The sequence below is a fragment of the Kribbella sp. NPDC056951 genome (assembly GCF_042674205.1).
GTDB classification, from domain to species: domain Bacteria; phylum Actinomycetota; class Actinomycetes; order Propionibacteriales; family Kribbellaceae; genus Kribbella; species Kribbella yunnanensis.
Genome location: NZ_JBHUQZ010000002.1, coordinates 623,318 through 737,207, shown reverse-complemented (window position 1 = coordinate 737,207; position 113,890 = coordinate 623,318). Strand labels below are relative to the sequence as shown.

The following is a 113,890-nucleotide window of genomic DNA, read 5'->3' as shown; positions in this document are numbered from 1 at the left end:
GCTATGGCGCTGGTGATCGGGGTCCTATAACCGGCCGCGCCGTGTATGAGGCCGCTTGTCACTCTGCCCGGCGGAAGCCGCCCTGGGTGAGGCCGGCGGCTTTGCAGAGGGCGTTGAAGCCGTCGTCGGTGCCGGTCCAGTGGGCGCGGACCTGGTCGATGCCGACTCGCCGGACGACCGAGCGGAGGACGGCGACCACGATGATGGCGTCATCGGCGTAGCCGAGGACTGGCACGAAGTCGGGAATGAGGTCGATGGGAACGGTGAGGTAGACCATCAGCAGCCCGAGTTGGATCCGGACCGCTCGCGGCTGTGTGCGGTCAGTCGCGAGGTTCTTCAGCAGCCGGATCAGATCAGGCAGGATCCGCAGCGCCTCGCGCAGAACGTTGCCCCTCGGCCGGACCAGCAGCAGCGCACCGACCAGCGCGAGCCAGCCGGCCAGTACTGCGACGCCGAGCCCGATCAGTGCGTCTTTCCACATTTCTCAGGGCTCCGTCCGTGGTGCTGTCAGCGGCCAGTGCCGCGGCCTCGGACTCACCGCGGCCGGTTCGGCCAGAGTCGAACCGCTCTCCGGTACTCCAAGCCTCTATCTTTATCGTAAGTTGATTGGATTTGGCGCAGCGGGCTTCGAGGTCGCCCTGGCCTCGCACTTGGCCTGTCCGACCTCTCCTGCAGCGAAAGATGATTGCGAGACACGGCCGTCCGCTGTCGGATGAGCCGGTCACAGTGGTGATTCGCCGGGGTCGAGGTTGACTGGGCCGAGTTCGCTCAGCCGGTCGCGGAGGTCGTGTTCGCCGCAGGAGTCGAGGATCCGGTAGAGCATGGGCAGTGCGGCGAGCTTGCTGTCGCTCTTGCTGGTGAACCACTCGAGGAGATCCGCAGCGGTGCGGCTTTGGCCCGCGCCAGGGATGGTCTGCGCTGTCTCCTCAGCCGCCTGAATGACTTTCTGGACGACGTCGCTATTTATGGCTTGCACGAGTTCGGGAAACTGACTGAGCGCCCAGATGCGAGCCGTCGTACCGTCGCGAAGATAGTTGTCGCGGACCGATGCGACCTGCTCGACGTCGGACTCGAGGTGGAGTTGGCGCTCACGTGCAGCCGCGAGACGCTGTTCCTGCAGCAAGAGGCCTTGTGGATTGGCTGTCAGGCGCACCGACGAGGTGACAGCGAGGGTTCGTTCGGGCGACAAAGTGACAGCTGTGGTGGCGATCGACAGCTGTACTGCGTCCGCCGCGGCCTGTAGACGATCGACGGGGTGCTTGCGGGTGTCCGCGTTCGCGGTATCGCGGAGAGTGCTGCGGACCCGCGCCAGCACAGTTTCACGCTCGGCCTTGTCGATGGCTTCCTCCCATCGTGCAGTGATGTCCGCGACGAAGTACGCTCCAGGGAGATCCGACTCCAGCCTCGTCCTGAAACGGTGTGTGAAACTGCGGGAGAAGCGACGACTCACCATGTGCTCGGCTCGGTTGCTTCCGGATACCGGTTCGTGATCAGAGCCATGACAAGATCCGCATGAGTCGCGGAGCCTTCGGGCTCGGTGACGAAGGTCTTGAACGGTTCTCCGGACAGCCCGCTCTTGATGGCCGGCCCGAGCAACCCGATCACAAAGCGCGCCTCGAGCGTGCCGGAGTCAGCACAGGAAAGCCACCGGCGAACCACCTGCAGCGCTGACGATCGTGAATCGGGATCCGCGATAAGGGCGGCCCATGCATCGTGCAGTGTGGTCTGGAGTTCCCGGTCCGCCGCGATGGCGTCGATGACGGAGCTGTTTGTCAGCTCTTCGCCCGGGTCGACGAGGGCAAGAAGTCCGCGCTGACCGGCTACGGGATTCTGGCTGGCCGACCAGTCGATGACTGCGGCCACGACATGCGGGCGCGCTGCCTCGTCGACGGCGAGAGAACGTAGCGCGTCAGCGGCGGCGGTGCGAACTTCGAGGTGTTCGCTCGACAGGAGGAGACGGATTCGCGAGATCGCGATCGACGGGCTCTGACGTCCGAGGAGTCCGGCGCAGACTTCGGCCACACCGGTCAGCAGCCGGATCTCCGTCTTGCTTCGGGCCCATTCATACAGCCGGCGTCGTGCGGCGGCCCCGACCTCTTGACTCGTGGCCAGGCGCTCCAGGACCGCGATGGCGAGCCGGCGATGGCGAGGTGAACCGCTGAGCCATCGCTGGACGATGTCGATGATCTCGAGTGAACCCAGGTGGATGGCGAGGCGTGCTAGGACCTCGGCGACGCGATCGAGTTGACCCGCGGCCACCGCGTTCTCCTCGGTGATTGCTTCCATCCAGTCACGGATCGGGGCGCGGAGCCGCGGGCGCTCCTGCCAGACCCTTTCGAGCACGGCCTGGTCCAACCCGGGACGCTGGCGCGTCAGCGTGATCGTGTCGTCGATTCGATCGGCACCGATGTCTCTCAGAAGGTCGGTCAGCTCGGGGCCGATCAAGATGTCGCGCGCGTCCGGCGCCGCGTCAAGTTGCTGAAGCAATGCTTCAGTCGCGTTGAGAACGATTTCCGACGGTGCGCCGTCGAGTATCGACACGGTGATGAGCAGGGCGCGCTTCCGTGCGACGCTGATCGCTTCGGTCCGTAGCGTCAGCTCGCCAGCAGTTCGATTGGGCTGGTGCTCGGAGAACTTCTCCTGAAGATAGGACTCCCAGTGCTGGAACTCGTCCCGGATCGTCCCGGACTGTGACTCACTGTCGGGAGTACGTCGCTTGACGATATCGGCCAGTTCAGCGGCACGCCCAGGTGCGGCGTCGGACAGCAGGATTGCCTCGAGCATGTCTCGGAGGGCCACATCCGTCTCGAACCAGTCGTTGTGCGCCCTCGACGAGCTGAGATGTGCCTTCAGGACGGCCCGCGCATCTGGAGTTTCCAGTCTGATCGTGAACCCGACCGTTGGCGACAGGCATAACTGCCAGAGCGGAGCCGTGACGAGCACGATCATCTTGGCGCCGCAACGCGCCAGATCGATGGCGTAGCTTTCGAGCGTCCGCCCGAATTGTTCGGGGACAACCGACGGCTCGTCTGTGAGATCGAGCAGATACCGGCCGGCTGGCTCACGTGGGAGGAGGTCCACACGCGGAACTGTCCAGTCTGTCAGGCACTCCTTGATCTCGTCGTCGCGGGCGGACAGCAGGCGAAGAGCGGACGTCCGCCGTCCACTGCCGCGAGGTCCGCACAGGACGATGAGTGGCCGCTCAGGGTCGCTCAGCACTGCCGCTGCGCTGTCGAACTGTGCCGGCGGCGCGAATCCACCCGTGTCGGGGGCGACCCGTACTAGTGGGAGCCACCGCAACTGTTGCTCGTACCAGTTGATGTCGCGACGCGCTTGGTAGATGTTCCCGTTGCCGGAAACAGAGGCCGATTGGTAATCCATGACGCTCCTTCGCCGAACGGTGAGAAGTGGGCAGCGACTCAGCGCTTGGGACGTGGACCCTGAACGACATCACGGCCGGCCTGGATGACGGTGCCGCCGCGATCGGCCGTACCCTTCTGACGAACGGTGGGACGGTCGGTCTGCGGCAGCCGCCGGTTGATCTCGTCGACGAGTACCTGGAAGTCGGCGGCGAAGGCCGGATCTGTTCTGAGACGCTGCCGCAACTGCCCGCGCAGCTCGGCCTGTACATCGAGCTTGGCCTGCGGATCCGCGGCGGATCTGATGGTCGTGAGAGCGTGCTCCAGTTCCAGCGCGACGGCTTGCTCCTCATCCGAGTCATCACGGCCGAACAGCCGTACCACTCGGTCCTTCAGCTGCTCCCAGGCACCAGTCGCCATCGCGGTCACCAGAGCCGTCGCCCCAGTCTGAGCCAGTTCACCGAAGTCCATGAATCCCCCTTGTCGACGATGCGGAGTAGACCGTATTCGACCTGCAAGCCGCTCACACCCGCACTCGGCGCGTCGAGGTGGGCACCCCCGAAGAAATCGATTCTCTAGTGAGGAACTGGCTTCGTGTGCAGCGAAGTCTGTTGGACACCTCGACGGGCAGGTCCACTTTCCCGGTCAGCCGGACTTCGTATCGACTTGCGCCATGCTGCCGGCGCGATATGAGGTCCGAGATTCCTGCAAGGGCAACCGGAGGTTGGTGGGCTGCCCGGCTGGCTCTCACCCCGTCATTCGTGTCTCTACGCGTAGCGAAGCGACCATGGTCTCTCTGGCGACGCAGTCCCCGTCGAACCCAGAGCACAGGCGTACATCGTCGAAGCCTGACATCCCACGACCGTCATCACATGCTCATCCCTGCGAGATGCGAAACGTGGCTCTCCGCAGGAGGATGCTGACACTGAGTAGACTGCGCCGGTGGACACGCGCCGTGGGGATCAGGTATTCGTCAGTCTGGTACATGTGCTGAGCCGGATCTTGCTGCCCGGCTCTTTCACCATTCAGTACGAAGTCTGCGGGGTCGGCTTCAGGAGGCCACGGGTGGAGTTTCTCGTCAGGCGGTGGAGTGCCCCACGTGTCGTGAGATGGTGACGTGTACGGTGCGGGATTCCGGGCGCACCTTCTGGATCCGTTTCGGCTACGGGTTGGTCGCATTGTTGTGCTTGCTCGCCGTCGTTGGGTTGTTCGTGTTCGGCATCGACTGGGTGGGTGTGGGTCAGCACTACTCCGCTGCATGTCTGCTGGCGATCATCGCGGGGGCTGGAATCGCCTCCGGTCTCGGGCTCCGGTGCCTGGGGGCCGCCGTCAAGTATCGGGGTGTGGACATGGGCTGGCCATTCTCTGCGATCCCGACCCGCCACCGGATCGTCGAGCAGTGATCCACTTGAATCCAACTGGTCACGCACGACCTAGTGCCTCGTCAAGGAACGTTGGCGTTGTAATCGTGTCGGGTTGACCTGGCCGGGGCTGGTTTTGGAGGCTGGCTGTCGGAGGTGGTGATGGCTCGACAGCCTGAGGTGTTCGTGCGTGCGTTGGAGCCCGAGGAAGCGGCTCGGTTGGTGAAGATTACCCGCACGGCCAAGGATCGGGTCCGGTTGCGGCGGGCTGGGATCGTGCTCGCGTCGGTGCAGGGGCGTAGTGCTGGTGATGCGGCAGCGATGTTCGCGACGACGGCGCAGTACGCGCGGGAGGTGATCCACGCGTTCAACGAGTCCGGGTTCGCGGCACTGGACCCAAAATGGAGCGGGGGCCGACCGAAGAGGTTCGGCCCCCCGGTTCGTGAAACGGTCTGCCGGATCGCGAAGACTCCGCCGCAACGGCTGGGGCGTCGGTTCACGACCTGGAGCCTCACGAAGCTGGTCGAGTACCTGGCCGAGCACGGCAAGATCCGGATCAGTACCGAATCGGTGCGCAAGATCCTTCGGGATGCCGGCATCAGTTGGCAGGCCACCAAGACCTGGAAAGCCAGCAGGGACCCCGAGTTCGCGTCGAAGATGGCCCGCATCCTTGACCTGTATGACCATCCACCGGTTGACGGCCGGGTGCTCTGCGTCGACGAGTTCGGTCCGCTCAACCTCCAGCCCCGACACGGTGCTCTCGTCGAAGAGCTCTCCGCCCTCCGAACCTTCTGGGAATCCTGCTTCCAAGACGACTCAGGTCCCTCCGAACCACTGGCGTTCCACCGGGACCTCACAATTGCCGTCCGCAGGCTGCGAGAGTGGACGTCGCTCCTCGGCTGCACCAGGACAGTTCACCGCGACGGTCTCGCGCCCGGCTAATCTGTGAATGTCGCTCTAAGTAGTGAGTACTGCGGGGTTTGTCGATGGAGTAACGCACACCGGCGCGTTCGGGCGGACGAGGTGGACATGCGGCCTGAGTCACGCCCGAAGAAGTCATCCCCGCTACAAATTGCCGCGCGGTGGATCGTGGGCATGCCGCCGCGCCGAACACGTAAGTTCTCGAAAGCTTGCAGGAATGAGATCAGGCGATTCTGAGTGCCTTTTCGCTGGCACGGCTGGGCCAAGCTGACGGGAGCTCCGCGACAGGACATAGCACCCCGGCAGACGTTGCTGTATGCATCCGCTATGTTGCTCGCTGCAACGGTCGGGTTGTGCTGAAGCATGGTGCCAACGACCGGCGCCTAGAGTGACGAGCTCCTGTGCCGGTGTCAATTGTTTCTGCAGGAAGCTGCAATTTCTGTAACGGTCCTGTGTGTGAGTGCGATGGAGCGGGTGCTGGCCGGCCCCGGCGGTTGTCCCTCTGCCGGTGTGTCCCTCTTCGGCTGGCGATATGTGGGGGTCTGCTCATGTATGTCTTGGATCGTTCTCAGCGTGCCCGTGTTCAGCGGCTTCCGCGGCTTGTCGCGGCATTCATTGCTCTCTCTTTGCTGGTTACTGGCTTGGAAGGCGAGCAGCGGGCTCACGCTGCCTCTGTGGCCGATCCGGTGCAGTCGGCGGCGAAGGTGGCTTCGCGGCCGGATGTGGTGTCGGCGGCGGTGACTGCGCGGTCGCAGGGGTCGAAGGTCGAGGTCGAGTCGATGAGGACCGAGACGTCGACGACGTGGGCGAATCCGGACGGGACGATGGAGACCGAGGCGCATATGGCGCCGGTTCGGTTCAAAAATGCTTCGGGAGAGTGGCGGCCGGTCGATCTGGAGCTGGCCAAGGCCCCGGACGGGACGGTTGCGCCTAAGGGACACAAGCTTGGACTGCGGCTGGGGCAGCGTACGGCCGGGACCGGCGGGGTGTTCGCCTCGGCTGCCGCGGGTGATGGCGGGTCGGTGGAGTGGCTGGCGCCGTTCCGGTTGCCGGAACCGTCGGTCGAGGGGACGAAGGCGACGTACGGCGAGGTGCAGCCGGGTGTCGATCTGGCCTTGGATGCGCGGCGGAGCGGGTTCGAGGCCGACTTCATCGTGAAGTCGCGGCCACAGTCGGCGCCAGTGTGGCGGTTCCCGTTGAAGACGAAGGGCCTGACGGCACGTGCGGGGAAGTCGGGCACGGTCGAGTTCGTCGACTCCAAGAGCGTCGTACGCTCCCGTATCCCGGTGGCCTACATGTGGGATGCGGCCAGGGACTCGGCAACGGGCGACCCGGTCAACAAGACGGTCGTGAACGTCTCCGTGGAGCAGGTATCGCCCGGGAAGGCGACGCTGGTGGTCGCGCCGGACGCTGCCTGGTTCATGGATCCGGCACGTCAGTTCCCGGTGACGGTGGATCCCACGTATGTGGCGGGTACAGCGTCGCCGTCGTACGACACGTTCGTGCAGACGAGCGTGAACAGCGACTTGTCGTCGACGACGGATCTGCGGGTAGGCAAGAACGGGACGCATCAGGAGCGGACGTTCTTCAATTTCGGCACGGCACCGTTCCAGGGCAAAGACATCGTCTCGGCGACGTTGTCGCTGTACCAGGACGGTGCGACGACGTGTACGCCGACGGCCGTCAATCTGTACGGGGCGTCGGTCGCCTCGACGTCGACGAGTACGCCGACGACGTGGACGAATCAGCCATCGTTCTCGGAGCCGGCCTCTGGGACCGCGTCGTTCGCGAAGGGGTTCTCCAGTTCGTGTGCGGCCGGCCGGGTCGGGATTCCGATGACGAGTCTGGCTCAGTACTGGTCAACGACCCCGGCCGGCACGGTCGGTGTCGCGTTGAAGGCCGCCAGCGAGTCGGATCCGGCGTACTGGAAGCGGTTCAGGTCGATGGAGTCGTCGACGGATCCGTTCGTGTCGTTCACCTGGAACCGCAAGCCGAACGCGCCCGCGACGGTCGAGCCACGCGATGCTGTCGCCTACGCAGCGCCAGGTGAGACGACGTCATCGCTGTACTCGGCGAGCCTGCGGCCGTATGTGCAGACGAAGGCGACTGATCCGGATGCGAACACGGTGAAGTACGTGTTCGAGTTCTACACCGGCTCCGGATCGACCTTGAGTGTGAAGGGCACGTGTACCTCGCCCGTGGTCGCGTCCGGTTCGACGGCGGGGTGTGCACCGGCAACAGATCTGCCGGACAACACGCTTCTCTACATCCGCGCGAAGGCCAACGACGGGCGCCTTGACGGCCCGTGGGTCAGCTACAACCAGCGGCTCCGCACCGGAGCGCAGACCCCCGCGGTACCGCAGGTGTCCTGCCCGGCGCCGTATGCCAACAACTCCTGGCAAGACACCACGCCGACCGTCGACGTGAAGTGCACCGTGACCGCAACCGGCACCGGCTACAACGCACCGGGCTACCTGCGGCTAATCATCGACGGCGTCCGTCCGCCGGCCACCGAGGCAGGCGGCCCCGAGGGCCAGGTCAAGATCGTGCCGTCCAGCGACCCAGCGGTCGCGAAATGGGAAGTGACGTTCCCTCGCACCAAGGCGGGTCTGCACCTGATCAGGACCCAGGCTGAGACACCGGCCGGCACGCTGTCGCCAAGCGTGTCCTACCAGTTCGGCTGGGGCACGTCGGCTTTGACCTCGCCGACAGCGGATCCGCGGATCACGACGGCCGACAACGTCCGGATCACCGCTGCCGGCCCGCCGAAGGGCACCGCCTCTTCAGTCACGGCGAAGATCAAGTGGCGCGTCTCAGGGTACGGCGGCTCAGACGATCTGATCGGCTGGAACGACTCGACCGCGCTGCCGGTCACCGACAACGGCGCGGGCGGTGTGACCGTGAATGCGTTGTGGGATACCAACGAGGCAAAGACCGATATTTACCTCGACTCCAACCCGGGCACGCCCGAGCTGGAGCGGACCGACCTCAACCCGCGGGTCCCGGTCAAGCTCGACGTACAGGTCTGTTTCCAGTACGGCTCGACCGAACAGTGCACCTGGTCACAGAATCCAGGCACAACGGTCCAGCGGCTGCCGCATGCCTTCGGCAACGGCTTCCCGACCTCGGACGCAGGGCCGGGCCAGGTCGCGTTGTGGACGGGCGAGTTCAACATGTCCGTCAGCGACATCTCGGTTCCCGGCTACACCGGTGACCTGTCGATCTCGCGCTCGCACATGACCTACGAGTCGCCGGGCAACGCGATCACCGGGGTGTTCGGTGAGGGCTGGTCGGCGCAGTTCGATGGCGCGGACGCGGGCGCGGCCGGTATGCAGGTGGTCGACTCGACGCGCCTGGACGGCACCCTGGTGCTGGTCGACGGCGACGGTTCGATGTTGGTCTACGAGTCGCCGTCCGGCACGCGGCGCGTCAACGGGACGCTGGCCGTCGGCAAGTGGGCGCCTGTAGATGAGGACACAGCCACCGACGGCTCAAAGCTGACGGTCACCGGTAGCGGCGCAAGCACGGCCCTGTCCTTCATTGAAGACGATGGCACAGTTACGAGCTGGAAGGTCGCGACAGCACCAGCCGCAGACAAGGACATCCAGTTCCAGGCCGACGGCATCTCCGAGCCCGGCGTGGCGGGCAAGACGACCTTCTCCTACGACAACGCGGGACGCCCGACTCGGATCCTCGCGCCGCCGCCACCTGGCGTCACCTGCGGCGCCTAAGTCGCCGCGACTCCACTGTCGGGGATGGTCGCGGGGTGCCGTGCGCTGCACTTCGACTACACGCTGATCGGTGCGTCGAAGTGGCGGATGTCGGCTGCGTGGCTGGACATCTACAACCCGGACAAGACCGGCACGGACAAGATGGACTCGATCAAGGTCGCCGCATATAGCTATGACGGCAACGGCCGGCTGATCAAGGTCACCGACCCACGCTCCGAGCTGTCAACCGACTACACCTACAACGCCGCCGGCGACGTCGCGACCGTGAAGTCAGCCGGTCAGGTCCCGTTCCAGCTGAACTACGTCCAGGTCGGCGACCGGCCGAAGCTCGACTCGGTCACCCGTGACCGCCCAGCTGGCGACCCGACTGGTGGCACGGCGATCCTCGGCAAGTATGTGTACGACGTGCCGCTCTCCGGCGATGGTCTCCCCGACCTGACCGCAGCCTCCGTCGCACGGTGGAATCAAAAGGCCGCGCCGACGCGTGGATTCGCGGTCTTCGGTCCCGACCACCCGATCAACGGTGCGCCGTCGGCTTCGGACTGGCGCTACGCCGACCTCCAGTATGCCGATGCCGCAGGCTACACCGTCAACACAGCCACCTATGGTGCGGGAAACTGGCAATACACCTCGCTCGACTACAGCGACCAGGGCAACGTCGTGCGCGAACTCGACGAACGTGCCCTTCGAGCGGTGATTGACTCCGCGGCACCGGCAGACCAATTGGCCACAATCACGGTGTACAACGGAGACGTCACCCGAGACGGGGTCGTCGTAACGCCTGCAGGGACTTTGGTCACAGACACATATGGGCCCGCTCGCTGGGCGGCGCTCAAAAATGGGAGCATCGCTTGGGTTCGGCCACACACGAGAACCTTCTACGACGAAGGTGCACCGAACGGCGGTATCAATCCCACGACCACAACTCCTTACCGCCTCGAAACGAGTGAGCGAGGCTCTGTCTTCGACCCCGGGACCGCCCAGGATCTCGAGACGGTAGCTGGTTCAGTCACAAGCTACAACGCAGTGACAGCTGGTGACGGCGACGGCTGGAGCCTGGGCCTGCTGACTAGGTCGGCCGTCGATATGGATCTCGACGGAACTATCAGCGTCGGCGATCAGGTGCAAGTGAGACGCTATGACTCCGAAGGTCGCAGCATCGAGATTCGCCAGGCGAATTCTGCCAATGGCGACGGCAACGATGCAGGCACAACCAAGAGCGCCTACTACACCGCGACAGCCAACACCGGCTTCCCAGAATGCGGGGACAAGCCGCAATGGGCCGGACTGCCGTGCAAGTCATATCCCGGCGCCGCCCCGGTGTCTCCGGCGGGACAACCCGCAACGCCCACGATTCCGACAGTTACGACCGCTGGATACAACTACCTACTCGCTCCAACGAGTGTTGTTGAGACCTCCGGAGCCGTCACCCGCACGACCACAGTCACGTATCTAGCGGACGGCCGTGTACAGGGCAACGCGACAAACACGACCGGCCTGCCCAATTCGGTACCTGCGACCAACAAGGACACCACATACGATCCCGCGACCGGACTGGCCACGGTGTCGAAGGCGCTGAATCCCGACGGAACGGTCGCCGGCACGGTGACAACCGCCTACGACGGGTGGGGTCGGCAGATCAGCTATCAGCCAGCAGGTGAAGCCGCGACGACGACGAGCTACAACGCCGCCGGTGAAGTCGCTCAAATCATCGACACCAACGGCACGACCACCTACACCTATGGTGGAATCGACGCTGCCGGCGTCGCTGAGCCTCGGAGACTTGCGACCCGAGTCGACGTCGCGACAGCCGGAGGAACCTGGACTTCGACTGCCACCTACGATCTCGGCGGCGCCATCACGATCCAGAAGTTGCCTGGCGGCGTCATCCAGGGCACGAAGTATGACCAAACTGGCCAGGTCATTGGCCTCGAGTACGGCGGGCCCGTCACCACGACTGCAGAAGACGGGTCCGCCTACGTGGTCCCCGACGGCAAGTGGCTGGCGTGGTCACGCGATAACGACGTCAATGGCCGGCTGGCCCGCGAGTGGACACCTGACGGCGCGGCGTTCGCCGGACCGGCCGTTGGTGACGAGGCATCGCCATACGATCGTGCCTACTCCTATGACACCGCTGGCCGTCTAGCGCAGGTCAGGGACCGTACCGGCGCATCGGGCGATGACATTCTCGACCCAACGCAGGCGTCTTGCGTCACCCGAACCTACGGATTCGACGCAAATGACAACCGACTCACCAGAGCCACAGCGGTCTCCGACTCGACCGGTGCATGTGTGACAAACGGCGCCACCGTCACCACACGGGCGTTTGACACTGCAGACAGGCCGACCACCGGCGCCAATGGGCAGGGTGGCTACACCTATGACGCTCTCGGACGCACGCTAAAAATCCCCTCGGCGGATGCGTCACGTCCTCAGGATGGGGATATCGCCCTCACGTACTTCGACAACGATCTCGCCAGAACCATCACGCAGGCCGGTACGACCACGACCTATGCCCTGGACGCGCTAGATAGGCGGGCCACTGAAACAACATCGACCGGTGGCAACTCGATCGTGCTCACCCGGCACTACACCGACGGATCAGACAATCCAACCTGGATAACCCAGGGGACAGTGACCCGTAGATACACTGAGTTGGTCGGCGGCGACCTATCGCTCACCGTTGACCAGACTGGTGCTGGGCAACTCACCTTGAGCAACCAGCACGGCGACATCGTCACAACAGTCGATCTGGCAAACTCGGCCGCTCCCGCGGCTGCCATCAGCGGCTGGAACAACTACGATGAGTACGGCATCGCGTCCGCAAGCAACAGCGTCTCGACGGGGCCCGTTCGCTACAGCTGGCTAGGCGCAAACCAGCGTGCCACTTCTACTGGCGAACTCATACTGATGGGCGCTCGCCTCTATAACTCAGCGACCGGGCTGTTCACGTCTGCCGATCCGGTGCCGGGCGGAAACACCAACGACTACACGTACCCGACCGACCCGGTGAACAGCTTCGACCTCGATGGCCGAATGTGTCTGTGCGGGGCAGGCGACTTCTTCGGAGGACGATTCGGCATCGGGGGGCCACGAGGCAGCGGTGGCGGTGGCCGCGGTGGTGGGAGCGGCGGTGGCGGGTCGATCGGACGACGAAACTTCCCACGCGTCCAGTCCGCCTCGGGCGGTTACCGCTACGGACTCAAGCATCTCAATCGGGTCATGGATAGGCTCGAGAAGATCGAGCGCAGCGCGGCGATTCGTGCCAAGGGCAAGATCGGGATGCAGAGGGCTGGTGTGACGCGTCAGAACACGACGCGCATCCGTTGGAAGGGACGGCACTACGTTCCCGATCATTGGCGGGGAAACACCATCATCGAAGTCAAGTACTACCGCCCTGGCCGCACCCTGAATGCCACTCGACAGATTCGATCGATGTCCGAATGGGCACATGCGAATGGGCACCGCTTCGTTATCAGGGTCAACTATGGTGTGAAGCTCAGCCGAAACCTTCAGAGATTGGCGAATCAAGGCCGTGTCATCATCTCGCGATACTGATGCCTTCCTGGCGAGCCTCGACTACGGCTCGAACTGGGAAAACGCCGAAGCCTACATAGCGAAGAAGCTTCACCTTGAACTGAACGAGAGCGAGCACCTGGGCGACGACTGGGTGCTCACCCCCGACGAAGCCATCCTTGCTGGCTGCCAGCAACTGATCGACTCCACCTCTGAACCCGTCGTTCGAGAGGTGCTGGTCGCGGCGCTGCGCACTTCCTATCACCTGCGTCGAGTGCACAGCCTGCTGGCCCAGATCGCCGAAACCGCCGCTGCGAAGTGGCGGGCCGGCGACCGAGAGGTTCCACAGCGGAACCTGTTGCGCCGTGTCAGCCAGGCATACCACTACGGCGTCGTAGACGCGGATCTCGACTTCGTGTTGAGGATGTGTGCAGAGCCGACTTTCGCCCCACAGAGTCCCGAGGACGGAGAAGATCTCCGTGGCTACTGGTTCGAGTCGCTTGCCAAGCTTAAAGATGCGGAGGTGGGGCGGTTCTGTCGCAACGTCATTGACGACGACCTTGGCCGGTGGACTGACTTCCGGTTGATCGACGCGATGCGCGTGGCCGCCAAGTCGTGGACGCCTAGCGATGCCGAGGTGTTCAGCCGGATCGCCGCTGAGCACTCAGACAGCTGGATTCGGCAAAACGCAAAGCGCATCCTCAAGAGACATGTCTGATCAAGGCTCTGTGGGCGGTCTTAAGCAGGCCTATGGCGTCGGCTCAGACCCTGGGTCGCGCTTGTCTGCGCTCACCTCCGTATCCGAAGTCTGCAGCGTGTCGGTCGAGATGTCGGGAGTTCGAACTGCAGTCCGGGCTGCTGGAGGCAAGACGCCTGCGATTCGCCTGTAGCGACCGGCTTGCACCGATGCGCTTGGTGGGGGAGGCTCGCCGAGCAAGCTAAGACCAGCGATTCGGTAGAGATCTCGGTATGCGACGACGCTACGCAGGAGTGACGGCCTCGTGGTGGGCACATCCGCAGTGATCTGCATGAGAATGCCGTACCAGTCGGGCCTGTCGCGGTCCGCCGACTCAGCGAGCCAGTCGATGCGGTGTGCGATCTGGGCTTCGAGTTCTCGTAGTGGCCCGATGACGGTGGGGTCGGTGACGCCTTCGGCGGGTTGGAGGATGTCGGCAATCAGGTTGGGGTGCCTGCCGGTGCGGCGTTGGGTGCGGGTGACAAGTCGTTCGATTCGTGTGTGGAGTACGGCGGCGAGGTCGTTGGCGTTGGCCAGAGAGGACTGGGCGACGGCCTGTCGAACGAGTCCGGGTACGTCGAGGCCGATGGCCTCGGCGCGGCGTAGTTGGGTGATGAGCGGTCCGTAGGTGGGGGAGGCCTGGAGTGCGGCTTGGTCGGTGGGATCGAGATCTGATTGGGCTATGGCGGGTTGGTAGCGAGTGCGGGCGTCTAGTTGGCAGAGGTGCTCGTGGATGGGAATGAGGCGGTCCAGCCGAGTTGCGCTGTCAAGTTCATGGCGCATTACTTCGTGGGCGGATAGTTCGACGCCTGGCTCGCTGAGGACGGCCTCTAGGACGTCTTGCATGGTCTGTTCGAACTGGGGTTCGTGGAGGTCTGTGCTGGTTTCGCGGGTTGCTATGTAGGCGCGGTTGGAGTGACGGCCGCGGGTCATGCCGACGTACAGGAGGGCTCGGGTCAGCTTGTCCGTGACGACTATGTGCGCGGTGTCGACGGTTGCGCCCTGGGCTCGGTGGGCGGTGGTGGCGTAGGCGAGTTCGACAGATTCTTGGACATAGGAGCTGGGGAGGGTGACTGTTTCGGCGTTGGTGTTTTCGACCGTGAGGGAGCCGTCGGGCCAGCGGTGGATGACGGTCCAGTGGTCGCCGTTCTTGACGAAGCTGGCTTTGCCGTAGCGGAGGCGGCGGTTGTTGAGGCGGGCGACGATGTGGTCGCCGAGGCCTACATGGGTGCCGTCATGGAGTTCGATGCCGTCGGGTTCGACTTCGCCGGTCGTGATGCGGTCGAGGCGGGCGCGGGAGTTGAGGCGGGCGACGGTGGTGTTGTCCGCGGCGATGAGCAGACTGGTTTTGCCAGCGGTGGTGTCCGCTAGCCAGGCTTTGTAGGCGGCGTCTTCCATCTCGTCGGAGGAGCCTGCGGTGAGTCGGTTGTGGTCTTCGTAGGTGTCGATGACTGACAGGTGGCCGGCCCGGAGGGAGAGGCTGGCGTCCCGTTCCCAGGGGGACGTGAAGCGCCAGACGTCGCTGAGTTGGGCGGCGTTGCTGTCTTTGGCGATGAGGCGGAAGGCTCCGCCTGTGTCGGCGGCGCTGAGTTGGGCGTCGTCGCCGACGAGGAGGAGTTTGGCGCCGGCTGTGTTGGTGGCGCGGGCGAGGGTGGCGAGTTCCATGGTGCTGGCCATGGAGGCTTCGTCGACGATAACCAGCTGGTTCTTGTGGAAGCGCCAGCGGTCGTCTTCGGCGCGGAGGCCGGCTAGCTGGCTGGCGAGACGTTGGTGGCGGAGCCGCCGTCGAGTTCGGTTGGCGAGGTGGGCGGCGTACTCGGTCTGTTGGATGTGTTGGCGGCGGGTCTCGGCGCCGAGGCCGACGGATTCGTAGATCCATTTGGCGATGTTCTCGGTGGGGGTGCCGATCGCGTCGGCGAGAACGCCGGAGGCTGCCGACGAGGGAGCGAGCGCGATGATCGATCCTGGGCCGTGGGCGGCTTGCCACGTGGCGGCCAGGGCGGACAGGAGGCTGGTCTTGCCGGTGCCGGCGGGGCCGATCAGGGCTTCTACTTTCTGTCCGCTGGTCGTTATGCGGTGGATGGCGCGAAGCTTGTCGGCGCTGAGGTCGTCTGCGTGGATTCTTGGGCGGCTGAGCTTCGGTCCCGATGGGTCGCGCGCCAGGTCGAGGAGTATTGATTCTGCGCCGAGGATGACGGGCGAGGTGTACATCTGTCCGTTGTGGATGGTGAAGATGCTTTCGCCTGCGCTGCGGGTCACTGGGATGGTGATGAGGTCTGGTGCGGTCAGGCTGATCGAGTGTTGCTCGGCGGCTTCGACGATCGACTGGAGTACGGCGAAGCGTTCGTCGGAGGACACGATTCGCAGCAGGCGTGTTTGCCGCGCTGCCTCGGCCAGAAGGTTCCACCGGGTCCAGGTCGCGCGCTTGTTCTGCAGGGTCAGGACGGTTGCGGCGCCGTAGGCGTCGATGGTCTCCGGACTCAGGTCGGATGCGGAGAGGGGCCGTTGGCTCTCGTGGTCGAGTGACTGCTGGATCGTCGCGAGGACTTCGCTTCCGACCGCCTGAGCGGTTCGCTTCTTCCACGCGATCATGAGGTCTGCGAGCGGTCGCGCGTGGTGCTTCGCCGGTCTGTTGAGGAGGGTCGCCTGCTGCCGGAGGTCGTACATCTCGCGGCGGCTGGGTGGGTGGATCTGGTCACCGCGCTGTTCGAGAAGAGCGCCCAGGTTGGCTTCGATCTGTTTCGTTCTGCCGGAGAACTCAGCGATCAACTCGTCGGGAATCACGTCGATCTCGAACGCCGGATTCCGGCGAGGGCCGCGTTCGCGGAGTTCCCAGTTCACGCCGAGACGGCGGGTGAGGTTGTCGGCGAGGAAGACGTTGTGGATCTCGGACATTGCGACTGCTGATCGGAACAGTACGCGGCCGTCGAGGGTTCGCCAGGTGCCGTCTGGGCCCTGGACGCGGTTGGCGATGACGACGTGGGTATGGAGTTGGGGGTCGCCGGCGCGGGTGTCCCAGTGGTCGAAGGTCGCCGCGATGACGCCGCGGGTGTCGAGTTGGGCGATCCCGTCGTGGCCGCTTCGGGTGAACGCGGCGTGCTGCTCGACGAGGTCGAGGACGTCCTGGATTGCCTCGTGGTGGGCAGCGACGATCTGCTCCTGGATGCCGATGTCCGAGGTTGCCCAGAGCGCGGAGACTGACTTTGCGGGGGAGAAGGTGAGGTCGAAGCCGGCGACTGCTTGCGGTGACTTTCTCCGCATCTCGGTCTTGCGGATTTGCTCGATCGCGGTACGTCGTTCGTCCTCGTTCAGACCTGTGTCGAGGGCGCGGATCTGCTCGTCGATGCGGGTCGTCGGGTTCTTGTAGACCCGGTACGGCTGTCCCAGCGCGCGGCCGGTCAAGGGATCCTCGGCGCGCCCGAAAAGTGCCTCCATCTGTGGTTCGTTGACATCGCTTCCCGGTGATAGTTGCCCGTTACCGAGACCGGCTAGCCCGGACCCCATCCAACGGCCTGGCGGGTAGCCGGACGCTGTGTAATAGGCCGTTAAGGGGGTGGCCATGCGCCGGTCGACATCGGCGGAAGCGATGTGGCGCAGCAGATACATAAAGCCGTCGCCGGCCGTGAGCCGATGGACACTCAGCATGCCGAGCCACGTCCGGAAATGATCTTGAGTGCCCGCTCTCTTCGTCGCATGCCGACTCAACGCGCGGCGGACTACGAAATCGCATCTGATCGTATTGGCTACTCAATGTCCTCGGATGCAAGAAGTGTGACGGCATTCGTTCTGACGTCTGAACGGGATGTGGGGACACGCGGCGGAGTGCCGGAGTCGGGCGGAGTGGCCGTGCGGAGATAGGCGACGGTGTGAACGTCGGCGCCGACTCGTTTTGCAGGCTTGTTCAACGGTGCGTTCGGCCAGGTGGTGTTACCAGGCTTCGGGGTCGCGGCGGTAGAGGTCCCTCGGTCATCATGATGCGGGCTGCTGGACGGTTGTGGGGAATCTGGTCTCGTGGCTAGGCCGGAGCGAGATCACCGCAGATGGCATGCAAAAGTCGACGAGATTGGGTAACGAAGAGGCCTGCGATCGAGCGCGTGGAACGAAACCTCAGGTTTCGAGGTCGTGGCTTCACCGGTCTGGATGAGTGCCGCTTGCCTCTGATCCGATCGGCACCTCGGCGATCGTGTGCCATTCGTACATCCGGTTGTCGCGGTGGAGTTCGATCAGCGAGGCGGTCGGAATCGAGATTTCGACCGGCTCGGACGAGATGGACTCGATCGCTGACTTGATCGCGTCGGCGGGCTGAGAGCTGGACGAGTAGGCGAGGGTGACGTGGGGTTGGAAGCCGTCGGCGTCCTCGGGGACTGAGTCTGGCCCGAGCGCGTCGGCGATTGACTCGCGTACGGCGGTTCGGATTCGGTCGATCTCGGCTGGTGGGAGGGCAGGGAGGACGATCGCCTCGGGGCGGATGAGCGGTCGGTGGAACTCGACGGTGACCGGGGTGAGGGCGGCCAGCCTTGCCTGGGCTGCTGCTGTGAGGACCTTGATTTGGTCGGTGGTGATGTCGGCGGTGTGGCCGACGCCTTGCATGGTGAGGTGGAGCCACCGATGTGGGATGAGGTCGAGTCCGGGATGGCGGGACAGTTCGGCTTGGTAGGTGTCGACGAGGCGGTGGAGTTCGGTTTGGCCGTCGAAGGTGATGTGCCAGGTGTAGAAGCGCGTTCCGACCTGCCAGCCTGGTCGCCACCACCAGTGGTCGCGGAGGTCGGTGGCGTGTTTGTAGGTCCACTCAGGGCTGGGCATCCTGTCCGCCTTAGATCTCGGAGCGACTGGTCGGCGTCTCGCCGTGCTGCGGGATGTCGTACTCGTCGATGAAGACGACTTGGTCGGCGGGCCAGATTGACTCGGAGATTTCCAGTACCTCGTCGTCTGCGGATCGGGCTGTGTGCACGAGGTGGAGGATGGCTTCGCCGCCTGCGAGGTGGAACAGGCCGGGCTCGTCGCCTTCAGCGGCGCGGATCACTGTCGTGTCCTGCGCATGGTGGTAGGTCTTGCCGGACAATTCTTCGATGCAGAGGAAGAGTGCCTTCGGCACGACCGCTGCCTCCTCGAGGTAGGTGCCGGCCCCGTGGGACAGCGGCACGTAGCTCGCGCCGATCTCCCGCAGTTGGCTCGTGGTCTTGTCGTGGAGGTGTCGGCGTCGGATGACGACTTCGGATCCTGGCTCGACGCCCATTGCTTCGGCGATGTGAGGCGGGACGGGCCCGCGGCCGGCGAAGACGATGCGGTGCTCGAGGGCATCGTTGAGGAGGCGCTGATCGGTGCGGGCTCGGCCGTAGCGATTGCGGGAGCGGCGTTGGCGCTTCCGGTTTTCGCGCACGAAGGTACCGACGCCGTGGCGGGATTCGATAAGCCATTCGGAGCGCAGTACGGCAAGGGCCTGCCGCACGGTCGGCGGGCTGACATGGAAGCGGTCGGCCAGTTCGGTTTCGGCGGGTAGACGGCTGCCGGGGGAGAGCTCGCCGCTTTGGATCTCTGCGCGGAGCTGGTCGGCGATCTGGAGGTACTTCGGTCCTCGTCCGCTGAGCGTGGCCGGGAAAGTCACATCAACTCCTCATGAGGTCTGGAAGAACTGTACGCCGAGGGGCATCGTGTCCTAAAGTCCTATAGAGGACTATATGAGAGCCGGTCAAGCCGCCCGCGGAGGAAGATGCACGATGACGTCGCTCGAGGTTGATCCCACCTGGTGGGAGGGCGCGGTGCACGAAGGCCGGCCGTTGCGCGACTCCCTGGGGGAGCGCGATATCTCTGCGCTTTTTCAGTTTCTGCGTCTGCACGGCTGGAGCAAGCGGGCGATCTCGATGGCCACGGGCGTGTCCGAGACTCGGGTGCGCAGCATCTCCAAGGGCGATCAGGTGGTGACCTCGTACGACGTTCTGGTCCGGATCGCCGACGGGCTGGGTATAGACCGAGGATTTCTTGGCCTGGGTCACGCGCATCAGCCGGCCTCGCACCGCACCAGGCCAGCGGATCCGAGTACTGATCCGTCGTTCGTCGGCTCCCTTGCTGCCTTGGCGGTGGGCCCGGTGCCTAGCGAGCTCGCTGGGCTGCTCCCGAGTCCGAGGCCAGCTGTCGCCGTACCGGCGCTTGTCACTCAGGCTCATGTCGAGTTGGTCCGTGATGTCAGGGACCAGCATCGACGGGTTGATGCCCAGCGAGGAGGAGGTTCGTGTCGTGATTCGGCGGTCAGCTATCTCGGCTGGGCAAGCGGCATGTTGCGCAGCCGGTTCGACTCCGAAAGGACCGAGCGCGACTTGAAGGCTGCGCTGTCGGACATGTACCAGGTCGCGGGCTGGGCATGCCACGACCTGGGCGACCACGCCGCCGCGCGTCACTATCTGACCGCAGGTCTCGTGCTTGCCAGGGACATCGACGACCTCGGGCTTATCGCCGGTGGGTTCTATCGCCTGGGGCGCGTGTCGATCCATCTTGGTCAGGCTCAGCAAGCGTTGAAGCTGTGGCAGCTGGGACAGATCGTCGCGCAGGACAGTGGCAATCTGGCGTCTGTTGCGGTCCTGCACGCGAATGAGGCCTGGGCGTACGCGATGCTCGGCGCAGCCGATCTGGTGTGCGACGCCCTCGCTCGGGCGGAGGGCGAGCTGGATCGAGTCGATGTTGCGACGGTTCCGTCCTGGGCGAGATTCTCGCTGGCTCCGGGGGAGCTGGATGGCATTTCCGGGGTCATCTACGGGCGCCTGGCTGCACATGCTGAACACCGGAAGTACGCGACACAGGCGATCGAATGTGGTGAGAGTGCATTCGGTAGACGGGTGGCGGGGGAGGAGAGGAGCCAGACTTTCGATGCCATCTCGGTTGCTATTGGCTACATGCTCGACGGCCAGTTGAACGAGGCTGAGCAGTACGGGCATCGGGCTGTTGAGATGGCCACTGTGACGGCGTCTGTTCGTGCGGCTGACAGGCTTCGTGGTCTGGCTGCTTTGGCGAGGCCGTACAAGGCACACGGCGGAGTTGCCGAGGTGGTCGCTCGCATCGGCGTGCTGGCGACGGGCTAACCTACGGCGGCGTGACGAGTCTCAGCGCCGGTGAGCGGGCGCGACTGTTCGATGGGCTGTCCTCTATCTGCCTCGCGGCGGGGATTGAACCGAGCGATGCCGTGCTGCTTCGGTACACGATGAACGCGGTCTTCCGCCTGGAGCGTGCGGGCGTCGTCGTCCGGATGGCACCGATCACGAATTCTGATGTGGTCGACAGGGTCTCCAAGGTTGCCACGGCCTTCGGGCAGCTCGGATTGCCGACCGCTCGGCTGGCGCCAGGGCTGAGTCAGCCGGTCGCCGAGGGCGGTTGGATCGCCACGGTCTGGACCTTGCTGCCACAGGTTCCGGGGCGTCGGCACCACCCTGCTGATCTTGCTGGGCCGTTGCGGGCGATACACGCGCTACCTGAGATCGACGTCGAGTTGCCGGGCTGGGATCCGCTCGGGCAAATCAGCGGCCTGCTTTTCAAGGCTGCTTCCCTGACGGGGGCGGATCATGACTTCCTGTCGGACTGGGCGACACGAGAGTTCGGATTGAGCATCGGCCAGGTTCTGGAACATCTGTGGGACAAGTGCGGCGAGCTAGCTGTTGATCTCGATGCAGCGGAATGGACGCTGCCGCGCTCCGTGATCCATGGCGATGCACATGCCGGCAACCTGCTCGACGATTCGAATGGGCGAGTCGTCATCGGCGATCTGGACTCGGTATCGATCGGCCCGCCGGAGTGGGATCTGATTCCGGCTGCACACGGTGCTCTGAGATTTGGCGATGATCCCGCGCAGCATCGAGCGTTCGCGCAAGCTTATGGACTTGACGTTTCGACGTGTCCCGCCTGGGACGTGCTGAGGCGCGTCCGTGAACTGCAGTTGGTGACAAGCGTGATTCCGGACCTTCGGGGACGTCCAGGTGTGGCCGCCGAGTTGGCGCGCCGCCTTGCCAGCACCTTGACTGGAGCGGTCGGAGAGAGCTGGAACCGCTACACATAGGCGGTCCATCGCAGGGGTCCACCATGGACCCCTTGAAAGGGGTTCGGCCTAGCCCTCCCTGGTGGGCTCCCGGTAGCCGGCCCGCCGATCGCAAACTCAGACACGTAGCGCAGACAAGGCGTTGCAGTCACGCGATCTGGGGGGAGTGGGTTCGTTGTCTGACGGGTTCTGGATTCTGAGTGTGGTCGCGGTTGTGCTCTACGTGCGAATGCTCGTTGAAATCCGCGACGAGGGCCGGGGGCGGTGATGGACGACCGTCGAGCGGATGTCATCCAGTCTGCGTACCCGTTGGCCCTGGGCTACATGCGGAGGTATCCGCTGATGCGCGTCGACGAGGTTGCGCGGACCCAGGAAGGCCTCGCAAACCACGCCCGACGCAACGGCTTCACCTTGGGAACGGTGCATGTCGAGGACCTTCTGACTGATCCGCAGGCCTTCCTCGAAATGGTTGCTGCGATCAACCTCTTCGACATCCCAGCGGTGGTGATTCCGACGGCTGCGCATCTCGGCAATCCCGTAGTGCCTGAGTCGAAGCGAGCCTATTTCGATCGCGAGACCAAAGCCCGGGTCCTCGTCGCGGACCTGCCGAGGTCCCCTGCCACTTGACCCGGAATATCCGAGGTTCCACAGGCCGGTGGGGCGGGCGTGCTGAGGGGTCTCTCTCCTCAATGTCCCCTGCACTCCGCGTCCGTCCTGCCGCTCCACTGGAAGCCGATGACCAGCCACCTCACTCATTCCTGGTCACCCGCTTCCGCCCCGAAAGCTGCGCCCATCCGGTTTCTGACCGGGTGGGCGCAGCGCGTTGGTTTGCAACGTTTCGCGTGAGTCCTCATTTGCTGGATTTTCTGGGTGGTCGTGCGTTGAGTGGCTATGGCGAAGAGGCGAGAGGTACGGCGGGACTTGTGGGTGAGGGTGGATGCGCCGGAGCGGCCGCCGGTGCTGCATCCGCGGGCGGCTCGTGTTCTGCGGCGGATCGTTGTGCGGCTGGCGAGGTCGCGGCGTGGAGATGAGGAGGAAGCATCGTGAGTGAGGCGGATGAGTGGGCGACGCTGGATGAGTTGTTGGGGATGGAAGCGCTGGCCGCAGCTGCCGGGGCCGGCGCAGGGGTGGGGCGGTTGGCGTTCTATGGGCGGTGTTCGACGGAGGACAACCAGGATCCGGCGACGTCGAAGGCTTGGCAGTTGGGGGAGGCGGCTCGGTTCGTGGAGCCGTTGGGTGGGGAGATCGTGGCGGAGTATTTCGATATTGGGCAGTCGCGGTCGTTGCCTTGGGAGCGGCGGGATGAGGCGAGTCGGATTCTGCGGGCGTTGAAGGATCCGGAGCGTGGGTGGGATGGGTTGGTGGTGGGGGAGGCGACTCGGTGTTGGTTCAGTAATCAGTTCAGCTTGACGTGGCCGAAGTTTGATCGGTTCGGGGTGTCGTTGTGGATTCCGAGTTTGGGTGGGCGGTTCGATCCGGAGAACACGGTGCATGACATGGCGATGACGATTACGGGTGGGTTGTCGAAGTCGGAGCGGCAGCATGTGCAGAAGCGGGTTCGGGCGGCGATGGCTGCGCAGGTGTTGATTGATGGGCGGTTTCAGGGTGGGCGGGCGCCGTACGGGTATCGGGTGGTGGATGGTGGGCCGCATCCGCATCCGAAGAAGGCGGCGGAGGGGCAGCGGTTGCGGGTGATGGTTGTTGATGAGTTCGCGGCGGCCGTCGTACGGCGGATCTTTGAGATGTACCTCGATGGGTGGGGGCGGAAGGCGATCGTCGAGCAGTTGAATCGGGAGGGAGTGCCGTGCCCTTCGGCGCATACCCCTCAACAGAACCGGCATCGGACGATGGATGGCTGGCAGCACTCGACGGTCATCGCGATCTTGGACAATCCGCGGTACACGGGGTATGCCGTTTATGGGCGCTGGCAGAAGGTCGAGGAGTTGCTCGATCCGGACGATGTTGCGGCCGGCTATGTCGTGAGGTTCCGGCGGTCGCCGCACGCGAAGATCGTGCGGTCGAGGGAGCCGGCGCATCCGGCGATCGTCTCTGTGGAGATGTTCACGGAGGCTCAGCTGCGGGCGCGGCAGCGGAAGGCTGAGGGCGTTCGGAAGTGGTCGGCGGTCGAGCGGCGTCGTACCTCGAGCAAGCGGGTGTATGCGTTGCGTGGTCTGGTGCGGTGTGGCATTTGCGCGCGGAAGATGGAAGGGGCAGCGCGGCGGCAGGACGTCCTGTACTACCGGTGCAATGCGCGGACGATGGTGCCGGGCTCGGCGAGCGCGTTGGCCCATCCTCGGCAGATATATCTCCGCGAGGACATCGTGACGCCGGTGTTGAATCGCTGGGTCGGTTCTCTGTTCGATCCGATGCATCGGGCAGACACGATTGAGGCGCTGTTCGTCGCGGACGACGGCGAGCAGCGTCGGAGTGAGTATGTCGAGGACCTTCGCGGGCGTGTCCGTGCGGCGAAGGTCACTATGGATCGGGCCCGGAAAGCGCTTGAGGCCGGGTGGGATCCGGCCGAGTTGCGGGATCAGTACAACGCGGCGGCCGCCGAGAAGCAGGCGGCGGAGCGGGCGCTGTCATCGCTGCCCAACGAAGAGGTCGTTACCCGAAAGCAACTTGAGGATTGGGTAGATGAGCTCGGTGATATCGGGACGGCGCTGAATGCAGCGAATCCGGAGGATCTCGGTCAGTTGTACCGCTCGTTGCGGCTTTCGTTGACGTATCACCACGTCGATCAGAAGGTCGACGTTGAGGTCGACCCGATGGCCGACCGTGTGGTTAAGGTGTGTGTCCGAGGGGGGACTTGAACCCCCACGCCCCGTAAAGGGCACTAGCACCTCAAGCTAGCGCGTCTGCCTATTCCGCCACCCGGACGAGTGGTCTGCGCCTCAGTGGCGCCGACCGGAGAACAGTAGCAAAGAACCTGGGTGGAATTCACATCGGGTGGGTGGGGGTGTGTGATGGGGGTGGTTCAAAGTTCATCGAGAGGGGTTGGGTGCTGTGGGGACTGTTGATGTGGCAGGGATTGAGGCGGAGCGGGAGCGGCTCAGAGCGGAGTACCTGGGGCAGGAGCGGGCGGGGAGTACGGCGCGGGGGCTGCATCATGTGGCGGTGTTGTGTGCGGATGTGGAGACGACCATCCGGTTCTATCAGGGGGTGCTGGGGTTTCCGTTGACGGAGATTGTGGGGAACCGGGACTACGAGGGGTCGAGCCACTTCTTCTTCGATATCGGGAACGGGAACTTGCTGGCGTTCTTCGACTTTCCGGGGTTGGACTTGGGCCAGTACGGCGAGGTGCTGGGTGGGCTGCATCATCTGGCGATCTCGATGGAGGCGGGAGAGTGGGGAGCGGCCAAGCAACGGTTGGACGACGCCAACATCGAGTACTTGGAGGAGAGTGGTACGTCGATCTACTTCCGGGATCCGGATGGGACTCGGGTGGAGCTGATCTCGGATCCGTTGGGGGAGATGTACGGGCTGAGTGTGCTCTGAGGGAGGATGGGTGGCATGACTACGCCGTCGTACCGTGCTGATGCTGAAGTGGTGGAGCTCTGTAGTGAGCTGATCCGGATCGACACCACGAATTACGGCAATGGGAAGAGCAACGGGGAGCGCGTGGCGGCGGAGTATGTCGCGGCGAAGCTGGACGAGGTCGGGATCGAGTCGACGATCTACGAGTCGGAGCCGGGGCGGGCGACGTTGGTGGCGCACTGGGAGGGGGAGGACCAGAGCGCTGATCCGTTGCTGGTGCATGGGCACCTGGATGTGGTGCCGGCGGATCCCAAGGACTGGAAGGTTGATCCGTTCGCCGGGGAGATCTTCGACGGGTGCGTGTGGGGGCGCGGCGCGGTCGATATGAAGGACTTCGACGCGATGGTGCTGTCGGTGGTGCGGGCGCGCCAGCGGGCGGGGGTCAAGCCGCGGCGGCCGGTGCGGCTGGTGTTCACGGCTGATGAGGAGGCCGGCGGCCTGTACGGCGCTCAGTGGCTGATCAACAATCATCCGGAGACGGTCGCTGACTGCACCGAGGGGATTGGTGAGGTCGGCGGGTTTTCGATCACGGTCAAGGACGATCTGCGGCTGTATCTGATCGAGACGGCCGAGAAGGGCATGAACTGGATGCGCCTGAAGGCTCGCGGTACGGCGGGTCACGGGTCGATGGTGAACACGGACAACGCGGTCACCAACCTGGTCGAGGCGGTGACGCGGATCGGTGGGCACGAGTGGCCGTTGCGGATCACGCCGACGGTGCGGGAGTTCCTCAAGACCCTCGAGGACGTTCTGCAAACAGAGCTCGATCCCGAGGACATGACCGAGACGCTGGCCAAGCTGGGCAGTTTCAGCCGGATGTTCGGGGCGACGATCCGGAACACGGCCAACCCGACGATGCTCAACGCCGGTTACAAGGTGAACGTGATCCCGGGTGACGCCGAGGCGCATATCGACGGACGGTTCCTGCCGGGGTACGAGGAGGAGTTCCTGGCGACGATCGACGAGCTGCTCGGTGACAAGGTACGGCGCGAGACGGTGATCGGGGACATCGCGCTGGAGACCGAGTTCAGCGGCGGGCTGGTCGAGGCGATGAAGGAGTGCCTCAAGGCCGAAGACCCGCAGAGCCGTACGGCGCCGCTGCTGATGTCGGGTGGGACCGACGCCAAGTCGTGGAGCCGGCTGGGTGTTCGCTGCTTCGGGTTCGTGCCGCTGCAGTTGCCGCCGGAGCTCGACTTCATGGGGATGTTCCACGGGATCGACGAGCGCGTTCCGACCGCCTCCCTGGAGTTCGGCTCCCGGGTGCTCGACCAGTTCTTCGACAAAGCCTGACTAAGCGAAAGGTACGCCGATGCCCGAGGTACCCCGGTTCCACCTGGCCATGCCCGTCGACGATCTGGATGCGGCGCGGGAGTTCTACGGGAAGGTGCTCGGGCTCGAGCAGGGGCGGAGTTCGGAGAGCTGGATCGACTGGAATCTGCACGGCCACCAGTTCGTGACGCACCTCGCGCCGGAGCGGCCGAAGCGGATCCACAATCCGGTCGACGGGCACGACGTACCGGTGCCGCACTTCGGATTGGTGCTGACCGTCGAGCGGTTCCAGGAGTTGGCCGAGCGGCTTAGAGCAGCTGGTACGGCGTTCGTCATCGAGCCGTATGTGCGGTTCCAGGGGCAGACCGGGGAGCAGTGGACGATGTTCCTGTTCGATCCGGCCGGGAACGCGCTCGAGTTCAAGGCGTTCGCGGACGACTCTCAGGTCTTTGCGACGTAGTTCCGGCGGTGAGGAAGTACTGACCTGCCGCGTACGTCGACATCGTGAGCGCACCCCGGCCGGGGAAGTCGCGGCCGGACATGCGGAGCGCGATGAGCGCGTCCGAGATGAGGAAGAGCAGACCGCCGAGGCCTGAGCGCGGGTTGTGCCAGCGGGACACGATGGCAGTTGCCGTTAGCAACAAGGCGTAGGCCGCGACCGGGATCTTCTGGTTGCCGAGACCGGGGGAGAGGGCCGCGATCAGCGCTGCCCACAAGGCGCCGTACACGGCGAGCACCCGCCAGCTCCGGGTGCCGGGTTTGCTGACGAAGAACGCGAGATAGCAGGCGTGGGCGGCGGCGAAGGCGGCCATGCCGGCTAGTTCGAAGCGGGTTTCCAGGAGCAGATCGCCGGCTGCTGACGCGAGGATTGCGGCTTGCAGCAGTGGATGTGCCTGCTGGCTGCGGGTCCAGGAGAGCAGCAAGGGCATCAGTGCCACCTTGCTGCTCTGCCGGAGAACCTTGACGTCGGCAGCGACGGCGACGGCTTGAATCACCGCTGCACTCCAGTACGCCGTCAACCGCCGCCGGTCAGTCGCCAACCGCCCGAGGTTCATGCCGCCGAGTCTGCCGCAGAAACAGTCGCCCCGGGCGGTTGTTCACGACAAGTTCACGGGCACGGGCGGATGACGCTGTAGTTGAGGCCGTTCCAGGTGTACTGGCCGTGCCATGCAGCAGGCGTGCGATCCGGGCCGCCCGGCTGGTCGAGGTGCAGGACAGCCACCGTCCCGCCGGTCTGGTTGTTCACGTAGGACCAGAAGTCGTCGTAGAAGACGTAGTCGCGGCAGTGGTAGAAGTCGGTGCGGTTGCCGGTGTACCCGGAGCCGGTGTAGACGCAGAAATTGCCGTAGGCGCAGGTCGACGGGTCGCCGGCCTGGACGCCCATCGACGAGCTGAGAGCACGCGCCCGGCGCTGGTTCGGGTACTGGATGGTGGTGACGGCGTCGCCGCCGGCCCAGCGGACCTGGTTCGCGGCGACCTGCTTGCCGCCGCGCTTGGCGAGCTCGGCGTTGACCGCACGCTGCAGTTCCTGCTGCTCGTCGGCCGAGAGCCCGGCGGTCCGGACCTCTGCCGCGAACCGGGCCGGCGTCGTATCGGGGCCTTGGGCAACGGCCGAGGCGGAACTCAGAGGCAGTACGGCGACAAGGGCTGCGGCTGTTGCCACAACACGCGTTGTGATCGACATCATGACCTTTCAGATGGGGGGCTGATCTTCAGGCCCCCGCACCTTAACCGCGGAGAGGTTCATGCCTAAGGCAACAAGTTCAGCGTGTTGCGGATGCGCGGTAGTTGGCTCATCAGGGGCTTCGGTGGCGTCGGCGTGGTGACGACCGAGAGGGTGAGTCGGTAGCGGAAAGGGGCCGGGATCAACCGTTCGCCGGGGAGTAGTTCGGTGGCGAGGGCGCTGCGCGGGACCACGGCCAGGTGGGAGCGGCGGCGGGCCATGGCGACCGTCGTACCGAGGGTGACGCCGCGGCGGGCGGTGGCGCCTAGCGCGACGAGGCGGGCCTGGATCTCTTCACTGCCTCGGTCGTACGTCGAGAACGGGACGAGCCGGTCCTTGAGTGGTTGCTTGCCTCGGCCAGGGAGCGGTACGCCGTTCGGGACGAACAGGACCAGGTCGTCGCGGCCGATCCGGCGGGCGATGGTGCCTCGGGGGAGCGTCATCTGCGTGGCGATCGCGATGTAGGCGGCGTCCATGGTGCCTTCGGCGACTCGTTCGACCAGGAACTGGCCGTGGTCGACCTGCTGCACGATCTCGGTGTCGGGGAGGTCGGCGTCGAGGACTGGGAAGAGGATCGGTGCCAGGCTGGCGAAGGTGCCGATCACGAGCCGACGGCCGGACGCTGCGGCGCGGGTGGCGTCGTACACCTCCTCGAGGTGGCCGAGGATGTGGTCGGCCCGGCGGGCGAGCTCGGCGCCGGCCGCGGTGGGGCGGGCGCCGCGGGTGTCGCGCTCGAACAACTTTGCGCCGCAGAGCCGTTCCAGCCGGGCCAGGCGTTGCGAGGCGGACGGCTGCGAGATGCGGAGCTCGCGGGCCGCCGTACCGACTGCGCCTGTCCGGGCGATGGCCTGGACCAGGCGCAGATCCTCGACCGCGGGTAATGAGGTCATAGGCCCAGGCTATGATACGGAGGCAAGCCGTGCTGCCTACCTGGAAAGGCTGAAACCCCAAAGAATCAAGGCTATGAGAGCACGGGGCGAGGCGTTGGTGCTGCTGGCCGGTGGCGGCTTGGCCGACTTCGCCTATCGGTTCACGCAGGTTGCGTTGCCGTTGGTGATCCTGCACGAGACGGGGTCGGTGGCGGCGACCGGATTGGTGGGTGGCGCGGCCGGCGTACCGGTGTTGTTGTCGCCGTGGTGGGCACGCCGCGCGAGGCAGTGGGTCGATTCGGGACCGCGGCTGGCGGTGATCGCCACGGTGTCGGCGATCGCGTTGGCGATGGTGCCAGGAGCGGCGGCGCTGGGCCTGTTGTCGCCGTGGTTGCTGGTGGTGAGCGGGTTGCTGCTGGGGTGCGGCGATGCGCTGGGATCGCCAGGCCGTACGGCGTTGCTCGCCGACATCGGTGATCGCTGGGGTGCGGGGAAGGCGGTCTCGCTCCTGACCTGGCAGGACGGCGTACGGCGGGTGGGCATGGTCGTGGGACCAGTACTGGGTGCGCTAGCGGTCGCTGCCGGAGTCACCAACGGACTGCTGTGGATCGAGGCAGGCGCGGTCCTCGCGGCCGGTTTGGCCGGCCTAGGCATTCGTGGCGAGTGCCGAACCGAAAGCACAGAGGCACCGTCGATCCGTGCCGGCCTGATCGGGCGGCGAGAGGTCGGGCTGGGCTGGGTGATTCGGGGGACCGGATGCGTGACGTGGTTCGCGTTCACGCTCGGCCTGTCCGTGATCGGCGCCGAACGTGGACAGCCAGGGGTCTACCTGGCCGCCGGGATGAGTGGGTACGGCGTCGGTGCCGTCGCAGGCACCCTGGTCGCACTACGCGTCGTACGGCGGATCGCGCCGATGCCATTGGCGAGTGCTGCCTGGGCCACCGTGGGACTGTGCTGGGTCGGGATGGGCGTCTGGACCAGCCCACCGATGATCGCCGGGCTGGCCGCGATCGGCGGCGTGGCGGTCGTGTGGGGGATTTCGGCGATCTCGGCCGTGATCACGCGGTCATCGGCCGGTGCTGACCGTCGGGCGCTGTTGTCGGGGCAGGCGGTGGTCGTGAACGCGAGCAGTTCGGCCGGCCTGCTCATGGGCGGGCCGATCATCGCGGCAGTCGGCGCGGAGAACACGCTGGTCGGTGCCGGCCTGCTGACGACGTTGATCGCGGGGTTGGTGGGTTACAGCGTAAGAATGCCGAAGCCGGGGCGGTCGGGGAGGGTGAGCAGGCCGTCGGCGAGGGTGTAGCCGTTGTCGACGGTGCCCAGGGTGTCGCCGGGGACGCCTTCGATGAGGTCGATGTTGCCCAGACCGGCGGCCAGGTGGGCGGCGTACAGGGTCTTCAAGGGCAGACCCCAGGCGTGCGGGGAGGCCTTCATCGGCAGGCCGGGCATGGTTCGGCGCCAGGCGGTGAGGCCGTGGCCGATGACGTCCATCAGGGCGACGTCGATCAGGCCGGCCGCGCCGAAGCGGACGATCCGGTCGACGTCCGGCTCGAACTCGCCGTCCGCGATCCGGGCCGGTACGGCGGGATGGTCGCGGAGGAACTCGAGGTCTTCCCAGCGTTCCGCGAACGGCTCTTCGAGCCAGTAGAGGTTGCAGTCGGCAACGGCTTCGAGGTAGCTGACCAGGGTGTTGATCGAGTAGCCGTCGTTCGCGTCGACCAGGATCTCGGCGTCGGGGTACAGCGAGCGGGCGAGCCGGGTGACCTCGATGTCGCGCTGCAAGCCTTCCGAAGGTGGCATCCAGCGGTAGCCGCGGCCGATCTTCAGCTTGAAGTCACGGAAGCCGGAAGCGTGATCCTGCGCCAGATTCTGAGCGATCACCGGCAGCCCGTCGTCCAGATCGTCGAAGTAGATCCCGCCGCTGTAGCAGCGCACCTGCGGCGATCCTGCGGCGCCGAGCATCACGTGCACCGGTACGTCGAGGATCCGCGCCGCGAGGTCGTGCAGCGGATAGTCGAGGAACAACGCAGCCGAGTCAGTGACCCCGATAGCGGGGTCGATCAGCTCAAAAAGGTTGCGCCCGATCAGCGTGCCCGGGTCGCCGGGGCCGAGCGGCAGTCCCCAACCGGTCGCGCCGCGCGACGTCGTGACCATGTACGCCGTCTCGGTCGGACCGGTCCCGTGGTGACCGCGGAACGCGTTCCGGCCGACCGGCCGCGGGTACCGCGCGCCGATCTCGACCGGGCTGATCGAGCTGATCACGTGCTGGGAGAGCGTCATCGGAAGACCTCCGGATGCCAGGTTATTGGGATGTCGGGCGCCCTGTGGCGATGTCACACTGCGGAGCATGTCCGAGATCGTCATCACCACACTTGCCGAGCGCCCCGATGTCGCCGAATACCTGGGCAACAACTGGAAGGTATGGCCGAGGTTCATGCTGGAAGACCTGGTCGCCGCCGCGTTGATCGGCCAGGTGACGCAGAATTTCGCGGACCAGTGCCTGGTCGCGACGCAGGACGGTGAACTGGTCGCGCACGCCCGCAGCATCCCGTTCGCCTTCGGCAGCGACGACCGGACCGAACTGCCGTCGCGTGGGTGGGACCAGGTCTTGCAGTGGGGGATCGAGGACCACCGCCGAGGCCGCGAGGCCAACGTGTCGAGTGCGCTCGAGATCATGATCAAGCCGACCCACCTCGGTGGCGGACTGTCGTACAAGATGCTCGGGGCGATGCGCGACGCGGTGAAGGCCAAGGGGCACACGGCGCTCTATGCGCCGGTTCGCCCGAACGGCAAGACCGACGCCCACCTCCCGATGAGCCAGTACGCCGCGATGACGCGCGACGACGGTTTGCCCGTCGATCCGTGGTTGCGCGTCCACGTTCGTGCCGGCGGGACGATCATCAAGGTGGCGCCGACCTCGATGGTTGTCGCTGCGTCGCTCGCCGAGTGGCGGGAGTGGACCGGCCTGCCGTTCGACAGCACCGGCGACGTCGTCGTACCGGGCGCGCTGGTGCCGGTCGTGGCTGACGTGGACCACGACCGGGCGATCTACGTCGAGCCGAACGTCTGGGTCCGTCACGACGTCTGAATACCCCAACTAGTCGGGGTAGTTCCCGGACACGCGCCCGGAGACGATCGGGCCATGAGTACAGCAGAGAGCAACAAAGGCGTCGTGAAGGACTTCATCGACGGCCTGTTCAGCCAAGGAGATCTCGGCGCCGTGGACACGTACCTGGCCGAGGACTTCGTCAACAACGACCCGCCGTTCGGGGTCACCCCGGACCGTGAAGGGATGCGAGCCGCCGGCGGAATGATGCGGGCGGCGTTCCCGGACTGGCACAGCGACCTGCACGCGTTGATTGCCGAGGGCGACCTCGTGGTCGAGCGATTCACAGCGTCCGGTACGCACCGCGGCGAGGTGATGGGCGTCGCCCCGACCGGAGCGGTGGTCAGTCTGCCCGGGATCAACATCTGGCGGCTCCGCGACGGCCGAATCGTCGAGCGCTGGGGCCGGCTCGACGAACTCGGTTTCACCCGCCAGCTGGGCGCCGTACCGGCGTAGCATCACAGCCATGGGGGCGGCGGATCGCCTGGAGGTACTGATCCAGCGCTGTTACGCAGGGCTGGACGCCGATGAGCTGCGCGCCGAGGCCCTGACGAGGCTCCGCGGTCTGCTGACGATCGACGCGGCGTTCTTCGCGACCCTCGACCCGGCGACCGTGCTGTTCACGTCGGTGACCGTCGACGAGCCGCTCGGGACGGTGACCGAGCAGTTCCTCGCGAACGAATTCGGCCAGGCCGACGTCAACAAGTTCGCCATGCTCGCCGCTGCGCCGGACGCGGTGAGCTCGCTCGGAGTCGCGACGAAGGGCGACTGGGCGAGCAGCGCCCGGTACGTCGACGTGATGCGCCCGCTCGGTCTCGGCGACGAACTCCGTGCGGTCCTCCGGTCGGGTGGGCGCGCGTGGGGCGCGCTCTGCCTGCATCGGGAGAATGCCGAGGCGGGCTTCTCGCCGCACGAGATCCAGCTGGTACGGCGGCTTGCGCCTCATCTGGCGGAGGGGCTGCGGCGTGGTCTGCGCGTCGGCGCGGTTGACCAGGCCGACGTCGGGCCGGGAGTCGTCGTCCTGGATGCGGAGCTCCAGGTGGAGTCGATCAGTGCCGAGGCCGAGCACTGGATGCGAGAGCTCGATCCGGAGCGTCACGCCGAGCTACCGGTTCCGGTCCGGGCGGTTGCCGCGCAGCTGATGCGGACCTCGGCAGCGCCGGTGCTGAAGGTGCGAACGAAGTCGGGCCGCTGGCTCGCCATTCACGCGTCGGTGCTCCGAGGTCCTGAGGGTGATGGCGGGTGGCGGACGGCCGTGGTGCTCGAGGCGGTGCTGCCGACGCAGCTGGGTTCCTTGATGCTCGACCTGTACGGGTTGACGCCGGCTCAGCAGCGGGTGACGGAGTTGGTGCTGCAGGGGCTGTCGACGCGGCAGATCGTGGAGCGGTTGTGCCTGTCGCCGCACACCGTGCAGGAGCATGTCCGGGCGGCGTACGACAAAGTCGGCGTGGGTAGTCGCCGAGAGTTGGTGACGGCGTTGCTCCGCGGGTCCCCTTAGAACGTGCGCAGCACCTTGATGACGCGGCGGCGGAGCCACACTCTGCGAGTGCCGTCCGGGTAACGGCGGAGGCGGGCCAGTTCCCAGCCGCCGTACTCGGCGTGCTCGGTGAGCAACCGGCGGACCGCCCCCCGCGTCTCGGTCCTGGACACCTCGAACTGCTGCAATTCATATTCAGCCATTCAGCCTCCTACTTCACGACACGTCCTCCAGCGCCGCCACGATGGCCGGCGGCAGCGTCAGCTCCTCCACACCCAGCACCGACTTCAGCTGCATCGCCGTCCGGGCGCCGACGATGGCTGCCGACACGCCGGGCCGGTCCCGCACCCAGGTGAGCGCGACCTCGAGCGGACTCCAGCCGAGTCCGTCCGCGGCGCGTGCCACCGCTTCAACGATGCCCGAACCGCGGCCGTCCAGGTAGGGGTCGACGAATCTGGACAAATGCTGAGACGCCGCCCGGGAGTCCGCGGGGATGCCCGTGCGGTACTTCCCAGTCAACACACCCCGGCCAAGCGGCGACCACGCCAGCAGGCCGATACCGAGCCCGCCGGCCGCCCGGATCGCGTCTGCCTCGGCGTCGCGGGCGAGGAGTGAGTACTCCACCTGGTTCGACACCGGTACGGCGCGCCCGGGCCAGGCCTGCTGCCAGGTGACTGCTCGCGCGGACTTCCACCCGGCGTAGTTCGAGACGCCGACATACCGCACCTTGCCGGAGTTGACCGCGTAGTCGAGCGCGGACAGGGTCTCCTCGAGCGGTACGTCGTCGGACCAGGTGTGCAGCTGCCACAGGTCGATGTAGTCGACGTTCAGCCGACGCAACGAGGCGTCCAGGTCACGCAGCAGCGAACCGCGTGAGGTATCGGTGATCCGCTCGCCGCGGCGGACACTGAAACCGGCTTTTGTGGCGATCACCACATCGTCGCGCTCGACCACGTCGCCGAGCAGTGTGCCGATCAGTCGCTCGCTGTCACCGTCGCCGTACGCCGCGGCGGTGTCGATCAGGGTGCCACCGGCGGCCACGAAGGCGGCGAGCTGCTCGCGCGCCTCGTGCTCGTCGGTGTCACGGCCCCAGGACATGGTGCCCAGGCCGAGCCGACTCACCGCCAGTCCACTGTGACCGAGATAGCGCTGCTGCATAACCTGAGCCTATTGCGGCCTACCGACAACGGCTGGATAGGCTCGCCAGTCATGCGACTCGGACTGAACATCGGCTTCGTCTTCGGCGAAGAGCATCTCGACCATCTGAAGCTCGTCAAAGAGGCGGAATCACTCGGTTTCTCGGTCACCTGGGCCGCGGAGGCGTACGGCTCGGACGCGGCCACGCTGCTGACCTGGATCGCCGCCCAGACGACGACGATCGACGTCGGCGCGGCGGTCTTCCAGATCCCGGCCCGTACGCCGGCGATGACCGCGATGACCGCGGCCACCCTGGACCGGCTGTCCGGCGGCCGGTTCCGGCTCGGTCTCGGCGTGTCCGGGCCGCAGGTGTCCGAGGGGTGGCACGGAGTCCGGTTCGACAAGCCGCTGGCCCGCACCCGCGAGTACGTTGCCATCGTCAACGCCGCGATGCGGCGCGAGACGGTGGAGTTCCACGGTGAGCACTTCACGCTGCCGCTGCCCGACGGACCGGGTAAGGCGCTGAAGCTGTCCAGCCGCCCGCTCCGCGACCACGTGCCGGTCTACCTGGCCGCGGTCGGCCCGAAGAACCTCGAGCTGGCCGGCGAGATCGCCGACGGCTGGCTCGGGATCCTCAACGACCCCGCCTATCTGGGAGAGCAGTTGAAACACATCGCGACGGGTCGGCAAACCCGTCAGCTGGGGCTAGACGGTTTCGATGTCGTGGCTTCGGTTCCGCTGATGACCGGTGACGATCTGGACGCTGCCGCGGACCCGATTCGTGGGTACGCCGCCTTGTACATCGGTGGCATGGGCAGTCGCGAGAAGAACTTCTACAACGCCCTCGCGGTTCGGATGGGCTATGCCGACGAGGCCAAGCAGATCCAGGACCTGTACCTGGCCAAGCAGCACCGGGACGCGATGGCCGCCGTACCGCAGGGTTTCATCGACGGGATCTCGCTGCTCGGCGGCAAGGAGCGGATGGCCGAGAAACTGACCGCCTACGCCGAGGCCGGTACGACGACGGTCGCGGTGACGCCGTTCGCGCCGACCGTGGATCAGCGGATCGCCGATCTCCGCCTGCTCGCCGAGGCGCTCGAACTCTCCGGGGTCGGTGCCTGAGTTGACGATCTGGGACTCGATCATCCTCGGCATCGTCGAGGGGCTCACCGAATTCCTGCCGGTCTCCAGTACCGGCCACCTGACCATCGCGTCGAAGGCCCTCGGGCTGCCGATCGACGACGCGAGCGTGACCGCGTTCACCGCGGTGATCCAGTTCGGCGCGATCGCGGCCGTCGTGGTCTACATGTGGAAAGACATCTCCCGGTACGCCGTGGCGTGGTTCCGCGGGCTCACGAAGCCGGAGTACCGGGGTGAGTTCGACCACCGGATGGGCTGGTACGTGATCATCGGCTCGCTGCCGATCTGCATCGTCGGTTTTCTGGCCAGGGACATCATCTCGGGGCCGCTGCGCAGCATGTGGTGGGTCGCGGGCTCGCTGATCGGCTGGTCGTTCGTGATGGTCGCTGCGGAACGGCTCGGCTCGAAGAAGCGCCCGCTGGAGAAGATCACGCTGATCGACGCGATCGTGATGGGCCTGCTGCAGTGTCTGGCGCTGATCCCGGGGGTTTCGCGCTCCGGCGCGACCATCTCGGCCGGTCTGTTCCGCGGCCTCGACCGGGTCGCGTCGACCCGGGTCGCCTTCCTGCTCGGCATCCCGGCCCTGGTCGGTGCCGCGGTCTTCGAGTTGCCGCACGCGATGGGTGGCCACGTCGGCGCCGTACCGCTGTTGGTCGGCACTGTGGTCAGCTTCATCGTCGCCTACGCGTCAGTGGCCTGGCTGATCCGGTTCGTGGCCAAGCACACGACCGAGGTCTTCGCGTTCTACCGGGTGCTGGTCGGCATCGTCATCCTGATCCTGCTCGCCACCAGCACGATCACTGCGACCTAGAGCCAGCCGACCTTGCGGAACAGGCCGTACATCGTGCTGCAGACTCCGCCCATCACCAGCAGTACGGCGTAGTACCCGAAGTGCCAGCGCAGTTCGGGCATGTTGTCGAAGTTCATGCCGTAGATGCCGGCCAGCATGGTCGGCACTGCGGCGATCATGACCCAGGCCGAGATCTTGCGCATGTCGTCGTTCTGCTGGACCGAGACGCGGGCGAGGTGGGCGTTCAGCGCCGAGCTGAGCAGGGTGTCGAGGGCGTCGGTCTGCTCCGACACTCGGCTGACGTGGTCGGCCACGTCACGGAAGAAGGCCGCCGCGTTCTGGCTGATGCCGGGAGCGCCATGCGCGAAGGCTTCCATCGGTTCGCGCAGCGGGACAATCGCCCTGCGCATCTCCAGGACCTCGCGCTTGAGCTTGTAGATCCGCTCGGCGTCGCTGGTCCGCTCCGGCGAGAAGACCGAGGACTCGACCTCGTCGATGTCGATCTCGACCTGCTCGGCGACCTCCTCGTAGCCGTCCACGACCGAGTCGCAGACCGCCCACAACACCGCTCCGGGACCGTGACCGAGCATCGAGGCCCGGTCCTCGAGCGCCTGCCGGGTCGTGGCCAGCTCGGCGCCGTCTCCGTGCCGCACGGTCACGACGTACCGGGGTCCCACGAAGACGCTGACCTGGCCGGTCTCCACCTGATCGCCCTCGTCGACGTACCAGAGGGTGCGCAGTACGACGACCAGCGCGTCGCCGTACCGCTCGACCTTGGGGCGCTCATGGGCCTTCAGGGCGTCCTCGACGGCGAGCTCGTGCAGGTCGAAGAGGGCCTGGACGCGGCGCATCTCGGCATCGGACGGATCGTGCAGGCCGACCCAGCCGAAGGTGCCGGTGTCCTGGTCGATGGTCCGGGCAACGGTCTCGGGTTCCTTCGGCAGATCGAGCCGCTCGCCCCCGGCGTACACCCCGCAATCGACGATCACCGGTCCATCATGGCACTGCAACTTGCCAGGACCGGATACCGTGCAGGCTATGCCCACGGTGATTCTGGTCCGGCACGGCCGCAGCAGCTCGAACACATCCGGCACGCTGGCCGGGCGGACGCCGGGTGTGAAGCTCGACGAGACCGGGGTTCAGCAGGCCGAGGCCGTCGCCCAGCGGCTCGCCGGGCTGCCACTGGCCGCGATCATCACCTCACCGTTGGAGCGCTGCCGGCAGACCGCGAGCGCGATCGCCAAACACCACCCCGGGCTGCGGCCGGCGACCGACCGCCGGCTGACCGAGTGCGGGTACGGCGATTGGACCGGCGAGAAGATCTCGACCCTGGCCAAGGACCCGCTGTGGGCGGTCGTGCAGGCGCATCCGTCGGCCGTGACCTTCCCGAACGGCGAATCGATGCGGGCCATGCAGCAGCGCGGGGTGGACGCGATCCGCGCGCACAACGCGGCACTGCCTGATGACGCGATCTGGGTGGCGGTCTCGCACGGTGACGTGATCAAGGCGATCGTTGCCGATGCGCTCGGTCAGCACCTGGACACGTTCCAGCGGATCGTCGTCGATACCGCCTCCACCACGATCATCACCTACACCGCGACCCGCCCGTTCCTGGTCCGCCTGAACGACACCGGCAGCGAGCTGGCGTCGCTGATTCCGAAGCCGCCGGCGAAGGGGAAAGCGACCAAAAAGCAGTCCTCGGACGCCGTCGTAGGTGGACGGTAATAGGGTCTTAGTCATGGCGCGCGTTGTTCACTCCTACGACGATCCTGAGCGGTTCGTCGCCGGCACCGTGGGGGAACCCGGTGCGAGAACCTTCTTCCTGCAGGCCAGGGCCGGTGTCCGGCTGACCTCGGTGGCTTGTGAGAAGGAACAGGTGATGGCGCTCGCGGAGCGGCTGGACGTGATGCTGGACGAGGTCGCGCGGCGGTTCGAGCGGGAGCCGCTGGCACCGACCGGGCCGGACGACACCGATCCGCTGGAGCAGCCGATCGAGGAGGAGTTCCGGGCCGGCACCATGACGCTGGCCTGGGAGGCCGACGCCGAGCGGGTGGTGATCGAGGTGTTCGCGGTGGTCACCAGCGAGCAGGCCGAGCTCGAGGAGGAGGACCCGGTCGCGGCCGCGCTCGAGTCCGAGGACGGCGAGGTGTTCGTGGTCCGGCTCAGCGAGCAGCAGGCCCGGGCGTTCGCCCGGCGCGCGGTGGCGCTGGTCGCCTCCGGCCGCCCGAGCTGCCCGTTCTGCGGCCGCCCGATCGACCCCGAGGGCCACATCTGCCCGCGGGCCAACGGCTACCGCAGGCACCTACCCGAATGACCGATCTCGACCTCCTCGCTCGCGGGGAGCTTTCTCTGCATGGTCGGCTGATGGCGGCCTCGAACGGGACTTATCAGGGTTCGGTGAGTCTCGGTTCCGCGAGTGCGACGGTTGTCTACAAGCCGGTGCAGGGCGAACGGCCGTTGTGGGATTTCCCCGACGGCACGCTGGCTGAGCGCGAGTACGCGGCGTACGTCGTCTCTGAGGAGCTCGGCTGGTCGATCGTGCCGCCGACGTTGTTACGTGATGGGCCACTCGGTGAGGGCATGGTCCAGTTGTGGATTGACGAGGTCGAGGTGGGCGCGGGCGAGACCGAACTGGTCGACATCGTGCCGCAAGGACGAGTGCCGTCCGGATGGGTCGGCGTACTGGATGCGCTGGATGGGCGGCACAACCCGGTGACGCTGGTGCACGCGGACACTGAGGCGTTGCGGCGGATGGCCGTGTTCGATGCCCTGGTCAACAATGCCGACCGCAAGGGCGGGCACGTGCTGAACCCGGGCGACGGCCGCGTGTTCGGCGTCGACCACGGGGTGACCTTCAACGCCGACGACAAGCTCCGGACCGTGTTGTGGGGTTGGGCCGGTGACCCGATCGCGCCGGACCTCCTCGACGACGTACGGCGATTGGCCGACGGACTGGCCGGTGCTTTCGGGCAGGAGCTCGGCCAGTTGATCACCGGCGTCGAGCTGACCGCGACGCGGGAGCGCTGCGCGACCCTGCTGAAATCTGGTTCCTACCCCTACCCGAGCGAGGACTGGCCGGCCATTCCCTGGCCGGCCTTCTGAGCCTCGCTTGGGCTCATGCCACGCTCGCGTTTGAAGGCGGCGCTGAAGCTGAACGCGTCGCCGTACCCGACCCGCCGGGCGACGGCGGCGACGGTGGCACCGGGTTCGGTGAGCAGGTCGGTCGCGAGCGTCATCCGGAGTTCGGTCAGGTAGGTGAGCGGGGCCTGGCCGGTCAGGTGGGTGAAACGCCGTACGAGCGTGGTCCGGGAGACCGCGGCCACCTCGGCGAGCCCGGCCAGCGTCCAGCCGGCGGCGGGGGAGCCGTGCATGGCCTGCAGGACCGGACCGGCCACCTCGTCGCCGAGCGCGCGGTACCAGGGCGGTGGGTTGGCCTCGAACCAGTCGCGCAGGCAACAGACCATCAGCCAGTCGAGCAGCCGGTCCAGGCCGACATGACGGCCGAGGGCGCCGGCCGCGATCCGCTCCTGCAGGTACTCACGCAGCGGCGTGCAGTCGTGATCCTCCGGTACGACGACCAGCGGCGGAAGCTCGGTGACCAGTCGGCGGGGGAGTTCCTGGCGAACGTGGTACGCCCCGGCCATCAGCACGGTGCCATGGTCGATCGGCCCGGGGGAGTCGACCCGGCCGTCGCAGCGGACGTCGATGATCGGTCCGGATCGGGTCGGGTCGTCGGTGAAGAGGAACGGCTCCGGGCCGCGGATGATCGCGGTGTCACCGGGCACGATCCGCACGGGTTCGGTGCCTTCGGCAACAATCCAGCCGGTGCCGAGGAGCGGTGCGCAGAACGTCAGCGCCGCGCCGTCGACGAAACGCAGCGCGTACGGCGGCGCGAGCACCGGCGTACCGAGAACGGCGCCTTCGGCTCGCAGGCCGCGTAACAGGTCGTCGAGGGGATCCACGGGGACCAGCCTAGGTGGGCCGTCCGCATATGAGCCTGGTCCGATCGCCCATTCGGTCGGGGGAGGTCCGCGGATTGACTGTGGGTATGACGATTTTGGTGTTGGGTGCGACAGGTAAGAGTGGTCGGCGAGTGGTCGCGCGGCTGCGTGCGGATGGTGTTGAGGTGCGGGCGGCGTCGAGGTCGGGCGAGACCCGGTTCGACTGGACGGATCGCGGTACGTGGGCGGCCGCCGTACAGGGTGTGGAGGCGGTGTACCTCGTGGCGCCGGAGGATCCGGAGCCGATCGAGGGGTTTGTGGAGCAGGCGGTGGCGGCCGGCGTACGGCGGTTTGTCGCACTGTCGGGGCGGTCGATGGACAAGGTCGTCGGGCGGTTCGCGCCGGGGATGGCCGAGGGGGAGCGGGTCGTTCAGGCCTCCGGGGTCGGGTGGACGATTCTGCGGGCCAACAACTTCGCGCAGAACTTCTCTGAGGACGTGTGGTCCGAGCCGGTGGAGGCGGGGGTGTTGGCGTTGCCGGCTGGTGAGGTGCGGGAGCCGTTCGTCGACCTGGAGGACGTGGCGGAGGTTGCGGCCAAGGTGCTGACGTCGGCCGGTCACGAGGGCCGGGCTTATGACCTGTCGGGGCCGGAGGCGATCACGTTCGGCGAGGCGGTGGCGGCGATCGCGAAGGTGTCGGGGCGTCCGGTCTCGTATGTCGCGGTGACGCCGGCCGAGTATCGCGCATCGTTGGTTGGGATCGGGTGGCCGAATGAGGTCGCTGACGAGCTGAACGAATTGTTCGCGATCATGCGCGAGGGGTATCTGACCGCGCCGAGCGACGACATCGCCGAGCTGCTCGGTCGGCCGGCGGGGAGCTTCACGGCGTACGTCGAGCGGACCTGGGCAGGGTAACCGACCGCGCGGCGGCACGCGGCCGCGCCCGGGGAATGGAACCGTGTCGCGTCAATGAATTCGTGCCTGACATAAGCTCCAGACCATGCAGGCGTGGACTCATCCAGACATCCCGGTCGTCCCGGGCCCGGCCCGGCGGCTGCGCCTCCACGACACCGCCTCCGGCGGACCGGTCGAGGTGGCGCCGGTCGACGGCTCGACCGCCCGGATGTACGTGTGCGGCATCACGCCGTACGACGCGACCCACATGGGGCACGCGGCGACGTACGTCACGTTCGACCTGGTGAACCGCTTGTGGCGGGACGCGGGGTACGAGGTGCTGTACACGCAGAACATCACCGATGTGGACGACCCGCTGCTGGAGCGCGCCGCCGCGACCGGTGTCGACTGGACCGAGCTGGCGCACAAGGAGATCCAGCTCTTCCGCGACGACATGACCGCGCTGCGGGTGATCCCGCCGCAGCATTACATCGGTGTCGTCGAGTCGATCGACCTGGTGGCGTCTGCTGTCGAGGAGCTACAGGAGTCCGGGGCGGTCTATTCGGTCGACGGGGACCTGTACTTCGCGGTGAAGGCCGACCCGGCGTTCGGGGGCGTCTCCAACTACGACCGGTCGACGATGCTCGCCCTGTTCGCCGAGCGCGGGGGAGACCCGGACCGCCCTGGTAAGCAGGACCCGCTCGACAGCCTCCTGTGGCGCCACGAGCGGCCGGACGAGCCGGCGTGGGACTCGCCGGTTGGGCGCGGTCGGCCGGGCTGGCACGTGGAGTGTTCGGCGATCGCGTTGAAGCACCTCGGGATGTCGTTCGACGTCCAGGGCGGGGGATCGGACCTGATCTTCCCGCACCACGAGATGTCCGCCAGCGGCGCCCAGGTGGCGACCGGCCGGCACCCCTTCGCTCGTGCCTACGTGCACCAGGCGATGGTCGGGCTGGACGGCGAGAAGATGTCCAAGTCCAAGGGCAACCTCGTGCTCGTGTCCAAGGAACGGCTGAGCGGTACCGACCCGATGGCGATCCGCCTCGCACTGCTGGCTCACCACTACCGGACCGACTGGTTCTGGACGGCCGAGGGTTTGACGGAAGCGCAGTCCCGCCTGGACGTGTGGCGAGGCGCGCTCAGCCGCGGTTCCGGCCCCGACGGCCCTGCCACGGTTGACGCCGTACGGGCTACTCTCACCAACGACCTGGACACGGTCGCGGCCCTGTCCGCCGTCGACACCTGGTCCGAAACCAACGGCGACGACCCGACCGCTCCCGCTTTGGTAGCCCAGGCGATCGACTCGTTGCTGGGCATCAAGCTCTAGGTGCGGGGGTGCGCACCCTGTGGGGGGGCTTGAACAAGTTATGCCTTGTTCAAGGCCCCCATTTCCTGTTCACGCCCGCAACAACTGCCCGCAGGTCAGCCGGTGACTGGGATGTGGGTTTTGATGGGGGTGGGGGTTGGGGCGTTGGGCGGGCCCTCGACCGGGGGGTGCGGGGTCGGCTTGGGGGTTGGCTTGGGCTTCACGGTGGCCGGTTTGGCGCAGGTGGCTGAGGCCAGGCGGATGATTTGGGCGCCGTTGCCTAGGTTGATCTTGAGGCCGGTGATGGTGAAGGAGCCGTCGGCGTTCTTGGTCTGCTCGTTCACCGTGATGGCGATCAACGGGTTGGCCGGGGTGCTGAAGGTCTCGGTGGTGCTGGGGATCTTGATGGTTTGGCCCAGCAGGGTGAGGGCGCCGACGTCGATACCGCCCTTGGCGCCGGAGCACCAGACGTTGACGGCGTCGATGCCGACCAGGGAGCTCGGTGGGGTGAGCAGGAGCTTGCAGAGGTCGGGGAGGTTCTTGACCGGCAGGTCCTTGGTGCTCAACGAAGGCAGCGGGATCGGCAGGCCCAGGTCCGGCAGCTTGATGTCGGGGAGCGGGAGGTCGTCGGCGCCGGTCGGAGGGAGGGCGTCGCACTGCTTCTTCAGGTCCGGCGGGATCGGGATCTGGCCGAGGATGTCGGCGCCGACCGAGATGTCGATGAGTTCGACGGAGGCCGAGTTGTTGCCGGCGTTGACGGTGCCGGCGCGGACCGCGAGCAGTGGGTTGTCGGGGAGTTCGAGGGCCGAGGACTTCTTCGGCTTGCCGTCGAGGGATTCGACGTACGGCGTCTTGTCGACGGGCACCTGGCCTTCGGCGCTGACGGCGTAGGCCGACGAGGGCCGGGTGGCCGCGCTCCCCACCGGCGTACTGGCGACCAGGCTGAACGCCACGACTCCGGCCACGGCGGCTGCCGTGACGACGGTCGGTACGAGCTGTCGGCGCATCTCCGGTCTCCTCACGTACGTCACTTGTTGTCGATCTGAACGAGAGTCCCGAGCGGGACCCGCTGAAGTTTCGCCAAGGCGGTCTTAGGCACCCGGACGCATCCGGCGCTGATCGCGGCTCCGAACACGTCGGCGCGCGGCCAGCCGTGGATCGCGACCGTACCAGGTCCGCCACCGAACGTGTCGAGAGTGGGACTGTGTGCACCCAACGGCAGCACGATCGGCGACGCGGAGCGCTTGTGGTCGACGATCGAGCCGAGCAGAAAGGTGCGTCCGGCCGGGGTCGGGGTCTTGCGCGCGCCGACACCGGCCTTCCATGCACCCAATCGCTTGCCCTTCTCGAACAACTCGATCGTCCGCGACGCCGTGTGCACCCGGATCAGGTACGACGAGGAGGCGCGGTCCAGATCGTCGTCGCGCATCCAGCCGGTCGAGCGGTTCGGCTTCGAGGGCAGCAGCACGCGGACCCAGCCGTCGGTCTGCTCGACCACTGGTAGCCAGGTCGGCCCGAACTGCTTCGGCCCGATCTTGGCGAACGGTTCGCTGTCCGGGGCGGAATACAGGGCGGACTCGGATCGCGGGTGGACGACGACCCCGTCGGTCGCTGCATAGGGCTCGGGATCGAGGGGTGCGGTCGCGAGAGTGGTCGCCGTACTGGATGCGGCGAGGGCGGTGAGGTCGACCGGCGGGGGCTCGTCATCGTCGTTGCCGAGGATGCCGATGACGGCGACGACTCCGAGCAGCAGGAGTACCGCGAGGGCAGGCATGGAGCTGCTACCGAGCTCATCCCGCGACCTGCGCATCCCCAGCTCCCCGTGACCGGCCTACTGTCCGACGACGACAATAGGCCGATCCGGAGCGTTACGCCACGGTAGGTGACCCGTGAGTAGTAAACGTTATGGCGTATCCGGGTGGTTCTTGTTCCGCCGGCGCAGGTACCGCTCGAACTCCGCGGCGATTGCGTCACCCGAGGCCTCGGGCAGGTCGGCGGTGTCGCGCTGCTCCTCCAGGGAGTGCACGTACTCCGCGACCTCGGGGTCCTCTTCGCTCAGCTCGTCCGCGCCGCGCTGCCAGGCGCGGGCCATCTCGGGCAGCTCGCCCTCGGGGATCTGCAGGTCGAGCAGGGCCTCGATCTTGCTCAGCAGCGCCAGGGACGCCTTCGGGCAGGGGGAACCCGCGATGTAGTGCGGGATCGCGCCCCAGATCGACACAGCCGGTACGCCGAGTGCGGCGCAGAGGTCCGCGAAGACGCCGGTGATGCCGGTCGGGCCCTCGTACGTCGACGGTTCCAGGCTCCACGAGGCGCTCAGCTCGGCGTCCGAGGAGGTTGCCGAGACGGGGATCGGCCGGGTGTGCGGGGAGTCGGCGAGCAGGGCGCCCAGTACGACGACGATCTGGGCGTTGGACTCGTCGACGACCTCGAGCAGTTCCTGGGCGAAGCCGCGCCAGCGCATGTTCGGCTCGATGCCACGGATCAGCAGTACGTCGCGGTCGGTGTCGGCCGGCTGGGCCACGTAGACCCGGGTCGTCGGCCAGGTCAGCTGCCGGTCGCCGTTCTCGTCGAAGCCGACCTCGGGCCGGTTCACCTGGAAGTCGTAGTACTCCTCCGGGTCGATCTCGGTGACGAGCTCGGCGTTCCACTCCTCGATCAGGTGGTCGACCGCTCCGGTGGCCGCTTCGGCGGCGTCGTTCCAGCCCGCGAACGCCGCGATCACGACCGGGTCCCTCAGGTTCGCGAGATCAACCACTCGCAGGCCCCCTGTCGTCTGTTAGCCATCCGGCAGGGTTGCCGGAATCCGGACTGCCAGCCTACGTCGTCCGATCACGCCACGCGCGACGTTTCAGCAGTGGCGGACCGTGTCGGAGGGACCCGCCCCCCGCGTCGCCCGGTGCGCACGGGAAAATGGTTTCAACACAGGACAAAGTGGAGGGGGAGCCGTGCTGCAGGCCGTGCTCTGGGACATGGACGGAACGCTGGTCGACTCGGAGAAGGTCTGGGCGGAGGTGCAGCTCCGGGTGCTGCCCGAGCTGGGCGGGACCTGGACCGACGAGGACAGTCTTGGGTTGATCGGCAGCGATTTGCGCGACGCCGTCCAGGTCTGGCTGAAGGCGCTGCCCGCCGGTGTGATCACCGGTGAGGAGCTGGCCGAGCGGATCTTCGGCGAGGTGATCGTGTCGCTGCGCCGGGAGGTCGAGTTCCAGCCCGGGGCGCTCGAACTGCTCCAGGCTCTGCGCAAGGCCGACGTACCGTGCGCGCTGGTCTCCGCGTCGTACCGGGTGATGATCGACGCGGTCCTCAGCCACCTGCCGGATGATCCGTTCGACGTGATCATCGCCGGTGACGAGGTGACGAACGGCAAGCCGCATCCGGAGCCCTACCTGACCGCGGCGGCCAAACTCGGGGTCGATCCGACGCAGTGTGTGGTGATCGAGGACTCGATGACTGGCACCGAGTCCGGTACGGCGGCCGGCGCGTATGTCGTCTCCGTACCGCACTGGGTGCCGATCCCGGAGGCGCCGCGCCGTCTGGTCGTGAACTCATTGGAAGTCGTGACTCCGGAGTCACTGCGGCAGTTGCTCTCCTGAGGCGCTACCGTCACTTGGTGCCCTCGGGGGCGTTACTGGGGTAGTTGGGCTGGGGAAGGTGACATGTTGAGCGAGTTGTGGCGGCGGTTGGTGGTGACCGCTGCGGTCGGTGGGCTGGGCGTCGGCCTGGTTGCGTGCGGTGAGCCGGACGACAACGCGCCGCACACCGGCACGACCAGTCCGAAGGCGATGGTCCTGCGGCTGGCGACCACCGACACGATCAGCTCGCTCGATCCGGCCGGTCCGTACGACATCGGTTCGCGGACCGTGCAGGCGAATCTCTACCAGACCCTGCTGACGATCCTGCCGGGGAAGCCGACGCCGGTACCGGATGCGGCGGATTGCCAGTTCGATTCGCCGACGACGTACACGTGCAGTTTGAAGGAAGGCCTGACCTTCCCGAACGGGCATCCGCTGACCTCGTCGGACGTGCGGTTCAGTTTCGACCGGATGCTGACGCTGAAGACTCCGGGTGGGCCGGCGCCGCTGTTCGCGTCGGTGAACTCCGTGAGTACGCCGGATGAGCTGACCGCGGTCTTCAATCTGAAGGCTCCGGATGCGCGGCTGCCTTATCTGCTGACCACGACGGGCGCGTCGATCGTGGATGAGGAGTCGTACCCGACCAAGAAGCTCCTCGACGCGACCGCGGTCGGCAGCGGCCCGTATCAGTTGACGGCGTACCGGCCGGGGGAGTCGGTCACGCTGGCGCGATTCGCGGCGTACAAGGGGTCTCGCGCTGCGCAGAACGACGGGGTGCAGCTCAGCCTGGTCAAGGACGCGGTTGCGTTGAACCAGGCGATCACGAACGGCAAGACGGATGTGGCGTACCGCGGGTTCACGATCGGGCAGCTCGACAAGCTCCGTACGTCGAGTGCCGTGCAAGTGGTCGAGTCCGACGACGCCGTGATCCAGTTCGTCGCGTTCCAGCTCAAGTCGGTGACGTCGCGCAAGCTCGCCGTACGACGGGCTGTCGCGCAGCTGATCGACCGGCCGGCGCTGGTGAAGAAGGCGTACGCCGAACACGTGAGTCCGCTGTATTCAATGGTCCCGCCGAGCTTCGGTGGAGCGACTGATGCGTACCGGTCGGAGTACAAGCAGCCGAACAAGGCGGCCGCGGCGGCGATCCTGAAGGCGGCCGGGGTCAAGGGCGCGGTGCCGTTGACGCTCGGATGGACGCCGACCCGCTTTGGTCCGGGGTCGAAGGCCGAGGCGCTGGAGCTCAAACGGCAGCTGGACGCGTCGGGGTTGTTCCGGGTGACTCTGCGGAGCGCGGAGTGGCCGGCGTATCAGCAGTTGGTTCGCTCCGGGGTGTTCGATCTGTACCTCGCGGGGTGGATCCCGGAGTACCCGGATGCCGACAACTACCTGGCGCCGTTCGTCGGGGTCAGCGATCCGTTCCCGAACGGGTACCGCTCGGCGGCCGCGACAAAACTGCTGCAGCAGGAAAGAGCCGAGCAGAACGGCATCAAGCGCGCTGAGCTGCTCGAGCAGTTGCAGGGCGTGTTCGCCCGGGAGGTGCCGGTAGTCCCGACCTGGCAGGGGCGACTCAGCGTAGTCGCGGGCAAAGATGTGCAGAACGTTTCCGGAGCGCTCGATCCGCTCGCATTTTTGCACCTGTCCGGGCTTCGTAAATGACACAAAGATGCCATGACAGTAACGTTTCGCGAGGTAACCGCGACCCTCGGTAGGAGGGCGTGCTTTACTGCGGAAACGTCCACGATACGGGACGATTTCCTGGCGATCACGATCGGGCAACGCACCGCATTCGGCGTTTGACTCCAGACCGTAATGGCGGCAGGTTAAGGCGGCAGCCATACCGGATTTTGCTCCGGTTCAACCGAATGAGGCAGGGGAGTCGCATCGCGTGAGCGCACCACTCGAGGTCGAACCGGGGTCGACGGCGGCCCAGCCGGAGGCCGTCCTCGACGGAGTCAAGAAGATCGAGGGCCGTTCGCTCTGGCAGATCTCCTGGACGCGGCTGAAGCGCGACAAGATCGCGATCGCCGGTGGAGTCTTCGTCCTGCTGCTGATCTTCGTGGCGATCTTCGCGCCGCTGATCTGCAAGCTGATCGGCATCACCCCGAACGACTTCCATCAGGACCTGGTCGATCCGTCGCTGCAGACACCGATCGGCCGGCTCGGCGGCATCAGCTGGGACCACCCGCTCGGGATCGAGCCAGTCAACGGCCGCGACATCCTGGCCCGGATCCTGTACGGCGCCCGGATCTCGCTGCTGATCGCCTTCCTGGCGACTCTGCTGTCCGTGGTCATCGGTGTCGTGATGGGGGTCGTGGCCGGCTACTTCGGTGGCTGGGTCGACACCCTGATCAGCCGCTTGATGGACATCTTCCTGGCGTTCCCGCTGGTGCTGTTCGCGCTGGCGCTGGTCGGCGCCATTCCGGACTCGGTGCTCGGACTGACCGGCGACCCGCTGCGGGTGGCGCTGATCGTCTTCATCATCGGCTTCTTCAGCTGGCCCTACATCGGCCGCATCATCCGCGGCCAGACGCTGTCGCTGCGCGAGCGCGAGTTCGTGGACGCTGCCCGCAGTCTCGGCGCGCGGCGGCCCTACATCCTGTTCACCGAGCTGCTGCCCAACCTGATCGCGCCGATCCTGGTCTACTCGACGCTGCTGATCCCGACCAACGTCCTGTTCGAGGCTGGTCTGTCCTACCTGGGTGTCGGCGTTCGGCCGCCGACGGCGAGCTGGGGCGACATGCTGTCGATCGCCTCGAAGTGGTACCAGGTCGACCCGATGTACATGATCCCGCCGGGCCTGTCGATCTTCGTCACGGTGCTGGCCTTCAACCTGTTCGGCGACGGGTTGCGCGACGCGTTGGACCCGCGGTCGCGGTAGTACTTCTCTCCAAACCGGGAGCCGTGTGAAGGCACAGCTCTCACCACAAAAAGGGGTGCAACAAGAGATGAGTCGGAAGCGCATCACGACGGTGACCGCCGTCGCTGCGGCCGTCGCCTTGAGTCTGGCGGCTTGCGGGGGACCGAAGGCCAAGCCCGGAGGTGGCACCAGCGAAGGCGGCGCCACGCCGGAGGCCAACGCGGCCGTGGACAAGGTCTACAGCCCGAGTGACAAGAAGGGTGGCACGCTTCGGATGGGCATCACCGAGGCGTGGGACTCCACGGACCCCGGTGACACCTACTACGGTCTGTCCTGGAACCTGGTGCGGAACTACGTCCGCCCGCTGATGACCTTCAAGGCCACTCCGGGCGAGGACGGCGGGAAGCCGGTGCCGGACCTGGCCGAGGCTCCTGGTGTGCCGAGTGACGGCGCCAAGACCTGGACCTACAAGATCCGCAAGGGCATCAAGTTCGAGGACGGCACGCCGGTCACGTCGAAGGACGTCAAGTACGCCGTCGCGCGCTCGCTGGACAAGGCGACCCTGCCGAGCGGCCCGACGTACTTCAACGACTTCCTGCTGGACGTGCCCGAGGGCTTCAGCGTCTACAAGGACAAGGAACTGGCCGGGGTCGCGAAGGCGATCGAGACGCCGGACGACCAGACCATCGTCTTCCACCTGAAGAAGGCGTTCTCGAGCTTCGACTACTTCGCGCAGCTGCCGTCGACCGCTCCGGTCCCGCAGGCGAAGGACACCGGTGCGAAGTACAAGGAGCACCCGGTCGCGACCGGTCCGTACAAGTTCGGTTCGTACGACCCGAACAAGGGCTTCGACCTGGTCCGCAACGAGAACTACGACGCGTCCACCGACCCGGACTCGGGCCGCAAGGCGCTGCCGGACAAGTTCACCATCGCGTACAACGTCGAAGGTACCGACATCGACCAGCGGCTGATCGCCGGTGACCTCGACGTCGACCTCGCCGGTACCGGTGTGCAGCCGGAGACCCAGGCGAAGGTGCTGGCCGACCCGAAGCTGAAGGCACACACGGACAACGTGCCGGCCCCGCGCCTGAACTTCACGGTGCTGAACACCGAGGTCCCGCCGCTGGACAACGTCCACTGCCGCAAGGCGATCCTGTACGCCGCCGACCACGAGGGTTACCAGCGCGCCTACGGTGGCCCGATCGGTGGCGACATCGCGACGAACCTGATGCCGCCGTCGGTGCTCGGCTCGCAGAAGTTCGACGACTACGGTTTCGAGGCCGACAAGAACGGCAACGTCGAGAAGGCCAAGGACGAGCTGAAGCAGTGCAACCAGCCGAACGGCTTCGCGGTGAACATCGCGTTCCGTGGTGACCGCAACAAGGAGAAGGCAGTTGCCGAGACCCTGCAGCAGTCGCTGAAGAAGGCCGGCATCACGCTGACCACCAAGCCGTACCCGACCAGCGACTACACCAAGCTGTACGCCGGCAAGCCGGACTTCGCGAAGGCCAACAAGCTCGGCCTGATCGTCTACAGCTGGGGTGCGGACTGGAACGACGGCTTCGGCTTCCTGCAGCAGATCGTCGACAGCCGGACCATCCGGGCCACCGGTGGTAACACCAACCTGGGTATCCGGCTCCCAGAGGTCGACGCCCTGGTCGACAAGGCGATGTCCGAGACCGACGAGACCAAGCGCAACGGCTACTGGGTCGACGTCGACAAGAAGGTCATGGAGAACGCCGGCGCGCTGCCGGGTATCTGGGCCAAGGGCCTGCTGTACCGCCCGGACACCGTGGCCAACGTGTTCACGAACGCCGGTCAGAACATGTACGACTACGCGGCCATCGGCCTCAAGTAGTAGTCGTTGCCCTGACCAACCAACCGAAATCGCTCAGCAGAGGTAGGTGAAGGCTGACGGTGGCCGGTGATCAGCGATGATCGCCGGCCACCCCGCCGAGCACGGTGTTCGCATATCTGGTCCGCCGGGTGATCGGAGCAGTAATCCTGCTCTTCATCGTCACGGCCGTGACATTCGCGATCTTCTTCCTGGTTCCCAAGCTCGGCGGCGCGACCGCCGACGACCTGGCGTCCCGCTATGTCGGCAAGAGCGCGGGGGCGGCGCAGATCCACGAGACCGCGGTTCGGCTCGGCTTCACCGACCCGCTCTACGAGCAGTACGGCCGCTTCGTGAAGGGCCTGTTCGTCGGGCAGGACTACAACTACGGCCCGGCGACCGAGCACTGCCCGGCGCCGTGCTTCGGCTATTCGTTCCTGACCCAGCAGCCGGTGTGGCCGGACCTGGTCGCGCGAATACCGGTCACTGCCTCGCTGGCGGGTGGTGCGGCCTTCATCTGGCTGATCACCGGCGTCGGCACCGGCATCATCTCGGCCCTCAGACGTGGTTCGGTCCTGGACCGGTCGCTGATGTCGGTCGCGCTGGCCGGTGTCTCGCTGCCGATCTTCTTCACCGGTCTGCTGTCGCTGTCGATCTTCAGTTACGGACTCGGCTGGACAGTCCAGGGCGGTACCAACCCACTTGATGAAACGAACCCTGTCTGGTGGGCGTACGACCTGATTCTTCCTTGGGTGACACTGGCCTTCCTGTACGCCGCGTCGTACGCGCGGCTGACCCGGGCCGGCATGCTCGAGACGATGAACGAGGACTTCGTCCGGACTGCTCGGGCCAAGGGCCTGACCGAGCGGACGGTCGTGATGAAACACGGTCTGCGCTCGGCACTGACCCCGATCCTGACGATCTTCGGTCTGGACCTCGGGTTGCTGATGGGTGGCGCGATCCTCACCGAGACGACGTTCTCGCTGCCCGGTATCGGTCAGTACGCCGTCATCGCACTGCGGGTGAACGACCTGCCGAAGGTGCTCGGCGTGACGCTCGTCGCGGCGTTCTTCATCGTGCTGGCGAACCTGATCGTTGACCTCCTGTACGCCGTCGTCGACCCGAGGGTGCGCATCTCGTGACCGAAACCGCAGACAACACCGTTCAAGGCAACACCGTCCAGCGGCTCCCGCGTGGCGAGGCGTTCCTCGACGTACGGGATCTGAAGGTGCACTTCCCGACCGACGACGGCGTCGTCAAGTCGGTCGACGGGATTTCGTTCCAGCTCGAGCGCGGCAAGACCCTCGGCATCGTGGGGGAGTCCGGCTCCGGCAAGAGCGTGACGAGCCTGTCGATCATGGGGCTGCACGCCCCGGGCGGTGCCCGGATCACGGGCGAGATCTTCCTCGACGGTCAGGACCTGGTGTCCTCGACGCCGGAGGAGGTCCGCCAGCTCCGTGGTAAGCGGATGGCGATGATCTTCCAGGACCCGCTGTCGGCGATGCACCCCTTCTACACGGTCGGCCACCAGATCGTCGAGGCCTACCGGGTGCACAACAAGGTGAGCAAGCAGGTCGCGCGTAAGCACGCGATCGACATGCTCGACCGGGTCGGCATCCCGCAGCCCGACAAGCGGGTGGACGCCTACCCGCACCAGTTCTCCGGCGGTATGCGGCAGCGCGCGATGATCGCGATGGCGCTGTCGTGTGACCCCGACCTGCTGATCGCCGACGAGCCGACGACCGCGCTCGATGTGACCGTGCAGGCGCAGATCCTGGACCTGATCCGGGACCTGCAGCGTGAGTTCAACTCCGCGGTCATCATCATCACCCACGACCTCGGGGTGGTGGCCGAGCTCGCCGACGACATCCAGGTGATGTACGGCGGCCGCGCGATCGAGTACGGGACCGCGGAGGACATCTTCGACAACCCGCAGCACCCGTACACGTGGGGTCTGCTGGGCTCGATGCCGCGGATCGACCGTGAGCGCACCGAGCGGCTGATCCCGATCAAGGGCACGCCGCCGAGCCTGATCAATGTGCCGAAGGGCTGCGCCTTCAACCCGCGCTGCAACTACGCACACCTGAACGGCGGCGCCAGCGAGACCGAACGCCCCGAACTGCTCGACATCGGCGCCGGCCACAAGGTCGCCTGCCACCTCTCCCCGAAGGAACGCCAGCACGCGTGGGAGACCGACATCAAGCCGAAGCTGTGAACGGGACGACACTGTGACTACTCCACCCGATACCTTCCCCGCCCCACCACCCCGGTCGGAAATCGATCCCCTTGCCGTCCCGGGCGTGGAAGCACCTGCCATTGGCGAAGAGCTGCTGTCGGTCGACGGCCTGGTCAAGCACTTCCCGATCCGCAAGGGCCTGCTGCAGCGGCAGACTGGCGCCGTACAGGCTGTTGATGGTCTGACGTTCAATGTCACCCGCGGCGAGACTTTGTCGCTGGTGGGTGAGTCCGGTTGTGGCAAGACGACGACCGGCCGGCTGCTGACCCGGCTGCTGGAGCCGACCGCGGGCAAGATCGTGTTCGAGGGCCGCGACATCAGCCACCTCGGCGAGGCGAAGATGCGGCCGCTGCGTCGCGACGTACAGATGATCTTCCAGGACCCGTACGGTTCGCTGAACCCGCGGCACACCGTCGGCAAGATCGTCGGAGCGCCGTACCGGCTGCAGAACGTGAAGACCGAGCACGGAGTGAAGCGTGCGGTGCAGGAGCTGCTCGAGCTGGTGGGCCTGAGCCCCGAGCACTACAACCGCTACCCGCACGAGTTCTCCGGCGGTCAGCGGCAGCGCATCGGCATCGCGCGCACACTCGCCCTCCGCCCGAAGCTGATCGTCGCCGACGAGCCGGTGTCGGCTTTGGACGTGTCGATCCAGGCGCAGGTCGTCAACCTCCTCGAGGACCTGCAGAAGGAGTTCGACCTTACCTACGTGATGATCGCCCACGACCTGTCGGTCGTCCGGCACGTGTCCGATCGCGTCGCAGTGATGTACCTGGGCAAGATCGTCGAGATCGCCGACCGCGTCAGCCTCTACGAGACCCCGATGCACCCGTACACGGTTGCGTTGCTGTCGGCGGTCCCCGTCCCCGACACGAAGCGCAAGGGCAACGTCAAGCGCATCCGCCTCGAAGGCGACGTACCAAGCCCCATCAACCCGCCGCCCGCCTGCCGCTTCCACACCCGCTGCTGGAAAGCCCAGGAAATCTGCAAAACGGTCGAGCCCCCGCTCCTCCAGCTGGCCCCCGGCCACCAGGCCGCCTGCCACTTCCCGGAAAACCAGGCCGGCGCAACCTCCACCACCCCGGCCGCCACCAACCAAGCCGGAAACTAGCCGAACCAGAACCAACCCCCAGCGCCTGACGAATCTGTCAGGCGCTGGTTTCGTTTGAGTTGGAAAGGATTGTGGGGTGGGTTGGGGTGGCTGAGGATCGGGGGAGCCGCCCTGAGGAGGAGTTGTGATGCGTGGACTGTTGCGCGCTGTGCCGGTTGCGTTGGTTGGTTCGGTGTTGGGGTTTGGGGTGAGTTCGGGGGAGGCGCCGGTGGTGGCGCAGCCGGCGGTTCCGTTGGTGCGGGCTGTGCCGACGAAGGTGATGCCGATCGGGGATTCGATCACGGCGGGGGCCGATGCTGCGCAGGGTGGGTATCGGACGGATCTGTGGCAGTTGTTGCGGGCTGATGGGCGGCCGGTGGACTTTGTCGGGTCGGCTAGTTCGGGGTCGGCGGCGTTGGCCGACAAGGACAACGAGGGGCACGGCGGCTGGACGATCGAGATGATCCAGGGGAGTGTCGTCGGCTGGCTGAACACGTATCAGCCGGATGTCGTGACGTTGATGATCGGGACGAACGACATGCACACGGATGCGTCGTCGGGGGCCGCGCCGGGGCGGTTGTCGACGTTGCTGGATACGATCGCGCAGACGTTGCCGAACACGCAGACGTTCGTGAGCAGCATTCCGCCGATCAACGATGAACTGAAGGACGCGCATGTCGACGCGTTCAACGCGACGATCCCGGCGATGGCGTCGGCGAAGGCGGCCGCGGGCAAGAAGGTCAGCTTCGTGGACACGAACCAGGCCTTCTCGAACCCCTTCGACATGGCCGACGCGCTGCACCCCAACTACGGTTCGCTGTCGAAGGCCGCCGGCCTCTGGTACGGCGCTCTCACCGGCCAGCCCCTGGTCAGGCTGGAAGCCGAGCAGACGGCGAATGCGACTCTCACCCACGTCCAGACCGGCCGAATCACCTCGGCCTCCGGCGGCGGCAAAGCCCGGTACATCGACTTCGACGACAGCGTCGTCGCCTTCACCTTCCAGGTCTCAACAGCCGGCAACTACCGAATCCGCGCCCGCGCCGCCAACGGCATGGGCACGAACTGCAGCCACAACGTCGCCGCCAACGGCGGACCACAGTCAGCCGCCGTCTACCCGTCGTACGGCTGGGACCTGCTCGCGGTGTCGGCCGTCGACGTCCCCCTCAATGCCGGCCAGAACGTAGTCCGGTTCACCAAGGGGGACTGCTACAGCGAACTCGACGCAATCGATATCAGCCCGGTACCAACGGCCTGATGCTCTGCAATGTGTATTGTGCAAGAGGTCTTGTCTAACTGCTGGAGGATTCGGCGTCAATGAGGGGAAGGCGCAACGGCTCCCAGGACCAGGTGGGTCCGAGGAGCCGTTGGGCTACTTCACTGGCTGAAGCAGAAGCCCTGGGCTCCTACGCTCCAGCATTGGATTTGCTTGGTGGCGGTGCTGGAGTTGCCGGCTCGGTCGGTGACTTTTAGTTCGGTGGTGTAGGTCTTTTGGGTGTTGGGGTAGGTGTTGGTGGTGGTTGCGCCGGTGCCGGTTTTGCCGTCGCCGAAGGTCCAGGTGTACGACGCGATGTCGCTGTCGGGGTCGGTCGAACCCGAGCCGTTGAAGGTGCATGCTGCCCATTGGCATTGGACTGTGAAGGCGGCTTTCGGGGGTTGGCCGGCGGGTGGGGTGCCGGCTTGGACCTGCTTGGTTGTCGAGGCCGTCTTGCCGGCGGTGTTGGTGACGGTGAGTTTGACGGTGTAGGTGCCGGCGGTGGCGTAGGTGTGGGAGGGGGTGGCGCCGGTGCCGGTTTGGGTGTCGCCGAAGTCCCAGGCGTAGGAGGCGATGGACGGTGCTGAGGCTGAGCCGTCGAAGGCGCAGGTGAGGGAGTTGGCGCAGTTTGCGGTGAAGGAGGCGGTGGGGGCGTCGGGGTCGTTGTATTTCTTGATGGTTTCGTTGGCCCAGTCGCCCATGACGCCGGTGAGTTTGCCCCAGGCGCCGTAGCTGCCGCAGCCGGTCTTGACCCAGGAGGCGACGCCGATGACGACGCCGTCGACGAGCATGGGCCCGCCGCTGTCGCCTTGGCAGATGCCGTCGTGGCCGTCGGCGTAGCCGGCGCAGATCATGTAGGCGTCGTTGAACGAACCGAACGAGCCGCAGGTGTTGCGGCCGTCGACGAGCGGGTAGTTCTCGACCTTCTTCAGGTGGCCGTACTCGTTCTCGCCGTCGCGGACCCGGCCGTAGCCGAGTAGGAGCGCCTTCTTGCCGGGGTCGTCGAGGGTGCCGTCGGCCGAGTTCGCGACGCGCGGGTACTGGTAGCCCGCCGGGACCGGGATGTCAGTCTCGGTGACCACGATGCCGACGTCCCAGCCCTGCTGCCAGCCGTTCGGCGGCTGGTAGTTCGGGTGCTGCAAGTACTCCTTGACCGCGAGCTTGGTTCCGCCGGACTTGGTCAGGTCGTCCGAGCCGTACAGCATCGACTTCGCGCCGGCGCCGTCCTTGCAGTGCGCGGCCGTGACGATCACGCGGCGCGCCACGACGGCCGCCGTACAGGTCTGGCCCTGTGGGCGGGAACCGCCTTCGCGGAGCATCGCGATGATGAACGGGTGGTCGCGGACGTAGGCCTGTTGCCCGCCGACGATCTGGGTGGTCGGCGGGTTCTCGTTCGGCAGAACCGCGTCGTACGACGGTGGAGCGGCGTACGCGAGTCCGGGGCTGAATGCGATCAACGTGGTGAGGGCTGCCAGTAGTCGTCTCATGACCGCAGGATCGCCAGCGGCGGGGGACCGAACAATCCGCGCAGGGATAGGTAGGGCTACGCATCTATTACTACCTACCCGACTACGGATTGTTCCGCGGATCGCGCGCCTCGACAGTGGCTGCAGATCCGAAGGAGGAACCATGCGTAGAAAGTCCATTGGGCTGTTCGCCGCCACTCTGGCGCTCGTCGTGGCCGGCGCCGGTCAGGTTCAGGCAGTGCCCACCGGCACCGTGCTGAACGCCGGTGCACCCGACACTGTCCCCGGTCTGTACATCGTCGGCCTGTACGGCGGTACGTCGGCCGCCGCATCGACGGTCGGGGCCGAGGCCGACGTACTGACCGATCGGTACGGCGGCACGATCCGCAACGTGTATTCGGCGGCCCTGCGTGGATTCGCCGTGAAGATGTCGGAGGGGCAGGCGCGGCGGCTCGCGGCTGATCCGAAGGTCGAGTTCGTGCAGCAGTCGTTGTGGGTCCATCGGGCCGATGCCAAGGGCAACATGTTCGGCGCCCAGGTGGTTGCCGGGAAAGCGGCCGCGGGGGAGCAGCCGAACCCGCCGTCCTGGGGCCTCGACCGGATCGACGGCGTCAAGGACAGCGTCTACAAGTACCCGAACACCGGCTCCGGCGTCACCGTCTACAACACCGACTCCGAGCTGAACACCGACCACGTCGCGTTCGAAGGCCGGGCCAAGTCCGGGTACGACTTCGTCGACGAGGACGCGAACGTCAACGAGTGCAAGAACGCGACCGACCAGGGCCACGGCACGCACACCGCCGGTACGTCGAGCAGCGAGACGTACGGCGTCGCCAAGGACGTGACCGTGGTCGGGGTGAAGGTGCTCGGCTGTGATGGGAACGCCCCTGACGCGGACTCGATCCAGGGCGTCGACTGGGTCACGCAGAACGCGGTGAAACCGGCCGTGGCGAACGCGAGCTGGACTTCCGGCGGCGCGAACGCGGACCCCGAAGGCATCAATCGGGCCGTCAAGAACTCGATTGCCGCAGGCATCGTCTGGTCGGTTGCTGCTGGCAACGACAATGGCGGAAGCGCCTGTACGCCGAGCCCGGCAAAGGTGCCGGAGGCAATCACCGTCGCGTCGACGGACTCCAACGACAGCCGGTCGAGTTTCTCCAACATCGGGTCCTGCGTGGACATCTTCGCGCCCGGCGGCAACATCACGTCGGCCAGCAACTCGAACAACAACGGCAGTAAGGGCATGTCCGGTACGTCGATGGCCGCGCCGCACGTGACCGGGGCGGTGGCGATGTACCTGTCGGCGAACCCGAGCGCGACCCCGGCGCAGGTCCGCGACGCGCTGGTGAACATGGCGCAGGAAGGCAAGGTGCAGAACCCGGGCGCGGGTTCGCCGAACAAGCTGCTCGATGTCAGCAAGATCGGTGGCGGTCAGCCGGGCGGCCCGACTGCCTCGTTCACGGCGAACTGTGCGAACTCGCTGACCTGTGCCTTCGATGGCACCGCCTCGGCGCCCTCGATTGCGTCGTACGCGTGGGACTTCGGTGACAGCCAGACGGGAACCGGCGCCAAGCCGTCGCACACCTACAGCACGGCCGGCACCTACACGGTGAAGCTGACGGTGACCGACGACGCGGGGAAGATGGGTTCCACGACGAAGCAGGTGCAGGCCGGTGCGCCGCCCGCGGGTCAGCCGCCGAAAGCGTCGTTCACGGTGCAGTGCCAGTGGGCGGTGTGCAGTTTCAACGGTTCGGGTTCGACGGATCCGGACAACGACATCGCGTCGTACGCGTGGAACTTCGGTGACGGCAAGACCGGATCCGGTGCGACGACAAGCAACACCTACGGCAATGCGCAGAAGACCTACACCGCTGAGCTGAAGGTGACCGACCGCAGCGGCAACACGGGCAGTGCAACCAAGCAGATCCAGTGCTGGAGCGTTGGAGCTCAGGGCTTCTGTTTCAGCCAGTAATGCGGCCGAGCTCGGAGCGGGAAACCGCTCCGAGTTTGCGCAGGACCTTCGCGACATGCTGCTCGACAGTCCGCGGCGACAGGAACAGCACCTCGGCGATCTCGCGGTTGGTGAGACCCTGCGACACGAGCCGGGCGACATCCTGCTCCCGCGGCGACAACTCCAGCCCGTAACCCCGGCGACCGCGCCGCGACGGAGCCGGCGTACCGCGGGAGCGTAGGTCGTGCCGGCAGCGGGCCGCATCACGAGTCGCACCCAGTACGTCGTACCAGTCGGCCAGCGCGGGCAGGTCGCGGGACTCGGCCCGCTCCGCAGCCTGGGCGGCGAAGTAGACCGCATCCAGTGCCCGGTACGACGCCTCTGCCGATCGGTAATGCTCTGGGTCCCCAGTCACCTCGCCCCGGCAGGATGACAGCGCAGCCTGCGCGAGCGGCGCATCGCGGCCAGCGATCCCGGCCGCGAACTCGTCGGTCAACGCACCGGCTTCAGCGACGCGACCAGTGACGAGCAGTGTGCTCACGGCGACCGGAGCGAGGTCGGCCGCCCAGACCCAGACGCCTTTGCGCCGGACCAGTTGCAGACCGCGCTCGACGATGGCCGAGGCGGCTGCCAGGTCGTCCTGTGCCAGCCACATCCGGGCCAGCCCGGCGAAACCGCCGATCGCGATCGGGGTGATCGCGTCCGCTGGACTGTGCACGCCGGTGCGGCCGAGGTGCTCGGCTGCGGCCGGCCACTCGCCGCGCGCGATCGCGAGGAGGCCGAGGACCAGCGAGAGTTCGCTTGCTACCGGCAACAAGTCCCGGTACTCGCCGAGCAGCCGGGTGGCGCGGTCGGTGAGGCCGGACCAGTTGCCGGTGTACCAGTCGAGCCGGACTTCGGTGGAGCGGGCGGTGCTGACAACGAAGGGGCTGCCGGCTTCTGCGGCCAGCCGGATCCCGCTGGTGAGGAATTCGCGGGCCTGGTCGAAGCGGCCGATCGTCGTACAGGAGTCGGCGAGGTTGCAGCGGGTGCGGGCGAGTTGGCGGCGTTCGGCCTGGGACTCGACGGTGGTCGGGAGGGCGGTCAGGTCGGACAGGACATCGGGGTCGCCGATGGATAGCCGGGAGCCGAGCAGGTTGGCGAGCAGCGAGAACCGGATCTCGGGCTGGTCGCAACTGCGCAGGTACTCCTCGACCCGTTCGAGCCAGGGGAGGTGCTCGGCCAACGGGGTGTCGCCGATGAACGTCGTACCGAGCAGGGCGGCGCCGCGGGCGGCGAGGTCGGGGCGCTCAGCGAGTTCGTCGACGGCCTGGCCGATCGTCTGGCGGGCCTCGGTGATCCGCCCGCTCTGGCGGACGAGCAGCCGGCCGAGCAACAGCCGGACCTCGCCACGGGCGGCGGTGGACAACCGATGGTCGCTCAGTACGCCGTCCAGGGTCGCGACCGGGTCGTGCTGGTCGAGACCGGCGTACGCGACCGATCCGAGCTTGGTGGCCAGGCGGTCGACCTCGCGGGTCGGCAGGTCGGGTTCGGCGAGGAGTTGCTGGAGGAGACCGGTGGCGACGGCCGGGTCGCCGACTTCGGTGGCGCGGTCGGCCGCCTCCTCGCCGTACCGGAGCCAGTCGGTACGGCGGCCTGCGCGGCGGCTGTGTTCGGCCAGCTGTACGAGTGGTGGCGGCTCGGTGCCGCGCAACGCGTCGATCGCGGCAAGGTGGAGTTGGCGGCGGGCGGGTCCTTCGAGCGAGTCGTAGACCGCCTGTTGAGCGAGGACGTGGCGGAACCCGTACCGGTTCGGACGGGTCTCGTGCAGTACGCCGGCCCGCGCGAGCTGGATGAGCGCGAGCTCGGCATGTTCGGGATCGATGCCCGCGACGACCGACAGTTGTTCGTCTCCGGCCGGTACGCCGAGGACCGCGGCTGCGTGGACGATTCGGTGCGCGAGATCGGGGAGCCCGGCGAGACGGTCGGCGAACGCGTCGCGGAGCAGGACCGGGACCTCGACCTCGTCGGGTAGCCGGGCGGCCGTGCCGTGGAGGGAACGCAACAGCTCTTCGACGACGAAGGGGATCCCGGCGGTTCGCTCGTGCAGGCGGTCGGCGAACTCCTCGCTCACCGGCTCGTGTTCGAGGATGGCGGCCGCCAGGACCCGTACGGCGTCGACGTCGAGTGGTCGGAGTTGGAGGAGGATGCCGGCCACGTGGTCGGGCGGACGGTACGCCGTACCGAGGGGAAGGTGACCGGCGAGGTCCTCGCGGCGGTAGGTGATGACGACCGAGAGGTTCGGTGGCGGGTCGGCCATCAGGAAGCGGAGCAGTTGGCGGGTGCCGTCGTCGGCCCACTGCAGGTCCTCGACGACCAGGACCGCGGGGCCGATCGCGGCGAGCACCTCGCGGGTCGCGCGCAGGGTCCGGTGCCGCTCGGCGTGCGGGTCGCCGATCGGCTCGGGTTGTGGCGGGAGGAGGTCGGCCAGCTCAGGCAGGAGCGGACGCAAGGCCCCGGCGACTGGGCTGACCCGGTGCAAACGGGTGGCGGCCAGGGACCGCAGGGCTTCGATGACAGCGCCGTACGGGAAGGGTTCGCGCAGCGGCTGGCAGTGCCCGACGAGGACCTTGAGGCGGGCGACCTCGGGGTGGGCGAGCAGTTCGTCGACCAGCCTGGTCTTCCCGATCCCGGCCTCGCCTTCGATCATCACCACGGTCGAGCGTCGTGGCACGGTCGAGACCAGCACCTCGAGCTCTTCGCTCCGGCCCACCAGAACAGGTGAGCTCGTGCGCAGCAGGAACGAGCGAGGCATGGTCACTTCCTCGGGGGCGGCGAGGGGTTACATCGTTGAGGGGACCTTAGTTCGTCACCGATCGTCGCGGAAGGACCTCAGCCCGTGAGCTTTCGGGTTGGTGGGGTGGCCTTGAGCAGCAGGTCGGCGATCAGGGCGTGGCCGGCCGCGTTCGGGTGGTCGCCGTCGGGGGCGAGCAGGTTGGTGATGTCAGGCGCGGTCTCGAACGGGGTGGCCAGGTCGACGTACGTCGCGTGGGCGGCCTGTGCGGCGGTTGCGATCACCTGGTTGGTCGCCTGGGTCAGGGCTTCGGTCGCGTTCTGGCCCTGCTGCGGGTAGAGGTTGCGCGCGACTTGGCCGTCCTTGAAGACGTTCCAGTAGCCCGTCACCAGGATCTCGGGGGTGCGGTGGGTGTCGAGTTCGGTGATGCGGTCGAGGATGTCGCGCAGGTTGGCCGTCAGCCTGGCCAATTCCTCGGTGACGCACTCCGTCGTACAGCGACCGGCGGTGACGTCGTCCTCGTGGCCGGCGAAGTCGTTGGCGCCGATCGTGAGCAGGACGTAGTCGGCGTCGGTGGCGGCCTGGGCCGCCGGTGAGCTGGAGCGGTCGAGCTCCTCGAGGAGGTCCTCGGAGTCGATACCGCCGACACCGAAATTGTGGACGGTGACGCCGGTTCCGTTGCGCTGCGCCAACAGGTCGCCGTACTCGGCGGGGAAGGCGTCGCAGTTGCAGTGGTAGCCCGACGTCACCGAATCACCGAGCGCGAGCACGCTCAGGTTGCCGGCGGGGATTTCGAGAGTTGCGGGTCGCGCGTCCGCCGCGACGGTCAGGGTGACCAGCGCGAACGTGACGGCGAGGAAGAGAAGTCTGCGCGTCACGCCGACCTGTGGTGGGTTGGGGTGAGCTGGCTGACCAGCCAGGGGAAGGACTTGGCGAACGCCGGGCCGGCGAACTGCCAGACATGCGAACCGGGGGAGACCTGGACCGTCGACGGGATCCCGACCTTGGCCGCTTGACGCGACAGTTGGTGGGCCTCGCGCTGGTGGGTCTTCTCGGCGGTGCTGGTCAGGAACATGCCGCTGACGCCGGTGTACTTCCCGTGCGCCTGCATGACCTTCAGCGGCTCATTGGCCTGTTCCGACGCCACCGAGCCACCGTACAACTGGATCAAAGTGTCGTGGTCGTCGCCGCTGTTCGGCTCGAGATCACCGGAGATGTCGACGAAGTGCGTGAAGGTGCCGGGGTGCTCGACGACCAGGTCGATCGCGCACGTCCCACCCATCGAGAACCCGGCGACCGCCCATTGAGCCGGATTCCGGGAAGCGCCGAACGTCTTCTCGACGTACTGCGGGACGTCGCGGTCCAGGTGTGTCGCGGCATTTCCACGCGGGCCGTCGACGCACTCGGTGTCGTTGTCGAACGAGGCCGTCGCATCCACGAACACCAGTATCGGCGCAAAGCCGTGGTGCCGCTGGGCGTACGCGTCGGCGACGTGGACGGCGTTGCCTAGCCGGACCCAGTCGTGGGGCGCGCCGCGCTCGCCGCCGATCACCTCGACCACCGGCAACGCGGGGTGATGCTTGCTGCGGAACCACACCGGCGGCAGGTACACCAGCTCCGCGCGGTGGTCGAACCCGCTGTACGTCGCTGGGATGTTGACCGATACGAGTTTGCCCGCCTTGGGCAGGGTGTGCCCGCCGGAATCCTGGGCGAGGCCGGTCATCGACACCTGGCCGGGCAGCGGCGCGTCGGTCCAGTCGCTCACCGCGGCATCAATCGTGGGGTAGTAACCGACGAACTGATTGACCTGGTTGGCGCACACGACAGTCGCAACACCGATCGCGAGGACCGCTATTCCCCGCCGCCACCACTGCGCACTCCGCCAGCCCGCAATCAGTACGACCAGCGCGGTCAGCCCGACTCCGAACCAGAACCACACCCCAAACGGCAGCGGATCCGTGATCCCGGCCAACTCCGCTCCCGGGTACGACGCCAGCAGCGCGCCGACCGCGGACAGCCCGATCACCAGCGGCAGCACGCGCGTTCGCCAGCGCCGGTCCCGCCACCCGATCGCCGTCACCAGCAATCCTGCCGCCAACACCTCCAGCGCCACCGGAAACCAGCCCCCGAGCAGCGACACCTCAGCCAGCCCCATCTCAGCCTCCCGAATCGAACAGTCCATCCGGGTGACGCCGAGGTTCCGCGATCGGTTGGCACACCCGATGTCTCCCAGATCACATCGGTGGCTGCGGGTCACGAGCTGGGGCGGACGACCGCGGTTTCGTAGGCGTGGACGATGAGCTGGGCGCGGTCCCGGAGGGTGAGTTTGCCGAGGATGCGGCTGATGTGGACCTTCGTCGTGGACTCGGTGAGGTGCAGGTGGGCCGAGATCTCGGCGTTCGAGTGGCCGCGGGCGACCTCGAGGTAGACCTCGCGCTCGCGGGTCGTGAGCGCGGCGAGCGGGTCGGGGCGCGCCGCCGTTCCGGGTTCGGGCAGGTGTGGGGTGAACTGCTCGATCAGGCGGCGGGTGACGGTCGGCGCGACGACACCGTTGCCGGCGGCAACCGTGCGGATGCCGCCGATCAGATCCGCGGGGAGCGCATCCTTGAGCAGGAACCCGGCCGCGCCGGCCCGGAGCGCGGCGTACACGTACTCGTCGAGATCGAAGGTCGTCAGCACCAGCACCCGGGTGCCGTGATCGGCCGCGACGATCTGCCGGGTCGCCGCGATCCCGTCCAGGACCGGCATCCGGACATCCATCAGTACGACGTCGGGCCGCAGCGCCTGAGCCATCGAGACCGCCTCGCGGCCGGTGCCTGCCTCACCGACGATTTCGAGATCCGGCTCCTGCCCGAGAAACGCCCGGAAGCCCAGGCGGAGCAATGACTGGTCGTCGGCCAGCAGAACCTTGATCATCGGTCGCGATCCTGGTCGGAGAGCGGTATCTCGGCCCGTACCCGCCAGCCGGAGCCGAGCGGACCGGCCTCGAGCTTCCCGCCGAGCTGTGCGAGCCGCTCGGTCAACCCAGCCAGCCCGTGCCCAGCCAGCCCGTGCCCCGCCGGCCCGTGCCCAGCCAGCCCGTGCGCAGCGAGGCCGTGCCCTGCCAGCCCGTGTCCTGCCGGTGCGTGCCCGACCGGCCCATGTCCGGTTGGCCGGGGTTGCGGCGGCGCGGGTGCCGATGAGCTCCGGCTGGTGATCTCCAGCGTGAGATCGCTCGGAGAGCGCTCTATGACGATCTCGGCCGTTGCTGGGCGGGCGGCGTGTTTGAGGGTGTTGGTGAGCGCTTCCTGGACAACCCGGTAAGCGACGCTGTCGACGTGCCGGGGGAGTTGCGCAGGTGCACCTGGGCCGGCCAGTACGACGTCCACGCCGGCCGACCGGACCTGGTCGACCAGCGCGGGTACGTCGGCCAGGCCGGGCTGGTCCGCGGCTGATCCGCCGTCGCGCAGCACAGTGACCAGCCGGCGCATCTCGGCCAGCGCCGACCGGCCGGTCGCCGCGGACTGAGCACTCAGCGAGGAAGCGCTCTCCGGGTCGCTCACCGCCGTTGCCGCCGCGCCGTCGGACAGCGCGACCATGACCGCGAGGTTGTGCGCCACGATGTCGTGGACCTCGCGCGCCAGCTGGCCGCGTTTGTCGGCGACGGCGATCCGGGCCCGGTCGTCTAGCTCTTGGCGGTGATGCCGGGAACGCTCCGCAAGAGCGCTCTCCCGCAAGCGCAGCGTCGTACCGAGCAGGCAGACGGCGACGAGGATCGCCGCGATGCCGATCAAGGTGGGCGTGTTGGCCCGAGCCCCGACCGCGGCTGCGGCGAACACGAGCAGGCTGACCGCGATCGCCGGCCACACCGCGCGCCAGGGCGCGTGCCGGGTGACCGTGTAGAGCGCGACCAGTGGGACCGAGATCAGGAAGACCCCGGTCACGTCCGCGGCGACACAGATCCCGACGAGGACGAGAACGGCCGAGAGAGCGCTCACCGGCGTTCTCCGGCGCCAGACGAGCGGTAGGTGCACCACTGCGAACAGCACCCAGCCCCATCCGGCCACACCATCGCCGGAACCGAGGACACCGGCTGCGTCCGGCCCACCGATCGTCGAGGGCAGCGCAGCAACCGCGAGCAGGACGGCCAGGCCCGCGTCCACAAGCCCTGGGCTCCGCCGCATGTCGTTCACCTGACCTTCAGATATCGCGGCGCTGCAGGACAACGGCAGCACCGGCCAGCATCAGGATGACCCACGCGAGGACCACGAGCGCGGACCCGCCCGGCGAGAACATCCCCGGAGAGCGCTCCCCGACCTGGAACATGCCCTGTAACGCGATCGTCGGAACGAACGGCAGCACCCGGTCCTGCGCAGCCGCCGGAACCGCGGCCAGCAGGGACGGCGGTAGGACGAGGAGAGTGACGACGTACGTCGCGATCGATCCCGGCGTACTGCGCAGGAGCGTGCCGAGTGCGAGTCCCAGCAATCCAGCCCCGATCGTCGCCCCGGCCGCACCGAGCAACGCAGCTACGATGCCCGGATCCCCGAGCGAGATCCGGGCGGCGGAGTCGGTGAAAGCCTGGTTCGCCAGGAACGCGCCGAAGTACGCAGCCACCATCACCGGCCCGACCGCGCCGAGCAGCACGCCTGCCTTCGCCAGCAGCACCGGCACCCGCCGAGGGACTGCGGTCAGCGTGGACCGCATCAGCCCCGACTGGTACTCGCCCGTCACCATCACCATGCCGAGAATCCCGACCGCCAGCGCGTACAGGAGGAATCCGCCACCGACCGCCAGGGTCGGGTCGGCCGGGCCATGGCTGTTTGCACCGATGACTGCGGACAGAGCCGCGAACAGCACTGGCACACCGGTCAGCAGGAGGACGTTCGACGGCAGTGAGACCAGCTTGGTCCACTCCGATCGCACGACACCGGCGAACGTGACCTTCATGCGACACCTCCGGCGTACTCGACGGCGTCGCCGGTCAGCCGCAGATAGGCGTCCTCTGCCGAGTCCGCGGACCCGGCGAGTTCGGTCATCTGTACGTCGGCCAGCAGTCGCCCGCGGCCGATCACGATGACGTGGTCGGCGGTGAGCACCATCTCGCTGATCAGGTGGGACGAGACCAGCACGGTCCGGCCTTCGGCGGCGAACGACCGCAGGAGGTCGCGCAGCCAGCGCACGCCCGCCGGGTCGAGCCCGTTGGTCGGCTCGTCGAGGATCAGGGTCTCCGGATCGCCGAGCAGCGCGGCCGCGATGCCGAGCCGCTGGCGCATCCCGAGCGAGAAGTCCGCGGCCCGTCGTCCCGCGGCCTGCCCGAGTCCGACGATGCCGAGTACTTCGTCGACCCGGGCACCTGAGATGCCGTGGGTCTGCGCGAGTGCCAGCAGATGCCGGTACGCCGTTCGTCCGCGCTGGACCGGTGTCGCCTCGAGCAGCGCGCCGACTCGGCGGAGGGGATCCGGCAGCTCGGCGTACCGGCGGCCGTCGATCGTCGCGGTACCGCTGGTCGGCCGGGCCAGGCCGACCACGATCCGCATCGTCGTGGACTTGCCGGCCCCGTTGGGCCCGAGGAACCCGGTCACCACTCCCGGCCGGATCGACAGGCTGAGTTCGTCGACGACCGTGCGGCCGCCGTACCTCTTGGTCAGTGCGTGGGTTTCGATCATGGAGCGACCCTAGGAAGCGTGCGAGGGGGCAGACGTCTGTCGCAGGCACACCATCGGGCGGCTGTTGGTACTCCCAAAGTCGTACGGTTTGAGGCATGCCCGCTGAGCTGCTCGACCACCTTGTCCTGGCGACCGCCGATCTGGCCGACACAGTTGAGCGCTTCGCCGCCGCGACCGGAGTCGAACCGGTCGAGGGCGGCCGGCATGAGCGGTGGGGGACGCGGAACTTCCTGGTCGGGCTCGGCGGGACGACGTACCTGGAACTGCTCGGACCCGACCTGGATGCGAACCGGGAGCCGGTGTTCGACTTCGGCAGTGTCGGTGCCGGGCGGCTGATCACCTGGGCGATTCATCCTGCCGACATCGAGGGCGTGCTGGCGACCGCGCGGGCGGCCGGGACCGATCTCGGGCGGATCGAGCCGCTCTCGCGGGAGACGCCGAGTGGTGAGCTGCTCAGCTGGCGGGTGAGCGTGGCTCCCGACTATCTGTACGACGGTCTGGTCCCGTTCCTGATCGATTGGGGGACGACGCCGCACCCGACCGCGACTTTGCCGACTGTGGAGCTGGTCAGTCTGCAGGCCTCGCACCCGGACGCCGATGGGCTGCGTGCGGCGTTGCGGGTGTTGTCGACGAGTCTGGAGCTGCGCACCGGACCGGCCGCGCTGACCGCGAGTTTCCGCGGCCCGCGCGGCGAGTACGCCGTCAGTTAGTTCGGCCAGCTCGTCGGGGCGCGGCCGAGGCGGATTCGTTGCGGGTGGTCGCCGACGGGGATCGAGAGTTGCTTCTGGCCGGTGGCGAAGCTGATCGCGGTGATCTGGTCGGCGCCGCTCTCGGAGATCACGCAGCTCTGACCGTCGCCGCTGATCGTGGACCAGTACGGCTTCGCGGCCGGTACCAGCGGACCGTGGGTCAGGGCGGCGCGGTCGACGATCGTCGCGTAGTCGTCCATGGTTCCGGCGACACAGAGTTTCGTGCCGGCTGGGTTCATCGCCAGACCGTGGTGACGGGAGTCGTTCACCCAGGTGGTCCGGTCCTCGTTGGTGTTCGGGTTCTTCGGGAGTTCGAGCTGACGCGTGATGGTGTCCGAGGCGACGTCGTACTCGAGGAAGCCGTTGAAGAACGACACCTGGAAGTACAGCTTGGATTCGTTCGGCGTGAACGCGACCGGCCGGACGGCGTCGGACAGATCGCTGCGGCCGAACGCGTTCAGCCGGTCGCGCATGTCGATCACCTTGACCACCTGGTACGTCGTCGCGTCGGCGACCGTGATCTTGCGGTCGCCCTTGGTCCAGTCCCAGCCGGGGCCGTCGAGGGCGGTGTAGACGTCACCGATCGCGGAGTTCCAGATCTTGCCGTCGGAGGTGAACACGTTCTCGTGTGGTTTGTCGCCGGTCGGGAACGAGCCCAGCTCAGCCCCGGTCGCGGCGTCGAGGACATGCACGGTGTTTGAGGTCGACGCGGACACCGCGACCCGCCGCCCGTCCGGCGACAACGCCATGTGGTCGGCCCGGAACCCCGACACCGGGAACCGCCACTTCACCGCGCCGGTCGCGATGTCGATCGACACCACATCGGCGAAACTCGGCCGGGACGCGACAATCGCCGTACCGTCCGGGCTGCTGTAGAGGTCGTCGACAAGCTGGTCGTGGCCTTCACCAGGTCCGTTGCGGATCCCGAGGAAGAAGCCGAGCTTGATCGGGTTGAGGTAGATCTCGGTCAGCCGCTCGGCCTTGTCGGGCACCATGTTGACCCGCCCGATCTTGGCGAAACTCCCAGCTGGCTGCAGGACGTCGGCCGTCCCTTCCCAGTTGTTCCCAACAAACATCACCGGTCGCAACGCCGCAGTATCCGCAACGGCGGAAGTGGTCAAACTCCCGGCCGCCAAACCGGCCAGGGCCAGCGCGATCACTGGCGGCCGGCGCCAGAACGGAGCCCGCGGACGGGCATGACGGGCGGAACCACGGAGGAGGATCCGAAGCATGGTCGACTCCCAGGGGCGGTGGGGACGGTGGGTGAGCAAGAGATTACCGTGAGGTATCTTCACTTTCCAGCGTGAACCGCCCCGAAAGTCGGTACTCAGTTGGACGGGAAGACCAGCTCCTTCGCGTCCGGGGCCGCCGCGCGTCGGCTGAGCTGGCAGGTGACGTCTTCGGCGGTTTGGACCGTGCAGGTGACCAGGTCGGCGGGTGGGCCGGCTGTCGCGGCGAGGAAGGTGTCGGCGGACAGCCAATGGCCGAAGCGCTGCGGTGGAGTGCCGGCCAGGTTCCGGCGGCCGCCGTTGCTGTTGTAGATCCGCAGTGGCGTGGCGCCGGCCTTGAGTGCTACGTAATGACCCTTCGGCGAGACTGCGGCCACGATCTCCTCGACGGCTCCGGAGAAGTTCTGCACCGACCCGCCGGTGCCGGTGCGGTCGGAGAATCCGATGTACGCGGACTCGTGGCCGGGGCCGGCGGCCACGAAGACGAGATGGCCGGAGCCGAACGTGACGATCGACTGCTGATCGCTCGGCGTCGAGACGATGTCCCCGTTCCCCGTGCGGAGGTCGACCTCGTACATGTCTTGCTGGTACTCCAGGTAGATGTAGTCGCCGTCGACTGCGACGAGGTGTCCCAGCGCCGGGCGATCGGCGGTCGGCACGCTGAGCGTGCCGACGTGGTCGAGCTCGAAGACGGTGGCGCCGGTCTGGAGATTCTTGACGATCGTGCGGTAGCCGTCCGGCGTGCGCTGCTCCCAGCCGGCCAGCTCACCTGAGGCGACCAAGCGTGATTCGGGTGCCAGTTCGGCCAGTTCGCGGACCTTCTTTCCGTCGGTCACCCGAAGAGTCTGGGAGCCGACGGCGGTGAACAGGATGCCGGCATCGGACAGGACGAGCCTGCTGATCTTCTGGGCGCCGGTATCGATCGTGGCGTCGCCACTGTGGATGGTGCCGCCGACGGCATACGTGGCCTGCCGTTCGCTGAAGTACGCCGGGGAGTCGGCCGGCGCGGGACTGTTCGTGCGGACGACGGTGAGCCCAGTCGCGACGACACCGACCACGGCGAGCGCCGTACCGAGGATGGAGCCGGCCCGGCGCCGGCGCAGGCGGCGGGTACCGGTGGCCATGATGGTGTCGAGGTCGAGTGGCGGCGGTTCGGTCTCGGTGGCGCGGCTGGTCAGGGTTTCCTTGAGGAGATCTGTCATCGGCCGGCTCCTGCCGTGTCCAGGGGGAGTACGTCGTCGCCCAGGCGGGCACGGAGTTTGGACAGCGCGATCGACACCTGACTCTTCACGGTGCCGACAGCGCAGTCGAGAACCTCGGCGGTCTGCGCCTCAGTGAGGTCCTCGTAGTACCGCAGGACAAGGGCCGCGCGCTGACGCGGTGGGAGCTGGAGAAGTTCGTGCCAGAGCCACAGCCGGGTGCCGCTGTCCTCCGCGGGAGCGACGGTGTCCGGCAGGTCGCCGTGCGGCCGCTCGTGGTACGACTTGCGCCGCCACCAGTCGATCGCGGTGTTCGTGATGACCTTGCGCGTATAGGCCTCGGCGGCGTTCCGGTCCCGCATCCGGCGCCAGGCGACGTACGTCTTGATCAGGGCTTCCTGGACCAGGTCGTCGGCCAGGCCGCGGTCACCGGCGAGCAGGTATGCGTACCGGTAGAGGGCTCCGTGCCGCCCGCGCGCGAACTCGGCGAACTCCTCGCTCATCGGGTTCCTTCCGTGGGCTGTGTTGTCGATCGCCCTGACGGGATCACGATGCCAAAGGGTTGGATCACCCGGAAAACATCGCTGTACGTCGTCGCGGAGTCACCGTGTGTCGCAGACCAGTTGTTGACTGGTCCCGTTCGACAATGTCGAACGGCGGGCGTTGTGGTGGCCGCCGCATGCTCCTAGATTCCAGCCAGCCGTGGTCGTCACGGTGGTCTTGAAAAGGAAGGGAGGCCAGCCGGTATGGCTACGACCGAAGCGGTCAAAGCGAAAACCCTTCTGGGGGAGTGTTCTGCCGAGCTCGCGGGCACGTTCATCCTGATCCTGTTCGGCTGCGGTGTGGTGGCGCAGGTGGTGGCCGGCGGGATCGGTGACCACGACTCGATCGCATGGGCGTGGGGACTCGGTGTGACACTGGGCATCTACGTGGCGGGCCGGATGACCGGCGCGCATCTGAACCCGGCGGTGACGATCGCCCTGGCGGCGTTCCGCGGGTTCAGCTGGAAGAAGGTGCTGCCGTACTCGGTGGCGCAGTTCCTCGGAGCGTTCCTGGCGGCGCTGGTAGTTCGGTGGAACTACACCGAGGCACTCAACAAGGTCGACCCCGGGCTGACGATCAAGACCCAGGGCGTGTTCTCGACGCTGCCGGGCAACGGCAGCCTGGACCTGAACGTGCACCTGTGGGACGGGTTCCGGGACCAGATCATCGGTACGGCGATCCTGATGTTCGTGATCCTGGCGATCACCGACCTGCGCAACACCGCGCCGGCGGCCAACCTGGCGCCGTTCATCGTCGGCCTGCTGGTGGTCGGCATCGGGATGGCGTGGGGCACCAACGCCGGGTACGCGATCAACCCGGCGCGTGACTTCGGTCCGCGGCTGGCGTCGTTCTTCACCGGGTACGGGGGAGCGTTCAAGGATCAGTTCGGGGACGTCTATTTCTGGGTGCCGATCGTGGCACCGATCATCGGCGCCCTGGTCGGCGCGTTCCTCTACGACCTGCTGGTCGGGCGCAACCTGCCGATCGCGGACGAGGACGAAGAGCCCGGTCGCATCCCTGAGGAAAACGCAGCATGACGAATCGTGAGGAGTTCTAATGGCCGACTTCGTCGGTGCCGTCGATCAGGGCACCACGAGCACCCGCTTCATGATCTTCGACCACTCCGGGAACGAGGTGGGCAAGCACCAGCTGGAGCACGAGCAGATCCTGCCGCAGGCCGGCTGGGTCGAGCACAACCCGACCGAGATCTGGGAGCGGACCAGCTCGGTCATCCAGACCGCGCTGAACGCCAACGGCCTGCACGCCAGTGACCTGGCGGCGCTCGGGATCACCAACCAGCGTGAGACGGCCGTGGTCTGGAACCGCAAGACCGGCCGCCCGTACTACAACGCGATCGTCTGGCAGGACACCCGCACCGACCGGATCGCCTCGGCCCTCGAGCGCGAGGGCAAGGGCGACGTGATCCGGCAGAAGGCGGGGCTGCCGCCGGCGACGTACTTCTCGGCCGGCAAGGTGCAGTGGATCCTGGAGAACGTCGACGGTGTGCGCGCCGCGGCCGAGGCCGGGGACGCGATCTTCGGCAACACCGACACCTGGTTGCTGTGGAACCTGACCGGTGGCGTCAACGGCGGCGTGCACATCACCGATGTGACGAATGCCAGCCGGACCATGCTGATGAACCTCGAGACTCTCGACTGGGACGACGAGCTGATCAGCTTCTTCAACATCCCGCGGCAGATGCTGCCGGAGATCCGGCCGTCGTCGGACCCGAACAAGTACGGCGAGACGCTTGCGAACGGCCCGCTCGGTGGCGTGGTTGCGTTGACGGGTGATCTCGGCGACCAGCAGGCCGCGACCGTCGGCCAGGTCTGCTTCAACCCGGGCGAGGCCAAGAACACCTACGGCACCGGCAACTTCATGCTGCTGAACACCGGTACCGAGCTGGTCCGGTCGAAGTCCGGTCTGCTCAGCACGATGTGCTACAAGTTCGGCGACGAGGCGCCGGTCTACGCGCTGGAAGGTTCCATCGCGGTGACCGGGTCGGCAGTGCAGTGGCTGCGCGACCAGCTCGGCATCATCTCCGGTGCGAGTGAGACCGAGACGCTGGCCCGGCAGGTCGAGGACAACGGCGGCGTGTACTTCGTCCCCGCGTTCTCCGGTCTGTTCGCGCCGTACTGGCGCTCGGACGCCCGCGGCGCGATCGTCGGGTTGTCGCGGTTCAACACCAACGCTCACCTGGCGCGCGCAACACTGGAAGCGATCTGCTACCAGAGCAAGGACGTGACGGACGCGATGGCCAAGGACTCCGGCGTGCAGCTGGACGTGCTGAAGGTCGACGGCGGTGTCACGGCCAACGAGCTGTGCATGCAGATGCAGGCCGACATCCTCGGCGTACCGGTGAGCAAGCCGGTCGTCGCGGAGACCACGGCCCTGGGTGCGGCGTACGCGGCCGGCCTGGCGGTCGGGTTCTGGAAGAACAAGGAAGAGCTCGTCCAGAACTGGAACGAGGACAAGCGGTGGGAACCGCAGTGGAACGACGAGCAGCGCAGCAAGGGCTACGCGGGCTGGCAGAAGGCCGTCTCGCGCACCCTCGACTGGGTCGACGTCGACTAAGTAACTAGTACAAGGAAGAGGGAGCAGCACAGTGGCGGTAGTGGCTCTGTCACCGCAAGCAAGGGCCGACGCGATCGACGCGCTGGCCGACGGACGAGAGCTGGACGTCCTGGTGATCGGTGGCGGGGTGGTCGGCACCGGCGCGGCGCTCGATGCCGCGACCCGGGGCCTGACCACCGGATTGCTGGAGGCGCGCGACTTCGCGAGTGGTACCTCCAGCCGTTCCAGCAAGCTGATCCACGGCGGTCTGCGCTACCTGGAGATGCTCGACTTCCGACTGGTGCACGAGGCGTTGCAGGAGCGCGGCCTGCTCCTGCAACGCCTGGCGCCGCACCTGGTCAAGCCGGTGCCGTTCCTCTACCCGCTCCAGCACCGCTGGTGGGAGCGGTTCTACGCCGGCGCCGGCGTCGCCCTGTACGACGGGATGGCGGTCAGCTCCGGTCTCGGCGCCGGCCTGCCGATCCACAAGCACCTGACTCGTCGCGGTGCGATGCGACTGGTCCCCTCGCTGAAGAAGTCGGCGCTGGTCGGTGCACTCATGTACTACGACGCGCAGGTCGACGACGCGCGCCACACGATGGAGCTCGCGCGGACAGCGGCGTCGTACGGCGCTCATGTCGCGAACCGGGTCAAGGTGACCGGGTTCCTGCGTCAGGGCGAGCGAGTCACCGGTGTGCAGGCGAAGGACCTGGAGAGCGGTCGTGAGTTCGAGGTCCGCGCCAAGCAGGTCGTGAACGCGACCGGTGTCTGGACCGACGACACCCAAGCCATGGTGGGGGAGCGCGGTCAGTACCACGTGCGCGCCTCGAAGGGCATCCACCTCGTCGTGCCGAAGGACCGCATCCAGTCCAGTACCGGCATGATCCTGCGCACCGAGAAGTCGGTGCTGTTCATCATCCCGTGGGGCCGGCACTGGCTGATCGGCACCACGGACACCGACTGGAACCTGGACAAGGCGCACCCGGCCGCGACCAGCAAGGACATCGAGTACCTGCTCGACCACGTCAACTCCGTCCTGACCACGCCACTGACCCGCGAGGACGTCGAGGGCGTGTACGCCGGACTGCGGCCGCTGCTGGCCGGTGAGTCGGAGAGTACGTCGAAGCTGTCGCGCGAACACGTGGTCGCGCACGCCGCCCCGGGGCTCGTGGTCGTTGCCGGTGGCAAGTACACGACGTACCGGGTGATGGCCAAGGACGCGATCGACGCAGCCGCCGCCGCTCTCGATGGGCGGGTGCCGAAGTCAGTCACCAAGACGACGCCGTTGGTCGGTGCCGACGGGTACCAGGCGCTGTGGAACCAGCGGCACCTGATCGCGCAGCGGTCCGGTCTGCACGTCGCCCGCATCGAGCACCTGCTCAACCGGTACGGCGCTCTGGTCGACGAGGTGCTCGCGCTCGTCGAAGAGGACCCGTCGCTGGGCGAGCAGTTGCCTGGCACGCAGGACTACCTGCAGGCCGAGATCGTGTACGGCGCAAAGGCCGAAGGCGCGCGGCACCTGGACGACGTACTGGCCCGGCGGACCCGGATCTCGATCGAGGCCTGGGACCGCGGAGTCGGCGCCGCCGAAGCCGCAGCCCGGCTGATGGCTCCGATTCTCGGCTGGGACGAGAAGGCGATCGAGCGCGAGGTGTCGTTCTACGTGCGACGCGTCGAGTCCGAGCGCGCCTCGCAGGACCAGCCCGACGACGAGTCCGCCGACAAGGTCCGCCTGGAGGCGCCGGACATCGTGTCACCGGCGTAACACTGCTACCGGGGGCACTGTTGTTGCTCCCGGCTACAGTATCCCGTATGGGTCTGACTGAGCGGTTGGAGCTGGGCGAAGCGGAGATGTACTGGGTGCTGTCGCAGTGCCCGCCGGACGTCGTCGAGCTGCTGGGCCTCAAGGTCCAGCGCTTCGGCCGGGGTGTGGTGCTGGCGCTGAGCAACGACCCGACGCAGTACTGGTCACAGGCGCACGGGCTCGGGTTCGACCGGCCGATCGGCAGCGCGCTGATCGGCGAGGTCATCGACTTCGCCCGAGGCGCCGGCGGCGACGTGATGAACTTTCACCTCGCGCCCGAGGTACTGCCGGATGACTGGGCGCAGATCTGCGCCGAGCATGGGCTGACGTCGGGTGGGACGTTGATGAAGACCGTTCGGGATGCGAGTCCGGTCAAGCCGGTAGAGACCGACCTGCGGATCGGCCCGATCGGTCCGGACGACGCAGCCACCTGGACCGCGATCCAGATCGAGGGCTTCGAGATGCCCGACGAAGACGGCTCGCAGTCTGCGCTGTTCCACTCGTTCACCCAGGTGCCCGAGGTGACCGCGTACGGCGCCTGGGACGGCGACACGATGGTCGCCGGTGCGGCACTGTGCGTCGTCGGCGACCTCGCGGAACTGGTCAGCGACGCGACACTGCCGTCGTACCGGGGTCGTGGTGCGCAGTCCGCGCTCCAAGCGCGACGGCTGGAGGACGCGTACGCCGCCGGCTGCCGCTGGGCGTCGTCCGAAACGGAGAAGCCCGGCCCGGACGAGCACAACTCCTCCCTGGCGAACATGGAACGCCAGAGCCTGCAGTTGGCCTACGAGCGCCCGATCTACACCTGGCACGCGTGAGCGCGGGCGGGGAGTCGCCTCCCCGCCCGCCTCAGGTCAGCCGACCGTCACGGTGTAGTGCGCGCCGTCGTCGGTGAATTCGTACGTGCCGGCGCCGTTGATGCGCTTGGCGCCGAGGTTGTCGTCGTCGTCCGGGAAATCGCCTTCCATCACCATGAGCACCTTGCCCGGCTCGATCGGGATATCGGCAATATCCTTGTCGTCTCCGTTGGTGAACTGAACCGAATTCATGATAACGGTGCCGTCGACGGTCAGATAAATGTCGTCCGCACCGGTGTTGTCCTCCTGCTGATGACACTTGATCCGGGTGATCTTCAACGCCTGCGTCCCGTCCGCCGAAGCCTGCGCCAGCACCGGCGCCACACCCATCGACGACACCGCGAGCGCAGCGACCGCCAGAACTCTGGTTACCGAAGACATTTCATTTCCTCCCGAGTTGATGTGCATTCCCCGGGACCTTAGGCGCAGCTCTGTATCAAGCGTTTGAATGTCACATCACGATTACCGCTCTTCGATCACCCTGGAAAGGCTTGCGAAATCATTGGTCGGGGCGAATCCAATTGAACGTGCGCTGCACCGCCGCCTGCCAGTTCGCGTACTCGGTGGCGCGCCGGGTGGGGTCCATGTTCGGCAGCCATTGGCCGGCGCGATGCCAGTTGGAACGCAGGCCTTCGAGGTCGGGCCAGTAGCCGACGGCCAGACCGGCGGCATACGCGGCGCCCAGCGACACGGTCTCGGTCACCATCGGGCGGACGACCCGTACGTCGAGCAGGTCGGCCAGGAACTGCATGAGCAGATTGTTCGCGGTCATGCCGCCGTCGACCTTGAGCGCGGTGAGCGCGATCCCGGAGTCGGCGTTCATCGCGTCGACGACCTCGAGGGTCTGGAAGCCGGTGGCTTCGAGGACCGCGCGGGCCAGGTGTCCCTTGGTGATGTAGCCGGTCAGGCCGGCGATGACGCCGCGGGCCTCGCTGCGCCAGTGCGGGGCGAACAGACCGGAGAAGGCCGGGACGATGTAGGCGCCGCCGTTGTCGTCGACGGTCCGGGCCAGCGTCTCGATCTCGGCCGCGGTGTGGATCAGGCCGAGGCCGTCCCGGAACCACTGCACGAGCGAACCCGTGACCGCCATCGAACCTTCGAGCGCGTACGACGCGGGCTCGTCGCCGATCTGGTAGGCGACCGTCGTGAGCATGCCGTGCTTGGACCGGACGATCTCCTGGCCGGTGTGCAGCAACAGGAACGAGCCGGTGCCGTAGGTGCACTTCGCCTCACCTGCACTGAAACACGTCTGCCCGAACAACGCGGCCTGCTGATCGCCGAGCGCGGCGCCGATCCGGACACCGGGCAGCACCTCGGTCGCGGTCGCGAACACTCCGGACGACGGCCTGATCTCCGGCAGCACAGCCCGCGGTACGTCGAAGGCCGCGAGCAGCTCGTCGTCCCATTCGAGGCTGGCGATGTTCATCAGCATGGTCCGGCTCGCGTTCGTCACGTCGGTGACGTGCAGCCCGCCGTTCGCGCCGCCGGTGAAGTTCCAGATCAGCCAGGTCTCCATGGTGCCGAACAGCACCTCGCCGCGCTCGGCGCGCGCCCGCAGCCCAGGAGTGTGATCGAGCATCCACTTCAAACGCGGCGCGGAGAAGTAGGTGTTCAACGGCAGACCGCACAGATCCGCGAACCGGTCCGGGCCCTCGTCACCCGCGAGCTCGGTCACCAGTCGGTCGGTCCGCGTGTCCTGCCAGACCACGGCATTACCGATCGGGCGACCGGTCGCGCGATCCCAGAGCAGGCTGGTCTCGCGCTGGTTGGTGATGCCGATGGCAACGATCTGGCTCGGCATCGCGCCGATCTGCCGAAGAGCAGCCGGTACGACGCGAGTCACGTTCCGCCAGATTTCGGCGGCATCGTGCTCGACCCAGCCCGGTTTGGGGAAGACCTGGCGGTGTTCGCGCTGGGCAACTGACACGAGTCGCCCGCGCCGGTCGAACAGGATGCAGCGGGTCGAGTTCGTGCCCTGGTCGACAGCGGCGACGTACTGCTCAGCCATCCGTCCACCGCCTCGAGTCGCGGCGCATCAGGCGTCGCCCCGTAGATCGCGGGCGATGGCCTCGGCGGTGGCGCGGACCATCGTCACCAGGTCGGTGCGGTGCCGCAGGCGGCTGTCGCAGATGCGCTCGATCCGGCCGGTCAGGCCGACCGCGCCCACGACCAGCCCGCCGAGTCCACGAATCGGCGCGGCGATCCCCGCGGACTCGATCGTGTGCTCCTCGAACTCGCCCGCCCAGCCGCGGCCGCGGACCGTCGCCAGCTCCTCGGCCAGCCGCGCCGGGTCGGTGACAGTTCGGGTGGTGAAGGCCTCGAGGCGCTTCGGCCGGCCGGCGCCACTCGCGTCGTACGCGAGCACGGCCTTGCCCAACGCGGTCGCGTGCGGTGGCAACGTCGTACCAACGTCGAGGTCCTGGTCGCTGTCGTCAGGGCGGAAGACATGGTGGACGACGACGACCTTGCTCTCGACAAGCCGGCCGACGCGAACCACCTCACCGCTGCGGGCAGCCAGTGAATCGGCCCAGTTGATCGCGCGGCTGCGCAACTCGTTCGGATCCAGGTAGCTCTCGCCGAGCCGGCCGAACGCGTCGCTCAGGTGATAGTGCGCGCCGCTGCGGTCCTGCTCGACGAAGCCGACCTGATGCAGCGTCCGGAGGATGCCGTGCACGGTCGTCTTGGCCAGACCGAGCGCATTGCCGACATCGCCGACCCCGAGCCCGTCGGGTGCGGCCGCCAGCAGCCGGAGCACGGCCGCGGCCCGCTCGATCGACTGCACGCTGCCCGGCACCCCCGCAGGCTACCGGTCAAAGCACCGTCTGGCTGCTACTCGGTCGCGATGGCTTGCAGGACGTTGAGCCGTGCTGCACGGCGTGACGGCCAGACCGCAGCGAGTACGCCGATCACCCCGGACACGAGAACTGCGCCGACCAGCTGAAGCACCGGGATGTCGAGCTCGCTGAGCCCGTCGTCGACGAGCACGCCCTGAATCGCGGCCGCGGTCAGCACGCCGACCGCGAGACCGAGCAGCGCGCCGAGCAGCGTGACCGCGATCGACTCGACCCGCAGCATCCGGCGCAACTGTGGCCGGTCCATCCCGATCGCCCGCAGCAGCCCGATCTCCCGGGTGCGTTCGACGACGCCGAGGGCGAGCGTGTTCACGATGCCGAGGATCGCGATCAGGATCGCCAGCGCCAGCAGCATCCCGATCACTGTGGTCACGGCATCGACCGGACCGCGTGCCTGAGCGGCGTACGCCTGCTGATCGCGGACCTGGATCGACGGATAATCCTTCAGGCCTTCCAGGATCGCCGTACTGGCCTGGGCGGTACTGGTGCCGTCGGCAACATCGACGTACAGCAGCGAGTCGGCCGGGGCACCGCCAACCTTCTCGTACGTCGCCAGTGAGATCACGACCGCGTTGAGCTGACGGTTCGGGGCGAGGATTCCGGCCACGGTCAGGCTGTGTTTGCCGGACGTGGTGACCAGGCTGATGCTCTGGCCGACGGAGACGTGAAGGGACCTGGCCATCGTCCGCGGTACGACGGCTTGGCCGCTCGCGAGGCCGTCGAACGAACCGGAATCGAGAGCGACCGTGATCGGGCCGTCCAGGGTCCCGTCGCCGACCCCGGTCACCTTGACCGGCAGATCGCCCACCTTGCCGTCCTGCTGCCGGACCTGATGGACACCCGCGATCCCGCCGACCGCGCGGATCCGGTCGGCGACCTGCGGGCTGAAGGTGTCCGGATCGGACGAACTCACGACCAGGTCGGAGGTACCGATCGCGGCCGCGACATTCGCGTCGATGGACGCCTTGGCCGACGAGCCGATCACCACCAGCCCGCTGATCAGCGCGACCGAGATCATCAGCGCCGAGGCCGTGGCCGACGTACGGCGTGGGTTGCGTTCGGCGTTGCGGCGGCCGAGTGTCACCGGGGCCTTGCGGCCGAACGGCGCCATCAGCCCGCGCACGACGTACCGGCTGACCAGGGGACTGGTCAGCACGATGCCGAGCAGTGCCATCGCCGACGCGAGCCCGATCAGGACCGCGCCCGGCATGCCGCTGGCGTAGTCGCCGATCAGATAGAGCACCAGCGCCATCAGCAGGAGGAACGCGCCACCCAGCAACCGGAGCAGCAATGAGCGCTCGGGGATCATCGCGCCATCGCGCAGCGCGGCCATCGGAGGTAGTCGGCCGGCGCGGCGGGCGGCCGGGTAGGCGGCGGCCACGGTGAGCAGGGCACCGAGCACGTAGCAGGCGATGATCGTCGCCGGGCTGATCTGCAGACCAGCGCTCGGGATCGCCGCACCGAGCCCCTCATAGGCGAAGGTGATCCCGGCAGCGACTCCGATACCGAGCAGCAGACCGAGGGTCGAACCGATCAGCCCGATCACGAGCGCTTCGGCCAGGACCGAGCCCGTGACCTGGCCGCGGGAGGCACCAATCGCGCGCAGCATCGCGAGCTCGCGGGACCGCTGCGCGACCTGCATCGCGAACGTGTTCACGATCAGGAACGCGCCGACGAACAACGCGAGCCCGGCGAACATCAGCAAGATCGAACTGAACCCGCCGAACGTCGTGTCGAGCGCAGTCTCACCGTCGGCCTCGACCTGCGCCGCGGTCCGCACCTTGAACGTGTCACCGACGGTCTTCGCGATCGCCGCGCGGACCTGTTCGGTGTCGGCGCCCGGCTTCAGCGCGACGGCTATCGACGTCCAGCCGGGCTTGCCGAGCAGGACGAGCTGCGCGGTCGCGGGGTCGAACGTGACCAGCGGTGCACCCGCGGCTGGACCGGCCTGGGCGGGGGTGGTGATCGCGGTGAGGGTGGCTGTCACGGGCCGGGTTGCGGTGACGATGCGCACCTGATCGCCGATGCCGTAACCAGCCTTCGACGCGGTCGACTCGTCCAGCCCGAGCTCCGCCGTACCCCACGGTTGTTTGCCGTCGATCAGCCGGAACGGCGAGGTCCGTACGGCGTGCGGCCAGCCCGCGCCGTACGTCGGGAGACCGTAGGTGTCGATCGGGGTGCCGTCGGGTTTGCGGATCTGCACGTCGCTGACCAGCAGTTGCGCGTCAGCGTCGGCCACTCCGGGAACCGCGGCGACCTGGCCGACGACCGCGGCCGCGAGAGTCGCCGGTGGGCCGGTGCGGGCCTCGACCGGATCCACCGGCGTGATGGTGATATCCGCCGTGCTGCCGGCGTACTGCTTCTTCAGCGCGGTGGAGAGGGTGTCGGTGAAGACCATCGCGCCACCGACGAACGCGATGCCGAGCACGACCGCGACCGTGCAAAGCACGAACCGCAGCCGGTGCGCCAGAACCGAGCGCAGACCGATCTTCAGCATCAGCCGGCCACGGCCGGGTCGAGACTCTTCATCATGTCGAGGACGGTCTCGGCAGTCGGGTCGAGCAACTCCGAACGCAACTGGCCATCGGCCAGGAACAGCACCCGGTCCGCGTACGACGCCGCGGTCGGATCGTGGGTGACCATGACCACGGTCTGCCCGAACTCACGCACCGACCGGTGCAGGAAGCCGAGCACATCGGCCGACGACTGCGAGTCGAGGTTGCCGGTCGGCTCGTCGGCGAAAACCACCTCGGGCCGCGACGCCAGCGCACGCGCACAGGCGACCCGCTGCTGCTGACCGCCGGACAGCTCTGAGGGTTTGTGCTTGAGGCGGTCGGACAGCCCGATCGTGTCGATCACCGTCCGCAGCCAATCCCGATCCGGCGTGCGGCCGGCCAGGTCCAGCGGCAGCGTGATGTTCTCGTACGCCGTCAGGGTCGGCACCAGGTTGAAGGCCTGGAACACGAACCCGATCCGGTCCCGGCGCAGATGCGTCAGCTGCTTCTCGGGCAGCCGGCTGAGCTCGACATCACCGACCCACACCTGCCCGGCCGTCGGCTGGTCCAGACCGGCCAGACAATGCAGCAGGGTCGACTTGCCCGACCCCGACGGACCCATGATCGCGGTGAACCGGCCCTTGCCGAAGTCGGCGGTGAGCTCCACCAATGCATCGACCTGCGTCTGGCCCACGCCGTACCGCTTGGTCACGCCGATCGCCCGGACAGCAGGTGTCAGTTCCACGCTCATGCGACGAACGCTATCTACCAGAGGTTCCTTCTCAGCCGTCGACGCCGACCAGGTCGACACCGGCGGACTCGACCACGACCTCCTCGACACTTCGTTGCGGCAGAGGTGGCGGGGTGCCGCCCCAGGCCGGGCAGAGGGACTTGTAGTCGCACCAGTCGCAGAGCGGGCCCGGGCTCGGACGCCAGTCGCCGGACTCCAGCGCGCGGCTGATCGCCGTCCAGAGCGCACCGACCTTCCGCTCACAGGCGCGCAGATCGGCCTCGTCCGGGATGTAGCGGACGATCTCACCGTTGCCCAGGTAGACCAGCTGCAACATCGCCGGTACGACGCCGCGCAGCCGCCACAGCACCAGCGCGTAGAACTTCATCTGGAACAAGGCCTTGGCCTCGAAGAACTCCGACGGCGACCGCCCGGTCTTGTAGTCGACCACCCGGATCTCACCGGTCGGCGCGACATCGAGACGGTCGACATAGCCCCGCAGTACCAGGCCGGACTCGAGCTCGGTCTCGACGTACAGCTCGCGCTCGGCCGGTTCTAAAGCGTTCGGGTCCTCGAGGGTGAAGTACTTGCCGAGGAGTTTGTGCGCCTCGGCCAGCCAGCTCGCCAGCTCCTCACCGCTCGCGTCCTCGGCGAACAGGCTGGCCACCTCGGGTTCGTCGGCCAGCACCTGCTGCCACTGCGGCTCGAGCATCTCGGCAGCCTGCTCCAGCGTCCGCTGACCGCGCGGGAGATCGAACAAGCGCTCCAGCACCCCGTGCACGACCGTGCCCCGGACGGCCGCGGACGAGGGTTTCTCGGGCAGCCGGTCGACGACCCGGAACCGGTACTTCAGCGGGCAGCTCATGAAATCGGCCGCCCGTGACGGCGACAGCGCTCCCCGCGGATGCCCGCTGACTGGTACCTCGGCCGCAACACTCATACCGAAACCCTAGGCGAGGCCATCGACACTTTCGGTCAGAAGGGCTTAAAGGCTCCCAGGGAATTCCCAGGAGACTTTCGGCCAACTATCGGTCTGGCTTGCCAAGCTCTTCATATGAAGCCACCACGTGAGCACGATCTCGGCCTGGAATACGACCTCGGCACGTTGCGCCGGCGGAAGGTCTTGAGCCTGTTCGCCGGTGCCGGTCTGGTCGCCCTCGCGGGCTGTTCGCCCGACTCGACACCGTCAACGGCGACCACACCATCAGCCACAGGATCGACCTCGACCGCTCCATCCACCTCGACCGCCGGTGTCGACGAGATTCCGGCCGAGACCGCCGGCCCCTATCCGGGTGACGGCTCCAACGGGCCGAACGTGCTCACCGAGTCCGGCATCGTCCGCAGCGACATCACCAAGTCGTTCGGCTCCGCCTCCGGCACGGCGACCGGCGTACCGCTGACTGTCGAGCTGACCATCCTGGACGCGGACAAGGACACCCCGCTGTCCGGAGCGGCGGTTTATGTCTGGCACTGCGACGCGCAGGGCCGCTACTCGCTCTACTCCGAGGGCGCGACCAACGAGAACTACCTGCGCGGTGTCCAGGCCACCGACGCCGACGGCAAGGTGAAGTTCACGACCATCTTCCCGGCCGCGTACACAGGCCGCTGGCCGCACATCCACTTCGAGGTCTACGCCAGCCTGTCCGACGCGACCGCCGCCGGGAAGATCAGTGCGACCTCGCAACTCGCGTTCCCCGAGAACGTCTGCAACGCCGTGTACGGCACCGACGGCTACGACGGGAGTGCGGAGAACATGCGCCGTACGTCGCTTGCCGACGACAACGTGTTCGGCGACGACGACGGCGTACATCAGCTCGCGGCGGTGTCCGGAGACGCGGTGAACGGGTACACGGCGAAACTCGATGTGGGCGTTTGAGCCGGGTGAATAGCAGGTTGTTACCGCTCGACCAGTAGCGTTGGGGTGATGTCCGAACAGCGTGATCCTCAGAACCCCGCCCAGTCGGTCGGCCCACCGCCGCCCGGTACCTGGGTTCTCGGTCGTGTCCGCGGGATCCGGCTGACCATGCGGTTCACCTGGCTGCCGGTGGCGATGCTGCTGGCGTTCGGGTTCTCCGCGGTGATCGGGCAGCAGTTCCCGCAGATCGGCGCCTGGCGCTATGTCGCGTCGTTCGCCTTCGTGGTCGCGTTCACGCTGTCGATCCTGGTGCACGAACTCGCGCACGCGCTGATGGCCCTGAAGTTCGGCATCGGCGTGTCGGAGATCAACCTCGGATTCTTCGCCGCCGGGACCCATATCGAGGGCGAGCGGAAGACGCCGTTCGAGGAGTTCGCGGTCTCGGTGGTCGGCCCGATCGCCTCACTGGCGGTCGGCGGACTGGCCTATTTCGGATCGCGAGCCGTCGACGACGGTGTCGCCTACATCGCGCTATGGCAGCTGGCCGTCGCGAACCTGATCGTCGGTGTCACCAACCTGCTCCCCGGACTGCCGCTGGACGGTGGCTGGGTGGCGCGGGCGCTCGTCTGGAAGATCACCGGCAACATGCACACCGGCACCATCGTGGCCGCCTGGGGCGGCCGGATCCTGGCGATCCTGGTGCTGGCCGCACCGGTCATCCTCGAGCGGGCCTTCGGCCGGCAACCGACGCTGATCGACTTCCTGATCGCCCTCGCGGTCGGCTTCTTCCTGTACATGGGCTCGACTGCCCAGCTGATGCAGGCCCGGCTGCGCCAGAAGCTGCCCACCTTGCAGGTGCGCACGATGGCCCGCCGCGCGATCGCGGTGCACTCCGGTACGCCGATCTCCGAAGCAGTCCGGATGGCCGGCGAAGCGCACGCCGGGGCGGTCGTGGTGATCGACGGCGACGGCAAGCCGCATGCGCTGGTCTCCGAGAGCGCGGTCGCCGCGGTTGCGGCGAACCAGCGGCCGTGGACCACGGTGAGCGAGGTTTCCACCCGCATCGGCGCGGGCCACATCATCGGGGTCAACGACACCGGCGAGGAGATCCTGAAGACGATCCGCGAGCACCCCGCCTCGGAGTACCTGGTCCTCGACGCGGCCGGCAGCGTGTACGGCGTACTGGCGACGGCCGATATCGAGCAGGCCTTCCGCGGTCGCTGACCACCTCCCTGACGGCGGGCGGGTCACGGAAAGTTAAGGTGAGCGCCTTATGGCTGACTTGCGCGACTTTCCCGACCAGGCGTACTCCGGGGTCCATCACGGCCCCCTGCAGGCGGGGGAGTGGATCACCCTGCAGGACTCCAAGGGCCGCCGGCACTCGGTGTTCCTGGAGCGCGGGAAGATCTTCCACACCACCAAGGGCGGGATCGAGCACGACGAGCTGATCGACGGCCCGGACGCCGTGGTGATCCGCTCCAAGGGCGGAGTCGAGTACCTCGCCCTGCGGCCGCTGATGGCCGACTACTCGGTGTCGATGCCGCGCGGTGCCGCGGTGATCTACCCCAAGGACACCGCGCAGATCGTCACGATGGCCGACATCTTCCCGGGCGCGAAGGTGGTCGAGGCCGGCGCCGGATCCGGCGCGCTGACCACCGCGCTGCTGCGGGCCGTCGGCATCCACGGCCAGGTCATCTCGTTCGAGCGCCGCGAGGATTTCGCCGAGGTCGCGCGCAAGAACGTGACCGGCTTCTTCGGCGGCGAGCACCCGGCCTGGCGGCTCGAGGTCGGTGACCTGGTCGAGAAGCTGAACGAGACCGATGTCGACCGGATCATCCTGGACATGCTGGCCCCCTGGGAGTGCGTGGACGCCGCTGCCGGTGCCCTGAGCCCCGGCGGGGTGTTCTGCGCGTACGTCGCCACCACGACCCAATTGAGCCGGGTTGTCGAGACGCTGCGGGCCCACGGCGAATTCACCGAGCCGCGCGCGTGGGAGTCTCTCGTGCGAGACTGGCACGTGGAGGGTCTGGCGGTTCGTCCGGGACACCGGATGCAAGGTCACACCGCCTTTCTGGTCACCGCCCGACGGATGGCGCACGGGGTTCAGGCACCCCGGAAGAAGCGCCGGCCGGCACCGGGCGCGTACGGCGACGACTACCAAGGCCCCCGTCGGAGTGACGGTTCTGAAGATGTGCCCAAAGCAACAGGTTCATCCGCAACCGACACGTGATGGGATTCAGCTTGCCCGGCGAGGTTTTCTGGGTAAGGTCCATAGGGTCGAGCCCCACATGGTGAGGTGATGATCGTGGCTGGAGACGAGAGTCCTACCGCGGCAGAGCTGCGTAACCAGGTCCGGTACCTGGAGGCCGAGGTCGCAGCGTTGCGGCGTCGGTTGTTGGAGCACCCGGCTGACAGCCGGTCGCTCGAAAGCAGGCTGTCCGAAACACAGGCCTCCCTGGCGAGTGTCACCGCTCAGAACGAGCGGCTGGCCGACACGCTGCGGGAGGCGCGAGAGAAGATCATCGCCCTGAAGGAGGAGGTCGACCGGCTGGCCCAACCGCCATCCGGATTCGGCACCTTCCTCGGCCGCAACGACGACGACACGCTGGACGTGTTCACCGGGGGCCGCAAGCTCCGGGTGGCGGCCAGCCCGTCGATCGACCTGGACGCGCTGAAGCTCGGCCAGGAACTGATGCTGAACGAGGCGCTGAACGTGGTCGAGGCCTGCGACTTCGAGGTCGTGGGCGACGTGGTGATGCTGAAGGAACTGCTGGCCGACGGCGAGCGGGCACTGGTGATCGCGCAGGCCGACGAGGAACGGGTCGTCCGGCTCGCCTCGCCGCTGCTCGACATCGCGCTGCGCACCGGCGACTCGCTGCTGCTGGAGCCCCGCTCCGGCTATGTCTACGAGAAGATCCCGAAGTCCGAGGTCGAGGAGCTGGTGCTCGAAGAGGTCCCGGACATCGACTACACCCAGATCGGCGGTCTGGCCGGCCAGATCGAGCAGATCCGGGACGCGGTCGAGCTGCCGTACCTGCACAAGGACCTGTTCCTCGAGCACGAGCTGAAGCCGCCGAAGGGCGTCCTGCTCTACGGCCCACCCGGCTGCGGCAAGACCCTGATCGCGAAAGCGGTGGCGAACTCGCTGGCCAAGAAGGTCGCCGAGCGGACCGGTGTGGCGGAACAGAAGTCGTTCTTCCTGAACATCAAGGGTCCCGAGCTGCTGAACAAGTACGTCGGTGAGACCGAGCGGCACATCCGCCTGGTCTTCCAGCGCGCCCGGGAGAAGGCATCCGAAGGGATGCCGGTGATCGTGTTCTTCGACGAGATGGACTCGCTGTTCCGCACCCGCGGATCCGGGGTGTCCTCCGACGTCGAGAACACCATCGTCCCGCAGCTGCTCAGCGAGATCGACGGTGTCGAAGGCCTGGAGAACGTCCTGGTCATCGGCGCCTCGAACCGCGAGGACATGATCGACCCGGCGATCCTGCGGCCGGGCCGGCTGGACGTGAAGATCAAGATCGAGCGCCCCGACGCCGAGGCGGCCCGGGACATCTTCTCGAAGTACCTGACCACCACGCTGCCGCTGCACGCCGACGACCTCAGTGAGTTCGGCGGCGACAAGGCCTCGTGCGTGGGCGGGATGATCCAGCGCACCGTCGAGCGGATGTACACCGAGGCCGACGAGAACCGGTTCCTCGAAGTGACCTACGCCAACGGCGACAAGGAGGTCCTGTACTTCAAGGACTTCAACTCGGGCGCGATGATCCAGAACATCGTCGACCGGGCCAAGAAGATGGCGATCAAGGCCTACCTGGACGAGAACCAGAAGGGTCTGCGGGTGCAGCACCTGCTGCAGGCGTGTGTCGACGAGTTCAAGGAGAACGAAGACCTCCCGAACACGACCAACCCGGACGACTGGGCCCGGATCTCCGGCAAGAAGGGCGAGCGGATCGTCTACATCCGCACGCTCATCTCCGGCAAGCAGGGCACCGAGCCGGGTCGCTCCATCGACACGGCCACGAACACCGGTCAATACCTCTAGTAAGTACGTCGTACCGCCCCGGCACCGATCTGGCGCCGGGGCGGTTGGCGTTTCGGGGGACGGGTGAGGGTTTCCCCCGATACCTCTGTACGGCGGTTGGGTCATACCGTCGGTGGTATGGCGACCGACGATGTGCGCAAGGACCTGCGGGCGGCGGTGGCCGCGCGGCAGGAGCTCGGGCCGGAATACGAAGCCGAGATCATCGAAGGCTTCCTGGAACGGCTCGACGCGCAGCGCCGCGCCACCCTGCCCGAACCGGTCCACGCGCCGCAACCGCCGGCGCACCCGAGCCGCGAACGCGACCCGGGTGGCCTGGCACTGGCGATCATCTCGATCGTCGCGGCGATCCCGATCACCGCGATCGCCGCCGACATGATCGGGCCGTTCGGCGTGGTGGTCAGCTGGGCGGGTCTGGTCGGGATCAACCTCGCCCGCTCGGTCAGCCGCCGCCGGTACTAGATCGGTACCGGTCGATCCTGAGCGTCGTACGCGCGGATCTGTTCGGTCGGGTTGAACGGTTTCTTGCCGACCGGGATCCCCCGGCTGTCGGTGTACGCGAAATGGCCGTCGACCACGCCCTTGATCCAGGCGCTGGACCCGCCCGGCCACACGTAGCGTGATTCGATCCGCGCGACGTCCTTGCGGGCCCAGTACATCGTCCAGTGCTGGAAGTACATCCTCGTGGGCTGAGTACTCCAGCTGCTGCCGACGAAGGCTTCCACCGCTCGCTTGGACGTGGCTGCCTTGGTCCAGTAGCTGTCCTGAATCATGTAGACCCCGATGCCCTGCTGGCAGACAGCCAGCACCTGGCTGTACGGCCCGGTCGAGCGTTCTGCGCCCTGCACCACCAGGTGGATGAAACTGCTGCCCGGTGCGGCACCCTTCAGTCGCCGGGACCACAGCACGTTCAGCGCGCCGGGGCCACCGCCTGGCACGTGACACGACTCGGCCGCCTCGGCAGCGTCAGCCGCCGACACCGGACCGAGGTCGACATCGTCCGGGAACGGCAAGATGATGGCCGACTGCGGCGGTTTGACGCTGGCTGGGAGCTTGCTCGACTCGACCTTTTGACTCGGCGACGGGCTGGCGGCCGGGTCCTGCTCGGTGCGGGGATGCTGGACGACCGTGATCGTGCCCGCGACGATCGCCGCGACGGCCCCGACAGCGACAAGCGGAGCTGCCCACGCCGGAGTACGCCGTACTGCGGGGCGAGTCTTTTGCATCAGCTGGCGGCGTAGCCGGTCGTGCTGGTCAGGCGACAGCGGCGGGACGGTCGGTGGTTCGAGGTCGGTGCTCATGAGGGCTCCTGGAGGAAGTCACTGGACACAAGGTCGGGGAAGCGCCGGCGCGCACGGTGCAGGCGGGCCTTGACGGTCCCCACCGGTACGCCGAGCGCGTCCGCGGCCTCGGTCTGCGTCAGACCGGCCCACACGACGAGTTCGAGCGTTTCGCGCTCATGCCGGGGGAGCCGGTCGACTGCCCGGCGGATCGCGGACATCCGGCGTTCGTCGTCGAGGCGACGATCCACATCGGCCAGGTGATCGGTCGCTGGTTCAGGAGCCGGCAGGCGGTCGACCAGGTTGCGGATGCGGGCCGCCGTACGGGCGAGTGTCCGGCACTCGTTGCGGGCGACGACCAGCAGCCAGCCGAGCGCACTCGGCACGGCCAACGGGCCTGGGGGATTGCGCTGGAAGCGGCGCCAGGTGTTCAGGAACGTGGACTGGACGACGTCCTCGGCAGTGCTCCAGGAAGCGGTCCGCCGGAACGCGAACGCGTGTACTGCGTCCGCATGCCGGTCGAACAGCTCACCGAGTGCCTGATGATCGCCGGTGCGCAGCCGGTCCCACAGCTCGTGATCCGAGGCCGGTGATGTCACCACGGGCTCCGTCTCGTCGATCAGGATGTTGGTCACACCGGTCTATGACCGGTGGTCCTGCCGATGGTTGCATCGGATCCGGGTCAGGCCAGACTGCGGATGTACGCGCCCAGGAGCGCTGAGGTGTCCGGAACGAAGGTCCACTCGTCCAGACGCCGTACAAGCTCCGCAGGGGTCATCCAGGCGCCCCAGGCGACCTCTTCGGGCTGGTGGACGACCGGACCGTCCCAGACGCACGTGTAGAGGTAGGCGTGGTAGTTGGTGAACTCGTCGGCGTAGTCGCCTTCGGGGAGCTTCGTCAGCTCGGCACCGGTGATCCCCAGCTCCTCGGCCAGTTCACGGACCACGGCGTCGTACGGGTCCTCACCGGCATCGATCACGCCACCGGCCATGAAGTCGTAGCAGGCCGGGTACACGTCCTTGGTCGGCGTCCGCCGGTGCACGTAGATGTCGCCACTGGAGTTGCGGACCAGTACGCCGGTCGCCGAGTGCCGCAGGTTGTCGCGGCGCATCACCGAGCGGGGTACCGACCCGCAGACCACGCCGTCCGCATCGACGAGTGCCACCAGTTCATCCATGCCCGCAGTCTCACACGACGCCTGTGTAGTGCACCTCCTGCTGCCAGTGGTCCCGCGGCTGCTGGTGCAGAGTCCAGTACTCCTCAGCGATGCGGTCCGGGTCGAACGCCGTACCGGGTGCCACCGAGCCGTAGACGGTCACTGAGGCGGCGTGCAGGCCGTCGGCGCCGTAGGTCTGGTCCAGGAGGCTCACCAGTGTCCGGACACCCGCCTTACCGAGTGAGAGGCTCACGTAGTCCGGCTTGGTCTCCGGCATCCCGCCGGTGATCAGAAACGAGCCACCGCCGTTGGCCACCATCGCCGGCGCGACATGTGCCGCGGCTGTGATCGCACCGCCGACGTTGACCGCCCAGGCGTCGTACTGCTCGCGCAGTGTCAGTTCACCGATCCGGTCGGCCGCAATCTTCGCGGCGTTGTAGACCACGACGTCAGGTGTCCCCAGCTCGGCGACAACCTTGTCCAGAGCGCCCCGCAGCGCCGACTCGTCGGTGCAGTCGGCGGCCAGCGTCAGTGTCGCCCCAGCGGCCTCTGGCTGCCGCCGCGCGATCAGTGCGACCGGCCAGCCTTCCCGCGCGAATCGGCGTCCGACTGCCTGGCCGATCCCCGGTCCGGCACCGATCACCACAACTCCCGGCATGTTCGTTCCTCCTGCTGCGTTGGTATCGATCACCGGGACCGTAGGCCGTGACACCGGTGTCAAGGTCAAGAGGCGAGGAGTGGGCATTGCTGATCGGAGAACTGTCGGAGCGCACCGGTGTGAGCCGAAGACTGCTGCGGTACTACGAGCAGCAAGGCCTGCTCGAGCCGGTGCGCCAGACCAACGGATACCGCGAGTACTGCGACCAGGCGCCGAACGTCGTCGGGCACATCCGCAGCCTGCTCGCGGCCGGGCTCCCGACCGCGATGATCGCCGGCGTGCTGAACTGCGTGCAGGGTGATCCGGCCGAGCCGGTGCTGTCAGGCTGCCGGGGCATGGTCGACGGACTGACCGCCGAGCGGGCCCGGGTGGCGGCGGAGATCGAGCGGCTCAGTACGTCGCAGCGGGCGCTCGACGTACTGCTCGAAGCGGCGATCCACGCACCGGAGTGACGCAACGATCGGGACGGAGACCGACTTTGGGCGACCCGACCGCGTAGGCTCGTGATTATGAGTGTGCGGCGGATCATGGGGACCGAGACCGAGTTCGGCATCTCGGTGCCCGGCCAGCCCGGGGCCAACCCGATGCTGACCTCGAGCCAGGTGGTGAACGGCTACGCCCAGACGCAGCCACTGGCGCGCAAGACGCGATGGGACTTCGACGAGGAGCACCCGCTGCGGGACGCGCGCGGCTTCGACCTGAGCCGGGAGGTGGCCGACTCCAGCCAGCTCACCGACGAGGAGACCGGCCTGGCCAACGTGATCCTCACCAACGGCGCCCGGCTGTACGTCGACCACGCCCACCCCGAGTACTCCGCGCCAGAGTGCACCAACCCGCGCGACGTGGTGGTCTGGGACAAGGCCGGTGAGCTCGTCATCATGGAGGGCGCGCGACAGGCCCGGCAGATCCCCGGTGCCCCGCAACTCAACCTGTACAAGAACAACACCGACAACAAAGGCGCGTCGTACGGGTCGCACGAGAACTACCTGATGCGCCGCTCGACGCCGTTCGCCTCGATCGTGCGGCACCTGACGCCGTTCTTCGTCAGTCGCCAGGTCGTCACCGGCGCCGGCCGGGTCGGGATCGGCCAGGACGGCGGCACGAACGGGTTCCAGATTAGTCAGCGGGCCGACTACTTCGAGGTCGAGGTCGGCCTCGAGACGACCCTCAAACGGCCGATCATCAACACCCGCGACGAACCGCACGCGAACCCGGACCGCTACCGCCGGCTGCACGTGATCATCGGCGACGCGAACCTGTCCGAGATCTCGACGTACCTGAAGGTCGGTACGACGTCGCTGGTGCTCGCGATGATCGAGGACGGCTGGCTGACCGACGACCTCGGGGTCGACCGCCCGGTCACCGCGCTGCACGAGATCAGCCACGACCCGACCTGCACACACCTGATGACGCTCAAGGACGGTCGCAAGCTGACCGCCGTACAGCTGCAGACGGAGTACCTGGAACAGGCCCGCAAGTATGTCGAGGACAAGTACGGCGACGACGCGGACCGCCAGACCAAGGACGTGCTGCACCGCTGGGAGTCGGTCCTCGACCAGCTCGCCATCGACCCGATGAAGCTGTCCGACCAGCTCGACTGGGTGGCGAAGTACAAACTGCTGCAGTCCTACCGCGACCGCGACGGCCTGGAGTGGGACGACCCGAAGCTGCACCTGGTCGACCTGCAGTACGCCGACCTTCGTCCGGACAAAGGCCTGTACTACAAACTCGTCAACTCCGGCCGGATGCAGCGGATCGTCACCGACGAGGAGATCCGGATGGCGGTCTCGCACCCGCCGACCGACACCCGCGCCTACTTCCGCGGCCGCTGTATGCAGCAGTACGCGCCGCAGGTCGCGGCCGCCTCCTGGGACTCGGTGATCTTCGATCTGCCCGGCAAGGAGTCGCTCCAGCGGATCCCGACCCTCGACCCGCTGCGCGGTACGAAAGCGCATGTCGGTGCCCTTCTGGACCAGTGCGACACCGCGAGTGACCTGGTTCGCACCATCACTGGGGGTGCCGCCGGGTAGGGTCGCTCTTAGAAGCACGGAGAAGCGGTTGGGCGTCTTCTCCACTGCGGTTCTAGGAGGTGTGTGCGATGGCGAAGGACGGCGGGCAGCAGCACAAGCAGCCGAAGCGTTCGACGACCGAGGAAGAGGTCGAGCAGTCGACCACGTCGGAAGACGTGGCCGAGCGCAAGGAACGGCTCGACGAGGACGTCGACTCGATCCTCGACGAGATCGACGAGGTGCTCGAGGAGAACGCCGAGGAGTTCGTCCGCGGGTTCGTCCAAAAGGGTGGGGAGTGAACCGCTCGATGACATTTGATGCCTCCGGCCGGTTGCCGGAAGCCTTCCTGACCCCAGGTGGCACATCGTTCATGGACTTCCTGGCCGGGCACGCGCCCGACCTGTTGCCCGGACGGCGCAGCCTGGGGCAGGCCGACTTCTCCGACCAGGTCCCGCACGGTACGACGATCGTCGCGGCCACCTTCGCGGGTGGCGTGGTGATGGCCGGCGACCGGCGGGCCACGATGGGCAACATCATCGCCTCGCGGGACATCGAGAAGGTGTTCCCGGCCGATGAGTACTCGGCGGTCGCGTTCGCGGGATCGGCCGGGTTCGGGATCGAGATGGTCCGGCTGTTCCAGGTCGAGCTCGAGCACTACGAGAAACTCGAGGGCACCACGCTCAGCCTGGACGGCAAGTCCAACCGGCTCAGCGCGCTGATCCGGGGCAACCTGGCGATGGCGATGCAGGGTCTGGCCGTGGTTCCGCTGTTCGCGGGCTACGACCACGACCGCAAGGGCGGGCGGATCTTCTCCTACGACGCCACCGGCGGCCGCTACGAGGAGACCCACTTCCACAGCGTCGGCTCGGGCTCGCTGTTCGCCCGGGGCTCGCTGAAGAAGCTCTACCGCGAGGACCTGTCCGCGACCGACTGCGCGATGGTGACGATCCAGTCGCTGATCGACGCCGCCGACGACGACTCGGCCACCGGCGGCCCGGACATGCTGCGGCGGATCTTCCCAGTGGTCGGTGTGGTCACCGCCGACGGCTACCAGCGGTTGCCCGAGGACGAGGTCGCCGCCCTGGTCGACGCGGCCTGGGCGCAGCGCCACGGCCGCCCCGACGGCCCCGCCACGGCGTCCCTGACCTGATCCCATCGACATAGAGGACGACACCTTCGATGAGCACGCCGTTCTACGTCTCACCAGAACAGCTGATGCGCGACCGGGCGGACTTCGCCCGGAAGGGCATCGCCAAGGGCCGCAGCGCGATCGCGCTGCAGTATGCCGACGGCATCCTGTTCGTCGCCGAGAACCGCTCACCCGCACTGCACAAGGTGGCCGAGATCTACGACCGGATGGCGTTCGCCGCGGTCGGCCGCTACAACGAGTTCGAGAACCTGCGGATCGCCGGCGTCCGGCTGGCCGACATGCGCGGCTATTCGTACGACCGGCGCGACGTCACCGGCCGGGCCTTGGCCAACGCGTACGCACAGACCCTCGGCGCGATCTTCTCCTCCGGCGGCGAGAAGCCACTCGAGGTCGAGATCCTGGTCGCCGAGATCGGCACCTCCACGGCCGACGACCAGATCTACCGGCTCACGTACGACGGCTCGATCGCCGACGTACGGGGTTATGCGGTGATGGGCGGCCAGGCCGAGCAGGTCGCCGAGTACGTTGGCGAGCACTACCAGGAGGGAATCTCGCTGGCCGGGGCCCTCCGGTTGGCCGTCGACGCCCTCGGCCACGACAGCAGCGAGCCCCGCGAACTGACGTCGGACCAGCTCGAGGTCGCCGTACTGGACCGGACCCGGACGCAGGTCCGCAAGTTCAAGCGCATCTCCGAGGAGACGCTGGCCCGGATCCTGTCCGAGTCGCACCCCGCCGCGGATATCGAGGCAGCCGTAGTTGAGGACGCGACGCCTTCGGAGCCGACCGAGGAGACCCCCTCGTCACCGGCATCCTCGTCCGCGGCGCCGTCGTCGGCCGACGACGAGGCACCGATCGCTCCGCCCGAGGACCCCGACGACAGCCGCCCCCTGTGACGGACCGAACCACCGACGCAGCCGCCACCTCCTCCGACGTGGCGGCTGCGTCATCCCGGGCCGCCGACCCAGAGCCCTGGGAGCTCCTGGGGGAGAAGGTCGCATACCAGCGCTTCCTGACGGTCAAGGTCCGTCAATACCGCATGCCGAACGGCCACGAGGTCGACTGGGACGTCACAGGCCCGGAGTCCGCGGATGGAGTCGCCCGCGGCATCACCGTGCTGCCCCTGACCCCGGACGGCCGGATCGTGACGATCCGCATGTTCCGTCCAGGCCCGGACAGCGTCGTCACCAACCTGCCAGGCGGCCTGATCGAGCCCGGCGAGGACCCTGCGGTCGGCGGCGCCCGCGAGCTCGAGGAGGAAACGGGCTACACCTGCGAGACCCTCGAGGTCGTCGGCTGGACCTGGGCCGGCACGTCCTCAACCTTCCGCAAGTACGTCGCAATCGCCCGCGGCTGCCGTCCCAACGGCACCCAGCAACTGGATGACGCCGAAGACTGCGTCCCAGTCGAACTGACCGTGGCCGAGTTCCGCGCCGAACTCCGCACCCCCGGCGCCATGACCGGCACCGACGCCGCCTACCTAGCCCTCGACCACGCCGCCCTCCTCTAACCCCTCGCCCGCCGCCGCTACTGATTGACGAGGGCAACGATGAGAAGCGAGAAGACGACCGCGAAGGCCAGCCACCAGAATCCGTCGATCACCTTGGCCCGCGGGGACTTCGGCTGCTTCACCGGATAAACCTGCTCGGCCGGTGGTACGCCCGGATGCGGATCGGCGCCGTACCGGTTCAGGCCGGGCGTCCCGGCGCTCGTGAGGTGGACGAACAGCACCGCGCTGCCGACGACCGGCACGAACGACATCAGCAACCACCAGCCCGAGTGATCAGTGTCGTGCAACCGCCGAATCGCCGCGAGTACGGCGACGACCTGGTGAGCGACAAGACCGAGCCCACCGATTGCCCATCCCACTCGCTGCTCCGCGGACAACCCCAACGCCCGGTCGACCAGAATGGGGGCCAGCAACACCACCCAGCCCGCGAGCCAGACAAGCCAGTACTCACGCCGTAGCCCGCGCCCACGAGGATCGAACACCGCCCTGACGACCGACACCGAGACCCTCCTCTCTTCTCGGTGCCAGTGTGTGAGACCGGAGGAGGATCGGCAGGCTGTGACCGCTTGATGCCAACGCGTCCCCTCTGCGAAGCGCTCATTTGACGAGCGGTAGCGAGGCGGGGCCGGTGCGGGGGAGAAGGTAAGCTGGAGGCGGGTCGTGACTGGCGTTGAGGTGGGGTACCACCGGGGAGCGGCTTGCCGGTGGATCCGGCGGTGGTAGCCGCGCGCCTGGGCATTTGAGTTGACGCCCAGAGGAGTGCGCCCATGACCGCCGAACTGATGATCGGGACCGAGCTCGCCGCCGAGATGGTGACGAACGCCGCCGCCCGCGCTGAGAAATTGCGCGAATCCACCGGAGTCCAGCCATGCCTGGCGACCGTGCTGGTCGGTGACGATCCCGCTTCCGCGACCTACGTGCGGATGAAGCAGAACCGCAGCAAGAAGGCCGGGATCGGTTCGCGCAGCGTCGTACTGCCGGCCGCGACCACCACCGACGAGTTGGTCGCCGAGCTCACCAACCTCTCGAACGACCCCGAGGTGCACGGCATCCTCCTGCAGCACCCGGTCCCCAGCCACATCGACGAGCGCGCCGCGTTCGAGGCGATCAACCCCGCCAAGGACGTCGACGGCGTCACCATGCACGCGTTCGCGGCGATGGCGTTCGGTGAGCCCGGGTTCCGGTCGTGTACGCCGGGCGGGATCATGCGGCTGCTCGAGGCGTACGACGTACCGATCCGCGGCGCGCACGCGGTCGTCATCGGCCGCAGCCCGATCCTCGGTAAGCCGGCGGGAATGTTGCTACTGGCATCGGATGCGACCGTCACCTACACGCACTCGCGGACCACGAACCTCCCCGAGATCGTCCGTACGGCGGACATCGTGGTCGCTGCGGTCGGCAAGGCGAACTTTGTCCGCGGCGACTGGTTGAAGCCGGGGGCGGTCGTGGTCGATGCCGGATACAACGAAGGCAATGTCGGTGACGTTCACTTCGAGGAGGCGAGCGAGGTGGCGCGCCTGATCACGCCGGTTCCGGGCGGTGTCGGGCCGATGACGATCGCGCTGCTGCTGGAGCAGACGGTCGACGCCGCGGAGGCCCAATCCGAGACGGCTGTCCACCCTGTGGCCGGCCTGGCCTAGGCTGTAGACGTTGTGAACTGACGAGGAGGCGTGACGTGGCGGTGCGGGCGATCCGGGGAGCCACCCAGCTGGACGTGGACGAGCGCGAGCACCTGCTCGAGCGGTCCGCCGAGCTGGTGAAGGCGGTCCTGGAGGCGAACGATCTGGACAGCGCGGATCTGATCAGCATCCTGTTCACCGTCACGCCTGACCTGCATGCGGAGTTCCCGGCCGTGGCCGGTCGGCAGATCGGGCTGACCGACGTACCGCTGATGTGCATGCAGGAGATCGACGTACCGCATGCGCTGCCGCGGGTGGTCCGGATGATGGTGCACACCGAGACCGAGCGCTCCCGCGACAAGATCCAGCACGTCTACCTGCACGGTGCGTCGGCGCTCCGTCCCGACCTGACAGGCGCCCAGTGACCGAACTTCGTGGCCCGGTCCGCATCGTCGGTGCGGGCCTGATCGGTACGTCGATCGGTCTCGCCCTGGCCCGGTTGGGTGTCGTGGTCGAGCTCGTCGACGCGAACCCCGACAACGCGCTGATGGCCGAGCGCATCGGCGCGGGATCACGGCTGGTGCAGATCGAACCGCAGCTGGTCGTGGTCGCCGTACCGCCGGACCACGTCGGGGCGGTGATCGCCGAGCAGCTCGCGCAGACCGACGCGGTCGTCACCGACGCGGCGAGCGTGAAGTCCAAGCCACTGACGGATGCCCGGCTCCTGTCCGCAGACCTGAGCCGGTACGTCGGCAGTCACCCGATGGCAGGTTCGGAGCGCAACGGCCCGTTGGCAGCGCGCGCGGATCTGTTCGACGGCGCGACCTGGGCGATCACCCCGCACGAGACGAGTTCGCCCGAGGCGGTCGAGCTCGTGCATTGCCTGGCTGAGGCCTGTGGCGCACGCACGGTCGAGCTGTCCGTCGAGGACCACGACCTCGCGGTTGCGCGGGTCTCGCACCTGCCGCAACTGATGTCGTCCCTGGCCGCCGGCACCCTCGTCGACGCACCGAACTCACACCTGCAACTGTCCGGCCAAGGCGTCCGCGACGTCACCCGCATCGCCGCCGGCGACCCAGGCCTGTGGACCCAGATCGTCTCCGCCAACTCCGCCGCCCTGACCGGCCTGCTCGAGCAGATCCGCGACGAACTCGATCGCGTCCTAGTTGCCCTAGGCAAAGAAGAGGCCGGCGACGAACTCACCTCGGTACTCGCCCGCGGCGTCTCCGGAGCCGTCCGCGTCCCCGGCAAGCACGGCACCCCGCACATCGAGCTGGTCAGCGTCCTCGTCACCATCCCCGACCGCCCCGGCCAGCTGGCCCGCCTCTTCAACGACGCCGCCGCCTCCGGCGCCAACGTCGAAGACCTCCGCATCGACCACAGCCCCGGCCGCCCCGTCGGTGAAGTCGAACTCCTCGTCAAACCCGGCTCCGACGACCAGCTAACCCAAACCCTCACCGCCCGCGGCTGGGTCGTCCACCGCTGACCACCTAGCCTGCCGCACGACCGTGGTCGAGGGATGTCCGTGGCGGCGGATATTCTCGGGGCATGATCATCGCTGTGGACGGGCCGAGCGGGTCCGGTAAGTCGAGTACCGCTCGGGGCGTGGCCGACCGGCTGGGACTGCGGTTCCTGGATACGGGGGCGACGTACCGGGCGGTGACGTGGTCGGCGATCGAGCACGGGTTGGATCTGGGTGACACCGCGGCGGTTGCGCAGCGGGCGCGGGAGTTACGGCTCGAGCTCAGCACCGATCCGCTGAACCAGTTCGTGATCGCGGATGGGACCGACGTCACTGCGGCGATCCGGGAGCCGCGGATCAGTGAGCGGGTCAGCAAGATCGCGACCAACCTGGATGTCCGCAAGGAGCTGATCCGGCGGCAGCGCGAGATCATCGACGACGCCCAGCCGAGCGGCGGGATCGTCGTCGAGGGCCGCGACATCGCGACCGTGGTGGCCACCGACGCCGAGCTCAAGGTGCTGCTGACCGCGGACCAGGAGGCCCGGCTGGCCCGGCGCGGTGCTGAACTGGCGGTGGGATCGGTGACCGCGGAGCAGTTGCGCGACCAGATCGTACGGCGGGACGCGGACGACTCGACGGTGGCGGACTTCCAGGTCGCATCGGACGGCGCGGTCACCATCGACTCCACCGATCTGTCCCTGGAGGAGGTCATCGACGTGATCAGCCGGCTCGCCAAGGAGGCCAGTCCCCGGAGCCATGACAGCTGAGCTGACGAGGCGGCGGGAGCTGCCGTTCACGGGGGATCTGCCGAAGCTGCCGTATCGGCTCGCGGTGCCGGTGCGGGCGGTGGCCAGCCGGTACTTCGCACGGAAGTACGACCTGCGGGTGCACCACGAGGAGCTGTTCCCGCGGACCGGGCCGGTACTGATGACGCCGAACCATCTGAGCCTGCTCGACGGGCCGTTGCTAGGCGCGATCGCACCCCGGATGCTGCATCAACTGGCCAAGATCGAGGCGTTCGGCGGCCTGCAGGGCTGGTTCCTGCACCGGGTCGGGCAGATCGCCATCGACCGCACGTCGTACGACCCGCGCGCGATCCGGCAGTCGATCAAGGTCCTGCGCGACGGCCGGGTGCTCAACATCTACCCCGAGGGCACCCGCGGCACCGGGGACTTCACCCGGATCCGGCTCGGTACGGCGTACCTGGCGATGGTCACCGGAGCTCCGATCCTGCCCGTGGCGCTGCTCGGGACCCGGCTGCCGGGCGGTGATATCGAGGGGTTCCCGCCATCCGGGAGCCGCGTCGACGTGGTGTACGGCGAACCGTTCACGATCGACCGCGTATCCTTTCCTAGGCGGCACTCCGACGTACGGGCGGTTGCCGACCAGATCGGCGACATGCTGCGTGCCCATATCAAGGCCGCCGTCGCAGCCACCGGTCACCCACTCCCGGGTGCGCCAGACAAGAAGGACCCTGATGACTGACCTGCCCACGGGCTACGAATTCGACGAGCCGACGCACGAGGTGGAGGACTCCGGTCCGCTCCCTGTGCTGGCCATCGTCGGCCGGCCGAATGTGGGCAAGTCCACGCTCGTCAACCGCATCATCGGCCGCCGTGAGGCCGTCGTCGAGGACACCCCGGGCGTCACCCGGGACCGCGTCTCGTACGACGCCGACTGGGCCGGCCGGAGCTTCACCGTCGTCGACACCGGCGGCTGGGACCCGGACGCGGTCGGGATGGCCGCGCTGGTGGCCGCCCAGGCCGAGGTCGCGATCAACGCCGCCGACGCGGTGCTGTTCGTGGTCGACGCGACCGTCGGGATCACCGACGCCGACGAGGCCGTCGTCCGCGTGCTGCGCAAGTCCGGCAAGCCGGTCGTGCTCGCGGCCAACAAGGTCGACGACCAGCGGGTCGAGTCCGAGGCGATGAACCTGTGGGGTCTCGGCATCGGCGAGCCGTTCCCGATCTCGGCCATGCACGGCCGGGGGACCGGTGACATGCTCGACGCCGTCCTGGCCGCGCTGCCCGAGGCGCCGCCGGAGCGCGACCCCGCGACCGGCGGTCCGCGCCGGATCGCGATCGTCGGCAAGCCGAACGTCGGCAAGTCCTCGCTGCTGAACAAGGTCGCCAAGGAGGACCGGGTCGTCGTCAGCGACGTCGCCGGTACGACGGTCGACCCGGTCGACGAGCTGATCACGCTGGTCGGCAAGGAGTGGCGGTTCATCGACACCGCCGGTATCCGGCGCAAGGTCAAGAACGTCCAGGGCCACGAGTACTACGCCTCGTTGCGGACCAACGCCGCGATCGAGCGGGCCGAGGTCGTGGTCGTGGTGGTCGACGCGTCCGAGCCGATGACCGAGCAGGACATCCGGATCATGAACGCGGTCGAGGAGGCCGGTAAGGCCCTCGTCATCGCCTACAACAAGTGGGACCTGGTCGACGAGGACCGGCGGTACTACCTGGAGAAGGAGATCGACCGGGACCTGGTCCAGTTCCGCTGGGCGCCGCGGGTGAACATCAGCGCGCTGACCGGTCGGCACATGGAGAAGCTGGTCCCCGCGATCGAGGCTGCGCTCGAGGGTTGGCAGACCCGGGTTCCGACGGGTCAGCTGAACGCGTTCCTCGGTCGGCTGGTCGCGGCCCACCCGCACCCGGTGCGGTCCGGCAAGCAGCCGAAGATCCTGTTCGGTACCCAGGCGACCACGATGCCGCCGACCTTCGCGATCTTCACCTCCGGCGCGATCGAGCCGTCGTACCAGCGGTTCATCGAGCGCCGGCTGCGCGAGGACTTCGGGTTCGTCGGTAGTCCGGTGCACGTCCAGATCCGGGCGCGCAAGAAGCAGAAGCGCTGACCGAAGGGCCCTTTCGACGGCCCTGGAACAGCTAGCGGCACGGTCCGGCTTCCGGCAATGTGCGTGTCTCCGACACGCTCTCCGGAGGCCGCCCCGTGCGTATCGCGTTCACGTCTGCCCTGGTGGCGGGCCTACTGGCCGCGCCGCTCACCGCCGTACCCACCGCTGTCGCCGCTGATCCACCCGGCGTGACCCGCTCCTACGAGGTCGAGCCGGTCGGAGCAGTGCCCTCCGGCTGTACGACGCCCGCCGGTAAGGGAGCCGCGGTCGTCAGCGCAGAACGCGGCGTGAACGCGAGTGAGCGCTCTCTCGTGGTCAACGACGTGTCGGCCTCGTCGCACACGGTAGTCACCTGCCCGTTGGATCCGGCGCCGAGCACCTCGCTGTCGTTCGCGACGTACCCGGCCAGCGTGCCCAACGGCTTCCTGATCAGCCTCCTCGGCCGCTGGCAGGGTGGCGCCTCCGGCGTGATCTACCACCTGAACGTCCAGTCCAACGGCGCGATGCAGTGGTACGACGGCACCCGCTGGTCACCATTGGCGCCGGCCGGAACCGTGCAGCTCGCGACCTGGAACACCTTCCGGATCGACGGGGGAGCGCTCTCTGCCCAGATCTTCGTCAACGACTCCTTGGCCGGTACGGCGAATCGCGCCGGGACCGGGGGAGTCCTCGACCTGACCGGCTACCAGTTCGCCAGCAACGGCACGGTCCCGCAGGGCGACAAGGTGTTCTTCGATGACGTCCGCACCACGGCCGGTCGCGGATTCGAGTCCGAACCGGTCGACGCCGTACCGACCGGCTGCAGCACACCCGCCGGGAAAGCCGCGGCCGTGGTCAGCGCGCTGCGGGGGAACACCGGAGAGCGCTCTCTGCGGATCAACGACCGGGCCACCGACCGGCAGACCGTGATCTCGTGCCCGGTGGTTCCGCAGCGCGGGATCGACCTGCGGCTCGCGGTCTACCCGGTCGCACTCGCGCAGGGGTTCCAGATCTCGCTGCAGGGTCATATGGAAGGGTTCACCGACCAGCGACTCGTCTTCCACATCGCGGTCGGCGCCGACGGCAGCCTGCGCTGGTACGACGGTTCGTACTGGACGACCGTGAGCCCGGCCGGCGCCGTACGGATCGGGGCATGGAATCAGATCGCTGTGAAGGTTGCCGCCGACCAGGAAGAAGCGCAGGTGTCGGTGAACGGCGTTCGGCAGTCGGCCGGCGGACCGATCGGAATGCGACGCGTCACCGACCTCACCACGTTCGAAGTATCCAGCAACGGGACCGTGCCGACCGGCGACGAGCTCTTCGTCGACGACATTTCCGCGCTGCCGGCTCCCGACGTAGCGGCGCCCGGGCCGGTCACGGTCGGCCCTGCCGTCACCGTTGACTCGGTGACCAACGACCTGCTGCAGATGCCGCACTCGGCGGTCAACACCGGCTCCGAGGCGCTCGTGACGTACGGCGCCCACCCGGACGTGACCGCCAGCAACGGCACCCGCATCGCCACGTCAGCCGACCAGGGCAGCACCTGGCGCCCCGAGCCAAGCCGGAACCCGATGCCGAACGAACAGTCGTACGCGCTGTCCAAGCTGCGCAACGGCGACCTGCTCGCGGTCATGTACCACACGTTCATGCGCACCGGGAACCGCAGCGCCGATGTGGAAACCAAGCTCTCGCACGACGGCGGTCGCACCTGGGGCCCGGTTCGCATCGGCGCGATGACGACACCGGTGAACATGAAGCCGATCAGCTCCACCAGCAGCCGGCCCGGCCGCACGATGGGCGGTTTCGTCCTCGTCCACAGCGTCGTCGAAGACCCCGACGGCACCCTCTACCAATCCGGCTACGGCTACTACGACGGCGACGCCCGCTACCGCCAGCTCCTGCTCCGCTCCACCGACGGCGGCCTCAACTGGACGACCCAATCCACCATCGCCTACAGCGCCACCATCAACGGCGAAGGCTTCTGCGAAGCCGGCCTCGCCCGCACCTCCGACGGCGCCCTGATCGCCATCATGCGCACCGGCTCCTACCTGGTCATGTACCAGTCCCGCTCCACCGACAACGGCAAGACCTGGTCAACCCCCACCCCCATGGCCGCCACCAACGGCGTCCCCATGACCGGCGTCTACCCCAGCCTCGTCCTCCTCCCCGACAACCGCCTCCTCCTGTACTACGGCCGCCCCGGCCAGTCCCTGGCCATCTCCACCGACGGCACCGGCACCACCTGGTCCCCACCCACCTACATCGACTACCGCAACTCAGCCAACGGTTCCCTCATCCAAACCGGCCCCACCACAGTCCTGACCTTCGGCGACCGAGGCGCCAACTGGAACCTCAACAAACCCCCCACCTCCACCATCTGGTCCCGAACCATCACCCTCCCACCCCGGTAAAAAGCACCCCCCGGAATGGGGTAAGGTTCTTCCTGCTCGCTTCTTCGGAACGAGCATCGGGCTGTAGCGCAGTTTGGTAGCGCACCTGGCTGGGGGCCAGGGGGCCGCAGGTTCAAATCCTGTCAGCCCGACGGAAATGAGGGGCACCGATTCTTTCGGTGCCCCTCATTGGTCTTATCCCCATGAAGACTCTGGGGGATCGACGAAACTGGACCGACGACGACCTGCGCTCGGCCATGAAGAACAACCACTCCTGGCGCGCCGTTGCACGTGCGCTGGGCCTGAAGGACACGTCAGCAGGCGCGATCAGGACCCTGAAGCGGCGCGCCGATCGACTCGGGCTGGACTCGGCCCATTTCACCGGACAACGGCCGTGGTCCGATCGGCAGTTGCGGGAAGCGGTGCCTGCAGCAACCTGTTGGGCCGACGTGCTCAAGGCGCTCGACGTCACTGACGACGGTGCGAATCGGGTGCGCATCAAGGGACACACAGTCCGATTGGGTCTGGACTTCACGCACTTCACAGAGCAACGAGAGCCAGCCGCCGACGCGGACCTGTTCAAGAAGCCAGCTCGGTTGGAAGCCCTGCGGTATGCAGCGTCGTCGATGGCCATGGCGTGGTTCACGCTGCACGGCTGCGCAGTCGCGTTGCCGGTAGAGCCCCAGGAGTACGACTTGCTGGTCACCACGGCGAGAGGCATCCAGCGAGTGCAAGTGAAGACGTGCGCCGCGCGCAACGGCAAAGGCTACTGGGATGTCGGCATCGGTCGTCGGCCTTACACGCTCGACAAGACCGCGAGCAAGATGCCCTACGACCCCGACGCGATCGACATGTTCTTCATCCTGCTCGGAGACGGCAGCATCTACGTCATCCCCAGTCTGGTCCTCGCCGGGCGAAAGTCGATCTCGGCCGAGAGCTACGCGCCCTACCGGGTGGGGGATGCGTCGAGCTTGTTGCGGTGAGGGGCGCCGACCCGGCGCCCCTCACGAGGGATCAGTGGACGTCGACTAGTTCCTTGGGCTCGGGCTTCTTCTCTTCGGCGCGGAGGGATTCGCCTTCGATGTCTACGTTCGGGGTGATGCGGTCGAGCCACTTCGGGAACCACCAGGCGGCGCGACCGAGGAGGCTGAGGACGGCCGGGACGAGTGTCATGCGGACGACGAAGGCGTCGATCAGTACGCCGATGGTGAGGCCGAAGCCGATGGCTTTGACGATGGGGTCGTGGACGAGGATGAAGCCGGCGAAGACCGAGGCCATGATGAGGGCGGCGGCGGTGACGACGCGGGCGCCGTGGCCTAGACCTTCGACGGTGGCTGGGGTGGCGGGTTTGCCGTGCACGAACTCTTCGCGGACGCGGGAGACGATGAAGACCTCGTAGTCCATCGCGAGGCCGAACAGGATGCCCATCATGATGATCGGCAGGAAGCTCACCATCGGGCCCGGGTTGTCGATGCCGAACAGGCTGGCGAGGTGGCCCTGCTGGAAGACCGCGACGGTGATGCCGAAGGTCGCGCCGATCGTCAACACGAACCCGAGGGTCGCCTTGAGCGGGACCAGGATCGAGCGGAAGGCGAGCAGCAGGAGCAGGAACGACAGACCGACGATCAGTAGGAGATAGATCGGCAGCGCATCGGCGAGCTTCTGCGAGACGTCGACTCCGACGGCCGTGTTACCGGTCACCGAGATCGTCGCGCCGTTCTTGGCGAGCGGCTCGACCGTGGCGCGGACGTTCTTCACGAGGTCGCTGGTCGCCTCGGAGGCAGGGCCGCTCTTCGGGATGATCTGCAGCAGTTGCGTCTTCCCGTCCGGGCTGGCCGCCGCGGGCTGTGCCGCGATCACATCCGGCAGACTCGGGACCTTCGCCAGCACCTGCTGCACCAGCGCACCGGACTGCTGCGGGTCGTTGCTCTTCACAACAACGATCAGCGGACCGTTCGCGCCCGGGCCGAAGGCCTCAGCGGTGAGGTCGTACGCGACCCGCTGGTGGCTGCCGGCCGCGGCCGACGCCCCGTCGGGCAGCGCGAGTCGCATGTCCTTGGCCGGGATCGCGAGCAGACCCAGCCCGATGATGCCCAGAGCAACGATCGGCACGCGGAAGCGCGTCACGAACCGCCCCCACCGGAAGCCGAAGCCCTCAGTCGGCGCGACCGCGGCCGGTGCCTTGCGGAGCTTGCGCGGAAGCACCCGGTTGCCGACGAAGCCGAGCATGGCCGGCAGCAGCGTGAGGGCGACCAGTACGGCGGTCAGCACAGTCGCGGCGGCCGCGATTCCCATCGCGGTCAGGAACGGTACGCCGACGACCGACAACCCGGCCAGTGCGATCACCACGGTCGCCCCGGCGAACAGTACGGCGGAACCGGCGGTCGCGGTCGCCCGCGCCACGGACTCCTCGGCGTCCATCCCTTCGGCGAGCTGACTGCGGTGTCGCGAGCTGATGAACAACGCGTAGTCGATCCCCACCGCGAGTCCTAGCATCAGCGCCAGGATCGGTCCGGTCGACGACACATCGGTGAACGCGGTCACGATGAACAGACCGGCCATCCCAGCCAGTACGCCGAGAAGTGCGGTCAGCAACGTCATTCCGGCCGCGACCAGCGAACCGAAGGTGATGACCAGCACGAGCGCGGCGACGACGACCCCGATGACCTCGGTCGCGCCGATTTCCGGCACGCTGCCGACGACCTGGCCGCCCGGCACGACCTGCAGCTCACTCGTGCTGAGTGCGGACAGACCGTCGTACCCCTCGGTGCTTGCCTTCGACAACTCGTCGGCCGGCTTGGCGAATTGCACGCTGATCAGGCCGGTTCGTCCGTCGGGGCTGATGGCCTTGCTGGTGAACGGGTCGATCGCGGCGATCACCTCGGGCACCTGCGCGGCCTTGGCGACGGTCGCGTCGACCGCTGCCTTCACCGCCGGGTCGGCGAGCGTCTTGCCGTCCGGTGCCTTGACCACGACAGTCGCCGACGCGCCACTCGCGGCAGGCAGGTCGGTCTTGAGGGCGTCGAGCGCGCGCTGCGACTCGGTGCCGGGGATCGAGAATGTGTTCGTCGTCGTACCGCCGAGGGCCAGCGCACCGACCCCGAGCGCAACGATGAACACCGCCCAGATCGAGGCGACCAGGCGCCTGCGCTGGTAGGAGAACCGGCCGAGCCGGTAGAGGAGGTTGGCCATCGGAAAGGCATCCGTTCTGACGTGCGGGCAGAAGCCGGCCGCCCCTCATGACGGCAGGCCGGTGAAACAAAACCTTGGTCGGATCAGCTGGGTCTGAGCAGCCGGCGCAATCCGATATCGCAGAGCCGGCGCATCTCCTCGTCGGACCGCTCACCGGGATGCCGGCACTCGCCGAGCAAGCCGTTGATCGCGAACCCGGCCAGGTCCAGCTCCAGCGGCTCATCGGAGCCGGCCAGGAACTCCTTCATCCGGATGCCGTCGGCAACGAGTTGCGCGACCTCCGGCATCTCCTCGATCACCGGGATCAGTTCCTGCAGTACGTCGATGACTCCGCGGTACTGAACAGCCATGTCGGTGAACCGGCCGATCGTGTACTCCTGCGCCTCGTCCCGCTCCATCTGAGCGGCGGCAGCAACGAGCTCCGCCAAATCAGCCCCCGCAGGCTCCAGCACAGCCGCAAGCACCGCCGGCTTCCCGTTGAAGTGGTAGAGCACGGTCGCCTTCGAACACCCGGCGGCCGTAGCGATGTCCTGCAGCGACACCGCGCTGTACCCCCGCCCCTGGAACAGCCGCATCGCCTGCCGCACGATCTCGTGCCGGGTGCGCTCACGGGCCGGAGTGGTCATACCCATAGCTTGCCTGACCGATCGGCCAGTTTTCAACCGATCGGTCAGGATTGTGCGCGGCGTCATACTTCAGGCATGCCGCAGATCACCGTTGAGTACTCAGAGTCCCTCGCCGGCGCGTTCGACCGCCGTGGCTTCGCCCTCGCCTTTCACCCGGCCGCAGCGGACCTGATCGGCAGCTCGGTCCCCGGCTTCAAGACCCGCTTCGTGAAGCTGGACGACGCCGTGATCGGCGCCGGCGATGGCGCCGAGGCGATGGTTCACGTCGGCATCGCCCTTCTGCCCGGTCGCGACGCAGCACTCAAGGACCGCCTCGGCGAACTCACCCTCGCCACCGTCGCCGACCACCTCAAGCCCACGCCCGACCTCAACACCCAACTCACCGTCGAGATCCGCGACCTGGCGACGTACCACAAACTGGCCCGCTAGCCTGGCGGGCACCAGGCGCTGCCGCGCTGACCGCCGCGTTTTCCGCAGAAACCGACCTGGCGGGGCGCGAGCCGGCCGTCGATGTGCTGGACCGAGACGAGCTTGTCGACCGGGACGTGCTGGTCGACGCGACCGCCGAAGTCGATCTTCCCGCTCTCACCGTCCAGGGCGGACTTGCCGTGGATCGCGCTCAAGCCGTGCCAGACGGCGGCTGGGGTGAGTGGGAGTCCGGGGGCCGAGTCCTGGAGCTGGCCGATGGCTTTCAGGAACAGGTTGACGGCGTCGAAGGCTAGCGCGGCGTGGCCGTCGAGTGAAGAGTTCTTGACCTTCTCGCACTCCTCGGGGAACAGCTCCCGCAGCGTGCTGTAGAGATCGCTCGCGCTGTCGCAGGACGCCGTACCGGGGGTGAAGTCGAGGAACTCGAACGGTACCCGGGGGAACGTCGTTCGCTGCTGCGGGTCGGCAGCGAAGCGGGCGACGTCGTCGCCGCCGAGGATGCGCGGTGGCGTCGAACCGCAGACGTCGTTCGCTCCCTCCAGCACCTTCGCGAAGTCCTCCGAGCGCCCGGCGAAGAACATCAGACCGGGATATCCACAGGCCGCCTCGCCGACGCTGCGCGCCCCGACTCCGGTCAGCCCGGCCGGCGCTGGCGACGGTACGAACGGCACGTCCTGTACGGCGAACCCGGCCGCCTTGAAGGAGGTGTCGGCGTCCGCGCGGAGGTTCTTGCTGTACTCGTCGGTCGGGTCGGAGGAGTAGACCACGCGCACCGAGCGCTGGATCAAACGCTGCTTCGCGAGATGTTCGGCGTACGCCACAGCTATGGCGGCCTCACGGCGGTTCTGCGGTCCCACCTGGTAGTACAGCGGTGACTGATCAGCCAGTACGTCGGCCGACAGCGTGGTGGCGACCATCGGGAGTCCGATCCGGGTGATCGCATGGATCGTGGTGATCGTCGCCTGCCGGCTCTGATCCAGCCCGGTGACACCGACGATCGTCGGGTCGTCGCGCATCAGCTCTGCGACCAGGTCGACGACCGTCGGACCGAACCGCATCCCGGAACCCGCACTGGCCGGCAGGATGCGCAGTACCGGATCGGTCTCGCCGTTCTTGTCCAGCTGCCGCCGCTGCGCGCTCGCCACACCCTGCAGCGCTTCCCGCGCGTACTGGCGGCCGCCGCCACCGAGCAATGCGGAGATGTGGACCAGCGTGACCACCGGGCGCCGCGGTGAGTCATGGTGAATCTGTTCGGCCTCGGCGTTCAGCTTGGCGATCGTGGCGAGCGTTCGCCGCACGTCCTCATCCGGGATGCCGAACGCGTAGCCGTGCGGCGCGATCCCCACGCACTCGCCGGTCACCTCTCGCCGCAGGGTGTGCGCGTCCGGATCGGACCTGCTGAGATCGCAGTGCGCGCGCTTCCAGTCGCTACTGCTGTCCAGAGCGACCAGTCCGCCACAGCCGGCCAGCACTGCGACCAGGGCGAAGGCACCGACCGTGACGCCGCGCCTGCTCCAGCGGGGTGCGTCCGGGACTTCGAATCGCTGCGCTGCCTCGACCTGCTGCACGAGTGCGTTGAAACCCGTGCTGCCGACCGTGAGTGGGTTCCGGATCTGCAGCGGCAGGTACCAGTCGTCAGCTCGGCGCCGCCGCCCCGCCTTCTCGAACTGCACCCACCAGAACTTGTACGCCCGCTCCGGATCCGGCTGCGCCACCGGTCCGCGGTACCGGGTGGCCGGCGTACTCGCGACGAGCAGCAGGGGATCGAACAGCCCGGTCTCGTTGCGGACGTCGATCAGCGACCGGATGAACGCGTTCCCGCAGTTGTCCTCGGTCACACCCTTCAGAAACGCGACACAGTACGTCGTACGCCGCCACGCTCGCCGTCGCCAGAACCGACGGCGGTAGGCGGAGCGCAGGTCGGCCAGGAAGGCGTTGATCATCAGCTTGCTGATCTGGTCGGGGTTCTCGCGTTCCTTGCGCGGCTGCGCGAGCCGGAGCGCGAATCCGGCGAACGTGCCTGGGTCGCCCGGTGCCATGTAGGGCTGGCGCAGCAGCCAGCGGTACTCCGGCCCCAGCAGGCGCCACGCCCGGAACCAGGCGGCCGGGAAGACGTAGAACGCCAGCACCTTCGCCCACCACGGGATCTTCGCGTTGGCCAGCACCTCACTGCCCGGACTGCGCAGCGCCTCCCACAACCGGCCGCGCAGCACCTCCCGGTCGCGCAGCCGCTGCATTAGGCGCCGCTCGTGTGGGTCGTCCAGCCCCTGCCGGGTGTGGGACGACTCGAGCAGCCAGTTGACCAGACCGAACCGGCGGAACTCCACCCTGGTGTCGGGTGGGTTCCTGGGGGAGGAGAACTCCTGCGCGAGCTCGACCAGCATCCGCCGGTACGTCTCGGCCCGCGCCCAGCCGATCCCGTCCGTCATCAGGTCCCGTCGCTGCGACCGCACCTTGTCGCTGACGCGCGACACCACGACTGTCTCGTGCGGAACCCGCAGCGGCCGGGCGTGGGTGAGGAAGCGCCCGAGGTCGTCCGCGAGCGCCTCCTGATCGTCGCCGACCAGGACAACGACCGGCAGCCCGTCCCGGTCCTTGACCTCCGCCGGCGCTTCCCCCTTACCCGGCCGCGCGACCAGCTTGCCGAGCAACTCGAACAGTTCGTCGCACTTCTCGAACACAGCTGTAGGCATGGTCTCCCCACTGACGCCTCTTTACAGCCCTGGCCGAAAAGAATGCGTCACGCTGCGCGATCAGTCCAGCACTTGGCAGCTACCAGCCACGCGCCCGCCACTCCGGCAGGCTCGGGCGCTCGGTGCCGAGGGTGGTGTCGGCGCCGTGGCCGGGGTACACCCAGGTCTCGTCGGGGAGGGTGCCGAAGAGTTTGGTGTCGACGTCGTTGATCAGGGACTCGAAACGCTGCGGGTCCTTCTCGGTGTTACCGACACCGCCGGGGAAGAGGCAGTCGCCGGTGAAGACGTGCGGGGCGCCGTCCGGGTCGTCGTACACGAGGGCGATGGAGCCGGGGGTGTGGCCGACCAGGTGGATGACGCGCAGGCGGCAGTCGCCGACGGAGATCTGGTCGCCCTCGTCGGCGAGCTGGTCGGTCGGTACGTCGATGCCTTCGGCGTCGAAGCGGCCGGCCACAGTCGTGGCACCGGTGCGGGCGACGACCTCGGCCAGCGCTTGCCAGTGGTCGCCGTGGCGGTGGGTGGTGACGATCCGGGCCAGGCCGCCGTCGCCGATCAGGGTGAGCAGGGTGCTGGCGTCGTTCGCGGCGTCGATCAGGACCTGCTCGTCGGTCTGCCGGCAGCGCAGCAGGTAGGCGTTGTTGTTCATCGGGCCGACCGCGACCTTGGTGATCATCAGCTTGGCCAGCTCGTGGGTCTGGGCGGGGCCGCCGACCTCGACGTTCCCGTGGTACTCCGGCATGCGCCATCTCCCTGGATTCTCATCGGTGATGACTCGATCCTCGCACCTGCGCCGATTTGCACGGAAGGGTGGTTTCGATCGAATATACTTTCGAAACGGCTGCTCCGCTCGGCGGCCGGAAGTTTTTGTCGGTGGGCCTCGTTAGCATCACGGGGCATACCCGGACAACCCACGAGAACGTCTGAGAGTGAGCTTGTGTCTGACCGTCTGATCGTGCGCGGAGCACGTGAGCACAACCTGAAGGACGTCTCGGTCGAGCTGCCCCGGGACGCGATGATCGTGTTCACCGGGCTGTCCGGCTCGGGGAAGTCGAGCCTTGCCTTCGACACCATCTTCGCCGAGGGCCAGCGGCGGTACGTCGAGTCGCTGTCGGCGTATGCACGCCAGTTCCTCGGCCAGATGGACAAACCCGACGTGGACTTCATCGAGGGGCTGTCACCGGCCGTCTCGATCGACCAGAAGTCGACCTCGCGCAACCCGCGCTCGACGGTCGGCACGATCACCGAGGTCTACGACTACCTGCGACTGCTGTTCGCCCGCGCCGGGCGCCCGCACTGCCCCGAGTGCGGCGAGGCGATCGCGCGGCAGACCCCGCAGCAGATCGTCGACCGCGTCCTGGAGCTGGAGGAGGGCATCCGCTTCCAGGTGCTCGCCCCGGTCGTCCGCGGCCGCAAGGGGGAGTACGTCGATCTCTTCCGCCAGCTCAGCGGTCAGGGGTTCGCGCGGGCCCGGGTGGACGGCGAGATCATCCAGCTCACTGAGCCGCCGAAGCTCGACAAGCAGAAGAAGCACACCATCGAGGTGGTCGTCGACCGGCTCGCGGTGAAGAGTTCGGCCAAGCAGCGGCTGACCGACTCGGTCGAGACCGCGCTGAACCTGGCCAGTGGCCTGCTCCTGCTCGACTTCGTCGACCTGCCGGAGAAGGACCCGGGCCGCGAGCGCCGGTTCTCCGAGAAGCTCGCCTGCCCGAACGATCACCCCCTCGCCATCGACGAGCTCGAACCGCGGTCGTTCTCGTTCAACTCGCCGTACGGCGCCTGCCCGGTCTGCACCGGTCTCGGCACCCGGATGGAGGTGGACCCGGAGCTGCTGGTCCCCGACCCGGAGAAGTCGCTCGACGAGGGCGCCATCCAGCCCTGGTCCGGGGCGAACGTCTCGCAGTACTTCGAGCGGCTGCTCGCGGCGCTGGCCAAGGACCTGAAGATCAAGACCACCACGCCGTTCGCCGAGCTGCCGGCCAAGGCGAAGAAGTCGCTGCTCACCGGGCACGACAAGCAGGTGCACGTCTCCTACCAGAATCGCTACGGCCGCGAGCGCTCCTACTACACGACCTTCGAAGGTGTGATCCCGTATGTCGAGCGCCGGCACGCCGAGGCGTCCAGCGACACCGGCCGGGAGCGCTTCGAGGAGTACATGCGCGAGGTGCCGTGCCTGGCCTGCAACGGCGCCCGGCTGAAGCCGATCTCGCTCGCGGTCACCCTCGGCGGGAAGAACATCGCCGAGATCAGCGCGATGTCGATCGACGAGGTGCACGACTTCCTGCGCGGGATGGAGCTGTCACCGCGCGAGAAGCAGATCGCCGAGCGGGTGGTGAAGGAGATCGGCGAGCGGCTGCGGTTCCTGCTCGACGTCGGTCTGGACTACCTGGCGCTGAGCCGGCCGGCCGGCTCGCTGTCCGGTGGTGAGGCGCAGCGGATCCGGCTCGCGACCCAGATCGGGTCCGGTCTGGTCGGC

At 67.3% G+C, this 113,890-nt stretch carries 103 protein-coding genes, 2 tRNA genes and 1 riboswitch (2 of these 106 cut by a window edge); of the genes, 60 read left to right on the top strand and 45 right to left on the bottom strand.

Going from position 1 to position 113,890, the window contains the following annotated elements; genetic code table 11:
• Positions 1–30, top strand: the final stretch of a protein-coding gene (locus ACFTSF_RS11030) for a DUF1761 domain-containing protein (protein WP_380153659.1). Its footprint begins 375 nt before the window's first position; 30 of the gene's 405 nt are visible here — the last part of the coding sequence; its start codon lies off the left edge, out of view; its stop codon occupies positions 28–30.
• Positions 31–58: 28 nt separating this feature from the next.
• Here the strand turns inward: ACFTSF_RS11030 and ACFTSF_RS11025 are convergent, their stop codons facing one another.
• From ACFTSF_RS11025 to ACFTSF_RS11010, 4 genes are all read right to left on the bottom strand, one after another.
• Positions 59–481: a YkvA family protein gene (locus tag ACFTSF_RS11025; protein ID WP_380153658.1), complete on the bottom strand. Its 423-nt coding sequence runs from the start codon at positions 479–481 to the stop codon at positions 59–61.
• A 240-nt stretch (positions 482–721) separates the two neighbouring features.
• Positions 722–1,315: a hypothetical protein gene (locus ACFTSF_RS11020; RefSeq protein ID WP_380153657.1), complete on the bottom strand. Its 594-nt coding sequence runs from the start codon at positions 1,313–1,315 to the stop codon at positions 722–724.
• A gap of 131 nt (positions 1,316–1,446) precedes the next feature.
• Positions 1,447–3,081, bottom strand: a complete 1,635-nt coding sequence (locus ACFTSF_RS11015) for a hypothetical protein (RefSeq protein ID WP_380153656.1) — start codon at positions 3,079–3,081, stop codon at positions 1,447–1,449.
• 338 nt (positions 3,082–3,419) lie between these two features.
• A complete protein-coding gene (locus ACFTSF_RS11010) occupies positions 3,420–3,830 on the bottom strand; it encodes a hypothetical protein (RefSeq protein WP_380153655.1) in 411 nt (136 codons plus the stop codon).
• Between the two features lie 653 nt (positions 3,831–4,483).
• Between ACFTSF_RS11010 and ACFTSF_RS11005 the strand changes: the two genes are divergently transcribed.
• The 5 genes from ACFTSF_RS11005 to ACFTSF_RS10985 all read left to right on the top strand — a co-directional run bounded on the left by ACFTSF_RS11005 (position 4,484) and on the right by ACFTSF_RS10985 (position 13,606).
• Complete coding sequence (locus ACFTSF_RS11005; RefSeq protein WP_380153654.1) at positions 4,484–4,762, top strand: hypothetical protein; 279 nt, start codon at positions 4,484–4,486, stop codon at positions 4,760–4,762.
• Positions 4,763–4,882: 120 nt separating this feature from the next.
• The gene (locus ACFTSF_RS11000; protein WP_380153653.1) at positions 4,883–5,662 is read left to right on the top strand and encodes a transposase; all 780 of its coding nucleotides are present in this window, start codon (positions 4,883–4,885) and stop codon (positions 5,660–5,662) included.
• 653 nt (positions 5,663–6,315) lie between these two features.
• A complete protein-coding gene (locus tag ACFTSF_RS10995) occupies positions 6,316–9,372 on the top strand; it encodes a DNRLRE domain-containing protein (protein ID WP_380153652.1) in 3,057 nt (1,018 codons plus the stop codon).
• Positions 9,373–9,396: 24 nt separating this feature from the next.
• Positions 9,397–12,930: an RHS repeat-associated core domain-containing protein gene (locus ACFTSF_RS10990; RefSeq protein WP_380153651.1), complete on the top strand. Its 3,534-nt coding sequence runs from the start codon at positions 9,397–9,399 to the stop codon at positions 12,928–12,930.
• The gene (locus ACFTSF_RS10985) at positions 12,908–13,606 is read left to right on the top strand and encodes a hypothetical protein (protein WP_380153650.1); all 699 of its coding nucleotides are present in this window, start codon (positions 12,908–12,910) and stop codon (positions 13,604–13,606) included. Before ACFTSF_RS10990 ends, ACFTSF_RS10985 begins: the two co-directional genes overlap by 23 nt.
• A 30-nt stretch (positions 13,607–13,636) precedes the next feature.
• Here the strand turns inward: ACFTSF_RS10985 and mobF are convergent, their stop codons facing one another.
• The 3 genes from mobF to ACFTSF_RS10970 form a co-directional block, all read right to left on the bottom strand.
• Positions 13,637–17,269, bottom strand: a complete 3,633-nt coding sequence (gene mobF, locus ACFTSF_RS10980; protein WP_380153649.1) for a MobF family relaxase — start codon at positions 17,267–17,269, stop codon at positions 13,637–13,639.
• Between the two features lie 483 nt (positions 17,270–17,752).
• Positions 17,753–18,427: a 2'-5' RNA ligase family protein gene (locus ACFTSF_RS10975; RefSeq protein ID WP_380153648.1), complete on the bottom strand. Its 675-nt coding sequence runs from the start codon at positions 18,425–18,427 to the stop codon at positions 17,753–17,755.
• 10 nt (positions 18,428–18,437) lie between these two features.
• Positions 18,438–19,229: a GntR family transcriptional regulator gene (locus ACFTSF_RS10970; RefSeq protein ID WP_380153647.1), complete on the bottom strand. Its 792-nt coding sequence runs from the start codon at positions 19,227–19,229 to the stop codon at positions 18,438–18,440.
• A gap of 112 nt (positions 19,230–19,341) precedes the next feature.
• Between ACFTSF_RS10970 and ACFTSF_RS10965 the strand changes: the two genes are divergently transcribed.
• The 4 genes from ACFTSF_RS10965 to ACFTSF_RS10950 all read left to right on the top strand — a co-directional run bounded on the left by ACFTSF_RS10965 (position 19,342) and on the right by ACFTSF_RS10950 (position 24,457).
• A complete protein-coding gene (locus tag ACFTSF_RS10965; RefSeq protein WP_380153646.1) occupies positions 19,342–20,697 on the top strand; it encodes a hypothetical protein in 1,356 nt (451 codons plus the stop codon).
• Between the two features lie 11 nt (positions 20,698–20,708).
• Positions 20,709–21,665, top strand: a complete 957-nt coding sequence (locus tag ACFTSF_RS10960) for a phosphotransferase family protein (RefSeq protein ID WP_380153645.1) — start codon at positions 20,709–20,711, stop codon at positions 21,663–21,665.
• Positions 21,666–21,986: 321 nt separating this feature from the next.
• Complete coding sequence (locus tag ACFTSF_RS10955; protein ID WP_380153644.1) at positions 21,987–22,271, top strand: hypothetical protein; 285 nt, start codon at positions 21,987–21,989, stop codon at positions 22,269–22,271.
• Between the two features lie 416 nt (positions 22,272–22,687).
• Entirely contained in the window at positions 22,688–24,457 is a 1,770-nt protein-coding gene (locus tag ACFTSF_RS10950; RefSeq protein ID WP_380153643.1) for a recombinase family protein, read from the top strand.
• Here ACFTSF_RS10950 and ACFTSF_RS10945 read toward each other — a convergent pair.
• Positions 24,439–24,524: transfer RNA gene (locus ACFTSF_RS10945), tRNA-Leu, on the bottom strand. The genes ACFTSF_RS10950 and ACFTSF_RS10945 overlap by 19 nt on opposite strands.
• Before the next feature lie 141 nt (positions 24,525–24,665).
• Here ACFTSF_RS10945 and ACFTSF_RS10940 point away from each other — a divergent pair.
• From ACFTSF_RS10940 to ACFTSF_RS10930, 3 genes are read left to right on the top strand one after another with little or no spacing between them, the layout of a single operon-like run.
• Positions 24,666–25,142, top strand: coding sequence for a VOC family protein (locus ACFTSF_RS10940; protein WP_380153642.1), 477 nt, complete (start codon positions 24,666–24,668; stop codon positions 25,140–25,142).
• A gap of 6 nt (positions 25,143–25,148) precedes the next feature.
• Entirely contained in the window at positions 25,149–26,471 is a 1,323-nt protein-coding gene (locus tag ACFTSF_RS10935) for a M20/M25/M40 family metallo-hydrolase (RefSeq protein ID WP_380153641.1), read from the top strand.
• 19 nt (positions 26,472–26,490) lie between these two features.
• Entirely contained in the window at positions 26,491–26,910 is a 420-nt protein-coding gene (locus tag ACFTSF_RS10930) for a VOC family protein (protein ID WP_380153640.1), read from the top strand.
• On the opposite strand, the gene ACFTSF_RS10925 is transcribed toward ACFTSF_RS10930, so the two are convergent.
• The 3 genes from ACFTSF_RS10925 to ACFTSF_RS10915 form a co-directional block, all read right to left on the bottom strand.
• Positions 26,870–27,505, bottom strand: a complete 636-nt coding sequence (locus ACFTSF_RS10925) for a lysoplasmalogenase family protein (protein WP_380153639.1) — start codon at positions 27,503–27,505, stop codon at positions 26,870–26,872. The genes ACFTSF_RS10930 and ACFTSF_RS10925 overlap by 41 nt on opposite strands.
• A 53-nt stretch (positions 27,506–27,558) precedes the next feature.
• A complete protein-coding gene (locus ACFTSF_RS10920; protein ID WP_380153638.1) occupies positions 27,559–28,137 on the bottom strand; it encodes a hypothetical protein in 579 nt (192 codons plus the stop codon).
• A 62-nt stretch (positions 28,138–28,199) separates the two neighbouring features.
• A complete protein-coding gene (locus tag ACFTSF_RS10915) occupies positions 28,200–29,063 on the bottom strand; it encodes a LysR family transcriptional regulator (RefSeq protein ID WP_380153637.1) in 864 nt (287 codons plus the stop codon).
• 73 nt (positions 29,064–29,136) lie between these two features.
• Between ACFTSF_RS10915 and ACFTSF_RS10910 the strand changes: the two genes are divergently transcribed.
• Positions 29,137–30,345: an MFS transporter gene (locus ACFTSF_RS10910; RefSeq protein WP_380153636.1), complete on the top strand. Its 1,209-nt coding sequence runs from the start codon at positions 29,137–29,139 to the stop codon at positions 30,343–30,345.
• Here ACFTSF_RS10910 and ACFTSF_RS10905 read toward each other — a convergent pair.
• Positions 30,279–31,322, bottom strand: coding sequence for an enolase C-terminal domain-like protein (locus tag ACFTSF_RS10905; protein ID WP_380153635.1), 1,044 nt, complete (start codon positions 31,320–31,322; stop codon positions 30,279–30,281). The genes ACFTSF_RS10910 and ACFTSF_RS10905 overlap by 67 nt on opposite strands.
• 67 nt (positions 31,323–31,389) lie before the next feature.
• Between ACFTSF_RS10905 and ACFTSF_RS10900 the strand changes: the two genes are divergently transcribed.
• From ACFTSF_RS10900 to ACFTSF_RS10890, 3 genes are read left to right on the top strand one after another with little or no spacing between them, the layout of a single operon-like run.
• On the top strand, positions 31,390–32,130 hold the full coding sequence (locus ACFTSF_RS10900) for an N-acetyltransferase (RefSeq protein WP_380153634.1): 741 nt from the start codon (positions 31,390–31,392) through the stop codon (positions 32,128–32,130).
• 54 nt (positions 32,131–32,184) lie between these two features.
• Positions 32,185–32,604 (top strand): ester cyclase, encoded by a 420-nt coding sequence (locus ACFTSF_RS10895; protein ID WP_380153633.1) that lies wholly within the window; start codon positions 32,185–32,187, stop codon positions 32,602–32,604.
• A gap of 10 nt (positions 32,605–32,614) precedes the next feature.
• Positions 32,615–33,646 (top strand): LuxR C-terminal-related transcriptional regulator, encoded by a 1,032-nt coding sequence (locus ACFTSF_RS10890; protein ID WP_380153632.1) that lies wholly within the window; start codon positions 32,615–32,617, stop codon positions 33,644–33,646.
• Here ACFTSF_RS10890 and ACFTSF_RS10885 read toward each other — a convergent pair.
• Together ACFTSF_RS10885 and ACFTSF_RS10880 are read right to left on the bottom strand one after the other, a co-directional pair.
• A complete protein-coding gene (locus ACFTSF_RS10885; protein ID WP_132169922.1) occupies positions 33,643–33,828 on the bottom strand; it encodes a DUF5703 family protein in 186 nt (61 codons plus the stop codon). The genes ACFTSF_RS10890 and ACFTSF_RS10885 overlap by 4 nt on opposite strands.
• A 13-nt stretch (positions 33,829–33,841) precedes the next feature.
• Positions 33,842–34,783 carry an aldo/keto reductase gene (locus ACFTSF_RS10880; RefSeq protein WP_344165027.1) on the bottom strand — a complete coding sequence of 314 codons (942 nt, stop codon included), beginning with the start codon at positions 34,781–34,783 and terminating at the stop codon, positions 33,842–33,844.
• A gap of 51 nt (positions 34,784–34,834) precedes the next feature.
• Between ACFTSF_RS10880 and ACFTSF_RS10875 the strand changes: the two genes are divergently transcribed.
• On the top strand, positions 34,835–35,884 hold the full coding sequence (locus ACFTSF_RS10875; RefSeq protein WP_380153631.1) for an LLM class F420-dependent oxidoreductase: 1,050 nt from the start codon (positions 34,835–34,837) through the stop codon (positions 35,882–35,884).
• A 1-nt stretch (position 35,885) separates the two neighbouring features.
• Positions 35,886–36,713 carry an undecaprenyl-diphosphate phosphatase gene (locus tag ACFTSF_RS10870; protein ID WP_380153982.1) on the top strand — a complete coding sequence of 276 codons (828 nt, stop codon included), beginning with the start codon at positions 35,886–35,888 and terminating at the stop codon, positions 36,711–36,713.
• Here the strand turns inward: ACFTSF_RS10870 and corA are convergent.
• Positions 36,710–37,681, bottom strand: coding sequence for a magnesium/cobalt transporter CorA (gene corA / locus ACFTSF_RS10865; RefSeq protein WP_344165033.1), 972 nt, complete (start codon positions 37,679–37,681; stop codon positions 36,710–36,712). The genes ACFTSF_RS10870 and corA overlap by 4 nt on opposite strands.
• 49 nt (positions 37,682–37,730) lie before the next feature.
• Between corA and ACFTSF_RS10860 the strand changes: the two genes are divergently transcribed.
• Genes ACFTSF_RS10860 through ACFTSF_RS10850 form a run of 3 tightly spaced genes read left to right on the top strand, consistent with a single transcriptional unit; the run spans position 37,731 to position 39,794 of the window.
• The gene (locus tag ACFTSF_RS10860) at positions 37,731–38,417 is read left to right on the top strand and encodes a histidine phosphatase family protein (protein ID WP_344165036.1); all 687 of its coding nucleotides are present in this window, start codon (positions 37,731–37,733) and stop codon (positions 38,415–38,417) included.
• 13 nt (positions 38,418–38,430) lie between these two features.
• The gene (locus ACFTSF_RS10855) at positions 38,431–39,006 is read left to right on the top strand and encodes a DUF3090 family protein (RefSeq protein WP_344165039.1); all 576 of its coding nucleotides are present in this window, start codon (positions 38,431–38,433) and stop codon (positions 39,004–39,006) included.
• Positions 39,003–39,794, top strand: coding sequence for an SCO1664 family protein (locus tag ACFTSF_RS10850; RefSeq protein ID WP_380153630.1), 792 nt, complete (start codon positions 39,003–39,005; stop codon positions 39,792–39,794). The genes ACFTSF_RS10855 and ACFTSF_RS10850 overlap by 4 nt, the downstream gene beginning before the upstream one ends.
• Here ACFTSF_RS10850 and ACFTSF_RS10845 read toward each other — a convergent pair.
• Positions 39,749–40,654 carry an AraC family transcriptional regulator gene (locus ACFTSF_RS10845; RefSeq protein ID WP_380153629.1) on the bottom strand — a complete coding sequence of 302 codons (906 nt, stop codon included), beginning with the start codon at positions 40,652–40,654 and terminating at the stop codon, positions 39,749–39,751. The two genes, ACFTSF_RS10850 and ACFTSF_RS10845, sit on opposite strands and share 46 nt — an antisense overlap.
• Before the next feature lie 86 nt (positions 40,655–40,740).
• Between ACFTSF_RS10845 and ACFTSF_RS10840 the strand changes: the two genes are divergently transcribed.
• Positions 40,741–41,547 carry an NAD(P)H-binding protein gene (locus tag ACFTSF_RS10840; RefSeq protein WP_380153628.1) on the top strand — a complete coding sequence of 269 codons (807 nt, stop codon included), beginning with the start codon at positions 40,741–40,743 and terminating at the stop codon, positions 41,545–41,547.
• An 85-nt stretch (positions 41,548–41,632) separates the two neighbouring features.
• Positions 41,633–42,853 (top strand): cysteine--1-D-myo-inosityl 2-amino-2-deoxy-alpha-D-glucopyranoside ligase, encoded by a 1,221-nt coding sequence (gene mshC / locus ACFTSF_RS10835; RefSeq protein ID WP_380153627.1) that lies wholly within the window; start codon positions 41,633–41,635, stop codon positions 42,851–42,853.
• 95 nt (positions 42,854–42,948) lie between these two features.
• Here mshC and ACFTSF_RS10830 read toward each other — a convergent pair whose 3' ends face one another.
• The 3 genes from ACFTSF_RS10830 to ACFTSF_RS10820 all read right to left on the bottom strand — a co-directional run bounded on the left by ACFTSF_RS10830 (position 42,949) and on the right by ACFTSF_RS10820 (position 45,587).
• Positions 42,949–43,839 (bottom strand): hypothetical protein, encoded by an 891-nt coding sequence (locus tag ACFTSF_RS10830; protein WP_380153626.1) that lies wholly within the window; start codon positions 43,837–43,839, stop codon positions 42,949–42,951.
• A 20-nt stretch (positions 43,840–43,859) separates the two neighbouring features.
• Entirely contained in the window at positions 43,860–44,642 is a 783-nt protein-coding gene (locus ACFTSF_RS10825) for a L,D-transpeptidase (protein ID WP_380153625.1), read from the bottom strand.
• 93 nt (positions 44,643–44,735) lie between these two features.
• Positions 44,736–45,587, bottom strand: coding sequence for a PAC2 family protein (locus ACFTSF_RS10820; RefSeq protein ID WP_344162710.1), 852 nt, complete (start codon positions 45,585–45,587; stop codon positions 44,736–44,738).
• Positions 45,588–45,777: 190 nt separating this feature from the next.
• Between ACFTSF_RS10820 and ACFTSF_RS10815 the strand changes: the two genes are divergently transcribed.
• From ACFTSF_RS10815 to ACFTSF_RS10780, 8 genes are all read left to right on the top strand, one after another.
• A complete protein-coding gene (locus tag ACFTSF_RS10815) occupies positions 45,778–46,425 on the top strand; it encodes an HAD family hydrolase (protein ID WP_380153624.1) in 648 nt (215 codons plus the stop codon).
• Positions 46,426–46,488: 63 nt separating this feature from the next.
• Positions 46,489–48,060: an ABC transporter substrate-binding protein gene (locus tag ACFTSF_RS10810; RefSeq protein WP_380153623.1), complete on the top strand. Its 1,572-nt coding sequence runs from the start codon at positions 46,489–46,491 to the stop codon at positions 48,058–48,060.
• A gap of 229 nt (positions 48,061–48,289) precedes the next feature.
• On the top strand, positions 48,290–49,282 hold the full coding sequence (locus ACFTSF_RS10805; RefSeq protein ID WP_380153622.1) for an ABC transporter permease: 993 nt from the start codon (positions 48,290–48,292) through the stop codon (positions 49,280–49,282).
• Between the two features lie 67 nt (positions 49,283–49,349).
• A complete protein-coding gene (locus ACFTSF_RS10800; protein ID WP_344162699.1) occupies positions 49,350–51,119 on the top strand; it encodes an ABC transporter substrate-binding protein in 1,770 nt (589 codons plus the stop codon).
• A 104-nt stretch (positions 51,120–51,223) separates the two neighbouring features.
• Complete coding sequence (locus ACFTSF_RS10795; RefSeq protein WP_380153621.1) at positions 51,224–52,237, top strand: ABC transporter permease; 1,014 nt, start codon at positions 51,224–51,226, stop codon at positions 52,235–52,237.
• Complete coding sequence (locus tag ACFTSF_RS10790; RefSeq protein WP_380153620.1) at positions 52,234–53,310, top strand: ABC transporter ATP-binding protein; 1,077 nt, start codon at positions 52,234–52,236, stop codon at positions 53,308–53,310. Before ACFTSF_RS10795 ends, ACFTSF_RS10790 begins: the two co-directional genes overlap by 4 nt.
• 85 nt (positions 53,311–53,395) lie before the next feature.
• A complete protein-coding gene (locus ACFTSF_RS10785) occupies positions 53,396–54,439 on the top strand; it encodes a dipeptide ABC transporter ATP-binding protein (protein ID WP_344162693.1) in 1,044 nt (347 codons plus the stop codon).
• A gap of 127 nt (positions 54,440–54,566) precedes the next feature.
• Positions 54,567–55,673, top strand: a complete 1,107-nt coding sequence (locus ACFTSF_RS10780) for a GDSL-type esterase/lipase family protein (protein WP_380153619.1) — start codon at positions 54,567–54,569, stop codon at positions 55,671–55,673.
• 119 nt (positions 55,674–55,792) lie between these two features.
• Here ACFTSF_RS10780 and ACFTSF_RS10775 read toward each other — a convergent pair whose 3' ends face one another.
• The gene (locus tag ACFTSF_RS10775; protein WP_380153618.1) at positions 55,793–57,157 is read right to left on the bottom strand and encodes a PKD domain-containing protein; all 1,365 of its coding nucleotides are present in this window, start codon (positions 57,155–57,157) and stop codon (positions 55,793–55,795) included.
• Positions 57,158–57,299: 142 nt separating this feature from the next.
• On the opposite strand from ACFTSF_RS10775, the gene ACFTSF_RS10770 reads away from it, so the two are divergent.
• A complete protein-coding gene (locus ACFTSF_RS10770) occupies positions 57,300–59,108 on the top strand; it encodes a S8 family serine peptidase (RefSeq protein WP_380153617.1) in 1,809 nt (602 codons plus the stop codon).
• Here ACFTSF_RS10770 and ACFTSF_RS10765 read toward each other — a convergent pair.
• From ACFTSF_RS10765 to ACFTSF_RS10735, 7 genes are all read right to left on the bottom strand, one after another.
• Entirely contained in the window at positions 59,098–61,881 is a 2,784-nt protein-coding gene (locus tag ACFTSF_RS10765) for an ATP-binding protein (RefSeq protein WP_380153616.1), read from the bottom strand. The genes ACFTSF_RS10770 and ACFTSF_RS10765 overlap by 11 nt on opposite strands.
• A 77-nt stretch (positions 61,882–61,958) precedes the next feature.
• Positions 61,959–62,738, bottom strand: coding sequence for an SGNH/GDSL hydrolase family protein (locus tag ACFTSF_RS10760; protein WP_380153615.1), 780 nt, complete (start codon positions 62,736–62,738; stop codon positions 61,959–61,961).
• Positions 62,735–64,015 (bottom strand): alpha/beta hydrolase-fold protein, encoded by a 1,281-nt coding sequence (locus ACFTSF_RS10755; RefSeq protein ID WP_380153614.1) that lies wholly within the window; start codon positions 64,013–64,015, stop codon positions 62,735–62,737. Before ACFTSF_RS10755 ends, ACFTSF_RS10760 begins: the two co-directional genes overlap by 4 nt.
• 98 nt (positions 64,016–64,113) lie before the next feature.
• Positions 64,114–64,776 (bottom strand): response regulator, encoded by a 663-nt coding sequence (locus ACFTSF_RS10750; protein WP_380153613.1) that lies wholly within the window; start codon positions 64,774–64,776, stop codon positions 64,114–64,116.
• Positions 64,773–66,023, bottom strand: coding sequence for a sensor histidine kinase (locus ACFTSF_RS10745; protein ID WP_380153612.1), 1,251 nt, complete (start codon positions 66,021–66,023; stop codon positions 64,773–64,775). The genes ACFTSF_RS10750 and ACFTSF_RS10745 overlap by 4 nt, the downstream gene beginning before the upstream one ends.
• Before the next feature lie 16 nt (positions 66,024–66,039).
• Entirely contained in the window at positions 66,040–66,789 is a 750-nt protein-coding gene (locus ACFTSF_RS10740) for a hypothetical protein (RefSeq protein WP_380153611.1), read from the bottom strand.
• Positions 66,786–67,508, bottom strand: a complete 723-nt coding sequence (locus tag ACFTSF_RS10735) for an ABC transporter ATP-binding protein (RefSeq protein WP_380153610.1) — start codon at positions 67,506–67,508, stop codon at positions 66,786–66,788. The genes ACFTSF_RS10740 and ACFTSF_RS10735 overlap by 4 nt, the downstream gene beginning before the upstream one ends.
• Positions 67,509–67,603: 95 nt before the next feature.
• Between ACFTSF_RS10735 and ACFTSF_RS10730 the strand changes: the two genes are divergently transcribed.
• A complete protein-coding gene (locus ACFTSF_RS10730) occupies positions 67,604–68,218 on the top strand; it encodes a VOC family protein (RefSeq protein ID WP_380153609.1) in 615 nt (204 codons plus the stop codon).
• Here the strand turns inward: ACFTSF_RS10730 and ACFTSF_RS10725 are convergent.
• The 3 genes from ACFTSF_RS10725 to ACFTSF_RS10715 all read right to left on the bottom strand — a co-directional run bounded on the left by ACFTSF_RS10725 (position 68,215) and on the right by ACFTSF_RS10715 (position 71,188).
• Complete coding sequence (locus ACFTSF_RS10725) at positions 68,215–69,489, bottom strand: YncE family protein (RefSeq protein WP_380153608.1); 1,275 nt, start codon at positions 69,487–69,489, stop codon at positions 68,215–68,217. The genes ACFTSF_RS10730 and ACFTSF_RS10725 overlap by 4 nt on opposite strands.
• Positions 69,490–69,584: 95 nt before the next feature.
• Positions 69,585–70,688, bottom strand: coding sequence for a hypothetical protein (locus tag ACFTSF_RS10720; protein ID WP_380153607.1), 1,104 nt, complete (start codon positions 70,686–70,688; stop codon positions 69,585–69,587).
• A complete protein-coding gene (locus ACFTSF_RS10715; protein ID WP_344164193.1) occupies positions 70,685–71,188 on the bottom strand; it encodes a SigE family RNA polymerase sigma factor in 504 nt (167 codons plus the stop codon). The genes ACFTSF_RS10720 and ACFTSF_RS10715 overlap by 4 nt, the downstream gene beginning before the upstream one ends.
• 243 nt (positions 71,189–71,431) lie before the next feature.
• On the opposite strand from ACFTSF_RS10715, the gene ACFTSF_RS10710 reads away from it, so the two are divergent.
• The 4 genes from ACFTSF_RS10710 to ACFTSF_RS10695 are packed head-to-tail and all read left to right on the top strand — an operon-like array spanning position 71,432 to position 76,403.
• Positions 71,432–72,265: an MIP/aquaporin family protein gene (locus ACFTSF_RS10710; protein ID WP_380153606.1), complete on the top strand. Its 834-nt coding sequence runs from the start codon at positions 71,432–71,434 to the stop codon at positions 72,263–72,265.
• A 19-nt stretch (positions 72,266–72,284) separates the two neighbouring features.
• The gene (glpK, locus tag ACFTSF_RS10705) at positions 72,285–73,802 is read left to right on the top strand and encodes a glycerol kinase GlpK (RefSeq protein ID WP_380153605.1); all 1,518 of its coding nucleotides are present in this window, start codon (positions 72,285–72,287) and stop codon (positions 73,800–73,802) included.
• 31 nt (positions 73,803–73,833) lie between these two features.
• On the top strand, positions 73,834–75,546 hold the full coding sequence (locus ACFTSF_RS10700) for a glycerol-3-phosphate dehydrogenase/oxidase (protein ID WP_344164184.1): 1,713 nt from the start codon (positions 73,834–73,836) through the stop codon (positions 75,544–75,546).
• A 47-nt stretch (positions 75,547–75,593) separates the two neighbouring features.
• Positions 75,594–76,403, top strand: coding sequence for a GNAT family N-acetyltransferase (locus ACFTSF_RS10695; protein WP_380153604.1), 810 nt, complete (start codon positions 75,594–75,596; stop codon positions 76,401–76,403).
• A 36-nt stretch (positions 76,404–76,439) separates the two neighbouring features.
• Here ACFTSF_RS10695 and ACFTSF_RS10690 read toward each other — a convergent pair whose 3' ends face one another.
• The 6 genes from ACFTSF_RS10690 to ACFTSF_RS10665 all read right to left on the bottom strand — a co-directional run bounded on the left by ACFTSF_RS10690 (position 76,440) and on the right by ACFTSF_RS10665 (position 83,459).
• Positions 76,440–76,850 (bottom strand): hypothetical protein, encoded by a 411-nt coding sequence (locus ACFTSF_RS10690; RefSeq protein ID WP_380153603.1) that lies wholly within the window; start codon positions 76,848–76,850, stop codon positions 76,440–76,442.
• A 91-nt stretch (positions 76,851–76,941) separates the two neighbouring features.
• A complete protein-coding gene (glpK, locus tag ACFTSF_RS10685) occupies positions 76,942–78,450 on the bottom strand; it encodes a glycerol kinase GlpK (RefSeq protein ID WP_380153602.1) in 1,509 nt (502 codons plus the stop codon).
• Between the two features lie 27 nt (positions 78,451–78,477).
• The gene (locus ACFTSF_RS10680) at positions 78,478–79,236 is read right to left on the bottom strand and encodes an IclR family transcriptional regulator (RefSeq protein ID WP_344164172.1); all 759 of its coding nucleotides are present in this window, start codon (positions 79,234–79,236) and stop codon (positions 78,478–78,480) included.
• A gap of 35 nt (positions 79,237–79,271) precedes the next feature.
• Positions 79,272–81,791, bottom strand: a complete 2,520-nt coding sequence (locus ACFTSF_RS10675; RefSeq protein ID WP_380153601.1) for an ABC transporter permease — start codon at positions 81,789–81,791, stop codon at positions 79,272–79,274.
• On the bottom strand, positions 81,791–82,540 hold the full coding sequence (locus tag ACFTSF_RS10670) for an ABC transporter ATP-binding protein (RefSeq protein WP_380153600.1): 750 nt from the start codon (positions 82,538–82,540) through the stop codon (positions 81,791–81,793). Before ACFTSF_RS10670 ends, ACFTSF_RS10675 begins: the two co-directional genes overlap by 1 nt.
• A 31-nt stretch (positions 82,541–82,571) precedes the next feature.
• The gene (locus ACFTSF_RS10665) at positions 82,572–83,459 is read right to left on the bottom strand and encodes a RecB family exonuclease (RefSeq protein ID WP_380153599.1); all 888 of its coding nucleotides are present in this window, start codon (positions 83,457–83,459) and stop codon (positions 82,572–82,574) included.
• A gap of 114 nt (positions 83,460–83,573) precedes the next feature.
• On the opposite strand from ACFTSF_RS10665, the gene ACFTSF_RS10660 reads away from it, so the two are divergent.
• The 5 genes from ACFTSF_RS10660 (at position 83,574) to ACFTSF_RS10640 (ending at position 88,878) form a co-directional block, all read left to right on the top strand.
• Positions 83,574–84,395: an intradiol ring-cleavage dioxygenase gene (locus ACFTSF_RS10660; protein ID WP_380153598.1), complete on the top strand. Its 822-nt coding sequence runs from the start codon at positions 83,574–83,576 to the stop codon at positions 84,393–84,395.
• A 48-nt stretch (positions 84,396–84,443) separates the two neighbouring features.
• Positions 84,444–85,598: a site-2 protease family protein gene (locus ACFTSF_RS10655; RefSeq protein WP_380153597.1), complete on the top strand. Its 1,155-nt coding sequence runs from the start codon at positions 84,444–84,446 to the stop codon at positions 85,596–85,598.
• A 49-nt stretch (positions 85,599–85,647) separates the two neighbouring features.
• A complete protein-coding gene (locus ACFTSF_RS10650; protein ID WP_380153596.1) occupies positions 85,648–86,604 on the top strand; it encodes a tRNA (adenine-N1)-methyltransferase in 957 nt (318 codons plus the stop codon).
• Between the two features lie 69 nt (positions 86,605–86,673).
• Positions 86,674–88,419, top strand: a complete 1,746-nt coding sequence (arc, locus tag ACFTSF_RS10645) for a proteasome ATPase (protein WP_344164150.1) — start codon at positions 86,674–86,676, stop codon at positions 88,417–88,419.
• A gap of 117 nt (positions 88,420–88,536) precedes the next feature.
• Positions 88,537–88,878 carry a hypothetical protein gene (locus tag ACFTSF_RS10640; RefSeq protein ID WP_380153595.1) on the top strand — a complete coding sequence of 114 codons (342 nt, stop codon included), beginning with the start codon at positions 88,537–88,539 and terminating at the stop codon, positions 88,876–88,878.
• On the opposite strand, the gene ACFTSF_RS10635 is transcribed toward ACFTSF_RS10640, so the two are convergent.
• Genes ACFTSF_RS10635 through ACFTSF_RS10620 form a run of 4 tightly spaced genes read right to left on the bottom strand, consistent with a single transcriptional unit; the run spans position 88,875 to position 91,510 of the window.
• Positions 88,875–89,717 (bottom strand): hypothetical protein, encoded by an 843-nt coding sequence (locus ACFTSF_RS10635; RefSeq protein WP_380153594.1) that lies wholly within the window; start codon positions 89,715–89,717, stop codon positions 88,875–88,877. The two genes, ACFTSF_RS10640 and ACFTSF_RS10635, sit on opposite strands and share 4 nt — an antisense overlap.
• Entirely contained in the window at positions 89,714–90,331 is a 618-nt protein-coding gene (locus ACFTSF_RS10630; RefSeq protein WP_380153593.1) for an RNA polymerase sigma factor, read from the bottom strand. The genes ACFTSF_RS10635 and ACFTSF_RS10630 overlap by 4 nt, the downstream gene beginning before the upstream one ends.
• 47 nt (positions 90,332–90,378) lie before the next feature.
• On the bottom strand, positions 90,379–90,873 hold the full coding sequence (locus ACFTSF_RS10625) for an NUDIX hydrolase (RefSeq protein WP_380153592.1): 495 nt from the start codon (positions 90,871–90,873) through the stop codon (positions 90,379–90,381).
• A 10-nt stretch (positions 90,874–90,883) separates the two neighbouring features.
• Positions 90,884–91,510, bottom strand: coding sequence for an SDR family NAD(P)-dependent oxidoreductase (locus tag ACFTSF_RS10620; protein ID WP_380153591.1), 627 nt, complete (start codon positions 91,508–91,510; stop codon positions 90,884–90,886).
• A gap of 86 nt (positions 91,511–91,596) precedes the next feature.
• Here ACFTSF_RS10620 and ACFTSF_RS10615 point away from each other — a divergent pair, with 86 nt between their 5' ends.
• The 6 genes from ACFTSF_RS10615 (at position 91,597) to ACFTSF_RS10590 (ending at position 96,176) form a co-directional block, all read left to right on the top strand.
• Positions 91,597–91,962, top strand: a complete 366-nt coding sequence (locus ACFTSF_RS10615; protein WP_380153590.1) for a MerR family transcriptional regulator — start codon at positions 91,597–91,599, stop codon at positions 91,960–91,962.
• A gap of 57 nt (positions 91,963–92,019) precedes the next feature.
• Positions 92,020–93,540, top strand: coding sequence for a depupylase/deamidase Dop (gene dop / locus ACFTSF_RS10610; protein WP_380153589.1), 1,521 nt, complete (start codon positions 92,020–92,022; stop codon positions 93,538–93,540).
• 68 nt (positions 93,541–93,608) lie between these two features.
• Complete coding sequence (locus tag ACFTSF_RS10605; protein WP_132411737.1) at positions 93,609–93,818, top strand: ubiquitin-like protein Pup; 210 nt, start codon at positions 93,609–93,611, stop codon at positions 93,816–93,818.
• A gap of 8 nt (positions 93,819–93,826) precedes the next feature.
• A complete protein-coding gene (gene prcB, locus ACFTSF_RS10600) occupies positions 93,827–94,669 on the top strand; it encodes a proteasome subunit beta (RefSeq protein WP_344164124.1) in 843 nt (280 codons plus the stop codon).
• 29 nt (positions 94,670–94,698) lie between these two features.
• Complete coding sequence (prcA, locus tag ACFTSF_RS10595) at positions 94,699–95,562, top strand: proteasome subunit alpha (protein ID WP_380153588.1); 864 nt, start codon at positions 94,699–94,701, stop codon at positions 95,560–95,562.
• Entirely contained in the window at positions 95,559–96,176 is a 618-nt protein-coding gene (locus tag ACFTSF_RS10590; RefSeq protein WP_344164118.1) for an NUDIX hydrolase, read from the top strand. Before prcA ends, ACFTSF_RS10590 begins: the two co-directional genes overlap by 4 nt.
• Before the next feature lie 17 nt (positions 96,177–96,193).
• On the opposite strand, the gene ACFTSF_RS10585 is transcribed toward ACFTSF_RS10590, so the two are convergent.
• The gene (locus ACFTSF_RS10585; RefSeq protein WP_380153587.1) at positions 96,194–96,676 is read right to left on the bottom strand and encodes a DUF805 domain-containing protein; all 483 of its coding nucleotides are present in this window, start codon (positions 96,674–96,676) and stop codon (positions 96,194–96,196) included.
• 150 nt (positions 96,677–96,826) lie between these two features.
• A riboswitch (ZMP/ZTP riboswitch) is annotated at positions 96,827–96,920 on the top strand.
• 23 nt (positions 96,921–96,943) lie between these two features.
• On the opposite strand from ACFTSF_RS10585, the gene ACFTSF_RS10580 reads away from it, so the two are divergent.
• From ACFTSF_RS10580 to ACFTSF_RS10540, 9 genes are all read left to right on the top strand, one after another.
• Entirely contained in the window at positions 96,944–97,816 is an 873-nt protein-coding gene (locus tag ACFTSF_RS10580) for a bifunctional 5,10-methylenetetrahydrofolate dehydrogenase/5,10-methenyltetrahydrofolate cyclohydrolase (protein WP_380153586.1), read from the top strand.
• 35 nt (positions 97,817–97,851) lie between these two features.
• Positions 97,852–98,220, top strand: coding sequence for a chorismate mutase (aroH, locus tag ACFTSF_RS10575; protein ID WP_132404088.1), 369 nt, complete (start codon positions 97,852–97,854; stop codon positions 98,218–98,220).
• Complete coding sequence (locus ACFTSF_RS10570) at positions 98,217–99,281, top strand: prephenate dehydrogenase (protein WP_380153585.1); 1,065 nt, start codon at positions 98,217–98,219, stop codon at positions 99,279–99,281. Before aroH ends, ACFTSF_RS10570 begins: the two co-directional genes overlap by 4 nt.
• A 62-nt stretch (positions 99,282–99,343) precedes the next feature.
• The gene (gene cmk, locus ACFTSF_RS10565; protein WP_380153584.1) at positions 99,344–100,024 is read left to right on the top strand and encodes a (d)CMP kinase; all 681 of its coding nucleotides are present in this window, start codon (positions 99,344–99,346) and stop codon (positions 100,022–100,024) included.
• Positions 100,014–100,742 carry a lysophospholipid acyltransferase family protein gene (locus tag ACFTSF_RS10560; protein ID WP_380153583.1) on the top strand — a complete coding sequence of 243 codons (729 nt, stop codon included), beginning with the start codon at positions 100,014–100,016 and terminating at the stop codon, positions 100,740–100,742. Before cmk ends, ACFTSF_RS10560 begins: the two co-directional genes overlap by 11 nt.
• The gene (gene der, locus ACFTSF_RS10555) at positions 100,735–102,111 is read left to right on the top strand and encodes a ribosome biogenesis GTPase Der (protein WP_380153582.1); all 1,377 of its coding nucleotides are present in this window, start codon (positions 100,735–100,737) and stop codon (positions 102,109–102,111) included. Before ACFTSF_RS10560 ends, der begins: the two co-directional genes overlap by 8 nt.
• A gap of 95 nt (positions 102,112–102,206) precedes the next feature.
• The gene (locus tag ACFTSF_RS10550) at positions 102,207–104,501 is read left to right on the top strand and encodes a sialidase family protein (protein ID WP_380153581.1); all 2,295 of its coding nucleotides are present in this window, start codon (positions 102,207–102,209) and stop codon (positions 104,499–104,501) included.
• 57 nt (positions 104,502–104,558) lie between these two features.
• Positions 104,559–104,632: transfer RNA gene (locus ACFTSF_RS10545), tRNA-Pro, on the top strand.
• 51 nt (positions 104,633–104,683) lie between these two features.
• Positions 104,684–105,463 (top strand): group I intron-associated PD-(D/E)XK endonuclease, encoded by a 780-nt coding sequence (locus tag ACFTSF_RS10540; protein WP_380153580.1) that lies wholly within the window; start codon positions 104,684–104,686, stop codon positions 105,461–105,463.
• 31 nt (positions 105,464–105,494) lie between these two features.
• Here ACFTSF_RS10540 and ACFTSF_RS10535 read toward each other — a convergent pair whose 3' ends face one another.
• Complete coding sequence (locus ACFTSF_RS10535) at positions 105,495–107,672, bottom strand: MMPL family transporter (RefSeq protein ID WP_380153579.1); 2,178 nt, start codon at positions 107,670–107,672, stop codon at positions 105,495–105,497.
• 83 nt (positions 107,673–107,755) lie between these two features.
• Positions 107,756–108,298 carry a helix-turn-helix domain-containing protein gene (locus ACFTSF_RS10530; protein WP_344164083.1) on the bottom strand — a complete coding sequence of 181 codons (543 nt, stop codon included), beginning with the start codon at positions 108,296–108,298 and terminating at the stop codon, positions 107,756–107,758.
• 75 nt (positions 108,299–108,373) lie between these two features.
• Between ACFTSF_RS10530 and ACFTSF_RS10525 the strand changes: the two genes are divergently transcribed.
• A complete protein-coding gene (locus tag ACFTSF_RS10525) occupies positions 108,374–108,727 on the top strand; it encodes a 5-carboxymethyl-2-hydroxymuconate Delta-isomerase (RefSeq protein WP_380153578.1) in 354 nt (117 codons plus the stop codon).
• On the opposite strand, the gene ACFTSF_RS10520 is transcribed toward ACFTSF_RS10525, so the two are convergent.
• Positions 108,724–111,417: a hypothetical protein gene (locus ACFTSF_RS10520; RefSeq protein WP_380153577.1), complete on the bottom strand. Its 2,694-nt coding sequence runs from the start codon at positions 111,415–111,417 to the stop codon at positions 108,724–108,726. The two genes, ACFTSF_RS10525 and ACFTSF_RS10520, sit on opposite strands and share 4 nt — an antisense overlap.
• Before the next feature lie 79 nt (positions 111,418–111,496).
• The gene (locus tag ACFTSF_RS10515) at positions 111,497–112,156 is read right to left on the bottom strand and encodes an MBL fold metallo-hydrolase (protein WP_380153576.1); all 660 of its coding nucleotides are present in this window, start codon (positions 112,154–112,156) and stop codon (positions 111,497–111,499) included.
• A 195-nt stretch (positions 112,157–112,351) separates the two neighbouring features.
• On the opposite strand from ACFTSF_RS10515, the gene uvrA reads away from it, so the two are divergent.
• Positions 112,352–113,890 carry the beginning of an excinuclease ABC subunit UvrA gene (uvrA, locus tag ACFTSF_RS10510; protein WP_380153575.1) on the top strand. It continues 1,590 nt past the right edge of the window, so 1,539 of the gene's 3,129 nt are visible here — the first part of the coding sequence; its start codon is at positions 112,352–112,354; its stop codon lies off the right edge, out of view.

What these genes read in the sequence shown, in the direction of transcription:
- ACFTSF_RS11025 (WP_380153658.1), bottom strand. Translation starts at nt 481, where the DNA reads ATGTGGAAAGACGCACTGATCGGGCTCGGCGTCGCAGTACTGGCCGGC.
- ACFTSF_RS11010 (WP_380153655.1), bottom strand. Translation starts at nt 3,830, where the DNA reads ATGGACTTCGGTGAACTGGCTCAGACTGGGGCGACGGCTCTGGTGACC.
- ACFTSF_RS11000 (WP_380153653.1), top strand. Translation starts at nt 4,883, where the DNA reads ATGGCTCGACAGCCTGAGGTGTTCGTGCGTGCGTTGGAGCCCGAGGAA.
- ACFTSF_RS10990 (WP_380153651.1), top strand. Translation starts at nt 9,397, where the DNA reads ATGGTCGCGGGGTGCCGTGCGCTGCACTTCGACTACACGCTGATCGGT.
- mobF (WP_380153649.1), bottom strand. Translation starts at nt 17,269, where the DNA reads ATGCTGAGTGTCCATCGGCTCACGGCCGGCGACGGCTTTATGTATCTG.
- ACFTSF_RS10975 (WP_380153648.1), bottom strand. Translation starts at nt 18,427, where the DNA reads ATGCCCAGCCCTGAGTGGACCTACAAACACGCCACCGACCTCCGCGAC.
- ACFTSF_RS10965 (WP_380153646.1), top strand. Translation starts at nt 19,342, where the DNA reads ATGACGTCGCTCGAGGTTGATCCCACCTGGTGGGAGGGCGCGGTGCAC.
- ACFTSF_RS10955 (WP_380153644.1), top strand. Translation starts at nt 21,987, where the DNA reads ATGCGCGTCGACGAGGTTGCGCGGACCCAGGAAGGCCTCGCAAACCAC.
- ACFTSF_RS10935 (WP_380153641.1), top strand. Translation starts at nt 25,149, where the DNA reads ATGGGTGGCATGACTACGCCGTCGTACCGTGCTGATGCTGAAGTGGTG.
- ACFTSF_RS10930 (WP_380153640.1), top strand. Translation starts at nt 26,491, where the DNA reads ATGCCCGAGGTACCCCGGTTCCACCTGGCCATGCCCGTCGACGATCTG.
- ACFTSF_RS10925 (WP_380153639.1), bottom strand. Translation starts at nt 27,505, where the DNA reads ATGAACCTCGGGCGGTTGGCGACTGACCGGCGGCGGTTGACGGCGTAC.
- ACFTSF_RS10920 (WP_380153638.1), bottom strand. Translation starts at nt 28,137, where the DNA reads ATGATGTCGATCACAACGCGTGTTGTGGCAACAGCCGCAGCCCTTGTC.
- ACFTSF_RS10915 (WP_380153637.1), bottom strand. Translation starts at nt 29,063, where the DNA reads ATGACCTCATTACCCGCGGTCGAGGATCTGCGCCTGGTCCAGGCCATC.
- ACFTSF_RS10910 (WP_380153636.1), top strand. Translation starts at nt 29,137, where the DNA reads ATGAGAGCACGGGGCGAGGCGTTGGTGCTGCTGGCCGGTGGCGGCTTG.
- ACFTSF_RS10905 (WP_380153635.1), bottom strand. Translation starts at nt 31,322, where the DNA reads ATGACGCTCTCCCAGCACGTGATCAGCTCGATCAGCCCGGTCGAGATC.
- ACFTSF_RS10900 (WP_380153634.1), top strand. Translation starts at nt 31,390, where the DNA reads ATGTCCGAGATCGTCATCACCACACTTGCCGAGCGCCCCGATGTCGCC.
- ACFTSF_RS10895 (WP_380153633.1), top strand. Translation starts at nt 32,185, where the DNA reads ATGAGTACAGCAGAGAGCAACAAAGGCGTCGTGAAGGACTTCATCGAC.
- ACFTSF_RS10890 (WP_380153632.1), top strand. Translation starts at nt 32,615, where the DNA reads ATGGGGGCGGCGGATCGCCTGGAGGTACTGATCCAGCGCTGTTACGCA.
- ACFTSF_RS10885 (WP_132169922.1), bottom strand. Translation starts at nt 33,828, where the DNA reads ATGGCTGAATATGAATTGCAGCAGTTCGAGGTGTCCAGGACCGAGACG.
- ACFTSF_RS10880 (WP_344165027.1), bottom strand. Translation starts at nt 34,783, where the DNA reads ATGCAGCAGCGCTATCTCGGTCACAGTGGACTGGCGGTGAGTCGGCTC.
- ACFTSF_RS10875 (WP_380153631.1), top strand. Translation starts at nt 34,835, where the DNA reads ATGCGACTCGGACTGAACATCGGCTTCGTCTTCGGCGAAGAGCATCTC.
- ACFTSF_RS10860 (WP_344165036.1), top strand. Translation starts at nt 37,731, where the DNA reads ATGCCCACGGTGATTCTGGTCCGGCACGGCCGCAGCAGCTCGAACACA.
- ACFTSF_RS10855 (WP_344165039.1), top strand. Translation starts at nt 38,431, where the DNA reads ATGGCGCGCGTTGTTCACTCCTACGACGATCCTGAGCGGTTCGTCGCC.
- ACFTSF_RS10850 (WP_380153630.1), top strand. Translation starts at nt 39,003, where the DNA reads ATGACCGATCTCGACCTCCTCGCTCGCGGGGAGCTTTCTCTGCATGGT.
- ACFTSF_RS10840 (WP_380153628.1), top strand. Translation starts at nt 40,741, where the DNA reads ATGACGATTTTGGTGTTGGGTGCGACAGGTAAGAGTGGTCGGCGAGTG.
- mshC (WP_380153627.1), top strand. Translation starts at nt 41,633, where the DNA reads ATGCAGGCGTGGACTCATCCAGACATCCCGGTCGTCCCGGGCCCGGCC.
- ACFTSF_RS10830 (WP_380153626.1), bottom strand. Translation starts at nt 43,839, where the DNA reads ATGCGCCGACAGCTCGTACCGACCGTCGTCACGGCAGCCGCCGTGGCC.
- ACFTSF_RS10825 (WP_380153625.1), bottom strand. Translation starts at nt 44,642, where the DNA reads ATGCGCAGGTCGCGGGATGAGCTCGGTAGCAGCTCCATGCCTGCCCTC.
- ACFTSF_RS10810 (WP_380153623.1), top strand. Translation starts at nt 46,489, where the DNA reads ATGTTGAGCGAGTTGTGGCGGCGGTTGGTGGTGACCGCTGCGGTCGGT.
- ACFTSF_RS10800 (WP_344162699.1), top strand. Translation starts at nt 49,350, where the DNA reads ATGAGTCGGAAGCGCATCACGACGGTGACCGCCGTCGCTGCGGCCGTC.
- ACFTSF_RS10780 (WP_380153619.1), top strand. Translation starts at nt 54,567, where the DNA reads ATGCGTGGACTGTTGCGCGCTGTGCCGGTTGCGTTGGTTGGTTCGGTG.
- ACFTSF_RS10775 (WP_380153618.1), bottom strand. Translation starts at nt 57,157, where the DNA reads ATGAGACGACTACTGGCAGCCCTCACCACGTTGATCGCATTCAGCCCC.
- ACFTSF_RS10770 (WP_380153617.1), top strand. Translation starts at nt 57,300, where the DNA reads ATGCGTAGAAAGTCCATTGGGCTGTTCGCCGCCACTCTGGCGCTCGTC.
- ACFTSF_RS10765 (WP_380153616.1), bottom strand. Translation starts at nt 61,881, where the DNA reads ATGCCTCGCTCGTTCCTGCTGCGCACGAGCTCACCTGTTCTGGTGGGC.
- ACFTSF_RS10755 (WP_380153614.1), bottom strand. Translation starts at nt 64,015, where the DNA reads ATGGGGCTGGCTGAGGTGTCGCTGCTCGGGGGCTGGTTTCCGGTGGCG.
- ACFTSF_RS10750 (WP_380153613.1), bottom strand. Translation starts at nt 64,776, where the DNA reads ATGATCAAGGTTCTGCTGGCCGACGACCAGTCATTGCTCCGCCTGGGC.
- ACFTSF_RS10745 (WP_380153612.1), bottom strand. Translation starts at nt 66,023, where the DNA reads ATGCGGCGGAGCCCAGGGCTTGTGGACGCGGGCCTGGCCGTCCTGCTC.
- ACFTSF_RS10740 (WP_380153611.1), bottom strand. Translation starts at nt 66,789, where the DNA reads ATGAAGGTCACGTTCGCCGGTGTCGTGCGATCGGAGTGGACCAAGCTG.
- ACFTSF_RS10735 (WP_380153610.1), bottom strand. Translation starts at nt 67,508, where the DNA reads ATGATCGAAACCCACGCACTGACCAAGAGGTACGGCGGCCGCACGGTC.
- ACFTSF_RS10730 (WP_380153609.1), top strand. Translation starts at nt 67,604, where the DNA reads ATGCCCGCTGAGCTGCTCGACCACCTTGTCCTGGCGACCGCCGATCTG.
- ACFTSF_RS10725 (WP_380153608.1), bottom strand. Translation starts at nt 69,489, where the DNA reads ATGCTTCGGATCCTCCTCCGTGGTTCCGCCCGTCATGCCCGTCCGCGG.
- ACFTSF_RS10720 (WP_380153607.1), bottom strand. Translation starts at nt 70,688, where the DNA reads ATGACAGATCTCCTCAAGGAAACCCTGACCAGCCGCGCCACCGAGACC.
- ACFTSF_RS10715 (WP_344164193.1), bottom strand. Translation starts at nt 71,188, where the DNA reads ATGAGCGAGGAGTTCGCCGAGTTCGCGCGCGGGCGGCACGGAGCCCTC.
- ACFTSF_RS10710 (WP_380153606.1), top strand. Translation starts at nt 71,432, where the DNA reads ATGGCTACGACCGAAGCGGTCAAAGCGAAAACCCTTCTGGGGGAGTGT.
- glpK (WP_380153605.1), top strand. Translation starts at nt 72,285, where the DNA reads ATGGCCGACTTCGTCGGTGCCGTCGATCAGGGCACCACGAGCACCCGC.
- ACFTSF_RS10695 (WP_380153604.1), top strand. Translation starts at nt 75,594, where the DNA reads ATGGGTCTGACTGAGCGGTTGGAGCTGGGCGAAGCGGAGATGTACTGG.
- ACFTSF_RS10690 (WP_380153603.1), bottom strand. Translation starts at nt 76,850, where the DNA reads ATGCACATCAACTCGGGAGGAAATGAAATGTCTTCGGTAACCAGAGTT.
- glpK (WP_380153602.1), bottom strand. Translation starts at nt 78,450, where the DNA reads ATGGCTGAGCAGTACGTCGCCGCTGTCGACCAGGGCACGAACTCGACC.
- ACFTSF_RS10675 (WP_380153601.1), bottom strand. Translation starts at nt 81,791, where the DNA reads ATGCTGAAGATCGGTCTGCGCTCGGTTCTGGCGCACCGGCTGCGGTTC.
- ACFTSF_RS10670 (WP_380153600.1), bottom strand. Translation starts at nt 82,540, where the DNA reads ATGAGCGTGGAACTGACACCTGCTGTCCGGGCGATCGGCGTGACCAAG.
- ACFTSF_RS10665 (WP_380153599.1), bottom strand. Translation starts at nt 83,459, where the DNA reads ATGAGTGTTGCGGCCGAGGTACCAGTCAGCGGGCATCCGCGGGGAGCG.
- ACFTSF_RS10660 (WP_380153598.1), top strand. Translation starts at nt 83,574, where the DNA reads ATGAAGCCACCACGTGAGCACGATCTCGGCCTGGAATACGACCTCGGC.
- ACFTSF_RS10655 (WP_380153597.1), top strand. Translation starts at nt 84,444, where the DNA reads ATGTCCGAACAGCGTGATCCTCAGAACCCCGCCCAGTCGGTCGGCCCA.
- ACFTSF_RS10650 (WP_380153596.1), top strand. Translation starts at nt 85,648, where the DNA reads ATGGCTGACTTGCGCGACTTTCCCGACCAGGCGTACTCCGGGGTCCAT.
- arc (WP_344164150.1), top strand. Translation starts at nt 86,674, where the DNA reads ATGATCGTGGCTGGAGACGAGAGTCCTACCGCGGCAGAGCTGCGTAAC.
- ACFTSF_RS10640 (WP_380153595.1), top strand. Translation starts at nt 88,537, where the DNA reads ATGGCGACCGACGATGTGCGCAAGGACCTGCGGGCGGCGGTGGCCGCG.
- ACFTSF_RS10635 (WP_380153594.1), bottom strand. Translation starts at nt 89,717, where the DNA reads ATGAGCACCGACCTCGAACCACCGACCGTCCCGCCGCTGTCGCCTGAC.
- ACFTSF_RS10625 (WP_380153592.1), bottom strand. Translation starts at nt 90,873, where the DNA reads ATGGATGAACTGGTGGCACTCGTCGATGCGGACGGCGTGGTCTGCGGG.
- ACFTSF_RS10620 (WP_380153591.1), bottom strand. Translation starts at nt 91,510, where the DNA reads ATGCCGGGAGTTGTGGTGATCGGTGCCGGACCGGGGATCGGCCAGGCA.
- dop (WP_380153589.1), top strand. Translation starts at nt 92,020, where the DNA reads ATGAGTGTGCGGCGGATCATGGGGACCGAGACCGAGTTCGGCATCTCG.
- ACFTSF_RS10605 (WP_132411737.1), top strand. Translation starts at nt 93,609, where the DNA reads ATGGCGAAGGACGGCGGGCAGCAGCACAAGCAGCCGAAGCGTTCGACG.
- prcB (WP_344164124.1), top strand. Translation starts at nt 93,827, where the DNA reads ATGACATTTGATGCCTCCGGCCGGTTGCCGGAAGCCTTCCTGACCCCA.
- prcA (WP_380153588.1), top strand. Translation starts at nt 94,699, where the DNA reads ATGAGCACGCCGTTCTACGTCTCACCAGAACAGCTGATGCGCGACCGG.
- ACFTSF_RS10580 (WP_380153586.1), top strand. Translation starts at nt 96,944, where the DNA reads ATGACCGCCGAACTGATGATCGGGACCGAGCTCGCCGCCGAGATGGTG.
- cmk (WP_380153584.1), top strand. Translation starts at nt 99,344, where the DNA reads ATGATCATCGCTGTGGACGGGCCGAGCGGGTCCGGTAAGTCGAGTACC.
- ACFTSF_RS10560 (WP_380153583.1), top strand. Translation starts at nt 100,014, where the DNA reads ATGACAGCTGAGCTGACGAGGCGGCGGGAGCTGCCGTTCACGGGGGAT.
- der (WP_380153582.1), top strand. Translation starts at nt 100,735, where the DNA reads ATGACTGACCTGCCCACGGGCTACGAATTCGACGAGCCGACGCACGAG.
- ACFTSF_RS10540 (WP_380153580.1), top strand. Translation starts at nt 104,684, where the DNA reads ATGAAGACTCTGGGGGATCGACGAAACTGGACCGACGACGACCTGCGC.
- ACFTSF_RS10535 (WP_380153579.1), bottom strand. Translation starts at nt 107,672, where the DNA reads ATGGCCAACCTCCTCTACCGGCTCGGCCGGTTCTCCTACCAGCGCAGG.
- ACFTSF_RS10530 (WP_344164083.1), bottom strand. Translation starts at nt 108,298, where the DNA reads ATGACCACTCCGGCCCGTGAGCGCACCCGGCACGAGATCGTGCGGCAG.
- ACFTSF_RS10525 (WP_380153578.1), top strand. Translation starts at nt 108,374, where the DNA reads ATGCCGCAGATCACCGTTGAGTACTCAGAGTCCCTCGCCGGCGCGTTC.
- ACFTSF_RS10520 (WP_380153577.1), bottom strand. Translation starts at nt 111,417, where the DNA reads ATGCCTACAGCTGTGTTCGAGAAGTGCGACGAACTGTTCGAGTTGCTC.
- ACFTSF_RS10515 (WP_380153576.1), bottom strand. Translation starts at nt 112,156, where the DNA reads ATGCCGGAGTACCACGGGAACGTCGAGGTCGGCGGCCCCGCCCAGACC.